76 protein-coding genes and 1 pseudogene are annotated in these 96,727 nt (G+C 35.1%); 17 read left to right on the plus strand and 60 right to left on the minus strand.

Translation table 11 applies throughout. The annotated features are described in order from the left end of the window. Window positions 1–76: 76 nt before the first annotated feature. The 6 genes from HHU12_RS09595 to HHU12_RS09620 form a co-directional block, all read right to left on the minus strand. The gene (locus HHU12_RS09595) at window positions 77–508 is read right to left on the minus strand and encodes a hypothetical protein (RefSeq protein ID WP_169656525.1); all 432 of its coding nucleotides are present in this window, start codon (window positions 506–508) and stop codon (window positions 77–79) included. Window positions 509–569: 61 nt separating this feature from the next. Then, entirely contained in the window at window positions 570–1,403 is an 834-nt protein-coding gene (locus HHU12_RS09600) for a formylglycine-generating enzyme family protein (RefSeq protein WP_169656526.1), read from the minus strand. Window positions 1,404–1,409: 6 nt separating this feature from the next. Continuing rightward, the gene (locus tag HHU12_RS09605) at window positions 1,410–1,952 is read right to left on the minus strand and encodes a hydrolase (protein ID WP_169656527.1); all 543 of its coding nucleotides are present in this window, start codon (window positions 1,950–1,952) and stop codon (window positions 1,410–1,412) included. Window positions 1,953–2,075: 123 nt separating this feature from the next. Further along, a complete protein-coding gene (locus HHU12_RS09610) occupies window positions 2,076–2,672 on the minus strand; it encodes a DUF6940 family protein (protein WP_169656528.1) in 597 nt (198 codons plus the stop codon). Between the two features lie 46 nt (window positions 2,673–2,718). Then, the gene (locus HHU12_RS09615; RefSeq protein ID WP_205959841.1) at window positions 2,719–3,264 is read right to left on the minus strand and encodes a hypothetical protein; all 546 of its coding nucleotides are present in this window, start codon (window positions 3,262–3,264) and stop codon (window positions 2,719–2,721) included. 81 nt (window positions 3,265–3,345) lie between these two features. Then, window positions 3,346–3,972 carry a DMP19 family protein gene (locus HHU12_RS09620; protein WP_169656530.1) on the minus strand — a complete coding sequence of 209 codons (627 nt, stop codon included), beginning with the start codon at window positions 3,970–3,972 and terminating at the stop codon, window positions 3,346–3,348. Window positions 3,973–4,531: 559 nt separating this feature from the next. On the opposite strand from HHU12_RS09620, the gene HHU12_RS09625 reads away from it, so the two are divergent. Next, a complete protein-coding gene (locus tag HHU12_RS09625; protein ID WP_169656531.1) occupies window positions 4,532–6,115 on the plus strand; it encodes a BCCT family transporter in 1,584 nt (527 codons plus the stop codon). A 133-nt stretch (window positions 6,116–6,248) separates the two neighbouring features. Here the strand turns inward: HHU12_RS09625 and HHU12_RS09630 are convergent, their stop codons facing one another. Next, entirely contained in the window at window positions 6,249–6,932 is a 684-nt protein-coding gene (locus HHU12_RS09630) for a 2'-5' RNA ligase family protein (RefSeq protein WP_169656532.1), read from the minus strand. Between the two features lie 430 nt (window positions 6,933–7,362). Here HHU12_RS09630 and HHU12_RS09635 point away from each other — a divergent pair, with 430 nt between their 5' ends. The 3 genes from HHU12_RS09635 (at window position 7,363) to HHU12_RS09645 (ending at window position 9,639) form a co-directional block, all read left to right on the plus strand. Then, window positions 7,363–8,235 (plus strand): alpha/beta hydrolase, encoded by an 873-nt coding sequence (locus HHU12_RS09635; protein WP_169656533.1) that lies wholly within the window; start codon window positions 7,363–7,365, stop codon window positions 8,233–8,235. Between the two features lie 74 nt (window positions 8,236–8,309). Next, window positions 8,310–8,738 (plus strand): SRPBCC family protein, encoded by a 429-nt coding sequence (locus HHU12_RS09640; protein ID WP_169656534.1) that lies wholly within the window; start codon window positions 8,310–8,312, stop codon window positions 8,736–8,738. Then, a complete protein-coding gene (locus HHU12_RS09645) occupies window positions 8,731–9,639 on the plus strand; it encodes a helix-turn-helix domain-containing protein (protein ID WP_169656535.1) in 909 nt (302 codons plus the stop codon). The genes HHU12_RS09640 and HHU12_RS09645 overlap by 8 nt, the downstream gene beginning before the upstream one ends. Window positions 9,640–9,773: 134 nt before the next feature. Here the strand turns inward: HHU12_RS09645 and HHU12_RS09650 are convergent, their stop codons facing one another. Continuing rightward, window positions 9,774–11,963, minus strand: a complete 2,190-nt coding sequence (locus HHU12_RS09650; protein WP_169656536.1) for a T9SS type A sorting domain-containing protein — start codon at window positions 11,961–11,963, stop codon at window positions 9,774–9,776. A gap of 197 nt (window positions 11,964–12,160) precedes the next feature. Between HHU12_RS09650 and HHU12_RS35915 the strand changes: the two are divergent. Next, a pseudogene (locus HHU12_RS35915) lies at window positions 12,161–12,474 on the plus strand (DUF2834 domain-containing protein). Between the two features lie 98 nt (window positions 12,475–12,572). Here the strand turns inward: HHU12_RS35915 and HHU12_RS09660 are convergent. The 13 genes from HHU12_RS09660 to HHU12_RS09720 all read right to left on the minus strand — a co-directional run bounded on the left by HHU12_RS09660 (window position 12,573) and on the right by HHU12_RS09720 (window position 30,925). Beyond that, window positions 12,573–14,234 carry a SpoIIE family protein phosphatase gene (locus tag HHU12_RS09660; RefSeq protein WP_169656537.1) on the minus strand — a complete coding sequence of 554 codons (1,662 nt, stop codon included), beginning with the start codon at window positions 14,232–14,234 and terminating at the stop codon, window positions 12,573–12,575. 138 nt (window positions 14,235–14,372) lie between these two features. Next, window positions 14,373–15,191, minus strand: a complete 819-nt coding sequence (locus tag HHU12_RS09665; RefSeq protein ID WP_169656538.1) for an ABC transporter ATP-binding protein — start codon at window positions 15,189–15,191, stop codon at window positions 14,373–14,375. A 46-nt stretch (window positions 15,192–15,237) separates the two neighbouring features. Beyond that, a complete protein-coding gene (locus tag HHU12_RS09670) occupies window positions 15,238–16,122 on the minus strand; it encodes an ABC transporter ATP-binding protein (RefSeq protein ID WP_169656539.1) in 885 nt (294 codons plus the stop codon). Between the two features lie 5 nt (window positions 16,123–16,127). Beyond that, window positions 16,128–17,210, minus strand: coding sequence for an ABC transporter permease (locus HHU12_RS09675; protein WP_169656540.1), 1,083 nt, complete (start codon window positions 17,208–17,210; stop codon window positions 16,128–16,130). Between the two features lie 151 nt (window positions 17,211–17,361). Continuing rightward, window positions 17,362–18,762 (minus strand): CmpA/NrtA family ABC transporter substrate-binding protein, encoded by a 1,401-nt coding sequence (locus HHU12_RS09680; protein ID WP_169656541.1) that lies wholly within the window; start codon window positions 18,760–18,762, stop codon window positions 17,362–17,364. A gap of 22 nt (window positions 18,763–18,784) precedes the next feature. Further along, window positions 18,785–20,062, minus strand: coding sequence for an alginate export family protein (locus HHU12_RS09685; protein WP_169656542.1), 1,278 nt, complete (start codon window positions 20,060–20,062; stop codon window positions 18,785–18,787). Window positions 20,063–20,431: 369 nt separating this feature from the next. Then, window positions 20,432–20,794, minus strand: a complete 363-nt coding sequence (locus HHU12_RS09690) for a hypothetical protein (RefSeq protein ID WP_169656543.1) — start codon at window positions 20,792–20,794, stop codon at window positions 20,432–20,434. 544 nt (window positions 20,795–21,338) lie between these two features. Next, window positions 21,339–22,499 carry a TIGR03364 family FAD-dependent oxidoreductase gene (locus HHU12_RS09695; RefSeq protein ID WP_169656544.1) on the minus strand — a complete coding sequence of 387 codons (1,161 nt, stop codon included), beginning with the start codon at window positions 22,497–22,499 and terminating at the stop codon, window positions 21,339–21,341. Window positions 22,500–22,762: 263 nt separating this feature from the next. Continuing rightward, window positions 22,763–24,307 (minus strand): caspase family protein, encoded by a 1,545-nt coding sequence (locus tag HHU12_RS09700; protein ID WP_169656545.1) that lies wholly within the window; start codon window positions 24,305–24,307, stop codon window positions 22,763–22,765. A 185-nt stretch (window positions 24,308–24,492) separates the two neighbouring features. Further along, window positions 24,493–25,041: a precorrin-2 dehydrogenase/sirohydrochlorin ferrochelatase family protein gene (locus HHU12_RS09705; protein WP_240970893.1), complete on the minus strand. Its 549-nt coding sequence runs from the start codon at window positions 25,039–25,041 to the stop codon at window positions 24,493–24,495. Window positions 25,042–25,338: 297 nt separating this feature from the next. Beyond that, window positions 25,339–26,115: a uroporphyrinogen-III C-methyltransferase gene (gene cobA / locus HHU12_RS09710; protein ID WP_169656546.1), complete on the minus strand. Its 777-nt coding sequence runs from the start codon at window positions 26,113–26,115 to the stop codon at window positions 25,339–25,341. 81 nt (window positions 26,116–26,196) lie between these two features. Continuing rightward, window positions 26,197–28,314, minus strand: coding sequence for a HEPN domain-containing protein (locus HHU12_RS09715; RefSeq protein WP_169656547.1), 2,118 nt, complete (start codon window positions 28,312–28,314; stop codon window positions 26,197–26,199). Between the two features lie 331 nt (window positions 28,315–28,645). Then, window positions 28,646–30,925: an NADP-dependent malic enzyme gene (locus tag HHU12_RS09720; protein WP_169656548.1), complete on the minus strand. Its 2,280-nt coding sequence runs from the start codon at window positions 30,923–30,925 to the stop codon at window positions 28,646–28,648. A gap of 275 nt (window positions 30,926–31,200) precedes the next feature. Here HHU12_RS09720 and HHU12_RS09725 point away from each other — a divergent pair, with 275 nt between their 5' ends. Further along, window positions 31,201–31,734 (plus strand): NUDIX hydrolase, encoded by a 534-nt coding sequence (locus HHU12_RS09725; protein WP_169656549.1) that lies wholly within the window; start codon window positions 31,201–31,203, stop codon window positions 31,732–31,734. Between the two features lie 9 nt (window positions 31,735–31,743). Here the strand turns inward: HHU12_RS09725 and HHU12_RS09730 are convergent, their stop codons facing one another. Further along, window positions 31,744–32,601 carry a histidinol-phosphatase gene (locus tag HHU12_RS09730; protein ID WP_169656550.1) on the minus strand — a complete coding sequence of 286 codons (858 nt, stop codon included), beginning with the start codon at window positions 32,599–32,601 and terminating at the stop codon, window positions 31,744–31,746. A 185-nt stretch (window positions 32,602–32,786) separates the two neighbouring features. On the opposite strand from HHU12_RS09730, the gene HHU12_RS09735 reads away from it, so the two are divergent. Beyond that, window positions 32,787–33,353: an NAD(P)H-dependent oxidoreductase gene (locus tag HHU12_RS09735; RefSeq protein ID WP_169656551.1), complete on the plus strand. Its 567-nt coding sequence runs from the start codon at window positions 32,787–32,789 to the stop codon at window positions 33,351–33,353. 2 nt (window positions 33,354–33,355) lie between these two features. Here the strand turns inward: HHU12_RS09735 and HHU12_RS09740 are convergent, their stop codons facing one another. Both HHU12_RS09740 and HHU12_RS09745 read right to left on the minus strand, forming a co-directional pair. Beyond that, window positions 33,356–34,264 carry a lysylphosphatidylglycerol synthase transmembrane domain-containing protein gene (locus HHU12_RS09740; RefSeq protein ID WP_169656552.1) on the minus strand — a complete coding sequence of 303 codons (909 nt, stop codon included), beginning with the start codon at window positions 34,262–34,264 and terminating at the stop codon, window positions 33,356–33,358. Beyond that, complete coding sequence (locus HHU12_RS09745; protein WP_169656553.1) at window positions 34,258–35,634, minus strand: YfcC family protein; 1,377 nt, start codon at window positions 35,632–35,634, stop codon at window positions 34,258–34,260. The genes HHU12_RS09740 and HHU12_RS09745 overlap by 7 nt, the downstream gene beginning before the upstream one ends. Before the next feature lie 137 nt (window positions 35,635–35,771). Between HHU12_RS09745 and HHU12_RS09750 the strand changes: the two genes are divergently transcribed. Next, complete coding sequence (locus HHU12_RS09750; protein ID WP_169656554.1) at window positions 35,772–38,342, plus strand: PhoH family protein; 2,571 nt, start codon at window positions 35,772–35,774, stop codon at window positions 38,340–38,342. Window positions 38,343–38,344: 2 nt separating this feature from the next. After that, window positions 38,345–40,048, plus strand: coding sequence for a hypothetical protein (locus HHU12_RS09755; protein WP_169656555.1), 1,704 nt, complete (start codon window positions 38,345–38,347; stop codon window positions 40,046–40,048). A gap of 222 nt (window positions 40,049–40,270) precedes the next feature. On the opposite strand, the gene HHU12_RS09760 is transcribed toward HHU12_RS09755, so the two are convergent. The 3 genes from HHU12_RS09760 to HHU12_RS09770 form a co-directional block, all read right to left on the minus strand. Then, window positions 40,271–40,762 carry an Lrp/AsnC ligand binding domain-containing protein gene (locus HHU12_RS09760; protein ID WP_062615428.1) on the minus strand — a complete coding sequence of 164 codons (492 nt, stop codon included), beginning with the start codon at window positions 40,760–40,762 and terminating at the stop codon, window positions 40,271–40,273. 398 nt (window positions 40,763–41,160) lie between these two features. After that, window positions 41,161–42,009, minus strand: coding sequence for a hypothetical protein (locus HHU12_RS09765; RefSeq protein WP_169656556.1), 849 nt, complete (start codon window positions 42,007–42,009; stop codon window positions 41,161–41,163). 135 nt (window positions 42,010–42,144) lie between these two features. Next, window positions 42,145–42,636, minus strand: coding sequence for a GNAT family N-acetyltransferase (locus HHU12_RS09770; RefSeq protein WP_169656557.1), 492 nt, complete (start codon window positions 42,634–42,636; stop codon window positions 42,145–42,147). Window positions 42,637–42,779: 143 nt separating this feature from the next. Here HHU12_RS09770 and HHU12_RS09775 point away from each other — a divergent pair, with 143 nt between their 5' ends. Together HHU12_RS09775 and HHU12_RS09780 are read left to right on the plus strand one after the other, a co-directional pair. Further along, window positions 42,780–46,694: a chemotaxis protein CheB gene (locus HHU12_RS09775; protein ID WP_169656558.1), complete on the plus strand. Its 3,915-nt coding sequence runs from the start codon at window positions 42,780–42,782 to the stop codon at window positions 46,692–46,694. After that, window positions 46,694–47,131, plus strand: coding sequence for a BLUF domain-containing protein (locus HHU12_RS09780; protein ID WP_169656559.1), 438 nt, complete (start codon window positions 46,694–46,696; stop codon window positions 47,129–47,131). The genes HHU12_RS09775 and HHU12_RS09780 overlap by 1 nt, the downstream gene beginning before the upstream one ends. Window positions 47,132–47,169: 38 nt before the next feature. Here HHU12_RS09780 and HHU12_RS09785 read toward each other — a convergent pair whose 3' ends face one another. The 11 genes from HHU12_RS09785 to HHU12_RS09835 all read right to left on the minus strand — a co-directional run bounded on the left by HHU12_RS09785 (window position 47,170) and on the right by HHU12_RS09835 (window position 65,484). Continuing rightward, window positions 47,170–47,559 carry a response regulator gene (locus tag HHU12_RS09785; RefSeq protein WP_169656560.1) on the minus strand — a complete coding sequence of 130 codons (390 nt, stop codon included), beginning with the start codon at window positions 47,557–47,559 and terminating at the stop codon, window positions 47,170–47,172. A gap of 235 nt (window positions 47,560–47,794) precedes the next feature. Then, window positions 47,795–48,916: a SusE domain-containing protein gene (locus HHU12_RS09790; RefSeq protein ID WP_169656561.1), complete on the minus strand. Its 1,122-nt coding sequence runs from the start codon at window positions 48,914–48,916 to the stop codon at window positions 47,795–47,797. Window positions 48,917–48,928: 12 nt separating this feature from the next. Beyond that, on the minus strand, window positions 48,929–50,593 hold the full coding sequence (locus HHU12_RS09795) for a RagB/SusD family nutrient uptake outer membrane protein (RefSeq protein ID WP_169656562.1): 1,665 nt from the start codon (window positions 50,591–50,593) through the stop codon (window positions 48,929–48,931). Between the two features lie 11 nt (window positions 50,594–50,604). Beyond that, on the minus strand, window positions 50,605–53,541 hold the full coding sequence (locus HHU12_RS09800; RefSeq protein ID WP_169656563.1) for a SusC/RagA family TonB-linked outer membrane protein: 2,937 nt from the start codon (window positions 53,539–53,541) through the stop codon (window positions 50,605–50,607). An 846-nt stretch (window positions 53,542–54,387) separates the two neighbouring features. Continuing rightward, a complete protein-coding gene (locus HHU12_RS09805) occupies window positions 54,388–56,373 on the minus strand; it encodes a SusE domain-containing protein (RefSeq protein WP_169656564.1) in 1,986 nt (661 codons plus the stop codon). Between the two features lie 109 nt (window positions 56,374–56,482). Further along, window positions 56,483–58,090, minus strand: a complete 1,608-nt coding sequence (locus tag HHU12_RS09810) for a RagB/SusD family nutrient uptake outer membrane protein (RefSeq protein WP_169656565.1) — start codon at window positions 58,088–58,090, stop codon at window positions 56,483–56,485. Window positions 58,091–58,114: 24 nt separating this feature from the next. Beyond that, a complete protein-coding gene (locus HHU12_RS09815; RefSeq protein ID WP_169656566.1) occupies window positions 58,115–61,126 on the minus strand; it encodes a SusC/RagA family TonB-linked outer membrane protein in 3,012 nt (1,003 codons plus the stop codon). Between the two features lie 721 nt (window positions 61,127–61,847). Next, window positions 61,848–62,471, minus strand: a complete 624-nt coding sequence (locus HHU12_RS09820) for a DsbA family protein (protein WP_169656567.1) — start codon at window positions 62,469–62,471, stop codon at window positions 61,848–61,850. Window positions 62,472–62,771: 300 nt separating this feature from the next. Continuing rightward, the gene (locus tag HHU12_RS09825) at window positions 62,772–63,665 is read right to left on the minus strand and encodes a S66 peptidase family protein (RefSeq protein WP_169656568.1); all 894 of its coding nucleotides are present in this window, start codon (window positions 63,663–63,665) and stop codon (window positions 62,772–62,774) included. A gap of 181 nt (window positions 63,666–63,846) precedes the next feature. Continuing rightward, window positions 63,847–64,455, minus strand: coding sequence for a hypothetical protein (locus HHU12_RS09830; protein ID WP_169656569.1), 609 nt, complete (start codon window positions 64,453–64,455; stop codon window positions 63,847–63,849). A 420-nt stretch (window positions 64,456–64,875) separates the two neighbouring features. Beyond that, complete coding sequence (locus HHU12_RS09835; RefSeq protein WP_169656570.1) at window positions 64,876–65,484, minus strand: DUF3244 domain-containing protein; 609 nt, start codon at window positions 65,482–65,484, stop codon at window positions 64,876–64,878. Between the two features lie 346 nt (window positions 65,485–65,830). Here HHU12_RS09835 and HHU12_RS09840 point away from each other — a divergent pair, with 346 nt between their 5' ends. Then, window positions 65,831–66,880 (plus strand): toxin-antitoxin system YwqK family antitoxin, encoded by a 1,050-nt coding sequence (locus HHU12_RS09840; RefSeq protein ID WP_169656571.1) that lies wholly within the window; start codon window positions 65,831–65,833, stop codon window positions 66,878–66,880. 71 nt (window positions 66,881–66,951) lie between these two features. Here HHU12_RS09840 and argH read toward each other — a convergent pair whose 3' ends face one another. From argH to HHU12_RS09895, 11 genes are all read right to left on the minus strand, one after another. Next, window positions 66,952–68,238 carry an argininosuccinate lyase gene (gene argH / locus HHU12_RS09845; protein WP_169656572.1) on the minus strand — a complete coding sequence of 429 codons (1,287 nt, stop codon included), beginning with the start codon at window positions 68,236–68,238 and terminating at the stop codon, window positions 66,952–66,954. Between the two features lie 81 nt (window positions 68,239–68,319). Continuing rightward, window positions 68,320–69,402, minus strand: a complete 1,083-nt coding sequence (locus tag HHU12_RS09850; protein WP_169656573.1) for a M20 family metallo-hydrolase — start codon at window positions 69,400–69,402, stop codon at window positions 68,320–68,322. Between the two features lie 121 nt (window positions 69,403–69,523). Further along, window positions 69,524–70,303: an acetylglutamate kinase gene (argB, locus tag HHU12_RS09855; protein WP_169656574.1), complete on the minus strand. Its 780-nt coding sequence runs from the start codon at window positions 70,301–70,303 to the stop codon at window positions 69,524–69,526. A gap of 102 nt (window positions 70,304–70,405) precedes the next feature. After that, window positions 70,406–71,356: an N-acetylornithine carbamoyltransferase gene (locus HHU12_RS09860; RefSeq protein WP_169656575.1), complete on the minus strand. Its 951-nt coding sequence runs from the start codon at window positions 71,354–71,356 to the stop codon at window positions 70,406–70,408. A 68-nt stretch (window positions 71,357–71,424) separates the two neighbouring features. Beyond that, window positions 71,425–72,564, minus strand: coding sequence for an aspartate aminotransferase family protein (locus HHU12_RS09865; RefSeq protein WP_169656576.1), 1,140 nt, complete (start codon window positions 72,562–72,564; stop codon window positions 71,425–71,427). 30 nt (window positions 72,565–72,594) lie between these two features. Beyond that, the gene (gene argC, locus HHU12_RS09870) at window positions 72,595–73,584 is read right to left on the minus strand and encodes an N-acetyl-gamma-glutamyl-phosphate reductase (protein WP_062615290.1); all 990 of its coding nucleotides are present in this window, start codon (window positions 73,582–73,584) and stop codon (window positions 72,595–72,597) included. A 146-nt stretch (window positions 73,585–73,730) separates the two neighbouring features. Further along, on the minus strand, window positions 73,731–74,942 hold the full coding sequence (gene argG / locus HHU12_RS09875) for an argininosuccinate synthase (protein WP_062615291.1): 1,212 nt from the start codon (window positions 74,940–74,942) through the stop codon (window positions 73,731–73,733). 41 nt (window positions 74,943–74,983) lie between these two features. Then, window positions 74,984–75,583, minus strand: coding sequence for a GNAT family N-acetyltransferase (locus tag HHU12_RS09880; RefSeq protein WP_240970895.1), 600 nt, complete (start codon window positions 75,581–75,583; stop codon window positions 74,984–74,986). A 482-nt stretch (window positions 75,584–76,065) separates the two neighbouring features. After that, window positions 76,066–77,778 carry a hypothetical protein gene (locus HHU12_RS09885; RefSeq protein WP_169656577.1) on the minus strand — a complete coding sequence of 571 codons (1,713 nt, stop codon included), beginning with the start codon at window positions 77,776–77,778 and terminating at the stop codon, window positions 76,066–76,068. A 14-nt stretch (window positions 77,779–77,792) separates the two neighbouring features. Then, window positions 77,793–78,467, minus strand: coding sequence for a hypothetical protein (locus tag HHU12_RS09890; RefSeq protein ID WP_169656578.1), 675 nt, complete (start codon window positions 78,465–78,467; stop codon window positions 77,793–77,795). Window positions 78,468–78,515: 48 nt separating this feature from the next. After that, window positions 78,516–81,302, minus strand: coding sequence for a hypothetical protein (locus HHU12_RS09895; protein ID WP_169656579.1), 2,787 nt, complete (start codon window positions 81,300–81,302; stop codon window positions 78,516–78,518). Between the two features lie 393 nt (window positions 81,303–81,695). On the opposite strand from HHU12_RS09895, the gene pulA reads away from it, so the two are divergent. Then, entirely contained in the window at window positions 81,696–83,720 is a 2,025-nt protein-coding gene (pulA, locus tag HHU12_RS09900) for a type I pullulanase (protein WP_169656580.1), read from the plus strand. A gap of 60 nt (window positions 83,721–83,780) precedes the next feature. Here pulA and HHU12_RS09905 read toward each other — a convergent pair whose 3' ends face one another. The 7 genes from HHU12_RS09905 to HHU12_RS09935 all read right to left on the minus strand — a co-directional run bounded on the left by HHU12_RS09905 (window position 83,781) and on the right by HHU12_RS09935 (window position 88,989). Continuing rightward, window positions 83,781–84,239 carry a hypothetical protein gene (locus HHU12_RS09905; protein ID WP_169656581.1) on the minus strand — a complete coding sequence of 153 codons (459 nt, stop codon included), beginning with the start codon at window positions 84,237–84,239 and terminating at the stop codon, window positions 83,781–83,783. Between the two features lie 322 nt (window positions 84,240–84,561). Continuing rightward, window positions 84,562–85,023: an ExbD/TolR family protein gene (locus tag HHU12_RS09910; RefSeq protein WP_169656582.1), complete on the minus strand. Its 462-nt coding sequence runs from the start codon at window positions 85,021–85,023 to the stop codon at window positions 84,562–84,564. A gap of 55 nt (window positions 85,024–85,078) precedes the next feature. Then, complete coding sequence (locus tag HHU12_RS09915) at window positions 85,079–85,627, minus strand: ExbD/TolR family protein (protein ID WP_169656583.1); 549 nt, start codon at window positions 85,625–85,627, stop codon at window positions 85,079–85,081. A 2-nt stretch (window positions 85,628–85,629) separates the two neighbouring features. After that, window positions 85,630–85,977, minus strand: coding sequence for a hypothetical protein (locus HHU12_RS09920; protein ID WP_169656584.1), 348 nt, complete (start codon window positions 85,975–85,977; stop codon window positions 85,630–85,632). 59 nt (window positions 85,978–86,036) lie between these two features. Beyond that, window positions 86,037–86,867: a MotA/TolQ/ExbB proton channel family protein gene (locus HHU12_RS09925; protein ID WP_169656585.1), complete on the minus strand. Its 831-nt coding sequence runs from the start codon at window positions 86,865–86,867 to the stop codon at window positions 86,037–86,039. A 258-nt stretch (window positions 86,868–87,125) separates the two neighbouring features. After that, a complete protein-coding gene (locus tag HHU12_RS09930) occupies window positions 87,126–88,205 on the minus strand; it encodes an asparaginase (RefSeq protein WP_169656586.1) in 1,080 nt (359 codons plus the stop codon). A 4-nt stretch (window positions 88,206–88,209) separates the two neighbouring features. Continuing rightward, window positions 88,210–88,989 carry a TatD family hydrolase gene (locus HHU12_RS09935; RefSeq protein WP_169656587.1) on the minus strand — a complete coding sequence of 260 codons (780 nt, stop codon included), beginning with the start codon at window positions 88,987–88,989 and terminating at the stop codon, window positions 88,210–88,212. Between the two features lie 148 nt (window positions 88,990–89,137). Between HHU12_RS09935 and HHU12_RS09940 the strand changes: the two genes are divergently transcribed. Next, entirely contained in the window at window positions 89,138–89,968 is an 831-nt protein-coding gene (locus HHU12_RS09940) for a DUF3108 domain-containing protein (RefSeq protein ID WP_169656588.1), read from the plus strand. Window positions 89,969–90,053: 85 nt separating this feature from the next. Here the strand turns inward: HHU12_RS09940 and HHU12_RS09945 are convergent, their stop codons facing one another. From HHU12_RS09945 to HHU12_RS09960, 4 genes are read right to left on the minus strand one after another with little or no spacing between them, the layout of a single operon-like run. Beyond that, window positions 90,054–90,563, minus strand: coding sequence for a shikimate kinase (locus HHU12_RS09945; RefSeq protein ID WP_169656589.1), 510 nt, complete (start codon window positions 90,561–90,563; stop codon window positions 90,054–90,056). A gap of 6 nt (window positions 90,564–90,569) precedes the next feature. After that, window positions 90,570–91,625 carry an ABC transporter permease gene (locus HHU12_RS09950; protein WP_169656590.1) on the minus strand — a complete coding sequence of 352 codons (1,056 nt, stop codon included), beginning with the start codon at window positions 91,623–91,625 and terminating at the stop codon, window positions 90,570–90,572. Window positions 91,626–91,634: 9 nt separating this feature from the next. Then, on the minus strand, window positions 91,635–92,789 hold the full coding sequence (locus HHU12_RS09955; RefSeq protein ID WP_169656591.1) for a BT_3928 family protein: 1,155 nt from the start codon (window positions 92,787–92,789) through the stop codon (window positions 91,635–91,637). A gap of 43 nt (window positions 92,790–92,832) precedes the next feature. Continuing rightward, window positions 92,833–93,387, minus strand: a complete 555-nt coding sequence (locus tag HHU12_RS09960) for a DUF1599 domain-containing protein (protein WP_169656592.1) — start codon at window positions 93,385–93,387, stop codon at window positions 92,833–92,835. 79 nt (window positions 93,388–93,466) lie between these two features. Between HHU12_RS09960 and folP the strand changes: the two genes are divergently transcribed. From folP to HHU12_RS09975, 3 genes are all read left to right on the plus strand, one after another. After that, window positions 93,467–94,315: a dihydropteroate synthase gene (folP, locus tag HHU12_RS09965; protein ID WP_169656593.1), complete on the plus strand. Its 849-nt coding sequence runs from the start codon at window positions 93,467–93,469 to the stop codon at window positions 94,313–94,315. Window positions 94,316–94,519: 204 nt separating this feature from the next. Continuing rightward, entirely contained in the window at window positions 94,520–95,341 is an 822-nt protein-coding gene (gene cdaA / locus HHU12_RS09970; protein WP_169656594.1) for a diadenylate cyclase CdaA, read from the plus strand. Window positions 95,342–95,748: 407 nt separating this feature from the next. After that, window positions 95,749–96,630 carry a leucine-rich repeat domain-containing protein gene (locus HHU12_RS09975; protein ID WP_169656595.1) on the plus strand — a complete coding sequence of 294 codons (882 nt, stop codon included), beginning with the start codon at window positions 95,749–95,751 and terminating at the stop codon, window positions 96,628–96,630. Window positions 96,631–96,727 lie beyond the last annotated feature (97 nt).

The raw sequence follows: 96,727 nt of genomic DNA on the forward strand, positions 1-96,727 counted from the left end.
CTATAACTTTTGTTTTACGACCCATAATTAGGGTATAAATATAGCTTATATTTTAATTTGTCTCAGTACTTAGTACTTAATATTTGTATAAAATCCCTCCATCATACTCTTGAATATTCAACTGCACCTGATCTCCGTCAACCTGTAAATTTGAAATATCAAATGACAGTTCTTTAGTGATATATGCTTCGCAAGCTTCTGGATTTTTCATGGATAACCTCAAGTTTCTTTGTGGAGGAAATGATTCTAATATTAGCCCCTGATCCACTAATTTCACTTCCCAAGACTCTCCACTACAACCACTAGCACTAAAGTTGACCAGTAAACAATCTCCCTCAATTTCTACTTTATTGATTTGCACATAATCAGAAGGTGCATTAGCATATTCTTCTTCACTAACCACTGTCACTAAATCACAATTCGTTGGTGTCACATTATTAGAAGTTGTGTTTTTAGAACAACTAAATAGTGTAAAGTAGATAAAAGCAACGATAAATAAGTATTTCATTTTTTATTGATTATTTAATTTAAAGTCTTTTGAGAAGACGCGTTTAATAGTAGAATAATGATTATTTATCCTTTGCAATTCTAAAACCAAAACCATCATTTCGGGTATTTATAGGCGACTGATACCTTATTTCTGGCATATGAAATCCTTGTTGTAAGGGTTTGCCGTTTTCATCTAGTGCATTATAAAACCAACTGATTCCTTTAGATATTTTATCTTCACCATCAGGCGGTCCTTGTGGATTAATTCTGCTCACTAAACTATCTTTTTCAGGGTTATACCAGTCAAAGACCCATTCGGTCACATTTCCTGTCATATCATAAATACCCAACTCATTTGGTTTTAGAAGTCCTACTTTATGGAAGGTGCTGTCTGAGTTTTCTCCTACCCATCCAATTTCCAACTGATTATTACTTCCGCTGTATATATATCCTTTGCTTTTCTGCCCTCCTTTTGCAGCATACTCCCACTCCGCTTCTGTTGGCAACCGTCCCCCTGCCCAATGGGCAAAATCATTCGCTTCATCCCAAGTAGCTAACATTGGGTTATCCTTTTTCCATTTATAATACACCTTTTGTCCATAGGCATTTTCAATAGGTGGCTCGGGCATTTCTCTACCCGTGCTTTCACAAAATTCTCGAAATTGTCCTACTGTAATTTCATACTTACTGATATAAAAATCACTGATTTCAACAAAGCGGTGACGACTTGCAAAACCTCTTATAGTATCTCCTTTTGGACTTATTACTATTTGATTTTTCCCTTGTTCAAAAGTTCCTCCTTCTACAAATACCCAATCCACTTTATCCGTTTTTGGTTTTGGTTGGCAGGAGATAAAAAGTAAAGCAATGAGTGTAATCGTTAATTTATTGGGTTGTATCAGTATTGCTTTCATTTGAAATTACTTGATCAACGATAAAATCTCTTTAAACTCTTTTCTCTGTGATGTCCTCATTAACTCATAAAGACACATCTCTACATTTGTGATTCCCACTCCTGCTCTCTCAAACTTGCTTAATGCAATATCAATATTCTCTTTCTTACGTGAAGATATAGCGTCAGCAACCACCTCCACAGTATAGTTTCGCTGTAGTAATCCCATTACTGTTTGGTACACACAAATATGAGCTTCAATACCACAGATGATCCAGTTTTGTTTATTGAGCGCCTTAATTCTATTTTCTACAGCCTCTTCAGCCATTGCATTGAAATAGAACTTCGGAATAGGTTCATTATTATCTTTCATGTGAACTGATAGCTCTTCTATTGTTCCTCCTAACCCTTCAGGATTTTGCTCTAACCAAACTACAGGAACATCTAAAATCTGACAACCTCTCAAGAGATTTTTAATATTCTTGATGGTCGTCTCACTTTCATGTACCTTCCTTGCAAGATTTCCTTGTACATCTACTAATATTAAACCGGTATATTCAACGTTTAGCATATTCCCTTTCTTAAAGTTTCAAAATTGACCAATTTGTTTATTCTTCAATATCAGAATGAATGTTTCATTATACATTAAAGATAAAAATAAAGCTTTCGTTAGTAATATAATTATAAGTTCAAATTACTCTGAAAAGAAGTCTGGATTTTTATATTGCTTCGTCTTATAATATTTCGGTCGCGTATCTAATCGAACATGCAACCAAATTACACCTAAACCTGCTGTATTCAGCCAAATCTGTTTTCCTTTTTTCAATTCACTCTCTACTTGGATCGCTATGGTTTGAAAAAGTCCTTCTATCTGCTCTTTATCACCACCTTCCAGAAAAGATCCTAAGTGCTTATAAATGTCTCCTTCTTTTGTCTTTACAGGGACAATCAAACGAGCATTTCTCCCTAAATTATCAAAATTTACAATGGCATTATCGATTTCAAAATGTTCGCTAAATGCCTGTTCATCCATGACTCTTTTAGCATAACTATTGGTCTTTCGGATCACCAACTCATAGTCTTTGTCAAGGTCTTTCTGCAATAAAGGAGGATGTTCCCAGAAGAAGGAATTCCCTAAGACTTCAAGTAGTTTACATGTATAAAAATCAATGAAGGAACTGCTCGTTTTCCATAAATCAAAAACTTCTGAAAAAGACAAATTCTTATCCCCGTCTTGTATTTTTAGCCTTGCGGCATGTTCATTTTTACCTAATGTGATAAATGTATACATCAATAAAATTGGTTTGATTGTTAGAAGAGGTTACAAGCTAGCAACATCAAACCAAAAAGTAAATTCCTACCCCTATCAAAAGTAAAGGGAACAAGAAGACAACTTCACTCACTATGCACCAAAAAACAAATTGAATCCAATGCATTACACTCATTTTCGTTTTTTTCTCTTTATGAATCAATCTCTTCAATTCTTCCAGCTCCATTTTCATAAAACCTTCCCTACTCACCTTTAAATCGATGACTCCATTGTCATTCAAGCCTTGTTTAAAACCTTGTAATACCGCTTTAGGATGCATTAATAACACATAACCCATTGCCCAAAGGCTCAAAACACCCAATAAAACATGCTTCCACATACCCGTTGCGATCTCCCAACCACATATAAAGCCTTCCCCTTTCCAGGAGGTGTCACAGTCATTCAAAATATGTTGAATATCATGGATGTGAAGTGCGTCTTTTCTAAACTGAGGGTTGGGCATTGTCAATACAATTCCAAAAATATTGATATCAAAAGTTTTATCATCGATACCTCCATCATCAGGAATTCCGTTTGCTCTGTAGAAGTCTACTAATAGTTTATCCAAAGTCATTATTAAGCAGTTTTAAATCGTTATATTTTAAAAGTTAGGTACTAAGACTAAATTCACAATAATTAATTATTGACTTAGTACTTATTTAGCTGTTTCTGTCTTAAAAGAGGCTAATTCATCAGGATGTTTTAAAGCGTATTCTTTAAAAAAGTCTAATGCTCCTCTCCCTATTTCAAGGTATTTAGCACAAAATGGAGTAAGTATTTCCTGATCTACCAAAAACTGATATTGTTCATCAACTTTAATTTCTTTTAAAGCCGATTCATCATTTTTTTTGAAATACCTTTCAGCCAATACTAACAATTGATATTGTTCAGTTGCTCCAATATGCATTAAGCCTCTTTTGATGGGATCAAGGTACTTACCATATCCATTAATGAAGAATTGAACAAAACCACCATTTGAAACCTGTGCATCCAAATACCACCAAAAGTAAATAAATTTCTGAGCATAGTTGAAGCGTACACACCTTTCTTCTTCATACTTACTGTGATCCACATAAAGCGAAAGTGGCTCTAACACATACCATCCAAAGTCCATTCCTGTCAAGGATTCAAATTGCTCTTTTTCTAGATTGGGGATAAACGGATTAGTTTCATCAAATTTCCAATAAATTGAAGCTTTTTGGTCAGGACTTTCCTCAAATATTGGCGTAGAAGATGCTTTTTTAATAGAAAGGTAACTTTTTAACAGAGTAAATAGTTTCATGTTGCTTTAATAAAGTTTGTGTTTTAATTCTCCTCAAGATCTGTCATCTTTTAGAAGAGATATCTCATTTTATAGTTTACTGTTATGAAGTTATGAAAAATACTAAAACCATAAAATATTCTCTTTATAAAAAGGCATCAAAGTTTGAAAACGGTGTTTATATAATCGGGAAGAATATTAGTAACTAGGGAGGAAAAACAAAATGATATCAACTTATGATGAAGGTCTTTTCCAATGAAAAATAGATTTAGATTCATAACAAATATTTCTAATCCCAATTCACATTAAACCTTAATAACAATTAACTAAATCATATCTTTCCTTTCCACCTAAAAGAGATGTAGTATTGTATTGAAATAAAAAGGTACATTGATGTGGTTCTTTTGCTTGGTACTCCTAATTACTTTGAGCAAAAAGACATGAAAGCAATATGTTTTCTCAAAGCCAATATCTCTGGATAGGGTTCCCCTCTTTCTAACCATTCGGTTACTGACACCAATTACCATAAAGTTTAAGAGCATATATATGCTTGAAACTTTAGTATCAAAAAAATCTTATTATGAAACATCACGTTCGAAGTGATAAAAAAACTTTTATGGGCATAAAAGCAAATGCCACAGTATCACTAGCCTCCATTTTTATTATCTCAATATTGGTTACAGCTACATTAATAAAAGGTCAATCTATGGAAGATTGGTTCAAACTAACACAAGTCAATGTATCAAATAGCGTAGGATGGTTTTTTATCCTTCTCGTCAACTTCGTTTTTATCTACACCATCTATTTAGGTATTAGTAAGTTTGGTAAAATAAAAATTGGTGGAGTTAATGCCAAAGCAGATTTTTCTAAAGGATCTTGGTTTGCGATGCTTTTTAGTGCGGGTATGGGAATTGGTTTATTATTTTGGTCGGTAGGCGAACCCATTTCGCACTTCAACAATAACCCTTTCATCAGTAATACAGAGAACCCTGCCAAAGCTGCAGAATTAGCAGTGAGTTTATCGTTAATGCATTGGGGATTTCATGCTTGGTCATTGTATGCCTTTGTAGGATTAGCTTTAGCATTTTTTACTTTTAATTTAAAACTCCCCCTCACTATACGTTCTATATTTCATCCCATTTTTGGGAATAAAATATATGGTTTACTGGGCGATATTATTGATGTAATTGCTGTAATAGCCACATTGTTTGGTCTAGCTTCTTCCTTAGGTTTTGGAGTGCAACAAATAAATTCAGGTCTTACTTATTTATTTGAAATTCCTTCTACAACCACAATACAAATTGTACTAATAACCATTATCACTGGGTTTGCAACGCTTTCTTTGATTTTAGGGCTAGATAAAGGCATTCGATTCTTAAGCGAAGTTAGCTTGAAACTGGCATTTGTACTGTTAGTTATAGTCATAGCGATTGGTCCTACAGTTTTCTTACTGAAAGCATTTGTTCAAAATATTGGATTCTATCTATTTAACTTTTTTGAAATGGGCTTTTGGACAAATTCATATGAAGGTGTTGGGGAGAAAAATAGCTGGCAAAACCAATGGACTATCTTTTATTGGGCTTGGTGGGTTTCATGGTCTCCTTTTGTGGGTATTTTTATTGCTAGAATCTCTAAAGGCCGTACTATCAGAGAATTTGTATTTGGGGTAATTATAGTACCAACTCTATTAACATTCTTCTGGTTTTCGATCTTCGGAGGAAGTGCACTGTATCAGGAGCTATTAGGAAATCATATTGTTTCTGAGGCTGTGAATAAAGATTTTTCAACGGCCATTTATTATTTATTAGAACAGTACCCTTTAACTAAATTGACTTCAGTTCTTACCATCATTTTAGTAACCCTTTTCTTTGTAACCTCTTCTGATTCTGGGTCTTTTGTGGTGGATATGTTAACTTCTGGAGGTAAACATGATGCTCCAAAATCACAAAAAGTATTTTGGGCTTCCATGGAAGGCTTAATTGCTGGAGTACTTTTGATGGGTGGCGGATTAGCAGCAATTCAAACAGCAACTGTTTTGTCAGGATTACCTTTTGCTTTACTCATTATCGTTATGTGTTATAGCTTATACAAGGCAGTTAATGATTACTATAAAAAGTATTACATTTTTAAAAATGAAGATAAAAAAGAAGCTATTGAAGTTTAACTATTAAAATAAGATAAATAATAGTATTATTAAGAGGTCATTTAGAAGAAATAATTCAGTCTAAATGACCTCTTGTTATACATTACATTAGATCTGTTCTCTGGGATAGAATTAACGGTTCCCCTCTGAGAGATTAATGTAATGGAAATTGATACAAGCCCTTCACTTTCTCCTTTCGCTGATACCAATCGTTATACACCAAGTCTATATTGTTTACTTTTACAGTTCCGAAATAATGATTGCGATACTTTTCTACTAAATCCAAAAACTTGTTCTTTTCTTCAAGCTTTTCTTTCAACCTCACTATAGTAGAATGAGCCGTTTGTAATACATACCTTATGTCGATTGACTGTTCTAAACTTGTAGACATAAACTCACTCCTCAACCGGTTGCGGATATTATTCAAAACATTATCCTTCACAAATCCTTGAAGTAAAATACAAGATGGTGAAGCAGTTACCCCTTTAAAAAGCACATCAAAACTCTCTATTGAATCAAGACTTTTCTTTATTGTATTAATGTAATCCTCAATAGAAATTTTATCAAGACTAAAGCCATCGTAACATGTAATAATTGACATCACAGTCACGTGAATATCGGTATCAGGATAGAAATACTGTCGGGGTTCCACTGCTCTAAGCTGAGAAAGAAACCCTTGGATATTCTTTAAAACTAATTCATCCGGCTTTAAAATTAGAGATATTCCAAATCTCCTATCATCTTTAGCATCAATCAGCTTATCCAACTGATAATTATCTGTTTTAAATTTGGTTACAGCTTCATGGTACAGGTTGTTATAAAATTCAATGTTGTTCATTTCGTTAAAATGGTTTTGATAGTTTCGTAATTCACTTATTGGTAAAAATATACTGTTCATATTAAGCAGGAAACATAGTTTTTAGCTTAACAATGTTCTACAGTACAATTCAAATAACATAAATATTTCATATTAATTCAATAAAAAAAATGTTTCCAATAATTAATATTACCTAATAGGTGTTATTAAGATTAATAACAGTGATTTTTAAAGTCCTCAGCTTCGAATAAAAGTGTTATTTAGTACTGTTTTTATGGGCTATGGTAATCTTTAAAATTCCTTTAAGAACAAAATAAGCCAAACTCTGATATCTTATTTGAAGATGTTGATAGACTATTTCTGCATTATATATCCATCCTACTGCAATATGTGTACTTTATCAAAGCAAACAATGATGAACTTTGTTATGTAATCAAAAATTAAAATTGTTATGCTTTCGAAATTACTATCTAATTCCATTGTTAAAGGCGGTGTTTCACCTGTGTTTGATCTTCCAAGCGATTATGGGTTGCCCTATGAAGAAGTCACTTTTAATGCAAAAGACGGTGTACAACTTTCAGGTTGGCTGATCAAAGGCAACACCGATAAGGTGATTATTCAATCTCACTATGGCGTGCAGTCCAGTAGATCTGGCTATACTCCTGAGGGAAAAGGAATGATGAAAATGTGGAAAGAAGATATTGCTTTTCTGAAACATGTTAAACATCTCCATAGCAAAGGGTACTCTGTACTGATGTATGATTTCAGAAATCATGGCAATAGTGATGAAGGTACTTCTCCGTGGGTAACTTGGGGTCCTGAAGAAAGAAAAGATGTAATTGCCGCTGTGGAATTTATCACTCAGCATGAAGATTACAATAATGCTCAAATTGGATTGTTGAGTATTTGTATGGGTGCAGCGTCTTCTACCTATGCTTTCGGTGATGGAGTGAAAGAATTTGATAATATCAAAGCAATGGTCGCTATACAACCACTTCGATACCTTGACTTTATAAAGGCATTAGGATTAGATAACTTTATAGGGAAAGGTGTAACTAAACTCAACAATGAGAGAACAGGAATTGCGATGGATGAGGTTTCTTTTATGCCCAACGTCAAAGATATCACTGTCCCTACATTATTGGTTCAAAATCAAAATGATGAGTATTTAAATAAACAGTCTATCGACGAATATTTTGATGCACTGACGGTTGAAAAGAAAATGATCTGGTTGGACTTGGATAAGAAAAGAGCCGCAGGTTATGATTACCTTACAAAGCATCCTGAGGAGCTCTTATTCTGGTTTGATCAATATTTAAAATAAAAACAATGACACTACTTAGTTCTAAATTGTTCATATTCTTATTCATCACTTTCATTCTTTTAGCTATTTTATTTATGATTGGTAAAAAATCTGTAAGCACACAAGTTCAAATCAATACTTCTCCTGAAAAAGTATGGAGTGTTCTGTCAAATGCTGAAACAGTAAAACAATGGAATAAAGTATTGATTCCTCTAAAAGGTCAACTTAAAGAGGGAAGTGTAATCAACTATGAATTCTATCAAGATGAAGGTGGAAAAGCTTCTAAGATCGATGCTAAAGTGGAGAAAATCATTGAACAGAAAATGATTAATCAAAAAGGTGGAGTACCACTGATATTGACTTTTGATCATAAGTATATATTAGAGTCTTCTCCTTCAGGAACAACAGTAAAAATACATGAAGAATACAAAGGTATTATAGTTCCGTTTTGGAACCCTTCTCCTGTAGAAAAAGCATATGAACGTTTATTAAATCAACTAAAAGATTATATTGAAAATGAGTGACATTATTCGTATTACGGAAGTAAGTCAAATTCATCAATTTTTAGGGATTGAAGGACCTAAACACCCGTTAATTACTGTTCTTCCCATAGATGAACGTATGGTAACTGCCAACTATGGGAATTACACTTTTATGATGGATTTATATCAAATCAGCTTAAAAAAAGGTATTGAAGGACGTATTTCTTATGGTCGAAACTCTTATGACTTTCAAGACGGGACCATGGTTTTTACAAAACCCAATCAAAGTATGAAATTCTCTACACAAGAAAACTTTGATAATGTTTCGGGCTGGACGGTTATTTTTCATCCTGACTTAGTGAGAAAATCAGAGCTTGGAAAAGTAATTAATAACTATGATTTTTTTGCTTATGCAATTTATGAAGCATTGCATATTTCTAGTGAAGAGCAAAAAGTGCTCAGTGAAATCGTTGAAAAAATACAAAGAGAGTATGAATATATTATTGACCGTCATAGTCAGGAATTGATAGTTTCTAATATAAAGCTTCTGTTAGACTATTGTACTCGTTATTACGACAGACAGTTTTATACCCGTACTAATTTGAATAAAGATTTTGTAGTACAATTTGAAGCTTGCCTTAAGTCTTACTATGACAATGAAAAACAACTAGAACTTGGTGTTCCTACTGTAAAATATTTTGGTGAAGAATTGAATATGTCATCTCATTATTTGAGTGATTTACTGAAGAAAGAAACGGGAAGTTCAGCACAAGAACATATTTACAACTACTTGATGGACCTTGCCAAAACAAGGCTATTAGGTTCAAAAGAAGCTGTAAGTCAAATTGCTTATGGATTGGGCTTTGAATACCCCAATCACTTTAGTAAACTTTTTAAGTCAAAGATTGGAATGTCACCGGGGGAATATCGAAAAACAGAATAAACTATTGAGAGCCTTGAATTATTTCTTAAAAATAAATCCTGAGTTAGAAATTTGCACTACAAATATCAAACTCAGGATTCTTTGACTGATGAAGGTCTTCTTTAAGAATATGACAACTTCATGAAGAAGTAAGTTTATTTTTTAATAAAACGCGTGGTATATACCTCATCTCCGGTTGTAACTTTCAATAAATAGGTACCTAAGGCTAATTCAGCGACTTCAATCTCAGTAATTGTTGCTCCTTTCTTAGGTGTGACTAACTTCAATAGTCTTCCACTTATATTTAGAATTTCAATTTTTTGTATTTCACTTTGTTTATCCTCCAGAGTCATATTTAATGTTCCTTCCGCAGGGTTAGGGAACACTTTTAATACGGTATCTCTTGCTTCAATAAGGTCAGTACTTGTTACATTTTCTGTTACTTTAATATTTTCTACCTGATCCGTTACTTTTTCAAAACTCCCATTCTCTGGAATAAAGGCGATTGAAAGTTTATAATCATCTGACGGCGGTAGATCTGTCTCTATTTTAAGCTTCCTAGTCAAAGTACGTTGTCCAATACGTTCGGTACGAGTTGTATTAGCCATCACTTTATTATCCTTATCTAATAATTCAATTTGTAATGTGCCATTCTCATATGTACCATAAGAAAACTCTATATTCACTTCAGTTTCTCCACCATCAATTTCTGTCGGCACAGTAAGCAGTTTAATAGCTGGCTCGATGGCATCTTCCACATTAAAATAAATCACTGGGTCTAACGCCACCGCTTCAGGATCTCTCCAATCAAATCCTTGACGATGCATATACACTTTGTAGAAATAATTTGAGCCAATAGTGGTAGCAGAACCTGTATTAACATTCACAGTCGCTACACCATTGCCAGCCTCTACATTTACATTGCCACTTCCAAACCAGCTTCCGTCCGGCTTTCTGATCTCAATATTGATTTTACAAGCCTCATCCGCTTCATATTTTACATTAATCGGGTAGGAAGTTAAACCAGGTAATAAAGAAGTTGGAATTCCTTCACTCCATAACTTTTTCTCTAATGGCTTTTCTATCACATCAAAAGTGGTGGAAGTACTTTTAAGTACCGTATTACCGTCTTTTATTTCATAAACTACTTTATAATTATCAGCAATAGACAACTCTTGATCTAAATCAAATTCAGTAAATAATGACTTTACTCCCTGTTCAACATTATAAGTTTTCTCCGCCAGCTTATTGTTTGATGGATCAAATAATGTCACCGTCACTGTTCTTGCACTCGATGAGGAGTAAATCAATGTTGTCGAAAATTGACGTGAAGGGTAAGCAGTTATTGTTTCTTCGTATCCTTTGATGTTATCTGTCGAATTGTTGAATAAAGCTTGATCAATATCTACCAGCTTCCAAACTCTCACCCAATCATACATCACCGCTCGTTGTTCTTTTGTACGGAAATCATCCTCAAACATCCATTCTTCTGGCTTTGGATTCGTAGCATTCCTTTCATCATCATCACCCCAATTGTAAGTTTCCATTACAATAATCACAGGCATAGGCAGGAAATAATCACGTGTTGGAGTGATGGTCCCAAAATACTTGTCGTCATTGTAAAACATGGCGGTATTGGCATCTTTCCACCACATACCTACTGTATTCCATCCTAAAGGCTCAGCCAATGCAGGTGCTTTTACTCCACTGTTTGTTGATTCATAAGGCAATCGCTCACATGAACCATTTGCATCAGTAAACGGTTTCGAGTGAGAATTGACATGCTGTATATTATTAAATGAGCCATCACCATGTTCATTAAATGGACCCGTATATCCCATATTCTCTATGATGTCCAATTCTGTTGCATACTTTGTATTACAATCATCAGTTGTGGTTCCTCTTGAATTCATAAAAACACCTGAACCCATAGGGAAATCAGACGGTTTCACTCTTACTTCAAAATACCCATAAGTTTGCAAAACTTTAGTATCCATTCCACCTCCCGCAAAATGATAATCCTTCCCATTTCCCCTTGGGAAACGTTCATCTTCATAATACCACATTGGGTTCATGCTCATATAATAATTATCTGAGTTGGGATCTTTTACTGGTTCTAGAATTCTTTTATCAAAGGCGGCTGTTCTTCCCCAAGATTCTGCTTTATCAAATAATCTCCATTTATCAGTATTAGGGCTATTGGCGTCAAATTCATCACTCATAGCATGATTCAGCACCCAAACTTTACCTGCTGGAGGATCTGGGGGATCTGCCATTAGCATTGTTGCATTAAAGCCTATTAATAAGAGGATGTAATTAATTCGTCTCAAAAAAGTTGTTTGCATGGTTCTAAGTATTTCATTTATTATTTCATACACCACAATAGTAATCAACTTTATCGAAGAGGGATGGAAATTATTGAATCCAAGTCTACCTCTAAAAAATTTTCAACCCGTATATTCCTAGATTTTTTCTCTTGGATTTGAGATATTTATGCATGGGTAAAACCATGTCTTTGATATAGAATAACAATTTAAACTGCATGAAAACTTCCACATTGTACCTTCTCCTTTTTATCATAGGAACCGTGGTTCCCTATTACGAATTAATTGCTTTCCTACTCAGCAATGGATTGAATATGTCTTTATTTTTTGAGGAATTATTCGCTACTAATATCAGTCGTTTTTTGGGTATGATGTAATCATTTCTGCAGTGGTATTAATTGTATTCATTTTGAATGACAGGAAAAAAGTAAAGTACTATTGGTTTTCAATTTTGGCTACGCTCTCAATTGGGGTTTCTGCAGGGTTACCTTTATTTCTATATTTTAGGGAATTGAGGAAGGTACAGAAATAGTTATTCAACTAAAAATCAGAAGACAAAAAAACACCCGCTCCAATAACATGAAGCAGGTGATCATAATTACAAATCAATAAAATAATCAATTACAGCAGTTACAGTTCTACTCCTACAATTAGAACATCATCTGTCTGCGCGTTGTTTCCTTTCCATTTATCGAAGACGCCTTCAAGCACTTTCTTTTGTTTTTCCATTGGATAATTCATGGTTCTGTTTAGTGATTCGATCAAGCGATTCTGCATAAACTTACTATTTGTATTTCCTCCGAATTGGTCTTGAAAACCGTCTGACGATAAGTACAATCTGTCACCACCTTGGTAGTTGATGGTTTCAGTTTGAAAGCTCTTTTTAATATTTTTTGATGAATAACCGATCGTTGATTTCGAACCGGCTATCTTATTAATTTTATTATCTGCTCCTACAAAATATACAGGTCTTTTGGCACCACTGAATTCTATGATTCTTTGATGTTCATTGATTACGACTAAACCTAAATCCATTCCGTCATACACTTTTTGGGAATTTCTTAAGTTCATCAATGAATACAGTTCCATGTCCAAAAGACTAAGAATATCATTTGGCGATTTTATCTGCTGATTAACAATAATGTCATTCAATAAAAGATTACCAATTATGGTCATAAAGGCTGCCGAAACACCATGTCCTGTACAGTCTGCCACAATCAAGAATCTTAAATCCTCCGTTTGGTAATACCAGTAGAAGTCGCCTGAAATAATGTCTTTCGGCTTATTTAAGATAAATCCATCTTTAAAACTTTCTAATATATTTTGTCTGTATCCTAAGATAGAGTACTGAAGTTTTGTGGCATAAGTAATACTATCCGTCACTTTTTGATTGGCTGTAGCCAGTAAATCATTTTGTGATTTCAGTTCTGTACTTTGTGCTAAAATCTCTTCGTTTTTCTCCTGAATTTCTCTTGTTCTTTCATTGATTTTCAACTCAAGATCTCTATTGATATTGACTTGAAGTTCATGGTTTTTCTCTAGCTGTTCATACAATTCTTTCTGCACCGACTCTTTTTTCTCCTCAGATGCCAATAAGTTGTCATGTGCTTCACGAAGTGCTAAACCTCTGTTGATAGTTTCTCTCAAATAACGATCTACGGCAATTACAGCAGGTCGGAAAATGAAAAAGGCTTCAAGGAAGATCGACAGCAATGTGATTCCTAAAAGAATCATCTCAATCAGTTTTACCTGCTGAATTCTTGCCGTTGACTCATGATCATACTGGAAAGTGATGGTGTTCATCTGCTTCAAAAATGAACCTTCGTTTCTCAAAATCTGCGATACTTGAACATCAATTTCATAAGAGTTACTTGATTTCAAGATTTTTTGAGACGCTTCAAACATCTGGTCAAAATTCTGTGAAATCCCTTCAAACATTTGCTGGATAGTTTCACTGTTTTCACCTTGAAGCTCCATTTCTGGCAAACGGTCTCTTAAACCATAATGAGAAGATGACCACAAATCAATGATTGTAGCAAATTCCTTTTTGATTGTACCAAATTCACCTGGATCTTCAGCCCTATCAAGTTGAAGTGCCAACTTACTGATTTTCTGACTCAACATCCTTTGTCGACCAGAAATGTTAATTACACGAGCATCTTTTTCTTGCTTGTTCAAAACCGATCTAATCACAATCTGACTAGCAATACTAAGTAAAGCTATGATAGAAAGGGCAATGACATAAGACGCTGTAAATCTTTTCTTCGGATTTTTTAATAGATACTTGTTCATAGTTTAGTAGTGTAGTCGTGAGATTGCATTTTCATGGTGTTTGATTTAATCGGTTTTACGGATGCCTAAGTTGTATTTAACTCACTTAAAAGAAAAAGAGATTGCTCTTGTGCGAAACACACAAGAGCATATCTATTCTTAATGATTTAAGAAGTCCATCAAATACCCTCTGTACTGATAATAGTCAGGGTGTTCCAAAATGTCTACTCTATTACGAGGTCTTTCAAATGGGATTCTTAATTCATCACCAATTTTTGCGAAAGGACCACTTGTCATCATGATAACTCTGTCTGCAAGGAAAATGGATTCATCCACGTCGTGAGTGACCATAATGGCTGTAATTTGTTCTTTTTGCCAAACTTCAAGAAGTACGTCCTGCAATTCACCTCTTGTAAGTGAATCTAGCATACCAAAAGGCTCATCTAGTAGTAATACTTTTGGCTTTAATGCAAAACCTCTAGCAATACCTACCCTCTGTTGCATACCTTGCGATAACTCTGAAGCTCTTTTATTGAAATCATTTCCTAAGCCTACTTTGTCTAAGTAGTACTTACAAATGTCTTGTTTTTGTTTTTTTGTAGCATGAGGGAATACTTGCTTCACCCCGATCATTACGTTTTGTAATGCTGTCATCCAAGGGAATAAACTTGGCGACTGGAATACTACTGCTCTATCAGGTCCTGCACCTCTCACTTCATCACCGTCTACATACACAGCACCTTTACTGATTTCATTCAGACCTGCGATCATCGTCAACAACGTTGACTTACCACATCCTGAGTGACCGATTATCGAAATAAATTCACCTTTCTTGATGGTTAATTGTAGATCTGATAATACAGTGTAATCGCCTTTAGGAGTAGGATAAATTTTAGCAATATCCTTACAAACCAACATATCTGGTCTTGTATCCTCTATAATTTCAGGCTGTAAAATATCTTTTGCAATAACGCTCATCTTCTTAAAAATTTAGATTGTACATGAATTAGAAAATGTTGTTGGCCTAGAAGTACTCCAGTTTTTCCTTTTTCTTTCTAAGTCCCCATTTGATACGCCCTGGCATCACTGGTTTTAAATCTGGCAACTCATATTGAGTCGTTTTCTGGCCTGATCTTGAAGCTCCTACAGCAATCAAGTATTCCAGAATCTCGTTTCTTAAGTGTTTGTAAGTATCGTTTTTGTTGATCTCTGCAATCACTCTCGGACGAGCAAGATCTACCTTGAAATTAGGACCTAGTGTTGCCTCAGGACCTGGGTTTAATGGAATGATTCTATCTGCCATTACAATCCCTTCATCCACATCGTTAGTAATCAGAAGACAAGTTTTTCTGTCTTCACCCCAGATGTTGACAATCTCTTCTTGAAGCGTTCCTCTTGTTAAGGCATCCAATGCACTCAAAGGCTCATCCATCAATAACATTTTAGGATTCATGGCCAAGGCTCTTGCAACTGATACCCTCTGACGCATACCACCAGAAAGTTCTGAAGGTAATTTGTCAATGGCGTGAGAGAGATGTACCATCCCTACGTATTTCTCTATCATCTCTTTCTTTTCTTTTTTAGAAGCAGATGGATACACCTCGTCAATCGCCAATTTAATATTCTGCGCCACAGTCAACCATGGCAGCAATGAGTAATTTTGGAAGACTACTCCCCTGTCAGGACCAGGGCCAGTGATTGGTTTTCCTTGTAGAAGTACCTCTCCCTCATCAGGAAATTCCAATCCGTTGATTAGGTTGATTAAGGTTGTTTTTCCACTACCGGTAAAACCTACGATGGCCACAAACTCACCTTCCTCAATCGTTAAGTTGATATCTTTTAAGACTTCTACTCTATCTTTTCCGGTTCCGTAAGCCTTGCTTACGTTTTTCAATTCTAAGTACGCCATAGGAATTACTTGTTAAATGACATCATTTTTTGAACTACCATCATGATTCTATCTAACATAAAACCAATCATACCGATCACGAACATGGCTACGATGATCTTCGCATTTGAATCACTTGCACCGTTTTGGAATTCTTCCCAAACAAATGAACCTAATCCTGGTGACTGTGCTAATAATTCAATCGCAATCAATACCATCCATGCTACTGAAAGTGTAATTCTCAATCCTGTGAAAATCATTGGAAGTGACGATGGCAATACTACTTTGAAAATGTTTTGACCGATGCTAAGTTTCAATACTTTAGCGACGTTTACGAAGTCTTTATCTACCGTAGAAACACCCATACTTGTGTTGACAAGTGTTGCCCACATTGAACATAAACCTACTGAGATAAATGAAATCATAAACGATTTATCCATATCCGAGTCAGACATTACTGTCTTCACGATCATAAATACTAATAATAACCACACTACTGGCGATACTGGCTTTAAAATCTGGATTAACCAGTTAAATGAAGTTCTTAAAGTTGTGCTCAAACCAATTATAATACCGATAGGAATAGCAATAAACGCTGCTAGTAAAAATCCTGCGAATACTGTTTTCAAACTTGTTTTGATTTGATCTACAAATGAAGGTCTACCTGTATAAGTAATAGGGTCTTGACCTTTTGCAATTCTTTTTTCGTTTGTTTTAGCTACTTTTAAATCAAATGCTTCTTTCTTTGCTGAGATAATCTTGTGATCTGCTAATAATGAAAGGTATGCATCCCATACTGTCGCTGGAGATGGCAATGTGTTTGGCATACAGCTTACATCACCTGATATGATACAGTTTTGCATTTCTAATGCCCCTGCGTCACCTCTTTCTGCTCTTGCTTTTTCAATCTTTGCTGTTGCCTCTTTGTTAAATAAGTAAGATGCACTTGCGTGCCAGATACCAATAAATAATAAAATAGATAAAAGTGGATAGATATAAGATTTTAACAACGCTTGTACATTTTTCTGTACTTCCTCACCTTTGAAGACACTAATCCATGGTGCTAGAAAAGCTTGGATTCCGGTTAATTGCAGTATTCTCTCTTTCATGATAGTATTATTCTTTTAGTTCCTTTTGTAATTGATTATTATAATTATGTCAGTTTAGTAGAAGTAGAATGGATGATAAGGGCGATGCAGTACTACATGTAGGTGTAAGTCCTGCACCTCCCTTGTACAATCTAACTTTGAAGAATGATTATTACATTGCTTCGTCTTTATTACCTATTTCGAAGCTATTGATGTAACCTAGTGGGTCTTTACCATCAAATAGTTTTCCATCGATAAAGTCTTTTGTTGGAGCTTTGTAACCGTCAGTTTGAGGAATGTCAGACTTAGATAAGTGACCTTCTTCTACTAATAGGTTAGCTGCTTTTAACCAGATATCAGGTCTGTAGATATCTTTGATCGTTTCGTCATACCATCCTTTCGCTTTCGCTGTAGGAATTTGACCCCATCTTCTCATTTGAGTTAGGAACCACACACCATCTGAATAGAATGGGTAAGTTGCGTGATGACGGAAGAATACGTTGAAGTCAGGCATTGAACGCTTGTCACCTTTCTCAAATTCGAAAGTACCTGTCATTGAGTTAGCGATTACTACTGAATCAGCACCTACGTATTCTGGCATTGATAAGATACCAACAGCTTTTGCTCTGTTTCCTGGCTCATCTAACCACTTACCTGCTCTAATTAATGCTTTTGTTACCGCTACTGAAGTATTTGGATATTTCTCAGTAAATTCTTTTGTCATTACGAATACTTTTTCTGGGTTGTTTTTCCAGATATCGTAGTTTGTAGTCACAGGAACACCAATTCCTTTAAATACCGCTTGCTGGTTCCAAGGCTCACCTACACAGTAACCGTAGATAGTTCCTGCTTCTAATGTAGCTGGCATTTGTGGCGGAGGAGTTACAGATAATAATACGTCTGCATCTACTTGACCTTGAATGTTTTCTTTAGTATACATACCTGGGTGAACACCTGCTGCTGCTAACCAGTAACGAATTTCATAGTTGTGCGTAGAAACTGGGAATACCATACCCATTTTGAAAGCTTTACCGTCGTTTTTGTACTCTTTGATTACTGGTACTAAAGCGTCAGCTTTGATAGGGTGAACTGGCTTACCATCTTTCATTGGAACGTTAGCTTTCATCTTCGACCAAACATCGTTTGATACTGTGATACCGTTACCATTCAAGTCCATTGAGAATGAAGTTACTAAGTCTGCTTGACGACCAAAACCAGCACCTGCTGCGATTGGCTGACCTGCCAACATATGAGAACCATCTAATTCACCATCAATCACACGGTCCAATACGTTTTTCCAGTTTGATTGAGCTTCGATAGTTACGAATAATCCTTCATCTTCGAAGTATCCTAGTTCTTTAGCGATTGCTAAAGGAGCCATATCTGTTAACTTGATGAAACCGAAAGTTAATTGTGGCTTTTCAATATCAAGTTGATTTGTTGATGATTCTTCAGCTGCTACAGTTACAGAATTTTGAGTTTCTGATGAAGATTTTGCACCACTGCAGTTGAATAGCATCCCTGCAAGAGACAACGCTACAAGCGATGAGATGAATGAGTTGAACTTTTTCATGAGTAATAAGATTTTTTATTGATTATTTAGATACTTTAGAAGTAAATAATGTTGGCTTGAATGTTAGCATTACGAATGCCCAGTTGTTGATCAAGTCTTTGTTACCGCCTTTAAGAGCTACCATGTTGTCTGTAGCGAACATTTGAGAGTAACCCACTACTAATGAAGCATCTTTCCCAAGTGATTTAGCGTAGATTAAGTCGACTTCAGTACCTAAGTTTGAACCATCTAATTCCATTGGAGCATCTCCTGAACCATATTTCGTTTGATCAGCCATGAATTGGTGTAATTGAACTTTGAAAGTACCTTTAGCAACTTTGAATGCAGTGTTTAAGTAGATATCACGAAGACCTACGTTACCATGACCGTTACCTACGTAGAAGTAATCCATGAAACCGTTGAATTTGTGGTTAGTACCATAAGACGGTGCGAAAGCGTTGTTTTCAGCAGAAGTCACATCATTACCTGATAATACTTGGTAACCTAAAGTGATTGGAGTAACTTTTGTCTTTAAAGTAAGGTTCAAGTCTAATAAGTAAGCGTTAACGTCTGACATTCCTAAAGAACCCGTTTGGTAGTAACCTTCACCTGCTACTGTTAAAGCACCGAATGATCTGCTACCTACTAAACCAATAGTTTGTCTTTGAGAAACACTGTCAGAAGTAGCACCATATTGGTAACCGTCGTTGAATACTAAAGCTGAAGCTTTACCTTTTTCCCAGTCTTTGTGTGCCCATAAGTATTGGAATGACTTATAGCTATTTACACCTAAGTAATCGTTTCCAACTAATTTACCTGGCTCGAAACCTGATTGGTTAAATGCAAAACCTGCGTGAACTTGGAATTTAGATGCTTTATCATTGTAAATAAATAAAGCAGCATCATGTCTTCTACCTTGTTGTGCCCATTCTAATCCACCTAAGAATCTTTGGTTATCATAAGAGATCATTTGACGACCTACTTTCAAACTAAATTTCTCTGTGAAATTGTACTGTCCCCATGCCTCAGAAATGTTTGTTAAAGCATTTGGATCAGTCTTATAAATCTGATTTGTTGAACCCCAAATACGAACATCTTGTAATGATAATCTCATTGTAAATTTGTCCGACTTATAATCAAGGTTTAATCTTGATCTCTGCTCTGTAAAGAAAGCAGGTTCTTGAGTATCTGTTCTCAACTTCTTAAAACCATTTCTTAATTCAGAACGTGGTCTAATTTCTGCTGAAATTTTGAACTCTTGTGCAGTAGCTTGGAATCCTACACCTAATAGCAATACGATAGCGTAAATAAACTTTTTCATTAGCCTTAAGTTTGTTAAACTGATTGAAGTGTTTAAGTAATTATACTTAGATTATACGCAAACTTAGACCGATCCTGAAAGAATATAAACGGTATTTTTCATAAAAAAACATGTTTTTTAAACAAATAAAAAACTGCCATTTAACAGAAATAAATTTATAACATTCTGAATTTCAGTTATTAACACTCATTAAGTACATCTACTTATAAGTAATTAGATCAAAAAAATATTACTTAATTTTATACTTATTTTTACGTATTTACTTAAAAAAGTACTGAATTTGATGTTTTATGATCCAAAACAACATTGGCACAAAAAAAAACTGCTCCAAGACTGAAACAGTTTTTATATACTTTATCTATAATTTTTCTACAATGTCGGTGTGAACTTTCTCATTGATAAACGGGCATCTTGCTGTGCTTGTTTCACCCATTTCTTGAAAAGCTCCATTTTCCTATTCAAATCCTCAGGCCTTTGCCCTACTACTGTCTTATAAACTACAAGCTCATCGTGATTAACATCTTCAATTTGAAAATCTTCTCTGAAACGGTAGTTACTTAATAGTTCTCTTATAATACTTTCCGTTCTCTCACGACTTTCATAAACGTCGTCACTTAGAACTCTAAAGGCAAAAGTAGCGGCATGTGCCATTCCTTGTTTTACTTTCAAACTCCACTTGAAATCAAGTTCAAAAGGAATTGTATCCAATAATGTTGAATTGAACTGATTCATTTTATTTGATATTTATATTGTCTGTGTTTAAGATATGGTAACACAAAAATAAACTATAGAGAATTACAACCCTAATAATTTAAACGTAAATTTCACACTTTAGTGAAATATTTAAGAAATTATATTATTTAAATACAACAAGTTCTTTTAATGTGAATATTTTGAAGTTTTTATAGATTTCCTGTAGGGGTTACAGGCTCACTTTTCCCTTTTTAGAGTAAGAATATATATAAAAACATTTGAACACCTCATAAAGGTATTCATGTTATGTATTACCGATGGAATTTTGATTGAGGTATATTATGTGTATTGTATTACTTTAATCGCTAAGAGGTAATGCTGAAAGTATATTCATAAAATATGATCAATGAGTTAATTTCCATATAACCTATCTACTTTCATTATTATTGTTTTCAACAAGGTTCAAAGTATATTTTACCTTGAACCTTTTTTACGCAAAGAACCAAGCCGAGAATAGTTGAATACTATATTCGGCTTGGTTCTTATCAATATACATTTCAAAAGAGATGTTTCAAAAATGCTCTTATATCATTTCAGCTTTAGGCAATTCACCAACCCCCATCCATTCATTGATATGCTTTTCAGCCAAACCAAATGAAATAGTCATTCCATTACCCCCTAAACCGTTTACTAAATGAACATTTTCTTCCACTTCTGAATGAAAATAGGGTTTACCCTCCGTTTTTAGGTAAGTCCCATTCCAAGTTTCATGTACTTTGAATTCACCTAATTCAACTATGCCTTTCATTTCAGTAAGCAAAAGCTCATTGATTTCATTATTGTTCTTGAATTTTTCAGCACCATACTCATGAGAATCTCCCAAAATCACATCCTTACTTGGAGTAGTGCCTATCATCAAATTAATACCCCACTCATTTAGTAATGGTGATTTGACACTGATTTGTTCTCTAAGCTTGTCTATTGAAGGACAAATATTAAAAGAAGGAGAATGTATCAATGAAGTTCCTGTAGCGATAGGAAGTTTAGGCAGTTTCGATTTATCATGTACTTTCAACTTCATCATTTGAAGTGAACAAAGTGTAGTATTCTGTTTTTTGATTTCATCAGGAAATAAACTATAAATATCACTTCCTGTGGATAAAAGCACTTTATTGGCCGTCAGTGTTCTTGCACTTGTTATCACCTCTCCTGAAGTCACATGCAAAATAGGTTCTGAGAAGAAAATATCCACCCCTTTGAATTTCAGATATTCTATCAGCTGAAAAATGGCTTGAAAAGGAGATACTTGAATTTCGGTAGTACTTAAAAGTCCTGTCTCAATGCTGGAGGATGATAATGACGGAATGTATTTTCCCATCTGTTCACGGCTCAAAAGCGTAGTTTCATAAGCTTCATGCTGTGTCAATGTATGAAACTCTTCCAGCACATCAGCTTCTGTTTTTGAATTGGCTAAAAACAGTGCACCTCTTTTTCTGGCCCATATTTTTGCTTCTTGAATCATTTCCAACCATACCTCTCTACTTCTCAAAGCAAGGTCAAAATGTTCACCATTTTGTTGTCCGATAAGCCAGTAGAAGCCAAAATTTCTGACAGAAGCTCCCATAGGTTTAGGTGTTCTTTCAATAACGGCCACCTTCAATCCTTTTTTGACAGCCGCTAAAGCGTGTGATAGTCCTACTATTCCTGCCCCTCCTACAATCAAGTCATAAGTATTGCTTTTCATAATATATTAGCACGTTGGGTTTCCAAACTTTATATCATAAGTACTAAGACAAAAGAAAATGAAAATTTTACCTTATCTTTTTTCCTCTTTCCTAGTACTTGCTAATATTACAAGAAGTAAGCAACTTAGTGATGTATTTATAGTAAACTGTAAATGAATTAATTAGAGAATACACGAGTGCTATATTTCTTCTTTTACTTTATTGTTACCTTATCTTCATGATCAAACAATAACACATCAATTAAAATACTTAAATCAAATAATTAATTGCCTGTTGTTCCTTTTGGGTTGATAAAAACAAACTGTCCTCCTTCATCACCTACCTGAAAAAGCACACCAAATTGAGGTACATTATAGCTGTTATTCCCCACAGCTTCATTAAAACTATAAAACAAAGAAGAAGCCGTCATGTATTTTTTATTGTTTTCTTTTAATGCTTTCAATAAGTATTTCATAAAAACACTTTCATCTGGAACCGTTTTCAGTGTTCCGCTTGTCATTCCTTTTCTACTTACCTTTTTATAGGATTGTACAATACTTCTTCCTGCATCCGAAAATGCCGAACGAGAAGGTTTAAAAATACTTCCACCAAAACAAGCATCAGATATTAATAAAGTATGCTTCGAATGAATAGCATCAATTTTAGTTCTTAAACCAGAATTAGCAATCCAACCTGAATCATCTCCTTCTTCAGCATTTGAAGGCAACCAATAACCTTCTTTTACATTCTCATCATAATAGCCATGTCCTGCATAAAAGATGATCAAGTTATCATTTTCAGTAATTCGGCTTCTTAATTGATTAAAGGCCTTATAAATCTGAGAACGGTTGGGGTCTTCTAAAAAGACAATATTATTGGGAGCGAAACTATACTTAGACACTAAAATCTCTCTAAACAGTTTTGCGTCTCGTATCGGGAATTGTAAATCTTTAATGGAATTATGGGTATAATTCTGCACCCCTATAATTAAAGCATAGTAATTCCCTTTCACATCTGCTGAAGCACCTTTATTATCTTTAATCACTTTCAATCCTCTAGTATCACTTGTTGCCTCTTCTTTTTTGGGTGCTGGAGTAGAAACCGTAGTTTGAACTGACGCATAATGCTTGGTTTCTATCTGAGCATTGGTTGCAGTTTCCTGTTGAATTGGTGATTTGGTAATGACTTCATAGACTATAAATTCATCTAAAGCTATGGAAGTTCCATCTGCTACAAAGCCTGTAAGATCATGGTCTGAGGGAATCGGTTCAGCTTTGAAGCTAAAGAAATTATCATCATTGACAAACAAGTGATATTCACTACCAATTTTCTCTACAGCAAGAATATTAAAATCATCGTATTCCAGATAAGGGTTATCCGTCCAAGGCAAGAGATCTACCCAATAACCGTCCTCTAACTTCATAGCATGTACTTGCCCTTCTGCATTGAATCCCATTCTAAAACCAGATGAAAAATCTGACGCCCCTCCCCAAAACATATCGTTAGCATTTTCTCCTTCTCCACTCAAAAAATGAACTGTACTCTCTAGTATGTAATTATCCAGTTTAGTGTAACCTAGGCCTGAGATCATCTTTATCGCAGGGGTTTCCTCTCCATAAGACATCAAATATGATAATCCATTATGAAACTCATAATGTACAGCATCTTCATCTTCATAAGTATATCCAACCCATGGATTTTGAGCATCATTAAACTCCTCTACGAAATATTCATTAATAGTAGAATTATAAGCATCAACACCATTATTGTCTTGTGCAAATGATATGCTGATTGAAAGCAAGAGGATAAGTAGTAAAGGCAATTTCATTTTTGTTTGTTTAAAATATTTGAAGAGTAATGCTTACAAAGTTACGGATTTAATATCAGCTATTCTATTGTAGTGTTTGTATTTGCTATCATTAAAAAATGATGAAAACTTCTTTTAAACAGGGGAAAAAACGGCATAAAAAAACACAATAACTTAAATTTTTAAATCATTGTGTTCTTTGGTTTTTATTCTTTTTTATCAAAAACCTGCTGGGTGATATCGTTTAGCTTTTTCACTTTAAAAGCAAAATCACCTTTCAGTTTGTCTCGGATCGTTCTAAGGTTATCCAATAATTGTTGTGTTTCATTCGGAAGAGCATCTTCTAAAAACTCTCTCATACGTTTAGCTAAAGTTGGTGATTTACCATTCGTGGAAATACCAATCTTCAAATCTCCTCTTGTTACTACTGACCCTAAATAGAAATCACATAAATCTGGTGTATCTGCTACATTGACCAACATTTTTCTTTTGTTGGCTTCCTTTTGAATCTCAACATGCAAACCGTAATCATCCGTAGCCAATAAAGCGATATGATGAGGATCTAAATCTGAAAACTCAAATGCTTTCTTATGCAAAGTTACATTAGGAAAATCTTTGGCTAAATCCAATAACGCTTCTCCAAAGTCAATAGAAACTACCGATACTACAGCGTTAGGGCTGTTTTTCAATATGGCCTCTAATTTTTCATGTCCTACATTACCACCTCCTACTATAAGTGTAGAGATTTCTGACATCTTTATAAATATGGGAAACATATGATTCATAATAGGAAGTATTTTTAGTTTTAAAAATCTTTTCGTCTATACAACTATATTGAGTGAGTAGTGTTTAAGGTTTTCAATGAAATAAATACTACTTACTCCAAAAATAAGGGAAATAAAAAAAGCAGGAAACTATATCCTGCTCTCTTATAAAAATAAAATGAGTCAAAACCATCAGCGGTACGCAACGACACTGTTGAACCACTAACCGATGTATGTCTCTAATTGATAAATTAAAACACACAACGCCACGTACGCACTGATTGTTTATTATGCATTGACTGTAGCGTTTACCACTACATCTGAAAGTCTATTTGGATATTTGGTGTGATGCCTAACCACATCACCTACTACTATTACTGCAGGAGACCCTAAATTGTCTCTTCTCATAATATCAGCGATATCATGAACATGACCTATACCTATTCTCTCTTCAGGAGTTGAAGCATTTTGGATAATGGCTACAGGTGTATTTTCTTTCCCTGCCACTTTAAAACTATCCATGATCTGATCGATCTTTTTAGTACCCATCAAGATGATTACTGTTGCTGAAGATTGAGCAGCTAATGCTATATCTTTAGAAACATCACCTTCTTTTGTTGTTCCAGTGATTACCCAAAAACTTTGACTATCTCCTCTTCTTGTTACAGGAATCCCTTGTAATGCAGGTGCAGCTACCGAGCTACTAATACCTGGCACTAAATTTACTCTGATACCATGTTTCTGTGCATAAAGCATTTCTTCATGCCCTCTACCAAAAACATATGGATCTCCTCCTTTCAAACGAACTACATGTCCACCACCAATTGCATGAGATACAATCAGACGATTGATTTCTTCTTGCTTGAAAGAATGCTGATCTACTCTTTTACCAACATATACTTTCTTTGCTTGGGGTGCATATTCCAAGAGTTCCTCTGAGACCAAAGCATCATACAAAACCACATCTGCTCTTCTTAGTGCCTTCATCCCTTTTACCGTAATCAAATCCGGATCTCCAATCCCTGCCCCAACAAGGGTCAATTCTGGTTGTATAGTCTTTGTCATAGTGATTCGCTTGGTGTTCGTTTGTTGATAGATTAAATGTCCCCCGACTGACATAAAAGTCAATCAGGGGTATAGTAGTATCTAGGCGTCTTCAGTCGCTAAATCCTCTTTTCTTAAGTTTGAAACGTCATTTAAGAATACTTTCGCCTCTTCAATGTACTGTTTAGCAAACTCTTCTGATGGTTCGCTTTTGTTGATTCTTAATACATGATCAACAAATGAACCTTCAGCAAAATTGAACTGAGCATCATAGTGTTCTGCAAAACGGTTGATCACCGTCATGTGGCTGTTTAATTTTACCTTTTTATCTAAAAGCAACGCTTTCGCTGCGTTTACATAGCTACTGTAAGCATGGTAGATCGCATCAGCAAATAAACCTTTCTTGAAGGCCTCTTCTGCCCAACCTGCTTTCTCCTCTGCTTCGAAGATCAATGTTTGAACTAAGTCAATGATTACACCTGCACACTCACCTACTGCTTTATGCAATTGGAATTTATCTTCTTCAGTGTACCAATCCAAGTAATCTTCTGGTGTAAGATCATCCAATACTGCCAATGGCTTTAAGATATCATAGAAGTAATCTTTACCTTGACGCTTGTAATAATCTACAAAGTACTCTCCTTCTGTTGAGTTTTCATCATAGTTGTCTACTACAATTCTGAAAGCATCTTCGATTCTCTTACTAGGAATCTTGATCACTTTATCTGCAATATGAGGAGTGTTTGTACTGTCAAAACCACCACCCAATAAGATTTGAGCTGCTGGCAATAACATTTTGTTCGCCTTGTTTCTCAACGAACTACCGTGAATACCAAATTGAGCGATCGTATGCTGACCACATGCGTTAGGACACCCACTGATTTTTATTTTGAAAGTATCATCCGTCACTAAGTCAGGATATTCTACTTTTACTAAATCTTCTAAAACTCTAGCAATACCAGTACTTGATGAGATACCCAATACACAAGTATCAGTACCTGGACAAGCTGTGATATCTGCTGTAGTATCGTACCCTAGTTCAGCAAAACCGATTTTATCTAACTCATTGTAGATCGCTTTCAAATCAGCTTCACGAACGTACTTTAATAAGATACCTTGGCGGATTGTTAATCTAAAATCGTCAGCAGTATACTTCTCTACGATTTTGATTAATTCTCTAGCTGTCTTTGTATCAAAGTTACCTAAAGTCAAACGAACTAAGATACCGTAGAAACCTTCTTGCTTTTGAGCAAATACGTTCGCTTCTTTCCACTTTTGGAATTTCGCTTCGTCCGTTACTTCTACTTCAACAGCAGCGTGTTCTTGAGGAAGAACTACTGAATCCACTTTAGATCTGTCTACCCAAATCTCTTGGTTTTTCAATGATTTTCTTTCCTCTTCTGCTAAACGTAATAATTCTTCTTTACCGATATCCTGTAACAAGAACTTCATTCTTGCTTTCATTCTACGGTTACGCTCACCATGACGGTCAAATACTCTTACTAATGACTCAATGAAAGGAATTAATTTTTCCTCTTCCATAAACTCAGCAGCAGTTTCAGCGATGTAAGGCTGTGCACCTAAACCACCACCGATTAGTACTTTAAAACCTCTTCTTTCCTCACCATCAATTGTTTTTACTACCGGAATAGCTCCAACATCATGAATAAATGCAAAAGCTGTATCTGCTTCTGATGAAGAGAATGCGATTTTGAACTTACGTCCCATCTCTTGACAGATAGGATTTCTTAAGAAGTACTCAAATGTAGCGTGAGCATAAGGAGTTACATCAAATGGCTCTTCTGCATCAATACCTGCTTTTTCTGAAGCAGTGATGTTTCTTACTGTGTTACCACAAGCCTCTCTTAATGTAACTTCGTCCTTCTCTAGCTCAGCCCATAATTGTGGAGCATCATCTAAAGAAACGTAGTGAATTTGAATATCCTGACGTGTAGTGATATGCAATTTACCATTAGAGTACGTATCAGAAACCTCACAAATACGGTTCAATTGTCTCATTGTCAATTTACCGTAAGGTATCTTAATACGAATCATTTGTACACCAGGCTGACGCTGACCATAAACACCTCTCGCTAAACGAAGGCTACGGAATTTTTCGTCATCAATATTTCCCTCATGAAACAATCTGATTTTCTTCTCTAAATCTAAGATATCCTGCTCCACTACTGGGTTTTCAAGTTCGGTTCTAAAGCTACGCATGATGAGTATATTACTAGTTTTATATCTTATTCCCTATCGATTTACTATACTAATAGTAAAAATGAAAAGACCATTATCCTATGGTCTCATGCAATTTTAAGGAGGAAAATAAATATTTCAAAAGAAAAAGGGATATTTCTTATAAATATCCCTTTTTAAGTATGTTTTCATTACAAAAAAGATAGAATCAGCCTTTTAATTATGGTGACTTGCATTACTTTTTTCAAAATAAAAAAAGTATATAATTTACACTTATTCATCCTTTTATTGAAGAAAAATCAAGTCAGATTCCAAATTAGTTTTGATCATCTGACTTGATTGTTATTTCAAATTAAACTTGATTTTGTGCATCAAGATTTGCAATTGTAATCATATCCAAAATTTGCTGTACATTGGCTCCCATTTCAAGAACATGGGCAGGTTTTTTCATACCCATTACAATTGGACCAACAACAGTTGAATCAGAAACTTCTTCTAACATTTTCAATGCAATATTTGCAGATGAAAGGTTAGGGAAGATTAAAACGTTGGCTGATTTTTCTGCTAACTCTGAGAATGGGAAGTTGGTCTTCGTCTTCTCTGGGTTCAATGCAAAGTCAGCTTGGATATCACCATCCACTACCAAGTTAGGATTTCTTTCCTTCAAGATTTCTCTTGCTTGTCTCATCTTAGAAGCGTCATCACCTTTCTTCGATGCTCCAAAGTTAGAATAACTTAGCAATGCAACTCTTGGCTCCAACTTAAAGAATTCTTTTACTCTCTTAGTCACAGCTTCAGTGATCTCTACAATTTCTTGTTTTGTAGGGTTCTCGATCATCGTTGTATCTGCGAAGAATAATGGTCCTTTGTTGGTCAATACCATATACATTGTAGCTACTGGCTTGTCATCTACAGTACCGATTACACGAAGTGAAGGTGCTAATGATGAAATATAGTTACGGTGAATACCGGCAATCATTGCGTCAGCATCACCTTGTTCTACCATCATTGAAGCAAAATAACTTCGCTTACTCATTAAGTCATGAGCTTCATAGAGTGTAGTACCCATTCTCTGACGTTTCGCATAGAATTTCTGACCGTATTCTTCACGCTTCTCTTTACTGTCATCAGATCTTGGATTTAGAATTTCTGCATTCATCAATTCATCCAATTCCAATGCTTCGATCATCGCTTTGATTCTCGAACGGCGTCCTAATAAGATTGGCTCAATAATACCTTCATCCATGGCAATACGCGCAGCTCTCAATACATGCGGATTATCTGCTTCAGCAAATACCACACGCTTGCAAGCATTTTTGGCTTTCACACCTAAACGACGCATAATGTCATTACCAGTACCCATTCTTTGGATCAGCTCCTCTTTGTAAGCTTCCATATCATCAATAGTAGCTTGAGCTACACCACTGTCCATAGCGGCTTGAGCAACTGCTGGTGCTACTGTTGTCAATAAACGAGTATCTAATGGTTTTGGAATAAAGTAGTCTCTACCAAAAATCAAACGGTCTACATTGTAAGCTTGAGTTACTGCTTCTGGCACTGGCTCTTTCGCTAATTCTGCAATCGCTCTAACACAAGCCAATTTCATTTCCTCATTAATTTCAGTCGCTCTAACATCTAAAGCTCCTCTGAAAATATATGGGAAACCTAATACGTTGTTCACTTGGTTAGGATGATCAGAACGACCTGTAGCCATCATTACATCATCTCTAGTACTCATCGCTAAATCGTATGCGATTTCTGGCGTAGGGTTCGCCAATGCAAAAACGATAGGGTTCTCAGCCATAGATTTCAACATCTCAGCAGTCATCACATTTCCTTTAGACAATCCTAAGAAAACGTCTGCTCCTACTAATGCTTCTTCTAAATTGTGAACATCGATGTCAGTAGCTAAATCTAATTTGTTACCCGTTAAACCTTCTCTGTCTTTACGGATGACACCTCTACTGTCACAAACAATGGCATTCTCTCTTTGAACTCCTAATTCAAAGAATATATTAATACATGATACTGCCGATGCACCTGCACCTGACACTACCACTCTCAAATCTTTTAAGTCTTTACCGATAATTTCAGCGGCATTCAATAAAGCAGCACCAGAAATGATAGCCGTACCATGCTGATCATCATGCATGACAGGAATGTTCATTTCCTTCTTTAAAGTCTGCTCGATTTCAAAACAATCTGGTGCTTTAATATCCTCAAGGTTGATACCACCGAAAGTTGGCTCTAAAGTCTTACATGCTTCAATAAATTTCTTTGGATCTCTGGCGTCTAATTCAATATCAAAAACGTCGATACCTGCAAAGATTTTGAATAATACACCTTTACCTTCCATTACAGGTTTAGAGGCTTCAGGACCAATATCTCCTAAACCTAAAACGGCTGTACCATTGGAAACTACTCCCACTAAGTTACCCTTAGCTGTATATTTATAAACATCTTCCTTTCTTTCTGCAATTTCCAAACATGGATCTGCCACACCTGGAGAATAAGCTAAAGAAAGGTCACGTTGTGTTTTGGTCTTTTTAGTTGGTATTACTTCAATTTTACCCGGAATAGGCTGTTCATGGTACTCTAATGAGTCCTTTTTACGTATTACGTTTTTAGACATACCTGATTACTTTATGTTTTGTGTATTTAGTACTTAGAAATAATGATCGATTATTAAATGCTACGAAAACTTATATCGTGGTACTCTGTTTAATTTAATGAGTGTCTATAATCGAAGTCAAAAGTAGTTACTTTCGTTTGGATTAAAAATTAGTTTTCTTTATTCTGTAAAGTTTTTTATAATTTAGAGTAAGTTTGGCTTCTCCCATTAAAGAAAACTGGGAACCAAACCAACACTCAAGTCAAATTCAGTCTTACTTAATCATACATCAAACTATGAAATTCTGTAGCAATTGCGGTAATGGAGATTTAGAATATATTATTCCAGAAGGGGATCATAAGCACCGCTATTACTGCCCAAATTGTGATACTATACATTATCAAAACCCAAGAATCATAGCGGGATGCGTTCCTATGTATGAAGGGAAAGTATTATTGGCAAAAAGAGCTATTGAACCGCGTTATGGTTTCTGGAACCTTCCTGCGGGATTTTTAGAAAATGGGGAAAGCCCTGAGGATGGAGCATTGAGAGAACTCTTTGAAGAGACTGGTGCCAAAGGTGAAGTCAACCGCTTACATACGGTATTTTCACTTCCTAATTTTAATCAGGTGTACCTTTTATTCTTAGTGGATTTAACTTCAGAGGAATATGAAGCGACTACTTCTGAAAGTTTGGAAGTACGCTTTTTTGAGCTGGATGAAATTCCATGGAAGGAGATCGCTTTTGAATCTTCTACATTTGCTTTAGAAAGCTACATTGCTTCCCCTTCCAAGGAAAAAGTGAATCTGGGTCAATTTGTAAAATACTAACCGAGGATATTAAGGCAGGTAAACGCCTTTTTCATCAAATGGGAAAGGTTGCCATTCTCCGTCCCATAGTACATGCATGGTTTTGAATCCTATTTCTTTAAGTTGTAATGCTGTCTCTGCAAAACCTTTGGTAATTTCTGCTGTAGTATGAGCATCAGAGCTTAAGGTAATTGGTATATTTTTTTCGAGTACTTTTTCTAAAATCCACGGACTAGGGTACAGTTGTGAATAGCCTTTGTAAAAACCTCTAGTATTCACTTCTACAATAATGTTTTTGGCTTTGATAACTTCAAGGTATTTTTCAATTAATTCCTGATACCATTCTTCACTTTCCTCAAACCATTTACCCGTAGAGTTGTGCATTTTCATTTTATCCAAATGCCCTAATACTGTAGGTGTATCCTCTTCAATCATTTTGATATTTAAGTCCACATATCTTTGGAAGGCTCTTTGTATACTTCCTCCAAAAATCTCCTGCAATCCTTTATCATAATGCGTTTTTGTGTAGTCAATCTCCCAGTAATTTCCATCCTCAAACTGATTGACATAGTGCACTGACCCCACTGAATAATCTAATTCTCTAAAATTATGCACACCGCATCTTCCCTCAATATAATCCACTTCTAATCCTGCATAAATCTGTATCTGACCTTTGTATTTTTCTTTGAGACGATCAATTTCAGCTAAGTATTCACGATAATTTTCCATTTTCATATTCCATGTAGAAGGAAACGGAACAGGTGAATGCGTAGAGAATCCATAAGATTTCACATTTTGCTCAATCGCCGCAATTATATAGTCTTCTAAAGGTGATTTACCATCATCGTAAAAGGTATGGCTGTGAAAATTGGTCCATGAAGGTTTCATAATCAATTGTTTATATATTTCATCAATAGTTTCCCTATTAATATAATTTCCATTTGTCAATAAGCCATAGTAATATCTTATTTTTTTATAGACTTGAAGTAAGATTTATTGTTAAGGTTTTTGCGTGATACATCCATTTTTAATACAATACGTTAAACCTAATCACTACTCAATGACCCAAAACCATGAATATCTTAGTTGTTTTTGCTCACCCAAACTATAACCAATCCATCATCAACAAAAGATTCGTTGAAGAGATTAAAAAAATCTGTGTTATTGATTTCCATCCGCTCAATGAGTTGTATCCTGATGGAAATATTGACATTCACTTTGAAAAAAATGCTTTATTGAGAGCTGACAGAGTTGTCCTTCAATTTCCTTTACACTGGTATAATATGTCTCCTATTTTAAAGAACTATATTAAAAATGTACTAGATCATGGATTTGCTTTTGGAATTAATGGCAATAAATTAAAAGGAAAAGAGCTCCTCACAGCTGTTACCGTTGGCGGTCCCGAAGAAGCTTATCAAAGAGTAACTGCAAATAGTTTCACCATGGAAGATTTTATTAAGCCTTTTGAGCAAACAGCAATGTTGATGGGAATGAATTTCAGGAAAACCTATGCAGTCTACAACGCAATAACACTAGGCAGAGAAAATAACACTTCCAAGTTGACAAAATTGGCAAAAGAGTTTATCGATCACATTACAGATCCTTACTTAGATCCGAGTATGAGAAAAAAAGTTTCATAGATTTATAATTTCCAGCGAATACTCAAACCAATCACTGAAGGAAGTAAAATATTGATTCCCCAAATAATCAACGCTGATACAAGTGCAGTATTGGGGTCTAATCCCAAATATTCAAAAATATATAAAGTAGACAATTCTCTAATTCCTAAATCCAAAAAACCGCCTAAATTGGGTGAGATAGTTTTGATTAAAAAAATAACTGGAACGATAAGCAAAAGAAGCTGAAAAGGTATTGATGGGTCAATAGAGCGAATTATCAATACAAATTGTAATGTGAACACACAGTAACGTATAAATCCTAATGTCAGCGTAGAGGCTAAGAGTGTAATTGTATATTCTTTTAGTAAAAGAAAATAACGCTGAAAGAAATGGATAGCTTTTTCATTTTCAGACAGTTTCTTAATCAAAAACAATACAAGAGGAACAACGATGACAAAACATCCAATAAAAATAGATGTATTTTGAAACTGAATAATGTGATTTCTTAGGAACCATAAAGTACAGGGTATTCCAATCCAGAATGTATGTACTCCTTGTGTCAACTGACTTATAAACAAGGCTCCTACAGATTGTTGTCGGTCTACTGATTTGGGTATCGCCCAATACCTCCCCAATGCACTCCCAACGGTTTTCCCTGCTAAAAATGATGCACCCAATCCTGAAAGGACTCCTAATAAGGCATTCAGAAGGGAAATATTAAAAAGTGGCTTCAATAAAATTTGCCACCTTTTAGACTCTAATAACCAATTCAAAGGCATTAAAGCAAAAGCAACAACCAGAAAGAAAGGAGATTGAATACTTACTTTTTCCCAAGGGGAATAAAAATAAAACTGATAAAGTGCATAAATAGCAAAAAGTACGGCAAGGCCTTTAAGGCTATAACTTAATACTTTTTGATACTTTGCTACCATATTCCTAAATACATTGGACCTAATAATAAAACGCCTGCAACCAACATCAATATAGCAAGAAGTGGTCCCATCCATTTCACCCAAACCTCATAAGGAATTTTTGCAATCGAAAGCACCCCCATTGTCACACCACTTGTAGGGATAATCAGATTGGTCAAACCATCACCAAATTGAAAGGCTAAAACGGCAATTTGACGGGAAATCCCCAATAAATCACTCAGTGGTGCCATAATAGGCATTGTCAATGCCGCCTGCCCACTTCCAGAAGGCAAGAACGTATTTAAGAAACTTTGAAAAACAAACATGGCTTCTATAGATGCTACTTTTGGCAATCCATTGACCACATTGGCAATTCCATATAAAACGGTATCTATAATTTTTCCATCAGAGGCAATGATCAAAATTCCTTTGCAGAATGCGACTACTAATGCAGCTGTCATCATCTCTTTGGATCCTTTCACAAAACCATCACTGATTTTATCCACATGTACACCACATACCAAACATGAGATCACGCCTATTGCGAAGAATAAACCTCCAATTTCAATCATATACCACTCATACTTCGCTACTCCAATAACAAGCATGACAATCCCCAATGCAAAAAGAATTAAAACCAGCATTCTCTGCCAAGTAAACGGCACTTTTTCAGCACTTTTTAATTCCTCATCAGAACCTACACTTCCAGGCATCAAACTTTTTGATGGATCTGCTGAAATCAGCATTACATAACGCATAATATAAGCCACACCGATGGCTGTAAATACCGCCCAGATAAATATTCTGTACTGCCATCCACTAAACAACGGAACTTCAGCAATAGCCTGTGCAATACCAATCGTAAACGGATTACTCACTGCTCCTGCAAAGCCTACTCCTGCCCCTACAAATGGAATGGCAACTCCCACAATTGGATCCAGCTTCATTGCTTTTGCCATGGGGATTGTGACCAGAATAAATACCAACACCTCTTCCGACATACCAAAAGTGGCTCCTGCAATAGAAAAGATGACGATGATGAAAGGAATGATAATTTTCTTATAGAGTGTATGTTTATTACTCCAGCCTACTAGTTCTTGCAAGCCCGCTTCAATAGCACCCGTAACGTTCATCATACCAAAGGCTCCACCTACAATAAAGATGAAAGCAATGATTTCAGAGGCAGAAATAAAACCCTTTAAAGGAGCGGTAAAAAAAGAGGTAATACCCTGAGGAGAAGCCTCCACTCCTTGATAAGAACCGGGTACTAAAATATTTCTACCGTTCAAAAGTTCTCTACTGTATTCACCTGCGGGGATAAGCCATGTTAGACCAATAAAAATTAATAGAATAACAGAGGCAATGACTAAAGTGTCTGGAAGTTTTTTCATTAGGAATTGAATTCAAATCGTTCTGAATGCAAACTTATCGAACACAGAGTAAACAAACTAAAAAAAATCACTTTTATTAATGCGTAACATTGACTATTTTTCAAGAATAAATAAAAATTACAATTACATATTTTAAAATGAAAATTAAAGAATTAGATGAAATTTTTGACGATTATGAAAGTTACAAGGCATTAGGAGAAGATAGTTATATAATTGGTGCTCAGCACCCTCAGAATTTTAAGCAGCATAAAAAATTTATAATTCCTTTATTTTATTTCGATGGTGAAGATTGGTTTAAATTAGATATCAATAAATTAGGTGAATCCATATTTCTGGCAAGTGCACCCTATACATTAACAACTGATTTTAAGTTAGAGGAATTAATAAAAGTTAAAGGCGTACGTCCTAATAAACAGCTCACAGATGACGATGAGCACAATAAGGAACACTCTTTAACGAAGCATATCACACATGCAGACCGCTTAAGTGTACTTTCTGAAGATCAATTATTAGAAATTTTCCCTGGTGAGATTGACTTTGAGTTACATCTGTTTCATCCGGACAAGCATTATTATGACATCATCAATGAGGTGTATGTCGCACAAGAACGAAAGTTCTTTGTTGAATCCAAAGACGGACTCATTTACGGTCCTTTTGTAGGTGTTAAAACGAGTACAGAAGCAAAAGCTATTCGTTTATCTGCTACAGGAGTCCGTAAAAGTGTGGAAGCTTATAACCTTCCCTCAGAAGCCTTTTTGGAATTCAATATGCCTGAAGAGGGACTTAAACGTAAATTAGTGCGTAGTACTCATGATATTGAATACTACATTGAAGATACCGTTGATTTTATCAGTAGACAGGATTTATTCAAATGGGCAGAAGATCAATTGAATAAAAAACAGTCGCTGGAAGTGGCGGATAAAGTGTGGAAAGCGATCTCGAAAGATAATGCGATCCATTCTTTTCAAGAACGCTACCAACGTTTGGAGAAACTTTTCCAAAAACCGCAGGAAAACCTGCAATATCTTCAGCAATTCGTCACTTCTTTAGCTGAAAATGACTTTTTCAAAGCTAGTCTTGACTCACTTCAAAATGAGAAGCTGGAATTAGACAATTCCGTTGCTCAGCAGAAAAGAGAACGTGACCTTGTCAGAAAAGAGACAGGACGTTTGCAGGAGGAAATGCAAGACCTTGAGGAAGGCATCAATAATCTAAAAGCGAATGAGCAGAAGATTAGAGAAAGCCTTCAGAAAGAAAGAGAGTTTGCAATTAATAAAGAAATTGAAGAGGGTTTATCGAAGTTAGAAAAAGTACGTGAAGAACTTTCAGACCGTGCTGAAGCGATTGAATTGGCCCACAATTTTGATAACCTTGCTCGTATCAATGAGGAAATTGATAACGCGAAGGAAATCAAACATAATTTAGAGGTCTCAATTTCAGCCTTGAAAGAGGAGTTTGTCAAAGCACAGGAAGATGCTGATACTGCCTTGAAAAACTTATTGAAGACCAAAATGCAATTGGATGTGTTCAGTAATGGTTCTGCCAGTACGAAGAAAAACACTCCTGCAATTGAAGTATTGGACATCAAGGATTACAGAATTGAGAATCCTACTGCCATTACAACATTAAAAGACCTTTCACAGAAATTACATAAGCGTTTAGGGCGTTTGGGAAGAAGTTACCCGGATCATTTTATTGCCAACTTACTGATTTCCATGCATCAGAACTCTTTAACGTTATTATGGGGCCCTCCAGGTTCAGGTAAGACGTCATTGGGTAGATACATGATCCAATCGTTGACAAAATCAGATCGCTATTCTGAAATTTCTGTAGCTAGAGGATGGTCTTCACAAAAAGATATAATTGGATTTGCGAATCCACTATCTAAGCGTTTCCAAAGAGCTAATACTGATTTGTATGACCTTTTAAAGCAATTGGATGGGGAATTCCAAAATTCAACGTATTTACAATCTCCAATGTCTTATTGCTTGTTAGATGAAGCGAACTTAAGTCCAATCGAACACTACTGGGCTTCATTCTACTCATTGACAGATTCTAAAGCACAATTAGACAAGGGATTGAAGATTTCACTGGGAAATAACGAGGCGATTGAATATGCCAACAACTTACGCTTCTTGGGTACATTGAATTTAGACTCTACTACTGAGCAGATTTCACCAAGATTACTAGACCGTTGTCATATTATAAGATTGGATCTTCCTAGAAGCAATATGCCTTTGATTGGTTCTGAAATCATTATGCCAGAGCCTTTTGAAATTCCATTTGACAATATTCGTTCGTTGTTTGACCTGAAAGACTTCAAACAAGAATTAGCGCCAGATCAGTTAGAGTTTATTGATACGGAACTTGAAGAACGCTTCGAGCAGATTGCTTCTGAATTAAGAAATCTGGGTATTCAGATCAGTTTACGTACACGTAAAGCAGTGATTGAATACTGTAATTTAGCGCACTCTGCGATGAATGAGCAATTCAGACCATTGGATTACTGCTTGGCACAAAGAGTCTTCACGCGTATCAATCTACAAGGTGCAGAATCAAGAGAAGGCATTAAGTCTTTACTTGAGATTGTGAAGAGCTTTGCTTTAAAAGATTCACATGCTGAATGGACCTTACAGAAGATGCTGGAAAGAGGTGGTAAAGAAGGATTTAACCACCACTTCTACAATTATTTCTCAATAGATGGATAATCATGGAGTTCAAAATTTTTCATATTCGGAAAGATAGTGCTCCACCTCATAATACAGAAAGAGAAGAGGTGCTCCCAATCGACGGTTTCCACGTCGTTTTGGAGCATCATTTCTATGAACTGGAATTCCATTACTTCGAACTCCCTGTCAATACAGATGTCTTTATTGACGATGTAGAGGTTGACAAGTCATTGATTACCAATGACGAACACACTGGCAACGTCACAGTTGGCTTAGGGCAACATTTCTCTAATCAACTCGGGCATGCTACTGTACGAATTGGCAACGATGAGTCATTTCAGGTTCGAGTAGACGCCTCTAAATTGAGTAGTGAAGATGCAGAGGGCATGATTACTTACCTTTACCGTAAGAACAAATCATTGATTCTTCAGCTTTTCACCAAAGAAGAGGTAGATGGAAAAGACAATAATTCTACCATCAGTATGACAAGGCTTTCTCCTTTAGAGAAGTTTATCAATGAGATGGAGAATGTGTTGCCTGCATTAGCACACAGCCCAAGGTACAGCACTACTCAAGACCGTGAAATTCAAGATTTCGCCACAGCAAATATTGATGAACAAAGCATTGATTGGCTGTTGGAGCACCTTGATGAGCTGTATTTTGATGACGCACTAAAAGATCACCCTGATGCTATTGAAATTGATGGTCAGTATACTGTCATTGATAGAATTGATGCTCCGGTGATCAAAATGGAATACGCAACTTATGAAAATGAGTGTATTCTTGGTGGTTTTTATTGGGCGAGGAAATTAGTGGATGACCTGATTACTCATATTGACAAAGTCAATGGACAGAAAAGTCTTGTTCAAAACGAAGGAAGTGGTTATGCTACTTTTGAGTCTGCACAAGTGATTATCAATGCACAAGCCATAGAAGATGCACAAGACATCAAAACAAGGCTTTACAGGCTTGAAAGGAAATACATGCAGCTTTTCCCAAACACAAAGCCTAATGTACATCCTCCACTGCTGACAAAGCGCTTCAGTTCTGTCAATGTGTATTCTAATATCTTCCTAAATCTTTTACAGGTTTATAACCTTAAACTCGACACTCAGAACGACTCAGGAGCTGTTAAAACTTCTTTTCTGGATCAGATTTATGAGTTATACACTTATTATCAGTTGTATGATGCCTTGCTGGAATGCTTCAAGGACTTTAATTATAAACTGGAAATCAGTGATACGGAAGAGGGAGAATTTATACCAAAGCGTGTTTCCATACAGCCTATTAATGGCAAATGGCAAATGAACCTGCTTTATCAGCCACAAATTGGCAGAGAACCGGGTGATACACACTTGGTGTTGCATGGAAAGCCGCATAGAGACAGTTTCTACTATACGCCTGACTTTGTATTGGAGTACTGCGATCCTCACCTTTCATTACGATACGGTATTCTGGACGCCAAATACAAAATGGCAAAAACAGTATTGGAACAGGATCTTAAAGAATCCTCTTTCAAGTACTATACGTGTGTGAGAGTAATAGGCGAAAAGAGAGATCATCAGAAGCCTGATTTCCTTTGGCTGATATGCCCTAACGCATGTTATGGACGTCCTGTATGGACCATGAATTATGATGACAACTTCTTACCTATAATAGGTATAGTTATGAATAATGCTGAAAGCAACGATCCAATCAAGCAAAGCATCAAGAAAATGATGCGAGAATGGAATGTAGGTATTTAACGTAGGGGGGCAGACCTATGTGTCTGATCAAAATGTAAAAGGACGAAATACAAAATCACAGACGACCCCTATGTATACCCAAATGCAGATAATAAAAAAAGAAGAGTTAAGAAAAAGCACTGAATTTTACTTCGGTCTTATTTCTTAACTCTTCATTGTTAATTGCTATCCCTAACAATTAACTGTGTTTTTTACCAATTAGGTCTAAATCAAAAAAGATCGTTATACGATTTCTTCAGTCATATCAGACTCATCAAAAGCTAATGGTCTGTTAAACTTCTCTTCTAGAGAGATAAAAGTTTCTGTTCTTGTAATTCCGTTGATACTTTGAATTTTATCATGAAGTACCTGACGAAGGTGATTTGTATCGCGACAAGCGATACGAACAAAAATACTCCAGTCTCCAGTAGTGTAGTGCAAGTTTAAGATTTCTGGAATCTTGGCCAAATCCTCACACACTTGTTCGTAAAGACTACTCTTTTCTAAATATATACCTAGGAATGACGTGATATCATACCCTAATTTTGAAAAATCAAGGTCCAAAGTTGATCCTTTGACAATACCCATCTTCTCCATTTTTTTCATTCTCACGTGTACCGTACCACCCGAAACGAAGATTCTTTCTGCAATTTCAGTATAAGGAGTCTTCGCATCTTTCAGTAGTTCGGACAGAATTTTAATATCCACGTGGTCAATCTCAGGTATTTTTTCCATTAGTTCTGCCATTTTATTAAATCCACTTCATTAATAACCCAAATTTATTACAATTATTGAAAATATGGATTAATAACTTTAAAAAGATTTCAAATTTTTGAAATATACACTAAATTTGTAGTTCAAATACAGAAAAGCTACGTCGAATTAGATGAAAATTCTAATACAGACAGCAGAGGTGTAAATCCTCATAGCTTTAAGCATGTGTTTATTTTATGTGTTGTTTATTGGTTAAGGTTAAAGGTATGTGAATTTTTCGCATACCTTTTTCATTTAAAGTACTAGAACAAAAACAAACGGATAGTTTTAATACTTTTGCACAAAAAAATAGTGTACCCCTTTCGGAATACACTACTCTTTTGAAAATCCTTAAAGCAATTGCTTAAACTTTCTGCTCTTTATTTTAAATCTGCTGTTGATGGAATCAATTTTCTTTGCATCAACCATGCTTTCAATTCTCCATCAAAAGGTTCTCCATAAGTAGCATTGATATAATTTCCAGCTTCCTTTATAATTTCCTCATCTTTGTCTTTGATGTTTAATACTTTTATTAGAGTCTGCAATTCTCTGTAAAGCATCTTCTCATTGACGAAACATATTTTGAAGGAAGCAATCTTTTCTGATTTTTTAGAAATAACACTTGTAATGTAGATTTCAACATCAGATCCATGTTCAGGAATATCGTATTGATCAATTGGATACAAGGCTACTTTATTCAGCAACAATTCACCGTCATAAATCTTTATTACTTTATTGACAGGTTGCTTATTAATTTCGTATCTATAAATGTAAGTAGAGCCACCTTTTTTCTTGAATACTTCTTTGTCTAAATGCAAAGTATATTCATCTCCAAAAATCACTCTTTGCTGTTCGCCAAAATAAGCATCAATGTCTTTAATGTCTTTATTTGGTGAGGCACCTATCCTTCTACTGCTCATATTGACGTCAGATTCCACAGGCATAATCACTTGTGTCAGCAACGCTTCGAACTCTCCATGTCTGTTATCTTTGGCTTTTGTACCGTCTAACAACATTCTCCCTTTTTCTTTACTGATTACAATAGCTTTTGCATCAGATTCAAAAAAGATCAACTCAGTGTCTGAATGAATAATATCACCTACCATTAAATTTCTTTGAGAACTGGCATCTTTAATAGTACCATTTAAGTGTAGGACGTAATAGTCTTGAGCGAAACAAATTGAGGTGTTAAGACCAATTAAGGTCAATAATAATATTAAGGTTTTCATAAAATCTGTTCATTATCTAAAGCTTTTGCAAAGATAAAGCTATCTCATAAGCTTTCATTGATTGAACGTTACAAAAGATGACATTCTTGCGTTAAAAATGAAAAACATTGTTAATAAGTACTATAAGTTTCAAGATTAAACCTTTTTTAATAGAATATAATCATCCATTACATAACCTTGGCCTATATCTGCTACAACTTCGTCAATAACTTCAAAACCCATCTTTTTATAAGCTTCAATGGAGTTTGTATTATATTTATTTACCGTTAAGCGGATGCCTTCTTTTTTCTGGCTTTGTGCTTCTATCGCTACAAAATCCATCCCCGATTTCCCTATTTTATTACCTCTGAATTTTGATAAAACATAAATCTTACTCAAGAACAAATGTTGCTCTTCTAGTTTAAACCCTAGATACCCTGCGGGCTCTTCATTATAATAAAACAAATAGTATTGCAAGCCATCGTTCATCTGCTGATTCATAGCAGATACAGATTGGAACTTTTCTAACATATAATCCACTTGCTCCTGACCGATGATTGCCACATAATGTTCGTTCCATATTTCTATGGCTAGTTTTTCAACAAGTTGGATTTCTTTTTCTGATTGTACTTTTTTAATGGATAACATAGTCTGTTTTTTTCAACAAAAATAGAAATAATTCAATAGCAGAGTATTACTATTTGAATAAAAATATTAATGATTAAACATACATAAATTAGGATATACAATTTCACTCAATTAATTTGTATTCGAATAAAACTGATATAGAAATGACTCTTACTGATAAAACAAATTATGTAGTTGGGATTGGAGCTTCAGCAGGAGGTCTAGAGGCGATTAAGAGCCTTTTTGAAAATTATCACTCTGACCTTGGGATTGCATTTGTGATTGTACAGCACCTGTCGCAATCACACAAGAGCTTAATGCCAGAATTATTACAGAAAATTACACACTTACCGGTTATAGAAGTAAACTCAAACCATGCTATAGAACCAAATCATATCTACATTATTAACAACCACTCTACTTTAACGATTAAAAGAAAAATGCTTATCAATCAGGAAAGAAGGAAAGATGATAAGCAATTGACTTTCCCTATTAATACGTTGTTCAGTAGTTTGGCCGAAGAATATAAGAAGAAGGCTATAGGTGTTATTTTATCAGGTACTGGCAGTGATGGTACTGAAGGTTTAAAATCCATCAAAGAGCATGGGGGGATTACTTTCGTACAGCATCCTAATTCTGCCAAATTTAACGGAATGCCTTTCTCTGCCATAAAATCAGCCAAAATTGATTTTATTATCAGTGCAGAAGAGATCGCTGATTCACTTTCCAATATTATTAATGGAGAAGGTGAAATCAATTTGAGCTACTATCATAAAATTGAAAATATATTAGAACTAATCGGTCAACAGGAAAACATTGACTATTCTGCTTATAAACCTCAGACGCTTTACAGAAGAGTGCTGAAGATGATGGAATATCAGAATATCAGTTCTATCAGTGAATATTACAGCCTGCTAGAAAATTCCCCTTTCGAGTGCAAAAAATTAGCACAGAGTTTTCTGATTGGCGTCACAAGCTTTTTCAGAGATGCTGAGGAATGGGTTTATCTTGAAAAAGAAATTGTACCAAAAATCATCCAAAAAGATGTTATCCGAATCTGGTCTATCGGCTGTAGTTTAGGGCATGAAGCTTATTCTATTGCTATGCTGGCATTGGAAGGTATTGAGGATTTATATCAACTGAAAGAAATTAAAATCTTCGCTACTGACCTTAATGCACAATCTATTCAGAAAGCATCTGAGGGTATCTACAGTGTGGATGATATAAAAAGTATACCGAAAAAGTATGTGGATAAATACCTTGATAAAATGGGGGAGTTTTATCAAGTCAAAGAGTCATTAAGAAATATCATCACTTTTGTACAGCACGATATTCTTTCTACTCCACCTTTCCTCAATATCGATTTAGTGTTATGCCGAAACTTGTTGATTTACTTAAAACCAAAAGTACAGCAACAAATTCTCAACACCATCAAGTTTTCTCTCAATAAAGACGGGTACCTGTTCTTAGGCCCTTCTGAGAAGAATTTTTCTGACAAATACTTAGTGGAAGAAGATGGAAAACATAAGTTTTTCAGATTGGTAGAAAAATTCAGAGGATTTGAAATCGACAAATCCAAAAAGATAAAAACAAACAAAATAAGGGTTCCAAAACAAAATAGAGTGCAAGTAGTAAACAAAGATTCTTTTGAATATGAGAATATTGAAAAGCAATTAATTGAATATTATTGTCAACCTATCATCGTTATTAACGACAAAGAACAACTTGTCTTTTCTTCTGATGAAGTGGGTAAATACCTTAAGTTTCCGAAAAATGAACTTGTTCTAAAAGAAGTATTTGATTTTGATGTATACATTGACATTGTCCGTACGATAAATAAGTCAAAAGAGGACGGAAAAAACCGTAAAATTTCCAATCTCAAATTACAATCTCAGAACAACGCTGGTTCTGATATCATCATCCGAAGGCTCAAGACAGAGACAAATGATGACTTGTTTATCTTAGAGTTTTTTGATGGCAAAGAACACAATAGCGAGAATGTCATTGAACAGGATAGTACTATTCAAAACCTGAAGAGTGAAATCAAACACCTTCATCAGGAATTGAAAATTGCTCACCGTCGTATTGAGAGAATCAATGAGGACTATCAGGTGAACAATGAAGAATTGATGTCTTCGAACGAAGAATTACAGTCAAGTAATGAGGAACTGCAATCTGTAAACGAAGAATTATATACGGTCAACCAAGAATATAAAGATAAATTGGATGAGATTTCAGTCTTGAATGATGACTTCTTAAACCTCTTCCAATCTGCCGGCATTGCTTCTCTATACCTTGATAAAGATTTCAGCATCCGAAGAATTGCTCCTAATACTTCAGAGTTTTTTGGAATTGAAAAAGAAGATATTGGGCGTAATATTATGCAGTTCAATACTTTCTTTGAAATTAAAGGTGGACTTTTGGCTACGATTGAAAAGGCTGTTCTTGAAAATAAAATTCAGGAACATGAGGTGCGTACAAAGAAAAACAGAACTTATTTATTGAGAGTATCTCCGTTTGGTGAAAGGAAAAATAATACGGATGGCATCATTCTATCTTTTATCCCTATCAGTTCTTTGAAGCCTATCCAGAAGTTGAAACACAAAAACAGTGAACTGAAAGAACAGGTAACTCATTTCCTTCAATACTTTAGCCTGCTGAATATTGAAACATGGACATGGACGGCTGAAAATAATACTTTCTTTTTCTCTGAGAGTGTTAAACAACTTTTCAATTATGATCAGTATGAATCTTTCTTATGGCGTTACGTTGAGTCACAGCTACCTGCAGAAAACAGTAAAGTATTCTCAGAAAAAATCAATAAGTGCTTAAGTGTTGGTCAGCCTTTTGATATCATTCTTCATTTGGAGGACCGTTTCTATAATTTTGTTTGTCTTGCAGAAAAGAGCGACAGCGGGAAAATTTTAGGAATGTATGGTAGTATTGAAGATATCACTGATAAATATAATAGAGAAAAATCACTAGAGGATATCACTTCTACTTATCAGGGCCTTTCTGAATTAAATCAGTTTGGTACTATTAAAGTATTACAGGATGATCCTAACTATATTAAAGTCAACGACACACTCTTGAATTGGCTAGGATTGAAATCCCTGAAAAATACTATAAAAATAGAGGATTTCATCTCTTTTGTTCACCCAGAAGATCATGCTACTTTTAATAGCATTTTCCAGAAAGAACAGAAAAAGTTTGATATCACAATAAGGGTAGAAAGAAAAGATGGACAAATCACCTATCTCAATATTACGGGATTAAATAAGAGTGATAAAAAAGGAAATGTGATGGTGTTGGCCATTGTGTTTGATAATACTTACAACAAGTCTATTGAATCACAATGGGAAGAAACTGTAGAACTGGCAGAAAAGACGGCTCAAACTCTTGCTGTCCAAAATGAACAACTGGAAAGTTATACTTATATCGCCTCACATAATATTCGTTCTCCTTTATCCAACTTACTGGCTTTAATGGAGCTTTATCAGAACGAAAGCAAAGCAGAAGCAAAGGAAAATTATCTTACGCTGTTTGAAAAAGCACTTGTTCAGCTGGAAAACACCGTCAACAACCTTACTGATGCGATCAAAGTACAGCAAAAAACAAAGCTTGAACGCAAGCCTATCAGTGTTAAGGATGAGTTGATGAAGGTATTGGATATCTTATCAGGTCAAATCAATAAATATGGCGTGGTAATTAGTTTGGAAGTTGAGAAAAACTTGACCATTAACTATCACGAAGAATACTTGAAAAGCATTTTCCTTAATTTATTAAGCAATGCGATTAAATATCGTTCTCCTGAAAGGTTGCCTAAAATAGATGTTGAGGCTTTCCAAGAAAAGAAATCTATTTATATTAGAATAAAGGATAATGGAAGAGGAATAGATCTCAAGAAATATGGTCATAGAATTTTTGGTATGAATCAGACTTTCCATCATAATGAAGATGCGAGAGGATTAGGATTATTTCTTACTAAAACGCAAATTGAAGCTACAGGCGGCAACATCAATGTTTCATCTGAAGTGAACAAGGGAACGACTTTCTCAATTAACATACCGAAATCATAATGATATCATCATACATTTACTCTAGTCAGACGAATGACGACATTGAGGTGGAAACACTAAGAGATATTCAGAATATTGCGAAAACTGAAAATTCAAAACACAATATTACTGGATACTTAACCTATAAAAAGGAGACTTTTATTCAATACATAGAAGGACCTGATGAGGAAATTCAACAATTGATTACGAATCTCAAGAATGATAAAAGACATAATATCTTAAAATCAATTCATTTTCCTCCGAAGACACAAAGAGTTTTCAAAGGCTGGAGTATGAGGTATATAGAGTATGATGAACTTATTGAAATAGGATTTCATGAATTATTAGAAACCGTTTTCTTTACTGTAGGAAATAAAATTTTCGATGAAGACAGAGTGATTGAAAAGCTCAATCAAATGTTAGAGAAAATTGCAACTACACAAAAGCATATCAAATAAAAAAAAGGGAAGCGATCATTATGGTCACTTCCCTTTTTTTATACCGAGACATTCACTCCAAGACATTCCCTTAACTTGGCTTTAGAAAGGGGCTTTTCAATATACTTTTCAATACAAGGGTGCTTATCAGCTCTCTCCTTATCTTTAGGATGTAAACTCGAACTCAGCACATAAATACTAAAGTGCTCAAGAAGGTTCCTATCTTTAATTTCATCAACAACTTGCCAACCGTCTAAACCGGGCATGTTGAGATCTAAAAACATTACATTTTCTTTGGTAAGGTCAATTGTATCAATAGACTGAAAGAAGGCATCTCCGCTTTTAAAATAGAACTTGTCAATATTGGCTGTTTCAGGTAAGGAGTCGATAATTATTTTAGAAATATCAATTACTAACTGATCGTCATCTATAAATATAAGTTGTTTCATGTGTAGTAAAAATAGAATAGATAAAGTGTAATAGCGTATTTATAATTTAACAGATTTGCTATTTATAGTCAATAATTATTCTAATTATAAATTACAATCATAACATTGTATACTTTAAGTGTAATTAATACTTGAAATAAGTAAATAAACAGTTCTTACTTGTTAAAAATATTGAACAAAAAAAATCACCTCTAAATAATTTAGAGGTGATCTTCATTATAGAATTAATGATTTATTAATTCGCTGTGATTGTAATTGTTGCAGCTCTCTGATCAACAACTACTTTATAATTTCCGCTTTCGCCAATGAATGTCCAGTTAGGATCATCAGAACCTTCTTGTGGCTTAAGTTGAGAAGCATCATATTCAGTGATGATATCCCAACCAAAACCTGAACCCCAATCTTCGAATCTTGTAAACAATCTGAAAGAACCATCTTTCACTAAGTCTACATTGATCTCCCAGATTTCATGACCTGTCCAGTTAAGAATTGGTGTTGTAGCATTCCAGTTCCATCCATTTGCAGTTACATCACCTACCATGTATAATACTGGCTCACCTTTTAATGGTGCCATAGTGATTGTTCCTGTATTTTGGTCTACAAGGATATCATACCAACCAGTTGCTCCGATGAAGCTGAAGTTGTCATCATTATTATCACCTGGCTGAGGCTGTAATAAATCAGTAGGGTAATTAGGGAACGCTTTAGGACCTCCAATTCCAGAACCCCAATCAGGGTTAGAGAAGAATCTGAAGTAAGGCTCATCAGAAGTTTCAAAATAAGCATTTGTTCTGAACTCACCTTGGTTTCCTGTGTTTGCAATTTCAACTGCTTTATTTGGATCCCATCCACCAACAGAAGCTCCAATCATATAAATAGAAGGGAAGATTGTTGAGTATGGTGTTACTGACATTGCGATCGACTCTGATACTTTTGTATCTAACTGATAGTTTACAGTTGCTGCGATATGAATTTCAACATCTGAACTCTTTGAAGGTTTGAAACCAAGTCCTAATGCTGCCGCATTCATTTGAGCGTGTGTTAATGACAATGTATTTGTAGTCACTGAACCTAATTCAACTGAATTTGATGAATCACCAGCAACACTCATTGTCACAGTGTAGTTTGTTTGTACACTTACTCCGTAATCAACTGGTGACCAGTCAAACATTACTGCTGTAACACTAGCACTGTCTTTCACAAGTGTTAGCGACTCTCCTGTACTAGGAGAATTGATAATAGGAGCAGCAACAGTGTCTTGATTCTTGATTGTCGTCAATTCCTTCTCAGGGCTACATGCATTAAGCATCAAAAGCCATGAAATTGCTCCAATTAAATATATATATGATTTTTTCATTGTGTTATAATCTTAGTAACCAGTATTTTGACTTGCGTTAGGGTTTGCCGCTAACTCTTGTGTAGGGATAGGGTAAACGTTACGGTGAGCGTCTAAAGCTCTACCACCTTGCTCACCACCTTTCCATGGCCATAAGTAAGTTGCTGAAGTAAACTTCTCAAAACGTACTAAGTCTTGACGACGGTATCCTTCCCAGTAGAATTCACGACCTCTTTCTTCTAATAAGAAATCTAAAGTAAGGTCAGCTTCGATGATGTTACCTGCAGTAGATCCACCGTATGCTCTAGTAATTACTTGGTTTACTAAGTTTAAAGCCTCACCTTTTGTTCCGTTTGAAGCACCTCTTAATACTGCTTCAGCATACATTAAGTAAGAATCTGCAACTCTGAATAAAGGCCAGTCAGTGTCAACGAAGTAGCTTTCAGCGATAGCTGGCTTAGAACCGTCAACGTTTCTGTTTCTGAATTTGAAGATGTTCAATCCTTGTGTATAGTTTAAAGGATCATCTACTTCAAGACCTGAGTTGATTACTAATAATGTATTGAATTCTAACTTACTAGCTAACTCATCGTCATCTTTCACATCTTCAGTTTTACCTCTCAAGTCACCAGATGGACGAGATTGGAATTTGTCATAAATACTTCTTGTAGCGTGGTTACCACCCCAAGCAGCACCGTTTGATACGTTTACGAAGTCTGAGAATCTACCGTTAGTACCTGCTGAAATCACATATTGTGTTGCAGAGAAACCTTGAGTTCTTACAGGATCTAAAGGTACATTATGAATAATACCTGTTGTATTTTCATTTCCTACAGAGAACAATGTCAATAAATTCGGATCAAGTGTGTAAGCACCATTAACTTGTTTTGTGATGTTTACTACTTCTTCCATTGAATTTACACCACTTACTGGATTGTCTTGACCTGTAAACGGCTTAGCATTCAAGAACATTTTTGCTTTCACCATCCAAAGTGTACCTTTATCCATTCTACCGTACTCAGCTTTTCCAGCTTCTGGCAAGAATTCCTCAATCTCGTTAAGCTCATTGATAACATTACTGAACAACTCAGCACCTTCAATAGACTTAGGGTATTGATCAGTAGTAGCTTCAGTAATCCAGCTCATTTTACCGTAGAAGTCCATACCGTGGTAATAAGCAATAGCTCTTACCAGACGAGCCTCAGCTCTCATTTGCTTCATAGACTCTTTTAAGTCACCTTGACCTCTTTCGTCTAATTTAGCGTCTGATGATTGACGTAAAAATTCGTTTGTCAATGCAATCATGTAATACAAACGGTAGAACATACCTGCAACATACTGGTTATCAGCAGACCACTCACCATTTTGCAAAGGTACTAAACCATTGTCATTCCATGCGTTAAGGGCTTCACCTGTAGGCAACAACTGTAAGTTCCAGTAGTTTCTAAGGTAAGATGACATACCACCATCAGAAATTGTAGATACATCACTTTCGTTATCGTTACCTTTCTGACCTGCTACATGGTATCCAGCGTAGATTTTACCTAACACTTGAGTATAACCATCTGCAGTTTCGAATACTTCGTTTTCGAAAGTTACGTTTGGATCGATCGGAGTCACATCCAAATCACTGATACACGACGATGTGAATAAAAGCGCGCATCCTAATAATATATTTCTTAATTTATTCTTGATCATTTTATGTCAGATTAAAATCCTAGGTTTAAACCAAATAAGATAGTTGTTGGACGAGGGTAGATATTGTTGTCAATACCATTGAATACTTCTGGATCTAATCCACCGTAGCTAGAAGCTACTAATAAGTTTTGACCAGTCAAGTACATTCTCATACGAGTGTCTTTAAGACCTAAGATAGACTTGAAGTTATACCCGATTGTCACGTTATCTAATCTAAAGAAATCTGCATTTTCTATCCAGTGGGAAGAGAAGATTCTTTTCTCGTCAGTTTGTAAGAAACCTGTTGATCCAGAAGAAGATAATTTATTTGATAAAGCTCTAGTTGTAGGATTGTAGATAAAGTTCCAGTTTTCACTTCCTTGAGCGATACCGTTATAAATCTGCGCATTGAATTGGAAACGACCGCTTAATGAGAAATCCCAATTCTTATAGCTTACTCTTGTATTGATACCTACTAAGAAGTCAGGTACTGAGTTACCGTAGATAATTTTATCATCAGCATTGATGATACCATCACCGTTTTGATCTACATAAACACCTTCTAGTGGGTGACCGTCATCAGAATAAACTTGCTCATACACATAGAACGAGTTCAATGACTGACCTACTTGTTGTAGTTGAAGGAAGTTACCACTACCAAACTCTCCTGTAGGTAAACCTTTATAGTTAGGATCATCAACTGTAGTTAACTTTGTGATTTGGTTTCTGTTGTAAGTGAAGTTACCTCCAACTTCCCAGTAGAAATCATCAGTGATTACAGGGATAGTTAATAAGTTCAATTCAACACCCGTGTTTTCTAAGCTACCTACATTTGATACAATACGGTCAGAAAGGTTAGTACCTGCTGCTACTGTTACTGTATTGATAAGGTCTTTTGTTTCTCTGTGGTACACATCAAATGAACCTGAGATTCTTGAATCAAGAATTTTGAAATCGATACCTGCGTTGATGTTTACTGTTTCCTCCCACTTCAAGTTAGGATCAAAACCGTTTGGACGGTAAGTGTTGAACCAGCTATCACCAAATACATACTGAGCGCCACCGTTAGATAAAGTATAAGTACCATAACCTACATAGTCATTACCAGTAATGTCTTGCTGACCTGTGATACCCCAACCACCTCTTAATTTCAACTCATTTACAAGTTCTGAGCTTTTCAAGAAGCTTTCTTCGTTAATTTTCCATGCGAAAGCTAATGAAGGGAATAGACCCCATCTGTTATTCTTGCTGAATCTAGAAGTACCATCTTGTCTTACTGTCGCAGTTAATAAATACTTGTTGTTTAAAGTATAGTTAGCACGACCGTAGAAAGATACTAAGTAATATTCAGAAGCGAATGGCTGATCAAGAGTTGGATCAGGACGGTTATCAAAGTAATCGTTCTTGTAAGTGTGACCTTGGTTGTGGAAATGTTGCCAAGAGTAACCACCCATTACATCAAATCTATGCATTCCAATTTCTTTTCCATATTTTAAATAGAAATCGAATACTGTATTTCTTTTCTCTTGATTGTAAACTTCTTGCTCACCTCTGATTAAAGAATCTTGGTATACCCATGATGCATCTGGAGAAGTGTATTTACCACCTTCTGAATTTGCAGCATCCATACCGAAGTTCATGTTTGCTGATAATTCTGGTAAGAAGTGGAATTTATAATCTAATGCTAAGTTTACAATACCTCTGTTTACTGTAGACTGATCGTCACGTTGGTTCAATAAAGCAACTGGGTTTACTGGTGTGTAAGCTTTTGGCTTACCGCTTTCATCTACCCATTGCCAGTAACCACCCCAATCATTATTTCCTGAACGTACTGGGTGAGTTGGATCAAAACCAATTGCAGCACCGATTGCATCTTGGTTAGCAAATTTATTTTTTACATGAGTTCCTTTTGCGTTGAAGTTCACACTTAAGTGGTCATCAAAAAACTTAGGAGTCAAGCTTATACCAACTGAAGTTCTTTGGATGTTATCTGTCTTTAAAACACCATCTTGCGTATTGTATCCTACTGATAAACGGTAAGGTAAATTTTTAACACCACCTGAGAAGCTTACGTTCTGATCCATACCGAAAGCAGGTCTGTAGATCTCATCTTGCCAGTTTGTATTTGCATCGCCCATTGCATTGTATGCATCAGACTCGTTACCGTATAATGTTGTTACTAAATTTCTATACTCGTCTGCTTCATATACGCTCACTCTTTTTGATGTCACACCAATTGAGTATTTTGAAGAGTAGTCAACTTTTAATTTATCATTTCCATTACCTGTTTTAGTAGTAATAATGATTACACCGTTTGATGCTCTTGAACCGTAAATAGCTGTTGCTGAAGCATCTTTTAATACCGTAAATGTAGCAATATCATCTGGGTTTACAGTTGCTAATGGGTTAGCCATACCATTGATACCATCAGAAGCTACTGGTACACCATCGATTACAATAAGAGGGTCATTATTTGCTGACATTGAAGCACCACCACGAATACGAATCGTTGAGTTAGCACCTGGAGCACCACCTGAAGATGTAATTTGAATACCTGCAGTCTTACCCACCATTAAGTCTTGTGGTGAAGTGATTGCACCTTTGTTCATGTCTTCTGCAGTAATTGCTTGAACAGATCCTGTAGCGTCTTCTTTTTTCACGCTACCGTAACCAATTACAACTACTTCTTCTAATTGCTCTGCATCAACTTCCATTGGAACATCAATCACAGTCTGCGTTCCGATCAATACGTCTTTTGTTATATAACCAATATAACTAAACGATAATTCTTCTGCAGATGAAGAAACATTAAGGACATATTGTCCGTCGAAATTAGTTGTAGTTCCTTGGGTAGTACCTTTAATAATTACAGCCACACCAGGTAATGGCGATCCATTTTCATCTACAACAGTACCTTTGATAGATTTTTCTTGTGCGTAAGTCAGATTACTCCCTAAAATAAAGAGCATACACAAGAGAGTACAAACAAAATTCTTGTTTGCAAAACGTAATTTTACATTCATAACTAAAAAGTTAAATTTAGATTACTTTTTTATCATTAAAAAAATGCGTACGAAGAGAAGGGATTGAAATTTTCACATTTCAACCAAACTCAAAAAAATCAGGTCAGAATTGTTTTTTTAAAGTAATAAGCTAAACAATTTTCATTTTCATTTTTTTCATTTTCATAAGCTTTAAAATTTACAAGTGCAATATAAACACTTTACCTATTTCTTTTTATTTAATTTTTTATAAAAAAAAACTTAAAATTAACACTGATATTTTTCGCAACATTGTACATAAGTCATTTTTAATTGAATTTACTTTACTTTTTATTAAAATATGTGAAGCAAACGGTTTCATAAAATGTTAAATTTAAGTTAAAATGGTAACATATTTTAACATTTGATTTATTTTTTTTGGGTGATTTTGAGTTTTTAACACTCGTTTTTTTAAGAAAAATTTATCATAATTTACCGAAATCGGTTGCTTAAAATTCAATTAACAAAAGACAATTACGGGAGTAAATAGATTTTAAAACCGAATATTCAATGAAACAGCCTTTACTGATTTGGTAAATTGGCAACTTTTAGAAAAATAGGGAGGGAATATTTAACGTACTTATGTTAAAATTATGATTCGTTAATTACAGATTAATATCTATCCGAGAGATCTAATAATTATTTGAAACACTTGAATCATTATTATGAGCATAAAAAAAGGAGTTGCTTCAAATGAAACAACTCCTTCTCTGTTCTTAGAGCATGTTTCAAACATGCTCTTATTAAGACAGAATTATTGAATACTCATAATTCTTATTTTTTCACAATAGTATACGTGAATTTTCTAGCGTCACTATCATAAGTTAAAGTGACAGTATAAACATCAGCAACTTCTACTGAAAGGTCGCCTCCATCTCTACCTACTTCTCCATCAACATCTGTAAGCCCTAAATTATGGTCCCAGTTGTTATTTGCTCTGAACTTGAAATTTGCTCCTGCTACTAATTCAACTTCTTTATACCATGTTTTAGTTGCAACGTCGAATGTAAGAGGCGTATCCGTCTCCCATCCGCCGCCACCTTTGACAGCGTCACCGATTAATCCCCATTCTAAAGCTTCCAGTTCATAGGTTAATTTTTCTGGATTCATTTTCAAGCTGTAATGATTTTCAGCATCAACAGGAATATTACCTCCAGTTGTTGATAAAACGCCATCAGATTCATAACCATAATTTGTTCCATCGAAGTTTGGCAGTGATGTAAATTTGAAACCACCTTCAGGCATCCAGAACCAGTTTGAATAATCACCTTCAGGATTATCTAAGTTTACAACGTCATCATCATTGTGCTTCCAATCATTGAAATCACCAGAAACATAAATTTCTGAAGCGAAAGCTTGGTAAGGAGTGATGTTGATTTCTTGTAATTCTGATTCCAATTTTGAACCCTCTGCAAAAATGGCTACTACTTTTACACCATGTTTAGTGGCTTTGTCAGCTTCTCCACCGTCTTTCAAAGCGGCTGCATTTAGTTCCTCTACCGTTAAAGTCACTGATAAATCAACGCCTTCGTACATCACTTGAGAACCTAAAAGTACTTGGTATTTTTCTAATGTTTCATCACCATAAACCGACTCAGACCATGAGATTGTTTCAATAGACTGATCTTTATCGTCTTTTGTAAGCACATAATCTGTGATAGTAAGCGGTGCCATTTCAGGTGCTGTAATTTCTACTGCTCCTCTATAGAAATAGATGTAAGTACCAGGGTTTTTCAAATCAAGAACAATCATTCTAGTTCCTGCTTTCACTTCGATTGGCTCGCCATTATTCTCTGTTACACCATCTGCTTCACCTTTACCTAAATTGTGATCGTTATTAGCATAGAATGTAAATGAACCATCTACAAAATCAACGTTTGCATATAAGTAACGGTTTGTTTGATCGTAATCCATTACAATTTCACCACCTGGGATTGCTGAACCTTTCAGTTTGAAAGTCAATGGCTCAATCATCAATGTTGAAGAACCATTAGAGCTCATAAAGAACATACCCGGTCCTGGCGTAACTTTAATATTCTCTCCATCACCAGCAATAGCCGTAGAGAAACCATTACCATCACTTTCCCAATCTCCTTTCTGTCCGTAAGCTGGATCTCCCCAAGTTGGACCTGCACAAATTTTAAATTCATTATTAAGGTACATGTAGCCATTGTAAGGGCCTCCCTCTTCTTCTACTGAACCTAAAATTGTAGTTTCATCATTTTCTGCCCAATCTTGATGGTCACCTCTAACGAAAATTTTATTACTCGGTAAAGTAGGTGTGAAATAAGGAAAAATATTAGCGACAACTTGCTTTGTAGAACTCACAACTCCTGTTCCTGTTGGAAAGTCTCCAATAAATGCTCTGATCCCTAAATCTACATTTTCTTCAACAACCATTCCTTCAGATAACACGCCTGTGATTTTCATGATAGCATCATTCATCTCTTTTTGAGAGATCTCTACTTGAGTCGCGCTACCATTTACCAAAGTCACTACTTCTACTGCATCATATCCTTCAATAGAAGCCATAATTTGATAATTGTGTTCTGTTTTTGCACCAAAACTTGCTGGAGACCATTCTAAAGTTTCAAATACATCACCGGCAGTTTCTTTAGTGAAGACGTACAATTCGCCATCAGGGCCTTTTGTAAATTCAGGGCTAACATAGTCTTCAGGGTACCCAATGTGGGTCAACTCTCTTTCATGACATGAGAATAATGTCAGTAAGATTGTCAATATTGATAATGCTTTTTTCATTACTTTTAGATTATAAAGTTTTTGAAATATTTTGACACAGCAATAAGCTGAACCTATTGCGGTGGTTTAAGCAGTTGTACATTTTTTAGTTGTACAACTGCATCGTTTTCTAGTAACCTTTGTTTTGAATTAAATTAGGATTGGCACCAATTTCTGAAGAAGGAATTGGATACACTTCAAATGTCTCAGATACATTCGTCAAACCTTCTGGAGCAATTTGGCTTCCTTTGTAAGGCCAAGTTTGTACTACAGAACCTCTTGTAAAAGTGTTGAATCTTCTTAAGTCCTGACGTCTGTGACCTTCCCAGTATAATTCTCTCGCTCTCTCATTTAAGATCGTTTCAGCATTAACTTCTGGCACTGACTCTGTTGAACGGCCAGCTCTTTCCCAAAGCGTTCTAATATTATTATTACTTGCAAATCCGTTCATTCTCCACTCAATTTCAGTCTGCATCAAAATGGCATCTGCCACACGGAAAACAGGATAGTTTGTCTCTGCATAAGTAGCATGACCTGGAGCACCTTTAGAGTCTACATTTCTAAACTTCGTCACTTGCACACCTTGAGTAAATTGCATGAAATCAACAATATCAGTTGTTTCGTTACCTTGGTCGTCTTTATGAATAAAGAACAATGCTCTGTCATCAGTCTTACCCTCAAAAACATTAAGCAATGAAGTCATTGATCTGTTACCACCCCATCCTGGAGCACCCATCATATCTCTGTCCATATCACCACCTGTTGCTGCATTGATAATGTAAGTCATGCCACCCCAAGTACGTGTTTGGTCACCGAAATAGTTGATAGAGAAAATAATCTCTTTGTGCTCTTCATAGTTATCCATTACAAATAACGACTGATAAGCTGAAACAGCATTTTTATGAGAACCTGAAAGCGTGTAGTTATTGACTACTAAGTCTGTATATTTCTTCGCTTCGCTCAAATGCGCCTCACCAATATATACTTCAGCATTCAAGAACACTTTCCCAAGTAACATATAGGCTACACCTTTATTGGCTTGCCCAAACATACTTTCACCAATATCTACTAATTGCTCTTCTGAAGAAGCATCAATAATCGACTCAAGTTCTGCTGTGATATAATCAAATAATTCTCTTCCACCTTGTTTACCCCATGGTAAAGGAAGTTCTTTTCCTACAGTGTTTTCTTCCGTGATTTTTGGAACACCATTACCATACAAGTCTAAAGCATGCCAGTAAGAATACGCTCTTAAGAAGCGTGCTTCTGCAATCTGACTAGATAAATCAAAATCTGAAGCCTCGCAATCTCTGATAAACTGATTGGCTAATGAAATCTGATAGATAACTCTGTAATACAAAGCTTCATTCAGTGTGTTAGCGGCCGTCCAAGACATTGTAGACATTTCAGGTTGACCTGGGTCACCCCAACAGTTGATTGCCTCATCAGTTGGCAACTCTTGTGCTTCCCAATATCTACGTAAATATTGAGAGGCACCTTCGTCAATACCGCCAAGGTCACCGTTACCATCAGGTCCTTGCTGACCAGTAATTGCATAACCTGCGTAAAGCTTTGCTAAACCTTGATTGTAATCCGCTACTGTACGATAAACTTTATCTACAGTATCTACATTTGGATCAATTGGCGTAGTATCAAGCTGGTGCAAACATGAAGTAAAAGTAGTAGTTGCAACAACTAATGCCGGCGCTATATATTTTTTTAATGAATTTAAGTTCATCTTCGTCTCTTATTTAATCGGTTATTAAAAGTTCACGTTGAAACCTAACATGTATGTAGTAGGTCTTGGGTACATATTATTATCAATACCACCTGAAATTTCTGGATCCACTCCTTTGTAGTTAGTGAAAATAACTGGGTTATTGACTGTACCAAATACTCTTAAATTAGCCTTCCCTTTTAAGAAATTGTTGAAGTTATACCCAACCATGATATTATCAATTCTCAGGAAATTAGCACTTTGGATATAGTAATCTGAGTGCAATTGTCTTGATTGGAACCCTGTATTATAGATATCAGTCGTCACGTTGTTCGTATTATTGTTTGCTGATACATATAATTGATCGTAAGCAGAGTTGTTAGAGTCAACGTTGTTGTAAACTTGAGCACCAAACTGAGCACGACCTGCCATGCTGAACTCCCAATTCTTGTACATTAAACGAGTTGTGAAACCAAAGAATAAGTTAGCCATTGGATCACCAGCGATATATTTATCTTGCTCATCGATTTTACCATCACCGTTTCTATCAACATAAGCACCTTCGATCGGCTTGCCATTATCATCATAGATTTGCTCATATACTAGGAATGAATAAGGCGTGTAACCTACTCTGTGAATTTGGATTGTTTCACCAGTACCACCAGCAATACCACCTACTTTCACACCTTCATAACTTGGGTCATCAACTGTAGTTAATTTTGTGATTTTAGAGTCATTCCAAGTCATGTTCACACCAAAGTCCCAGTGGAAGTCTTGTCTCTGGATGATCTTAGCATTCAATGATAATTCAACACCTTTGTTCTCCATTGAACCAACGTTAGTCAACAACATGTTTGTCAAGTTAGATCCACCAGGAACCGGAATATAGTTCAACAAGTCATCTGTCAATCTGTAATAAACTTCAGCTGAACCTGTTAATCGATCGTTGAATAAACCGTAATCTAAACCAATGTTGTAAGTCGTTGTTTGTTCCCATTTAATGTTTTCATCATAACCTTCTGGACGGATTGTGTTGAAATACTCCCACTGACCAGTACTTGGGTTATAGAAACCATATCTTGAATATTCGTCACCTCTTGTATATGTGTTCATGTAAGGGTAATCACCTGCACCAATGTTTTGCTGACCTGTTACACCAACACCTGCTCTTAATTTCAAATCAGAAACGAAGTTCACTGATTGCATCCAAGGCTCTTCCTTGATTTTCCAAGCTAATGCTAATGAAGGGAAAGTACCCCATCTGTTTTGAGGAGAAAAACGTGATGTACCGTCTTGACGAACAGTAACTGTAGCCATATACTTATTATTGAAAGTATAGTTTGCTCTACCAAAGAATGACATTAAGTAGTATTCTGTTGCCCAAGGTTGGTTTTTCATTTCATAACCGTAACCGTTTTGCTCAACAGTAGTACCTTCTTGTAGGAAATGCTGCCAAGAATAACCACCCATTACATCAAATCTATGTTTACCGATTTCTTTGTTGTATTGCGCAAATAAATCTAATACTTCATTTCTTTTCTCTTGAGTGTAATCAGAAACAAAACCACCTTTTTCTTCTATTCCTGAAGGAGCATTGTTTTCGTTCCAAGAAGTTTCAATTCCTTCATAAACACCACCTTTAGCTGATGAGTAATCATAACCAGCATTTACCTTTAATACTAGATCTTCAAAACCATGAATTTTGTAATCAATTTGAGCGTTACCAATACTTCTGTTTACATTTGAAGTATTTGAGTTTTGATTAATCATCGCCATCGGGTTAGATGGAGCGTTCACTGATCTACCTGATAATGGATCGTCAGTAGTTGTCCAAGTGTGGTATCCGCCATAGTGAGGGAATCGGCTATCATATATAGGCTGAGTAGGATCATATGATACAGCACTACCAATTGCACCATCATTACCAAATTTGTTGTTGACAAACATACCTTTGATGGATGCATTTACTGATAAGTGGTCATCTAAAAACTTAGGAGAAAGATTTAAGTTTAATGTAGTACGATCCATTGAAGATCCTTTTAAAGTACCATTATCCATAGTATAACCCGCTGATGCACGGTAAGGCAACCATCCTTTCACGTTACCTGACACACCTACGTTATGGTCAGTAGAAACTGAGTTTTGGAATACTTCGTTTTGCCAGTTTGTATTTGCAGATCCTAATAAATGCTCACCAGGTCTACCTGACATAATATCTCTATATTGATCCGCTGATAATACATCAACTTGGTTGTTTAATGTATTTACTGAAACTGAACCATTGTAATTTACATTGATTGATGACTCATTTGTAGAACCTTTCTTTGTCGTAATGATGATTACACCATTTGATGCTCTTGAACCGTAAATCGCTGTTGCAGAGGCATCTTTCAATACTGTCATTGACTCGATATCAGCAGGGTTGATGGCGTTCAATGGGTTTCTCATACCTGAAATACCATCTGAATCTACTGGTACACCGTCAATTACAATTAGAGGATCATTTGATGCAATAAGAGATGAACCTCCACGAATACGGATAGTCGATCCAGAACCTGGAGCACCACCACCTGTGGTAATTTGTACACCGGCTACTTTACCTTGAAGTAAACCTTGAGGCGAGTTAATTGCCCCCTTGTTAAATCCGTCTGCTGTCACTGCTTCTACGGAACCTGTAGCATCTTTCTTGGTAGTACTACCGTAACCAATAACTAATACTTCTTCAAGTTGTTCAGCGTCTACTTCCATGGGAACATCAATCCTCATTTCTGATCCAACTAAAAAGTCTTTAGTCAAATAACCAATATAACTAAACGATAAAGTAACGTTATCTGATGAAAGGTTTAAAATGTATTCCCCATCAAAATTAGTGGTAGTACCATGTGTTGTACCTTTAACAACTACGGCAACACCTGGAAGAGGGGCACCATTTTCATCTACAACGGTACCTTTAATTGATTTTTCCTGTGCGGAAACAATGTTACCTCCTAAAGTAAAGAGTATACAGAGGAGGGTACAAACTAAATGTTTGCATGAAAAATGTAAATTTTCATTCATAATTACTAGGTTAAAATTAGGTCGCTTTTTCTCTTTCTAAAAATACTGTTTTGGGCTTGTAAGGAACAATAAATTATCTCCACAACAAGCTCTAAAAAAAATCAAGTTTGATTAATAGTACTATGACAAAATTATTTAATACTAATTCCAATTCTTGTTTAGCATTGTACTTACAAAGAATAATTTAAGAATTAATGATCAATAATTTCTGACGTCGTACTTAAAATTTAAGATCATTAGGTTTAACAAATTTTTCTTAATTGCTTTTTCATCTCATTCTCATTTTCAAATTTACAAGTGCAAGGTAAACACTTTATATTTTACTTTATGATTAATTTATTATAAAGAGATATCTTAATTTTAACACGACAATAATGTGCAAAAGTTATTTTCACCAACTATTTATTAAATTATCTTACTATTAGTTTTAAAATATGATAATCAAACGGTTGCTTCGTTTTTAATTTTAACTTAAAACAAAGGACTTATCTTAACATTAATAGTACAATTTTTATATATTATTTATAAAATCAAACGTTAATTATTTTTAAAAACGAAACCTGAAATTACTAAACCGGTTGCTAAAAAATGAAGATTAATAGAACCTTAGGGTTATAAAGCAGAAAATCTCCCACAAAAGAGTTTGAAATAAACCTTTCATGGGAGATTAAAATAAAAATATGACTTTTCTAAGTTTTAAAAGTGTATGTCAATTTTGAATTTAAAGGGTGTAACCGTAAACTTTATCCACCATCTCATCACCATCAAAATAACCTGCTGCTAATTCTACAGCTTCTCCATCTCCTTTATCTATTAATAAGGAAGGAAAACCATTGGCTAAGAACCTCGCTTGATTGATTTCAGCAATGGTAGCATTCTGATCTTCTTCTGAACCCCATGAATCCATGAAAGGTTTTGCGTCTATATCTAACTTCTGAAGCAATGCTAAATAAGTTTTGAAGTCATCAAAACGCTGCCCGAAATAAAACTGTGCTTTTTGGAGTTCCGATATAAAAGCCAATGTTTTTTCTGGAGCATTCTTTTTTACCCAAGTTATCGCCAATGCTGGTTCAAAACTTGAAAATGTATATGAAGTATCTTGTGATAACTCGTAAAACTCTGTACTGACCAAAGCACCCGTTTTTTGTTCCATTACTGGCGAATGCTGTTTCATAAACTGATAAGTCTCTTTCCCTCCTTTAGGTGCTTGTTCGCCAACCCACATTCCTCCAACTAAAAATTCAAATTGAATTTCATCTTTATAAGCATCATACACTTTTTGTATGCTTTCACTATTGCCATAACACCACCCACACTGAGGGTCCATTACATATATTAGTTTCATATTATTTTTTTGTTTGAACAAATATTGATCATTTTCTTAGGATAAAAAAATAGTTCACCTCATAGTGAAGTGAACTACTAAAAAATATGGGTTAATTACCTTTATTTTTTGAATAAATATTTTGCTAATGCTTTTGCTTATTTTGATACCTTATATATGTATAAAGTCAAAACAAACCATAAGTAATGGCACTTGTTTAACCTTTTTAAATATAATATTAAACAGAGTGATTTTTACGTATTACAACTGACTTCTTTTCAGAAACTTTATTTTGTTCAATAAAATAGTCTTTACTGAACATTATATATTTTCGGCCACTTCTATTAATGCTTTATCTCCAATACATTTTATTTTATACTTCCCTCCTAGTTTAATAGGTGTATTGGGAAAATCATGACCAGCAGAAATTTCTGTGATCACAGGCACATCTACTTTTTCCTTGACCATTCTATTGATGCTTAATGGAAAATAAGGTTCTTCTTCATCAGGTACATCTGAAAACTGTCCCATAAGTATAGCTTTCACCCCCTTAAAGGCACCACTTCTTTGAAGATGTGTCAGATAGCGGTCAATTTGGTATGGCTTCTCTCCAATCTCTTCTATAAATAAAATCTTACCTTCCGTATTCAATTCAGAATAAGTACCAATCTGATCGGACAACAAACATAAATTCCCTCCTACTATTTCCCCTTCAATCACCTGATCACTGAATTTTTCATTGACTTCTCCCTTTATACATGGAAACTCTTCATAAAAAAGCAGGCCCTTCAGCTGGCTTAAACTCACTTCTAATTCTTTTTTTGAAAATTGCCCCACCATTGGCGCATGTATGGAAGGAAAACCGAGGTTATTGATACAGGTATGCAAAGCAGTCACGTCAGAAAAGCCTATGATTAATTTTGGATGATCAATAAATCTGGCCCAGTCTACTCTATCTATAATTCTTGTAAGGCCATATCCTCCCCTTGCCATAAATATTGCCTTAATTTCTGGATCATCTAGTGCATGCTGCAACTTACCTATTCTTCTGCTGTCTGCCCCTGCGAGGCTTCCCCATTCTGCCGCCCATTCCTGATCATTGGGTACTATCAATCCCCATTCCCTTAATATTTCAATTCCTTGTAATGTTGCTTCTATATCTACTTTACCAGAACTCGCAACTACAGCCACTTTATCTCCTCTTTTTAAAGTCATCGTATTATGATTATGTACCCAGATATCTATTTTGCATCAAATAAAAATAATCATTACGGTTTACATTCATCACAATTAGGCTTTATTCTTCTGATTATATCTTATTTTATCTTTATAAAAACAAAGGCTGACCCTAAAAATAGAATCAGCCTTCTTGAGTAATAAAAGTGTGTTGAGTTTATTAAAACATTGTAATTTTTTCTGAATAAGTCACATTATTTGCTTCAACATCCAATATAAATTGACTTACTTCTAAATTCCTTAAATCAATATTTGTAATAGAATTCTCTCCTGGAATAAATGAAGCTTTATAGAGAAGATCATCTAATCCATCATCAGAGCGGAATACCACACTGACATTTTCGGTTAAGAGATTCGTCGTTTCAACTTTTATTATATTTCCTTGAAAACTAACTATTATACCTCTATTACTAGATCTCATAGTATAATCCCTCATTGAAATTCTTTTGGATTTTGAAAGTTTAAACTCTCTATTGATAACCTTATCTTCAAAAGACATTCTAAAGGTATAAAAACCTTTTTCAAGTGATGATAAATCAATCTTTTCCACTTTATCCGTTGTGACAACAAAATTGACTTCCTTATATTCATTGCCTTCATCATCTAAGACTTCAACTTTCACAACTTTTTCTCCTTGAGTTACAGCTGAAAAATTGACAATAACAGTAGATTTTTTTACAGAAATTGAATAAGACAGTGTGTTCGCGGAAGCTGTGAATGAAAGAATATTTAGTATAAGTGCAATGAGTAGCATTGTTGATTTATTCATATTTAGTATTAGTTAGATGAATGTTCATTATTTAAATTTTGGTTCGCAAATATATAAATAGAATTCAATAACAAATACTATAAATTAACATTAACACAAAATAATATACTAACATCAAGCACAAATGTAATACAAACACTTGTTTTTTCATTTTATAAAGATAAAAAATGTACTATTCAATGATGTAATATTAACACTTATTCAACAACTAAACATTAATGGTCACATTTTGCTTTTTGGTTTCGAAAAACTCTCTAAGTAGAGGGAAAAGTACATTTTGTTGCTTAACCAAATAAAATATGAACATGGGATACTTTCATCTCAATTGAGCCTCATTCCTCTGATTTTATTTTTATAAAAACAAAGGCCGACTCCAAAAACAGAATCAGCCTTCTAGAGCAATTAAGTAGGGGCGGTTCATTAAAACATTGTAATCTCATCAGTGTAAGTCACATTATTTTCAACAACATTTAATATAAATTGACTTACACCTAAAGGTCTTAGATCGATATTAGTAATAGCATTTTCTCCTGAAAAGAAAGACACTTTATATAAAAGCTCTTCACCGCCAGTATAAGATTTGAAAAGCAGGTTCACATCTTCTTTAAGCTGACTTGTTGTTTCTACTTTCATAATATTTCCCTGCATTCTAACTACAATTCCTCTGTTTATGGACTGCATAGAATAATCACGCAATGAAACTCTTTTTGATTTTGAAAGTCTAAACTCTCTTCTTACCACTTTGTCTTCAAATGTCATTTTAAAGGTATAAACTCCTTTTTCTAAGACTTCTAAATCTACATTTTCGGTTTTACTTGAGTTTATTGTAAAATCTTGTTCAAGGAATTCGTTTCCTTCGTCGTCAACTACTTGGACTTTTACCGCTTTATCTGTTCCTAAAAGATTGGAAAAATGAATAGAAACTACTGATTTTTTAGCTGTGATTGAATAAGATAAATCGTTTGCAACAGCAGAAAATGCAAAGATTGAAAGTACAAGAGTACACGCTAGTTTCGTTAATTTATTCATATTTAGCGAAAGTTTAAATAATGTTTCAGTTCTAAAGTTCTTAATGCTAAGATAGAGCTTGGGTTTGAGCAACTTCCTGCGAAATTACAGTTTTCGTAAAAAAAAGTATTTTTTATTACATTAATTGTAAAACAAACTCTTATTTTATTGTATTTTAAAAATATTAAATTTAACTATTTGAATAAAATGACATAAAATTTATACGATTCAGTGAAAGGCGGTAGTTAACAATGTGGACTTTTTAGAAGGATTATCATTTAAAGAGTAAAAGTCATAGGTAAATACAAAACATTACTTATCTTATCAATGTCAATTTGTGATAGTAAAACGTCTAATTATCAAACTAATGAAATATCAGTGTTTAATCTTCTTTCTTATAATAACCTCTTTCTATGCTCAAGCACAAAAAAGAGTTTATTTTAATGAAGGCCTCACGGAAGTGCCTGCTTCTTCCAAAGAGAAAAAATATTACAGTGAACATGAATTTGCGGAAGTGAATGAAGATGGATATTATCAGCACAGCTTATACGATCTTGACGGACACCTTTCAAAACGGTTTTTAACAGAGGGCTCTTCTATCAAAAGTAAACAATTTGGTACATATAATGCTTTTCACCCTGATGGGACAGTAAAGGAGGAAGGACAATTTACGAAAGGCAAAAAGGATGGTTTCTGGAAAATCTACTTCAGTAATGGCAATGTAAAGGAAGAAGGCGAATTTAGTAATGGCTCCAAAAAAGGGACCTGGAAAAGGTATTATGAAAATGGACAGCTTGAAAGTACTTATTTTGATGTTTACACCCAAGATGAACAATTCTCAAGAAGGATTTATGAAGACGCTTGGGATATTTCAGGTAAACAAACTCTTGAAAAACAAACTGGTACTTTAAAAATACATAACAGTAAAAATCAGTATTCGGAAGAAGGCAGTCTTCTGGCTGGACAAAAAAATGGTAAATGGATTGGTATTTATGATAACGGTCAGAAGTTTTATGAAGAAACCTATGAACTGGACTCGCTGATCAGCGGTACTAGCTGGGATAGAGAAGGACGAAAATATGAGTATACTATTTTAAAAATTGACGCTTACCCTGAAATGGGGTTCAGAAAGTTCTACAAGAAATTCTACAACAGGTTCCAAGCCAAATACCTTACGAAAGGCATTTTCAATAACAGTTATACTTATGCAGAAAAGCTTTTTATGACTTTCGATATTCATCTGGATGGCACGATAAGCAATATTCAGTTTACTAACCCTCAATTGCCTAGTATTAATAATGCAGCTAAAAATACTTTAATAGAACTGAAAAATTGGGTACCTGCTGTGGAGAGAGGACAGAGTGTTTTTACAAATTATGTGTTTCCTGTAGAGCTGTATTCCAATGATGAGTATTGACAAAAAAGCCTTGCATCTCTGAACTAATAAATAAGAAACGCAAGGCCTAGTATTTGTATTAAAGACAGGAATTAGAAATAAGTCTCTTCCATTCTCTTCTTAATAATATCATTACCCAAGTTGCCAATACTACCTTCATGGTTGTGATTGACTGTTCTCTCAGGATTGTATTCTCCTTTTTCAATTCCTTCTCCAACGATAACATAAGCTTCTCTGAAAGGAATACCTTGAAGAACCAATTTATTTACTTCCTCCACAGAGAATAAGTAATCATAGATAGGTGCTTCTAAAAGGTCTTTAGTTGGCTCCATTTTTTCGAACATCAACTTCGTCATCTCCAAGCAGTCATTCAACATCTCAATAGCTGGAAGTAAGATTTCCTTGATCTGTTGTAAATCTCTATGGTAACCCACTGGAAGATTACTTAAGATAGACATGATTTGTGTAGGCAATGATGTTATTTGGTTACACTTCGCTCTTGTCAATTCCAATACATCAGGGTTTTTCTTATGAGGCATAATACTCGATCCTGTTGTGAACTCATTAGGGAATTTGATAAAACCAAAGTTACCACCTGCGTACATACAACCGTCCATTGATAGTTTCGCTACTGTTGCCGCTACTGAAGCCATCGCATTCGCTACATGGTATTCCGTTTTTCCTCTACCCATTTGAGCATAAACTACATTGACAGCCATCGATTGGAATTCCATCAACTCTGTTGTTTTTGTTCTGTTCAATGGGAAAGAAGAACCATACCCTGCCGCTGAACCTAGTGGGTTTCTATCTGTGATATCATAAGCTGCTTTCAGCATCACCATATCATCTACCAATGACTCAGCATAAGCGCCTAGCCAAAGACCAAAAGAAGAAGGCATTGCCACTTGCATGTGCGTATAACCTGGCATTAAGTAATCCTTGAACTCTTCTGATTTCTCAATTAATGTATCAAATAATGCCTTTGTATTGTTCGCTACTTCCTTCAATGCATCTCTTAGATACAATTTAAGATCTAATAAAACTTGGTCATTTCTTGATCTACCTGAGTGTAATCTTTTACCAACATCACCATATCGTTGTGTCAGTAACATTTCCACTTGAGAGTGAACATCTTCTACGCCATCCTCAATCACAAAATTACCTTTCTCAATTTCCTCGTAGATTTCCTGAAGTCCTTTTAATAAGATGTCTCTATCTTCTTCTGTCAGTAATCCTACCTCCGCCAACATTGTAGCATGAGCCATCGATCCTTTTACATCATAAGGAGCCAGTAAAATATCCAATTCTCTATCTTTACCTACTGTAAATTTATCCACTTTTTCATTTACAGTATAGGTAGACTTCTGCCAAAGTTTCATCTCTATCTATTTTTATTTTTTTATTTCTAATTTATTAAAGGGAACATACCAATGATTGCGGGTAGACACATAGGTCTACCCCTACGGGTTTAACGGGGTCATGATAAATGCACCTTCTAGGATGCGAATATAATCATTAATTCCGTCTGCTATTTCGTCCAATAAAATATACTCATTAGCAGTATGTGACCTTGCTGAATCACCAGGTCCTAATTTTAAACTAGGAATCGGCATTAAAGCTTGATCTGATAGCGTAGGAGAACCATACGTTTCTTTCTGATATTGCATTCCTGCTTTTACTACAGGATGATTTAATGGTGCTCCAGAAGGATTTAATCTTGTCGAACGAGGAGTCACTTTACAACTCACATGCTCTCGGATATGTTCCAACGTTTCCACATTAGAATAAGCATCTGTGGTACGTACATCCACCACAAACTTACATTCTGAAGGCACTACGTTATGCTGTGTCCCTGCCTCAATGCAAGTAACCGACATTTTGATTGGGCCTAGTGTTTTTGATTCTTTAGGGAAATGATAATTTCTAAACCACTCAATATCTTTCATCGCATTGTAGATGGCATTTACTCCTTCATTTCTTGCAGCGTGCCCTGATTCTCCTTCAGCTACACAATCCAATACCATCAACCCTTTTTCAGCAACAGCCAATTGCATTTGAGTAGGTTCACCTACAATTGCAAAATCAATTTTCGGTAATTGATCCCATACATCTGCAATACCTTCTCTTCCTGAAATTTCTTCTTCAGCAGAAGCACAAATCACTAGGTTGTAAGGAAGGTTTTCTTTTTCATTAAAATAAAGAAATGTAGCAATCAAACTTACTAAAGGTCCGCCTGCATCATTACTTCCCAAACCATACAATACTCCATCTTCTACGGTAGGAGCAAAAGGATCTCTTGTCCAATCCTTATTTGGTTTTACAGTATCTATATGAGAATTTAAAAGAATAGTCTCTTTTGAGGGATCAAAATGAACATTTTTAGCCCATAGGTTATTTTTATATTGATGAATCTCAATGTTGTTTTCAATAAAAAAACGAGCCACTATTTCCGCTACGTCATCTTCCTCTCTACTTAAAGATTCTGTGGCTATCATTTGCTTTAAAAGCTCAATGGCTTTCTCTACTAATTCCTGATGTTTCATCTTTATTTATTTTTCAGCTAAAAACGTAAATATGGAATTCAGATTTCTTGTTTTATACAAAATCTGATTGCTTTTAATGTAAATTATGAAAACAATCAGATTAAAAGTAATCTACATTAAATTACTCTCCAATAATCTTCGTCCCTTTTGGAGTATTGGCTAATAAACCTTCAACTTTTCCTAGCCATACTTCTTTTACAGAAGCTTCAATTGCATCAAAAGCATTTTTAAGTTTTGGCAACATACCATCTGCTACTACCCCTTCCGCTTTGAACTGCTCAAATTTCTGAGGATCCAACTCTTCTACTAATGAATTATCATCATTGATATCCAATAATACACCCGCCTTCTCAAAGCAATACCTTAAAGATACTTCATGACCTGCCTGACCTAAAGCCACTGCAACTGCTTGAGCCATTGTATCTGCATTTGTATTTAATAACTGCCCTTTCTTATCGTGTGTCAAAGGTGCAATTACTGGCGTGATCCCCTCTTTTGCTAAATTGGCAATTGGGCCTGCATTTGCTTTTCGAACATCACCCACAAAACCAAAGTCAATTTCCCATCCCGTTCTTTTGTCCGCTTCAATGATATTAGCATCAGCACCTGTCAATCCAATGGCATTCGTACCTTTTGCTTGAAGTTGAGCTACAATTCTCTTGTTGACTAAACCTCCATATACCATTGTCACCACTTCTAAAGTATCAGCATCTGTAATACGTCTTCCATCCACCATTTTAGGTTCAATACCTAAACGTTGTGCCATAGCTGTGGCTAATTTACCTCCACCGTGCACCAAAACTTTTGCTCCTTCTAGCTGAGAAAATTGTTCTAAAAAAAAGGATAATGCCACCTCATCGTTGATCACATTTCCTCCTACTTTGATTACTGATATTTTCATTTTTGTATTTTCAAAACAGGGACATAGCATTGCTACGTCCCTTGTTATTATATATGTGGGATGTGAGACATTTATTTTACCTTGTCTCAAAAGTAATACTAGTTATTCTGTTTCAAGAATAGCTTTTAAAACTGCTGCTGCTGCAAAAGTTCTGTTGTTTGCTTCTTCAATGATCAGAGAATTATCACTATCCAATACACCATCTGAAGCCACTACATTTCTTCTGATTGGAAGACAGTGCATAAACTTACCATTGTTGGTCAATGCCATTTTTTCTTCCGTCACTTGCCAAGAATTGTCTTTACAAACTACCTTACCATACTCAGTTGTAGAAGACCAGTTTTTAGCATAAACAAAATCAGCATCTTTTAATGCTTCATCTTGATCTGTTGTAAAAGTAGCTTCACCTACAAATTCAGGATCTAATTCATATCCTTCAGGAGCAGTGATGACCAATTCAACATCATCAGCAGCATTCATCCACTCTGCAAAAGAGTTTGGAACTGCTTGAGGCAATGCTCTTGGGTGAGGTGCCCAAGTCAATACTACTTTCTTCTTTGGCTTATCTGAATTCTCACGAATTGTCACCAAATCAGCTAAAGATTGAAGTGGGTGTCTTGTTGCAGATTCTAAACTTACGATCGGCACATGAGCGTACTTTACAAAGTCTTTCATGATACCATCTGCATAATCCTCTTCTTTATCTTGAAGGTTTGGAAACGAACGAACACCAATAATATCACAATACTGACTGATAACCGCTGCTGCATCCTTTAAATGCTCTGCTTTGTCACCATCCATGATCACACCGTCTTCCGTTTCGATTTTCCAACCGTCTTTATCTATATTCATTACCATCACGTCCATTCCTAAGTGGCGTGCGGCACGTTGAGTACTAAGTCTTGTTCTTAAACTAGGATTGAAAAAAAGTAATCCTAACATTTTGTTTTTTCCTACATCACCATAAGCTTCAGGATTGGCTTTAATTGACAATGCACTTTTTACGATTTCATTTAAGTCCTGAACATCGTTTACTGATAAAAACTTTTCCATTTCTAATTCTATGTCTTTGATTGCTGTAATAAGGACATTGTAATACAATGCCCTTACACTTACTTTTTTTATGCTATTTCTTTTGTTACATCATTGAAAGCATCAACAAATAATTGTGCTTGCTCTTTTGTCAATGTTAATGGAGGTAACAATCTGATTGTATTTTTATTCGATGATGCACCAGTGAAAATCTTATGTTTCATCAAAATTTCCTTTCTTAAAGGTGCTACAGCATCATTCAGCTCAATACCCAACATCAAACCTTTTCCTCTGATTTCTTTAATGGCTGGGTTCTGCTTCAATTGCTCTACAATCCACTCTCCCACTTCAACTGATTTTTCAATCAAGTTCTCTCCTTCCAACACATCTAATACAGCAATACCTGCCGCACATGCTAAGTGGTTTCCTCCGAAAGTTGTTCCCAACATTCCGAATGAAGCTTCAAATTTTGGAGCAATGAAAACACCGCCGATTGGGAAACCATTCCCCATACCCTTTGCCATTGTCACAACATCTGGAACTACATCATACCATTGGTGAGCAAAGAAACGACCGCTTCTACCATAACCCGACTGAATTTCATCTGCAATAAATACAGCATCCTGCTCATCACACAATGTTCTGATCGCTTGCATAAATTCTTCAGTTGGCTCATAGATACCACCAATTCCTTGAATACCTTCTACGATTACCGCACAGATTTCATTTTCAGCAAATGCTTGTTTTAAAGCGTCTACATCATTGAAAGGTAAAATCAAAGTATCGTGCACTGCATTCACTGGAGCTACAATATTCTTGTTGTCAGTTGTAGCAACGGCTAAAGAAGTTCTTCCGTGAAAACCTTTTGAAAATGAAATAATCTTCGTTTTCTTGTTGTAGAATGATGCTAATTTGAAAGCATTTTCATTCGCCTCAGCTCCAGAGTTACATAAGAAAAGGTTCCAATCGTGATAGCATGAAGCTTCACCTAGCTTAGAAGCCAATTCCTTTTGTAATGGATTCTGAATACTGTTCGAGTAAAAAACTAAGTTTTCTAATTGAGTACTTAGTTTTTCTTTATAATAAGGGTGGGTATGACCGATAGAAATTACCGCGTGACCACCATATAAATCTAAATATTTCTGTCCCTCTTTATCATAGATCCAAACATCTTCACCTTTAACAGGCTCAATGTCAAAAAGAGGATATACATCAAATAAATTTGCCATTTTTCGAAACGTTGAATGTGAAAAGTGAGATTAAAATGCCATTGGCTTAAGGTTCAAACCAAGCTTTTCATCTAATCCGAAGATTAAGTTCATGTTTTGAACCGCTTGTCCTACTGCACCTTTTAATAAGTTATCAATTGCTGAAGTGACTAATAATGTATCGTCATGCTTTTCAACACTGATAAATCCACGGTTAGTATTGACTACTTGCTTCAAATCCAACGGACCGTCAATGACATGTGTAAATGCCGCATCAGCATAATAATCTTTGAATAACTTCACTGCCTCTTCTTGAGAAAGATCTGATTTCAAGTAGCATGAAGCTAAAATTCCTCTTGTGAAATTACCTCTGTAAGGGATGAAATTGATTTTGTGATTAAATCCATCTTGTAATTGATTTAAAGACTGACCAATTTCCAATAAGTGTTGATGATTAAATGCTTTGTAATGCGAAATATTACTCGTTCTCCAAGTAAAAGCAGTACTTGCCATTAATTTCACACCTGCACCTGTAGAACCTGTAATTGCACTGATATGCACCTCATCATTCAGTTTTTGAGCTGAAGCCAATGGTAATAATGCAATTTGAATAGCAGTAGCAAAACAACCAGGGTTTGCAATATTCTTTGCAGATTGGATTGCTTCTTTATTTAATTCAGGTAAACCATAGATAAACTCACGGTCACCTAATTGCATTGATCTATTTTCAACGATTCCTTCTCCTAATCTAAAATCTTGACTTAAGTCGATAATAATCGTTTCAGGAGCAAATGTATTTTCTTCTAAAAACTTAACAGACTCACCATGCCCTAAACATAAGAAGATCACTTCTGAATCTTTTACCTCACCAGTAAACTCTAATTCTGTTTCACCAAACAAGTCTTTGTGTTGAGCATACAAAGGTTTTCCTACTTGACTACGGCTATGTACATAATCAATTTCTACTTCAGGATGATTAATTAATACTCTTAGTAATTCGCCGCCAGTCATTCCGGCTCCACCTATAATTCCAACTTTCATCTTCTTATGTTTTTAATATTTGTGAGTTTGTATTGTTGTCTAATTTCTGTAGTCCTGATAAACTAAATTGATTTAAAAAAGGATGCAGAATTATTTCCGCACCCTTAGTTTTTTTACCAATTCAAGTTATCAGGTTTAAAAAAACTTTATTCAGAAACACTTTCTTCAGCAGCTTCTTTTACTTTACCGAAGATCATGTTTTGATTTGCTAAAATAGTTGCAAAACCACGAGCGTCTTCACCTGTCCATGCATTGTTCATTTCACCGTAAGCTCCGAATGTGCTATTCATCAAGTCATATTTCGACTCAATGCCTTCTAATTCGAATCTGTAAGGGTACAATGTCACGAATACTTCACCTGATACGTGATCTTGTGTATCTTGAAGGAACTTCTCGATATTACGCATTACTGGATCAATCCATTGTCCTTCGTGCGTCAACATACCATAGTAGTTACCTAATTGTTCTTTCCAATATAATTGCCACTTTGTAAGTGTATGCTTCTCTAATAAGTGGTGAGCTTTGATTGTCACTACTGGAGCAGCTGCTTCAAAACCAACACGTCCTTTAATACCGATGATTGTATCACCTACGTGAATATCTCTACCGATACCAAATGGAGAAGCGATTTTATTTAATTCTTGAATAGCTTGTACCGGCTTGTCAAAAATATGACCGTCAATACCAACTAATTCACCTTTCTCAAAAGTCAACGCTACTTTCTTAGGAATAGTTTCCGTCACTTGCGTAGGGAAAGCCTCTTCAGGTAAGGTATTTCTTGAACCTAAAGTCTCTTTACCACCTACTGAAGTACCCCATAAACCTTGGTTGATAGAGTAAAGTGATTTTTCCCAGTTTCCTTCCACACCTTTTGAGATCAAGTAATCAATCTCGTCTTGTCTTGATAATTGATTATCTCTGATTGGTGTAATGATTTCAGCTTCAGGACAGATAATTTTGAAAGCCATATCAAAACGGATTTGGTCGTTACCAGCACCAGTAGATCCATGAGCGATACTATCTGCACCAATTTTCTTAGCATATTCAGCAATTGCCAACGCTTGGAATACACGCTCTGCACTTACTGACAATGGATAAGTATTATATCTTAAAGCATTACCAAATACTAAGTACTTTACACATTGATCGTAAAACGTTTCCGTTTGATCTAAAGTAATGTGAGACTTAACACCTAATGTATATGCTTTCTCTTCAATTTCTTTTAACTCTTCATCAGAGAAACCTCCCGTCTGAACGATAGCGGTATGCACTTCTAACCCTCTTTCTTCTGAAAGATACTTTACACAGTATGTTGTATCTAAACCACCACTAAAGGCTAAAACCACTTTTTGACTCATTGTAATATATTTCTTTTTGTTTGTTAAATCTTTTTCGATGTTTACTCTACAGTTGATTTATATCTAGGATCACTCGGATCGAAGATCATACCTGTACATAAACAATGTTTTCTTTCAGTTCTCTGCAAGATATCATAGTTTACACAACTTTGACAACCTTTCCAGAACTGCTCATCATCTGTCAATTCAGAAAATGTAACCGGACGGTACCCCAACTCACTGTTGATTCTCATTACAGGTAAACTTGTCGTCAATCCGAAAAGTTTTGCATCAGGATATTTCTTTCTTGATAATTGGAAAGCCTTTTTCTTAATCGCTTTTGCCAAACCTGTACCTCTAAACTTTGGGTTTACAATCAAACCCGAGTTAGCCACATACTTGTTGTGTCCCCATGATTCAATGTAACAAAAGCCCGCAAAGGTGCCATCATCAGCAATGGCAATTACGCCTTTCCCTTCTTCGAATTTCTTTTCGATATAGTCCACACTTCTTTTAGCAATACCAGTTCCTCTAGCTTTTGCTGATTCCTCAATCTGATGACAGATATCTTTTGCATACTCTTTATGCTCTGTGATACTTGCCTCAATAATTGAAAAACTTGATATATGTTGCATCTCTTGAATTAGATTCTTAACTGTCATTTCCTTAAAAACTTTATAGAGCAAGCTGTTAGTTAGTTTTTAGACTTCCTCTCGTAAAACTTTGTTTGAAACACTATAATAGCAAACCGACAAACAGCTAACTATTATAAATTCAGCCGTCGGTAAAATAGAACTATCGTCGAAAAAAGTGTCCCTCGGCGGGTACTCTATCCGATTTTTTTAAACCTGCTATATGTCCTATTTTTTTCATCATTTTTCCTTAATCGATAATCAAAATTATGAAATTAAATACGATATATTCAAGTAATAGAGTGGATTATTAATACATTTTTAATAATTATTTTTTGTAAATGAAATATTTTCAAGACACGTTGTTAAATTTTGAACATCGGGTTTTTAGGTGTTAAATTTTGAACAAAACGTAAAAAAAATAATTTTAGAATTTCTGTTTTTAGAACACAAAAAAGCTCTTAAAAATTCAATATTCTTAAGAGCTTTTTAAGGTTTAATTGATCCGATTATTAAAAGTCTTCAAGTACTTTTTCACAAAACTCTTCAAGGTTAATATCCGTGTCGAGCATTTGTGTTGAATTGACATACAATGAATCTTCATAAAATTCGGTTCCCCAATAAAAACCGAAATAATAAGTGGAATCAATTTTAGGTAATGATAAAGTAATTCTACCTTTATTCACATACCCTGCATACTCATAAATTTCAGAAGCATTCTTTTTGTAAAGACCTACAGATGGTGCTATTTCCCTAGTGCCACAACGCCCCACATACTCTATCGTAACATTTATTTGAGGAGTAATTCCTGCACTTTGAATTATATCATAAATAGGAACACTTATTTCACCATCACAGCCATTAAAAGCTTCTGAGCGATATACTTCTACAAACTCTCCTACATTGGCTGTTTCGGACTCAAAGGAATATTGTGTATCATCTTCAGGTAAGTTGGGCAATGGAATTGAGGTTTTCCCAGGTTTTTGAATATAAATAAGCATTTGCATTGAAACATTCGGTGCATTCCTAAGTGTCAAATCTTTAGACTTATTATTGATACTCCAACCTTTAGTAGCAAAACTACTTACTGGTTGTTTAGAGTTTTCTTGCACAAAAGATAATTTCATATTGTAGTTTACATTATCCGGCAAATTCTCTACACCTTCTAATCTTACAACTGACCTTGTTGAAGAGCACTTACCTGTAGACTTAAAGTCTAGGTTATAGGAAGATAAATGGGTTGTAGTATATTCTACTTTAAAACCTCCTGTATTTGAAAGTGTTACTGGACCATCACCATGATACACCCACTGTCCATCATCATTGCTATAAGACCAGATTGGAATAATATCTCCTACTTTCAAGTTTTCTCTCGTTTCCGGGTTAAAAGTCCCTTTATTAATGTTCATGACAATATTAATGGGCTTCGAAAACTTTTTGACTTCTTCACCACTTAAAAACATATCAATTGAAGTAAACCCAGCTGTGATAAACGTTGCGTCTGTAACCTCTAACCCATTCTCATCAATAATAGAATTGGGAGAAAAACCACCTGGAAAGGCCTCTAAGCTTTCTGTTTCATTATTATCAAAGTTAATCACCTGAACTTCCAATTCTCGACCAGAAATTAACTCTCCTGAGGCATTAAAAAATTGAACTCCTGCAGGTATAACAACTTCTGTTGATACTTCTAAATTTCTTTGAGTATCAGCATTGGCAGTACTTACTACAATTTCTTCACCTGTTGAACCATCTGAATTAATAGTGAAGAACTCTCTTTCTATATCAACACCTGTTGGTGGGCTTGAAAGGTTCACAATGTTTGCATTAATTTCAAGAAACTTTTCCTCACCTGTAACCTCAACTGGGATAGTCGTTGTCAAATAATCCTCACCTGAAATTTTCACTGTAAATCTGATCGGTTCTGTGATATCAGAATATTTTTTATTCACAGCAAGATTAATAATACCGTTTTGAGCTATAAATTCACTACGGCCAGAATTATTCAAAATTTTATCAGCATCTGGACCTAATAGCTCCACTGTCAAAGCTTCAGGATCAGATAAATTTGAGGGGTTTTCTAAATCATAAACTTGAATAGAAACCTCATAAGATGATAATTCTGGAGATATTGGTATAAAAATATTTTCTAAAGGATCTTGGCAAGCATAGAATATTACTATTGAAGATATTAATGTGATTATTGAATAATAGAACTTTTTCATAGCAGTAAATTTGTTTAATTAATTCGGTAAGAGAGTCTTAATTTTAAAATAGGCAACCAAGAGTAACCTTCTAGATTTTTCTGTAATTGTTCTTCTTGAGAATTCAAATCAGAAAACATGTTAGTACCTGTAAAAGTAACCTTTGGATTTCCCATGTAATAGACTCCCATATCGAATGCCACTCCAATTCTTCTTTTAGGAACCGCTCGTCCAAAACCTAAACCAAAATAAGGGGCAAAGTTGGCCCAATCTCCTTTAAAATAGATCTCACCAATTTCTTCTTGTGTGAAAACTAATTCACCTACCTGAACCTGATTAGCATACATCCCTTTCACCTCAACATTACTTTGAGGTAAATAGGCTATTCCTGCAAAAAGCTTAAAGCTACTTTTCTTGAAAGGAAGATATTCTGCTTTCAAATCTATATTAAAAGCACTCGTAGATAATTTTGTATCCATTAACTCTCCTTGGACTGTCAACGTTCTTTTCAGATCTTTAACTTCCAAGTAATTAAAACCTAATGCTATATTAAAACGTGAAAAATTTCTTGCTACATCAATACCTCCACCTGATGTTCCTAGTGATAAACCAACTGCAAATTTATTTTCATAAGCCGCTTCATCACTTTGTGAATATCCTATTAATGTACTACCTAAAAGAAGGTAAAATAATATAAGTGATATTTTCATAATGTCTTTTATTAAAATTAAGCTCTTTAAGTCTGATACTTATAACCTTTATCGTATTACTTTTTTAGTAAACGACCCCTTATTGGAATTAAAGCGAAGAATGAGAATTTCTGACTTCTCCGTTGGAATAAATACTTCTCCTTTTTTCAAATGTGTATTTAGCATCACTTCTCCAAGAGTATTATAACCTATCAAATGTGTATCAAAAGGAGTCATTACATTAAATCCATTGGGTAAAGTTTTGATCTTTACTAAAGACGCCAAGGTTTCCTCTAGACTTAGCACATTGCTATTTTTAGGCGTAATAAATAATGAGAAACGCTCGCCATCATCTTTTGAAGCATCAAATTGATAGCCATCCTTTTGAATAGATTGATTTACGCCTTCCTGATGATCAATAATTTCAATATCAAAATCTTTAAAGCCTTCTATTTTCTCAATTTTAAGAAGTCCCTTTCCTTCAAAATTTTCAATTAAAAGAGGTATTGTATATTCGTCTTGAAGAGGCAAAGCTTGAATAGCAAGGTGATTACGATCTTTATCTAATGTAGTAAATGTGGTATTATTCGATCCGTTATTAAATGCTAATGCATCCCAACCTGTGTCAAAATTTTCAGAGGCCCAATCCATAGTAGCTAATAAAAGTTCTTTCTTTAATTGAACTCCCTCCAAAGTCAACCAAAGTCTATTTTGAATATTTCCTTTTCTTAAATAGGCATCTTGAAAAGACTGTCTCATTGAATGGTTAAAAATTACTTCATCAGTGGTTGCCACATTTACGAAAAAGGCTTGTCCCATTGGGATACTCCCATTCAAGTTTTCACCATTTCCACCAGTAGATCCAGTTAAGTTCCATGTGATATAATCACTTGAGCTATAGTCCTGACCATCCGTCTCGTCATCATCCCAAAAATAAAGTGCTGAAATATTATCATTCTCATTTAAAAAGCTTGTTCCTGAAATTGGAGAAGGGTAAGGATTACCAATCAAGTTATACCCATCTGAATTTGTATTTGTAACCGAAACTCTAAAATTTCCAGAGTTTGGAATACCTCCCACATTAAATGCTTGCTCAGTCTGATACACAGCATAACCTTTCCCTACAAATAAATCACCATTGGGTACTTGCCAATTATCTCCTTTATTTGGACTTCCTAGACTTTCATTATAAAGAAAAGCTGTTCCTAATACTGTAGATGATTCATTTTGGACTGGAGAAGAAAAGAAACTATAACCCGTTTTAGATAATAAACTAAAATTGACAGTAAAACTACCTGAACCAGTGTAATGCTCATGGAATAATGCACCTGATTGATGCATTGTTATATTCCCCTTATTTTCAATAGAATCTAACACTTCAATAAAATCACCTGCCCTTATATCTAATTGGGCATTCCTATTTATTAAAAGATTACTTGTTACAAACTCACCATTTATAGAAGTACTATAATCATCTTCCAAAATTGCAGGAATATTCCAGTAGGGTTTTCCACGAGTCCAACGTTCATTACTCCAAGTCGTCACATCATCAGGATAGAATCGGGCTACGAAATATTCTCCATTTGTAAATCCACTTGCAAAATAATCACCAAGAATTGGGGTTTGATCAATTGAAGAATGACCCCTTAAACTTACAGTTTGAGATCCAGTTCTTATACCAGTGGAGTCTATTAATGTGTGAACTCTACTATCTTGAAAAACATACAAGTCATCATTTATATTAAAAAATATACTTGCGTTATATTGATCGAAATTTCCTTCTATAAGGTTTAACCATACTCCTGTTCCATCTTTTGCATTGATCTTACTTACTGCTAGATTGGAAGTGAAGTTAGTGATTAAAGAATCATTTAATACTGAATCCAATTGATAACTGCTGGAAAGGTAAATATCCCCTACATCATCAACTGTTATCCAATCTGAAGATTGCTGTGATATAATTACGGTATCTGGATATAAAGATGGCTGAATCGCCCAAACTAACTCTCCATTACCATCCAATCTCATTAAATATCCTACTGTATCAGAATCATTTGCAAAACCATTAAAACTTTCATTTGTTGAACCACAAACATATACACGTCTGTTTCTATCCAACTTCAAATCGTTTATTGTAAATAGAGAATCACCACTTGACCTACTAAATTGGTAAGCCCACTGATAATTAAAAACCGTATCTAACTGTAATAAAAAATTGTCACCTGAAGCATTTGATGCTTCTAAAGAATCATTTTCTGTAGAAGACGGATTAAAATCAAATCCACTTTGAATTTCTCTATCGAAGCCACCAGAAAGTAATAATAGATTACCATCAACGGTAAGTTTATCTGCATTTTCCACACCGTCACCACCTAATTGAAGATGTGATTTATAGTTACCTACTTCATCTAAAACAACAAGCACTAAATCTTCATTATCATTAGAAGTTTTTATACTTACTGTATCTTGATTAGGATCTAAATCTAAAGAATCTGTAAAACTTCCATAGATATAAACATAACCTTTATGGTCAACATCAATGTCAGTAAAACTTAAGTTTCCTAGTGTATCTTCATAAAATTTAGACCAATAATATTCACCATGTATATCATAACTGATGATTCCATATCCATTACTCGTTGTTGTTTTACCTAAAGAATCATCTAGGTTATAATAATCAACAATCTTTTCATGCTTGGTTAAAAGTATTAAAGTACTATCATTATGTACAGTTTGTGCAATAATATGTGTACTATCAGGCATAGAATTAGACCATGCCAACGTTAATTCTTGACCTTTACTAACCAACGAAAATTGAAGTAGTAAAAGTAATAGCAGCGTAGCTTTCTGATTCATAAATTTTGAAAATTGTAAAAGTTAGAGATATAATGTATTCTATCAGTTTGAGTATTTTATACAGAAATTAGTTGATTATCACATATCAAATTGATATGCAGAGATCTAGCTTAGCAAAATTACTTTAATAAAGCCAAAAAAAACATACCCACTACTGGGTATTTTTAATCAAAATTTAGAAGAACAAAAGGTTCAAAATGTGAATTACAGAATAAGAATCATCGATTTTAGAGAATTAAATTTCTTTATTCACCTAGTTTTTAGTCTGATATTCGTTAAATTAAAATGTGAAGCAAAAATGCATTTCTTATCTGGAACAATTAGACAGTTGCACTGTATAAAACGATAATTTAAACTGTCCATTTACATTATAGTATCAAACATCAATTCTCAATGAAAAGATTAATTCTATTATTTTCATCCATCATTACTACATGTATGTTGTTTTCGTCTTGTGATTCAACTCCCCCTAACGGCCATAGCGGTTTTGACGTAAAAGATTTTAATTCCTACCCCTATTATGATGGAGAACTAGGAATTAAATATTCAAAAAATGCGACCACTTTTAAGCTGTGGTCTCCTACTGCAAGTAAGGTAACTGTACAACTTTATGACTCAGGTTTAGGAGGAGAACCTGCTGAAATTATCCCTATGGAAGCTACTGATCGAGGGACTTGGACATTGAAAGTCGAAAAGGATTTGCATGGAAAGTATTATACTTATCAAGTACATATAGGTGATAAAAAACTGGCTGAAACTCCAGGTATTTATGCTACAGCTGTAGGTGTAAATGGGAAAAGAGGACAGGTTATTGACCTTACAAATACTAACCCAACGGGATGGGAAAATGACAAAAGACCTCCTCTTAAAGAGCTAACGGATGCAATACTTTATGAAATTCATGTGAGGGATATTACAATTGCAGATAACTCTGGTGCAAAGAATAAAGGTAAGTTTCTAGGGCTCACAGAGACTGGTACTGTTAGTGATAAAGGATTAAAAACAGGGATTGATCATATAGAGGAACTAGGCGTTACACATGTACATCTCTTGCCATCTTTTGATTATCATAGTGTAGATGAAACAAAATTGGAAGATGGGGTTTACAATTGGGGTTATGACCCTGAGAATTATAATGTGCCTGAAGGTTCTTATTCTTCTAACCCTTATGACGGTGCAGTTAGAATTAAAGAGTTTAAGCAGATGGTACAGGCCATGCACAAAAAGGGAATCCGTGCGATATTGGATGTGGTATACAATCACACCTTCTCTGGAGATGATTCTAATTTTTCATTGGAAGTACCTCAATATTATTATAGACAAAATGAAAAGGGGGGCTATTCTGACGCATCAGCTTGTGGGAATGAAACTGCTTCTGAAAGAGTAATGGCTCGTAAATATATTGTAGAGTCTGTTTTGTATTGGGCGAAAGAATATCATTTGGATGGATTCCGTTTTGATCTGATGGGGATTCATGATATTGAGACTATGAATATTCTGGCTAAAAGACTGAAATTAGAGGTTGACCCAAGTATTTTAATTTATGGTGAAGGATGGAATGCAGCCACTTCTCCTCTTCCTGTAGAAGAACAAGCGATTAAAGCTAATACGCCTAAAATGAAAGGTGTAGCTGCTTTTTCTGATGATATACGTGATGGTCTAAAAGGTAGTGTTTTTTATGATGATGAAATAGGTTTTGTTCAAGGGAATAAAGAGTTACATGAAACCATAAAGTTTGGTATCGTTGCTTCTACAAAACATCCTCAAATAGATTACAGTAAAATCAATTATTCTAAGGCTCCTTGGGCTCCTACTCCAGCTCAAACGGTTACTTATGTTTCATGTCATGATAATCACACCTTGTTTGACAAATTAAGTATTTCACAACCTAACGTGAGCAAAGAAGATATCAAAAAGATGCATAAGCTTACTAGCGCAGTGGTGCTTACTTCTCAAGGCATTCCTTTTATTCATTCGGGTGTAGAAATGCTAAGAACTAAGGGAGGCGAACATAATTCTTACAACAAACCTGATGCGATCAATAAAATCAATTGGGATTGGAAATTCGAGAATAAGGACATTTTTGAATACTATCAAGGATTGATTGAAGTGAGAAAAGCACATCCGGCGTTTAGAATGACGTCTACTGAAATGATCGCTGAAAATTTAAAATTCATTGATTTCAAAGATCCTTTAGTCATTGGTTATACCATTTCAAATAATGCAAATAAAGACGGTGCGAAAAATATTGCTGTTATTTTTAATGCAAATAAATCAGCTAAAAACATCAGTAAATTTTTACCTAAAGGAAAATGGAAAGTTCTAGTGGATGGTAAAAAAGCTTCTGCTGATGGCATCAAGACAATTAGTTCTGTGAGAATAGAAGGAATATCAGCCTTAGTTTTGGTTCAAGAATAGATTAATCCGCTTTAAGCAAAAAACTGCATTGTATTCACCTATGTCTACAATGCAGTTTTTTTATTTTACGTCTTTTGTAAGCTCTAATTTTTCATACATTTCAAGGTGATCTGTATGTGCTCTATAAATTTCCCTACCGCTTATATCAAAGAATTTTAGCGTACACATCACATGATTTGAATCTACTTCTCCATATTCAATCTGTAATCTTCTAAAAGGACCTCTAAAAAGGTCATATCTTACATAGTTTACATTATTGCTTTCTGAAAGAGATATGAATTCAATTTTATATTCCTCTACATATGCTTCTTTTTCTGTTAAGAATCGAATTTGCCCCTTATCAATAACAATGCTGTAGGCATTTCTAAGGGCTCTTATTTCTATGGATGGATCACAATCTACCTCAGGGTTACTGATAATAAACTTTGATTTTATGAATGAACTATCCTTTGAACCTTGAGCATAAGTTGAAGTGAAGCCGATCAATAATGTTGAGATGAAGTAAAGAATATGTTTCATAATGGATTTAATTAGTTTTATAATCAAAACGGGCAGTACAGTACTATTGTTTAAGAAAGCCTCTTCAATAAAGAGTCATTAACCAATAAATACTTATTCTAAGTATCAAGACAAAATTATTTAATACTAATTCTTATTTTACTTCCTTCAAAAAACTTTAAATAGAACCACCATTAATACGTTTTTTAGCGTCGTACTCACAAAAAAAACTTAAGAATTAATTATCAATTAATTTTGGCTTAGCCCTTAGTAAAAATTAGGGTAAACAAAAAGGTCAAGCCTTTATAGACTTGACCTTCAAAACATTGATAGCTATACAACCTTAGAAAGTACGTAACTTCTTGTTTGCTGCATAGTTCACTTTCAATGCGTTAGCATCTCTTAATTTCTGACGAACGTCAGAGATGATACCCATTTTAGCTTCTCTATCAATTTTAAGTGACATAGTGATTTTATCACCATCCTCACCTAATTTGTCTTTTTCTTGAATCACGTGCTGAACAATTTGTTCTGGATCGATCAATACATCGTTCACTTGAATACGTGCTTCTGTGCCATACTTTCTTGTATCACTTGGCTCACCAATATAGATATAAGAAACTAATGATTTCTTTTCAAGTTTTGTCAACTCAGATGCTTGAGGCAATGAGTTCTTCACTAAAAGCTCAGACTCACGGAAAGTCGTTGCAATCATGAAGAAGAACAAAAGCATGAAAATGATATCTGGCAAGGCTGAAGTAGGAATATCCTGCTTCGTTTTTGTTTTCTTCTTAAACGTTGCCATAAGGTCAATGTATTTAAATAAACGCCACCACGAATGATGGCGTTTGTTAGACCAATTATTTTATCTCAGAAGGTTCAGCATCCGATACTTTGTAAGGGATCGCTTTTCTTGCTCTATCAAGCTTTTCCTTCTGATCTGGATTTTCCTTATCCAAATTCTGATAATCTTCTAAAGGCATTTTCAAATACATGGCACGCATTTCAGCATAAGCGAGCTTTAACTCGTCAATTACGCCGATGTACATTTCATATGATGTACCACGGTCCGTTTTCAATGAAATAATTGCCTTAGCTGGAGTCTCTGATTGGTTTTTGTCCTTACCGTTGTTAAGCACAAATTCCTTAACCATTTTACGAAGTTTTGGAAGGTCTACTTGCTCTTCTTGTGCTAGCATCATGTCTTGTGAGTTCACAAGGATGTTAAACACGTTACGAGTTTTCACCTTAACATCTACGTCTTCAGCTTTTGGAGGTAACATTACTGTCACACCTTTGTCAGATGCAATTGTTGTTGCCACCAAGAAGAAAATCAGCAATAGGAAGGCGATATCCGCCATTGCTCCACCATTAATTTCTGGTGCGTCTTTTTTCTTCTTCTTTAACATAACTATCCGATAGATTTAACTACTCTTTGAACAACATCTAATACTACCGCAACACCTGCGATAATGAATAAGTAATAAGTCATGTTGAGGATACCACCGATCTTTTGTGATAATGGCTCATCCACACCGAACTCATTTAACTCTCTTGCTGTCACAGAGCTATCTGCTACCGAATAACCGATAAAGAATAATACTACCAAGCCTGCGATTGTAATCAATACTGTGATCGCTGATTTAGGATCTGTAATGATTGACATCAAGAAGCCGATTACTGTAGCTACTAATGCAATAATGATTAATAGTCCAGTGAAAGGTAGCAAGTATTCTGTAAATATAGCTTCACCGTTCATAACTATGTGTAATTTCTTAAATTCTACAATTACTATTTACAATTTGTAAATAGGCACTACTACTTAGCAGTCAATTCGTTCTTAACCAAGATATCGATTAAAGATACAGAAGCTTCTTCCATTTCTAATACGATACCGTCGATTGTAGATACACAATAGTTGTAGAATACTTGAAGGATTACACCAACGATAAGACCTGCTACTGTAGTAAGAAGGGCTACTTTAATACCACCTGCTACTAGTGAAGGAGAGATATCACCTGCTGCCTCGATCGCATCGAAGGCACCGATCATACCGATTACCGTACCCATGAAACCTAACATTGGTGCCATAGCGATAAACAATGAGATCCATGGTAAACCTTTTTCTAATTTACCCATTTCTACTGAACCGTAAGAAACAACTGATTTCTCAACCATTTCGATACCTTCAGAAGCTCTCATTAAACCTTGTGTAAAGATAGAAGCAACTGGACCTCTTGTAGCTTTAGCAACTTCTAAAGCAGCATCTGCACCACCTGACTGTAAAGCTTCGTCGATTTTCGTTAAAAGCTTCTTAGTGTTTGTAGTTGAAAGTGATAACGTGATAACACGCTCAATAGCGATTGCTAAACCAAGGATTAATGTAAGCAATACCGCTCCCATAAATTCCCAACCACCTTCGATGAACTTTTGCTTCACTGCTTGAGTGAAAGACAATTCTTCTACTTGTGCCAATTCATCAGAAGATACTTCTTGAACTGTACTTTCTTCGACTGCTGCAGATGTCTCCTCAACTGCTGCTACTTCTTCAGTAGCAACTTCTTCTGTTGTTTCATCTTGCGCATACGACTGTGCGATACCTAAAGTAAGTGCACAGAAAAACATCAATAACGCGAATACTTTTTTCATAACTCTCTAACGTTCAGATTGCGATTAAATAAACTAAAATCACAGAACTGATACTGTAATAATAAATTTGTTTTGACTATCATCCGTAATCGTTGAGCAATTTAGTACTAATCTTTCGATTTCGTACTTTTTTTGATAGTTTTTAACGACTACTGACTCGCAAAGAAATATATAATTATACTTATAAACAAATTGATTATTCATTTATAAATGGCAAAATCACACTAATTAGGCCCTTAAATGTTACATTTCGTTAATTTACTGGGTCAATTCCCCCTTTAACGGTATGCCTACAAGCTCTTTGACCCTTTCCACGTCTTTATATTTTGTTAACAAACACATGAGTTTAGTAACGCTTGCTTCGGTCGTCATATCCTTTCCAGACAGAACTCCTATCTCGTTGAGTTTCGTGCTCGTAGCATAGTGCCCTTGCATGACCATCCCCCCTGTACACTGAGAAATATTGACCACTACTACACCTCTTTTCACAGTATCTTCAAGCAGCTCAATAAACCAATCTGAGGTAGGAATATTACCCGATCCATAGGTTTCCAGCACCACCCCCTGTAATTTTCGATTTTTTAGCATTTGTATTATGAAATCTTTAGGCATTCCAGGGAAAATTTTCAGCACAATAACATTGGCATCTATCTTTTTCATGGAGCGTACAGGATCGTTGATCGGATCTTTCCAGAACATCTCTTTTTTATATTCAATAAAGATCCCTGCTTCAGCTAAAGAAGGGTAATTGTAAGATCTAAATGCTGTGAAATTGAAATTCTGAGCTTTCTTGGCTCTGTTTCCTCTCAGTAATTTACTGTTGAAACAAATACAAACCTCTTGAATAAGCATTTCTCCATTGGCATCACGTGCCGAACACATCTCTAATGCTGACATCAAATTTTCACGAGCATCCGTTCTTTTTTCACCTATTGGAAGCTGTGACCCTGTTAATATAATTGGTTTGTGCACCCCATCTAACATAAAACTTAATGCTGACGCAGTGAAAGCCATGGTATCAGTACCGTGAAGGATCACAAAACCATCAAAATCCTCATAGAAATCTTCTATCAAGTTCCCCAATTGCAACCAGTGATCAGGCGTTATGTCTGATGAATCAATCAAAGGATCCAATGAAAACACTGTCAATTCAAAATCAAATCCCTTCAATTCTGGCACCGCATCAATGATTTTCTCAAAATCAAATGGTGTTAGACTTCCATTTTCCGGATGTCTGTCCATACCGATTGTTCCTCCGGTATAGATAATAAGTATAGATGTGTCTGATGTTTTTGGGCCAGTGGAATTAATGTTTACAGTTTTATAGTAATTTCTCATCTTGTTATTTCTTTAGATATGCCTCTATTTTAAATAGGTCATATGCATTCTTATCTGTTATTTCTTCTATTTCCTGACCGCTTTTCCTGGTCAAATCAGCTACTCTGTCACAAACATGAGTAGTATATAAAGGCTGGTTTCTTTTTCCTCTATAAGGCTTAGGTGCCAAGTATGGACTATCTGTTTCTAATACAATCTGTGATAAATCAACATGAGGAACTACTTTATCCAGTCCTCCATTTTTGAAAGTCACCACTCCTCCAATACCTATTTTAAAGTTGACAGCTTCTAGTCTTTTCACATCATCTAATGTTCCGGTGAAGCAGTGAAGTACACCAAACAATTCTTCTGAAGCCACTTCTTCTAATACCTCTAAAGTTTCCGGCATTGCATCCCTAGCATGAATTACCAATGGCAACTGATGCTTCTTCGCTAATTCTGCCTGTATTTTAAAGGCTTCAATTTGTTGTTCCTTATAAGTTTTGTCCCAATATAAGTCCAATCCCATTTCACCTACTGCCACAAACTTTCTTTTAGACATCCAATCTTCTACAATGTAAAGTTCTTTTTCAAAATTCTGATCCACATGACATGGATGTAGTCCCATCATCGAAAGGCATTTGCCCGGATATTTCTCTTCTAATTCCAACATACCATCAATAGAAGTATGATCGATATTAGGCATTAAAATGTGCTTGAGTCCTGCGTTGAAAGCGTCACCTAATATTTTGTCAATATCTGCACTAAATTTGTCTGAGTATATATGCGCGTGAGTATCTATCATAATTTTAATAATTTGGTATTCCGCACAAACATAACAGCTTAGGTTTTAATCTATAAAAAATACAAATCGAATTTTTTTAATAGGTTGACCTTATTTCCATAATTATGACTAATATTGAAATTAATTATTAAGTAATTCATATAATTCTATGAGACTGAATAAAAAAAACATAATAATAACTTGCTCTTGTATATTTTTTGGAATAGCCGCTTTTGGCTTTAAAACACAACAAGATCTACCAAAAGACACATCAATTACTTTCGAACAAGGTGAAACTCTAACCTATGTTGCAGGCTATTCGGTCTTTGAAGCAGGGGAAGCTGTTGTACATTTAGATAAGAAATTCCATGAGGTAAATGGTAAAAATTGTTATAAAGTAGATGTCCATGGAAAAAGTATCGGCATGTTCGGCATGGGTATGAAAATACGTGACTTGTGGCAAAGTTACTTTGATCCTGAAACTATCCTACCCGTACAGTTCAACCGTGATATTCTTGAAGGTGGTTATACACTGGAAGAAAAAATAGATTTTGATCAGGTTAACGGGAAAGCAAAAGTAGAGTGGAAGAAAAAAGACAACCCTGAAATACATAATGAAGAATACGATATGGCTCCAGGTTCTTTTGATGTCATTTCTGGATATTATTTACTTAGAACCTTAGATTATAAACAGTATTCTAAAGGTGATACGATTACAATGAATACTTTCTGGGAAAATAAAGGGTATAGTTTTGATATTATTTATTTAGGTGTTGAGAAATGTGTGACTAAATTTGGCAGAATTGAATCTTATGTGATGTCTCCTATCATGCCTGAAAATCAACTTTTCTCTGGAACTCATCCTATTAAGTTTTGGGTTTCAAAAGATGTAAACAGAATACCTCTGAAAATTCAAGCTGAACTAATTGTCGGAGCAGTTAATGTTGATTTAGTTCGATATAAAGGCTTAAAGCAAAAATTAAAGAAATCAAAAAAATAGGGACCAACCTTATTATATCATAGAAGAGCACTTTCTCATCTATAAAAAGAGAGCATGTCTGACTTGATCAAACATGCTCTTTTTATTATTTCTTTAAAACCTCTTTTATCTCTAAAGCTAGTTCAGAAGGTGTTTTAGTACCCGCTTCAATTGTAAATTCTGCTTTTGAATAATAAGGCAAACGACTTTCCCTCTTTTCTTTTATCGCATTATAAACCTCCTCTTTTTCATTTTGAGCCAAAAGAGGTCTTGTTCCTTGCTGTTGCCAAACCCTTTCTACTAATACATCCTCATGCACATCAACAAAAACAGTCTCTCCATTTTCAAGCATAAAATCCATATTATCAAAAAAACATGGAGCACCACCGCCTGTAGCCAAAATTGAATTATCAGGAAGAAAAGTTTGAACTACTTCTTTTTCAACTTTTCTAAAATAATCTTCTCCTTTTTCAGTAAATATTTCAGGGATGGATTTTTTTTCTCTTTCCTCTATCTCTGTATCCATATCATAAAATGGCAGAGATAATAAGGTAGAAAGCTCTTCCGCCAAAGTAGATTTTCCACTACCTGGCATTCCTATTAAATAAATTCGCATGTTTCGTTAGTGTAATCTCACCTTTGGATCTACAATAGCGTATAAAATATCCACAAAAATATTTACCACTACAAAACCAAAAGCTATCAATATTGTCGACCCCATCACTACAGGTAAATCAAGATATTCTACAGCTTGAATCGTTTTAAAGCCCAAACCTTTCCACTTGAAAATATACTCAATAAAAAAGGCTCCGGCCATCATTGTCGCCAGCCAGCCTGATACTGCTGTGATTACAGGGTTCAAAGCGTTTCTCAAGGTATGCATAAAAATCACCCTCAAGAAACTAGCACCTTTTGCCTTTGCTGTTCTAATATAATCTTGTGACATTACATCCAGCATTGAGCTTCTTGTCAATTGAATGATAATTGCCAATGGCCTCGTTGCCAATGTAAATGCTGGTAAAATCAAGTTTTCTAAATGCAACACTCTACCCTTCAACGGATCATTCATCCAGAGTGAACCCGTCATATTCAGATTCGTGAAATCAGACAAGTAGTAGCCAAATGTGATAGCCATTACAATTGCCAAAACGAAAGAAGGCATAGAGATAAACACAACCGATCCTCCGACGATAAAGTGATCTATTTTAGATCCAAAGTTTACTGCGGCTGTCACCCCCAAAAGAATACCACAAGATGTTGCAATAACAATTGCCGCTAATGCCAGCCAGAAAGTACCGGGAATACTTTCAATTAATATTGCATCAACTCTTTTATTCGTCTGAAATGATTTCCTTAAATAAGGGTACTTAGCCACTAAAGCACTCCCCCCTAAAGGGATCAACTTAAAATAATTGTATTTTTTCTGTGCTTCAGGTGTATTCTTTTCAATAGAAATTGGCAGCAAATCACCAATATATCTACCGTACTGCACCAAAAGCGGATCATCAAGTCCTAACTCATGACGAATCAACTCTCTCGTCTCCAAATCTGCATGCTGTCCAGACATTAAATCGACAGGATCCCCAGGCAATGCATGAAAAAGCATGAACACCACCGTGATCACTCCCCATATTACTAAGAGGCCATATAAAAATCGATTAATAATAAACTGTAGCACTTTGTATAATTAATTTAAGAGTTGAGAGATTTCGTCAGCAGAGGGAGTATCGTTGTGATGCCATTTTCCAAGAATTGTTCCTTCATCTATTAATAAGATACCCGGATTTGCTCTTACCATTGCCAATAAAACCGTCGCATCTGCATAATAATAAGGAACATTCCATTGTGATTCATGCATAAACTTGTCAAAATCACTTGCATCACTAGTCACTACCATTGTCGCAACTGTTCCTTGCAGTGAAGTCAACATTTGTTTTATTGTTGCAATTTCTTCTTTGTCAATTTCTGAAACATTTTGAACAATCACTAATAAACGCTGTGCATTTGTTGTCAATGCTGTAAAATCATCTCCTTCTGTATTAGAAATATAATAATCTGGAATTAAAGATTTGCATTCCTCCTCATTCGTAATTTCCATTCTTACAAATTTCCATGAAGGGTCTGTAGGGTAAGTAGTAAACATTTTTTCCTCCCCGTCTTTTTCCATATAATAAACACTTTCACATGGCACCTCCGGAGACATCATTTTCTGAATATTAGCCCCTACTTTATAAGGACGAAAATCTACTGGAGGCAAATGATTCAGTGCATAATAACATGTACCAAATGCAAAAACGGAAGCAATAACTACAACGATAAATTTCCAAATTGGAGCTGATTTTTTTACAGTATATGAACCGCCGTACGTTCCATACTGAGTGATGGCCTTTTTGGGTTTCAATGCCATTGCACCGAGCAATAATACTAAAAGAACAATATCTTTTGTAAAACTTCCCCAAGGAGTAAACTTGATTGCATCACCGAAACAGCCACAATCAGTTACTTTGTTAAACCATGCGGAATAAAAAGTCAGTACACCAAAAAACAACAATAAAGCTAAGGTGGCTCTCATAGAAAATTTCTCTCTATAACCTACTACTAAAGCCACACCCAATACTAATTCATAAGAAGAAAATAGAACAGACATCGGCAATGCCCAATCTGCAAGGAATAAGAAAAACATTTCCAAGGCACCGAAAGTACCTGAAACATCATCTGCAAAAACATGGAAGTATTCTTCAAATTTAATAGCCGTTCCTGTTGGATCATCGACTTTCACCAAGCCAGAAGCTATAAAAACCAGACCTACAATTATGGCTAGAAGTCTATATAAATTCTTCATAGAATTAATTAATGTATTGATATGTTGTTAGTTGCCAAAAAATTTAGTTCTCAACAAATTCCGATAAAATTAAAGCAAAAATAGAATAATTGATCATATCCTGATAGTTTGCATCTACCCCTTCAGACACCAGCGTTTGTCCGTCGTTCCCCTCTATCTGTTTTACTCTTAATAGTTTCATAAGAATAATATCTGTAATGCTTGATACTCTCATCATTCTCCATGCTTCACCATAGTCGTGATTTTTATCAAACATTAAATGCATTGTATTGGAAGCATGCTTATCATAATGACTCATTACCTCGTCAGGAGATAATTCCATTCGTTCATCATTTCGCAAATCCAATTGTGTTAAAGCCATCAGGCAGTAATTTATTATAGCAATAAACTCGCCTAAAATGTCCTCGTCAATTTTTTGCTCCCCTTTTTCCTGTATAGAGCGAATCCTCATCGCTTTGATATATATCTGATCAGTAATGGAAGGTAATCGTAAAATCCTCCAAGCTGTACCATAATCTACTGTTTTCTTCTCAAATAAGGCCCTGCACTTTTCAATGACAGCCTTGAACTCTTGTTCTGTTTTTTCCGCCTGTGTCATGTTCTTCAATCTTTCTTAACTGAGTTTTTTCAGCTAACTTTGCACAAAGTTAGAGTAAACCTATACAACCTCAAACTAAATGATAAAATCACAGCATCTTTCCATCAAAATAAAACAAAATATTTTAGCATTTGATACCCCAAAAGTCATGGGGATCATTAATGCCACACCAGATTCATTCTATAATAACAGTAGAAAAATATATGTTGATGACGCACTTATACAAGTAGAACAGATGCTTGCCGACGGGGCAAGTATTCTTGATATTGGAGGCTATTCTTCCAGACCTGGTGCTGAACATATAAAAGTACAGGAGGAACTGAACAGAGTATTACCGATTATTGAAAAAATAAAAGAAGAATATCCTGATACCATTATTTCAATTGATACTTTCAGAAGTGAAGTTGCAAGGGAAGCAATTTTGAAAGGAGCCGACATTATTAATGATATTTCTGGAGGAAGTCTTGACAATAAAATGTACGATACCGTTTACAAATCAGGTGCACCTTATATTATGATGCATATGAGAGGAAATCCACAAACAATGACGGATTTAACGGAATATCCTAATGGTGTCACACATGAAGTGATCAAGTATTTCTCTGAAAAGAAAGCTGAGTTTATCAGCAGTGGTGATAATGATTTAATTATTGATCCGGGATTTGGTTTTGCAAAGACATTGGAGCAGAATTATGAACTCTTGAATAACTTAGAATTACTTCAATCACTTCAACTCCCTATTCTAGTAGGGGTTTCAAGAAAATCCATGATCAACAAGGTCTTAAACATTACTCCTCAAGAGGCGCTGAACGGCACAACAGTCATCAATACTATAGCGTTGAGCAAGAATGCAAATATTTTGAGAGTACATGATGTAAAACCTGCGGTAGAATGTGTAAAACTTATGCAACAAACCGTTTCATTTTAAAAGAAAGACTCTATTTTTGTATTGAGAAGTAGATTTACTTCTTAATACAAGTTTTTCTTATTATAATAAGAGAGCAAAGTAAGAATTTAAGATTCAATTCACTTCTTGGAACATTTAAACTTAACTAAATAAAAATTTCAATTCCAGAAGTGGTGTGTTTATCTATAAATGCTCAAAGCAATTCACGTCTCGAAAAATAAATAAATGTTATTATTCACTGTAGGGTTTTTAGATATAAATTTCGTTGATGTACTCGATATACTTTTAGTATCGGTATTGCTTTTTCATTTATATAAATTGATCAAAGGAAGCGTGGCTTTGAAAATCTTTGTAGGTGGGTTATCTATTTATCTTACTTACTTGGTGGTAAAAGCTACTGACATGGAATTGCTCTCTGAAATTCTCAGTCAGTTTATAGATGTAGGGGTGATTGCCGCTATTATTCTATTCCAGCAAGAAATCAGAAAGTTCCTTTTAATTATTGGCAAATCGACTGATTTTAAAAATTTCCCGCTCTTTCAATTATTCAGAGGAAAAGGAAAACATGAAGAAATCAACCTTGATATTCTGGCTATTATTGACGCCATGAAAGATATGTCGGGTACCAATACAGGTGCATTAATTGTAATTTCTAAAGACAGCGATTTACAATTTTATGCTGATACGGGAGATTATGTTGACGGCAAAATTTCTAAAAGACTTCTTTTATCTATTTTCTTCAAAAACTCCCCAATGCACGATGGTGCCTGCTTGATTTACAACAACAGAATTCAGGCGGCAAGATGCATTTTGCCTGTCTCAGAAAATCCTAATATACCTGCTACGATGGGATTGAGACACAGAGCCGGAATCGGTATGACAGAGAATACAAATTCAATTGTTTTGATTGTTTCTGAAGAAACCGGACAAATGTCATTTATTAAAGGTGGTAAGATTGACCACAACTTGTCAGCAATGGAATTAAGAACCAAAATTCGTGGTTACATGAGTGATGGTCAAGAAGAGCTAGCTCAGAAAACTGCTTAGCTCTATAAACAAGTACTAATACAAAATTAATTATCATTTTGCTATAGTCTACACTGAAAAACGATGTATAGCTCCTCTATCATTACGTTTTTTTGATACTATACTCTCCTTAAAATCTGAAGAATTACTTATCTATTATTTTTGGATTAGCACTTTAGTACTGGAACAAAAGAAAAGGGACAATTTTAGCTTGTTATTTTTTATTCTAATCAAGGCAGATTTGCAGAGCATAGCCTTTTTTACGCGATAAAAATCTAACGAAGAGTAGGATAAAAAAGAGAAGATAAAATATCCATTCACTTTTGCTCAAGTACTTAAAATACACATAATCAATTTTTTACTAAATCAAACTTTCTATTACAAATTAACGTTAAGAAAGTGTGAACCTATTTTACTTTTTATACAACATGAAGACATCAAAAAAATTATTACTCACATTCGCACTCTTAGGACTCTTCTCTTTTACCTTCAATAACGATCCTAATACTTTCCTTAATAAAGGTCTTAATGACATTGCAAAAGAAGACTACTTAAAAGCAATAAGTAATTTCACAATGGCCATCAGTATACAAAACGATTTGGCGGTTGCTTATTATCATAGAGCTATCAGTAAAAACCTTTTTGGCATTAAACAAGGCTTCTATAATTCTGATTTCTGTCTGGATTTTATAGATGCAATGAAATATGGCTATGCTCCTGCAATAGAGAAACTTTATGAATTAGGAAGAGCAGAGTGTTTTCTTTTAAAATCTGCCGCATTAATGCCTGAAAAAGCATTTTGCATTGATATTTCTTCTCAAAATATCAACTCGATTTCAAATCAGTTTAGTGAATTCAGCAATTTGGTTTCACTGAATGCCTCCAATAACGGCCTGCAAGATCTTGGAACAATTTATAATTCCTGCCCCTACATTATTTCACTTGATTTAGGTGATAATGACATATCATATATTCCTGCTGAGTTATCGAAACTTCAATATTTGTATGAATTAAACCTCAGCAATAATAAAGTACAGAATATACCTGATGAGTTGACACAGTTGGAAGCCGTTGCCTTTTTAAATTTGAGAGGCAATCAACTGACTGCAATTCCAAAGGATATTGGAAATATGAAAGCCATCAAGCTTTTAGATCTTTCTTTAAATAAGATCACAAAGCTTCCTAAAAGCATTTCTGAATTGGAAAATTTAGAGACATTAGTTCTTTCAGGAAATCCTATTTCGAAGACCGAAATAAAACGATTGCATGCTGATTTACCAGATACAAAAATCATTTTTGATGTGCAGTAACATTAAGAAGCTGTACAGTTAAAATGATCAAGTAGGGTAAATATGGAATAAGTCTACGTCTATCCCATATTTATCCCTCTCACAGAACCGTGCGTAC

It is taken from the genome of Flammeovirga aprica JL-4, assembly GCF_012844305.1.
Lineage (GTDB): Bacteria > Bacteroidota > Bacteroidia > Cytophagales > Flammeovirgaceae > Flammeovirga > Flammeovirga aprica.

What these genes read in the sequence shown, in the direction of transcription:
- HHU12_RS09650 (WP_169656536.1), bottom strand. Translation starts at nt 11,963, where the DNA reads ATGCAAACAACTTTTTTGAGACGAATTAATTACATCCTCTTATTAATA.
- HHU12_RS09715 (WP_169656547.1), bottom strand. Translation starts at nt 28,314, where the DNA reads ATGCGTAGCTTTAGAACCGAACTTGAAAACCCAGTAGTGGAGCAGGAT.
- argC (WP_062615290.1), bottom strand. Translation starts at nt 73,584, where the DNA reads ATGAAAGTTGGAATTATAGGTGGAGCCGGAATGACTGGCGGCGAATTA.
- HHU12_RS09685 (WP_169656542.1), bottom strand. Translation starts at nt 20,062, where the DNA reads ATGAAAAAGTTTATTTACGCTATCGTATTGCTATTAGGTGTAGGATTC.
- HHU12_RS09930 (WP_169656586.1), bottom strand. Translation starts at nt 88,205, where the DNA reads ATGAGAAATTACTATAAAACTGTAAACATTAATTCCACTGGCCCAAAA.
- HHU12_RS09800 (WP_169656563.1), bottom strand. Translation starts at nt 53,541, where the DNA reads ATGCTCTTTATTTTAGGGAGTAATCTGACTTACGCACAAGAAAAATCT.
- HHU12_RS09790 (WP_169656561.1), bottom strand. Translation starts at nt 48,916, where the DNA reads ATGAAAAAATCATATATATATTTAATTGGAGCAATTTCATGGCTTTTG.
- HHU12_RS09935 (WP_169656587.1), bottom strand. Translation starts at nt 88,989, where the DNA reads ATGATAGATACTCACGCGCATATATACTCAGACAAATTTAGTGCAGAT.
- HHU12_RS09820 (WP_169656567.1), bottom strand. Translation starts at nt 62,471, where the DNA reads ATGAAACTAATATATGTAATGGACCCTCAGTGTGGGTGGTGTTATGGC.
- HHU12_RS09755 (WP_169656555.1), top strand. Translation starts at nt 38,345, where the DNA reads ATGGAGTTCAAAATTTTTCATATTCGGAAAGATAGTGCTCCACCTCAT.
- HHU12_RS09675 (WP_169656540.1), bottom strand. Translation starts at nt 17,210, where the DNA reads ATGAAAGAGAGAATACTGCAATTAACCGGAATCCAAGCTTTTCTAGCA.
- HHU12_RS09810 (WP_169656565.1), bottom strand. Translation starts at nt 58,090, where the DNA reads ATGAACTTAAATTCATTAAAAAAATATATAGCGCCGGCATTAGTTGTT.
- HHU12_RS09835 (WP_169656570.1), bottom strand. Translation starts at nt 65,484, where the DNA reads ATGAATAAATTAACGAAACTAGCGTGTACTCTTGTACTTTCAATCTTT.
- pulA (WP_169656580.1), top strand. Translation starts at nt 81,696, where the DNA reads ATGAAAAGATTAATTCTATTATTTTCATCCATCATTACTACATGTATG.
- HHU12_RS09850 (WP_169656573.1), bottom strand. Translation starts at nt 69,402, where the DNA reads ATGAAACATCAGGAATTAGTAGAGAAAGCCATTGAGCTTTTAAAGCAA.
- HHU12_RS09695 (WP_169656544.1), bottom strand. Translation starts at nt 22,499, where the DNA reads ATGAAAAGCAATACTTATGACTTGATTGTAGGAGGGGCAGGAATAGTA.
- HHU12_RS09975 (WP_169656595.1), top strand. Translation starts at nt 95,749, where the DNA reads ATGAAGACATCAAAAAAATTATTACTCACATTCGCACTCTTAGGACTC.
- HHU12_RS09730 (WP_169656550.1), bottom strand. Translation starts at nt 32,601, where the DNA reads ATGAAACCTTCATGGACCAATTTTCACAGCCATACCTTTTACGATGAT.
- HHU12_RS09670 (WP_169656539.1), bottom strand. Translation starts at nt 16,122, where the DNA reads ATGGCGTACTTAGAATTGAAAAACGTAAGCAAGGCTTACGGAACCGGA.
- HHU12_RS09680 (WP_169656541.1), bottom strand. Translation starts at nt 18,762, where the DNA reads ATGAAAAAGTTCAACTCATTCATCTCATCGCTTGTAGCGTTGTCTCTT.
- HHU12_RS09620 (WP_169656530.1), bottom strand. Translation starts at nt 3,972, where the DNA reads ATGAAACTATTTACTCTGTTAAAAAGTTACCTTTCTATTAAAAAAGCA.
- HHU12_RS09840 (WP_169656571.1), top strand. Translation starts at nt 65,831, where the DNA reads ATGAAATATCAGTGTTTAATCTTCTTTCTTATAATAACCTCTTTCTAT.
- HHU12_RS09780 (WP_169656559.1), top strand. Translation starts at nt 46,694, where the DNA reads ATGATATCATCATACATTTACTCTAGTCAGACGAATGACGACATTGAG.
- HHU12_RS09760 (WP_062615428.1), bottom strand. Translation starts at nt 40,762, where the DNA reads ATGGAAAAAATACCTGAGATTGACCACGTGGATATTAAAATTCTGTCC.
- HHU12_RS09725 (WP_169656549.1), top strand. Translation starts at nt 31,201, where the DNA reads ATGAAATTCTGTAGCAATTGCGGTAATGGAGATTTAGAATATATTATT.
- HHU12_RS09720 (WP_169656548.1), bottom strand. Translation starts at nt 30,925, where the DNA reads ATGTCTAAAAACGTAATACGTAAAAAGGACTCATTAGAGTACCATGAA.
- HHU12_RS09750 (WP_169656554.1), top strand. Translation starts at nt 35,772, where the DNA reads ATGAAAATTAAAGAATTAGATGAAATTTTTGACGATTATGAAAGTTAC.
- HHU12_RS09705 (WP_240970893.1), bottom strand. Translation starts at nt 25,041, where the DNA reads ATGTCAGAAATCTCTACACTTATAGTAGGAGGTGGTAATGTAGGACAT.
- HHU12_RS09630 (WP_169656532.1), bottom strand. Translation starts at nt 6,932, where the DNA reads ATGAACAACATTGAATTTTATAACAACCTGTACCATGAAGCTGTAACC.
- HHU12_RS09890 (WP_169656578.1), bottom strand. Translation starts at nt 78,467, where the DNA reads ATGAAAATATCACTTATATTATTTTACCTTCTTTTAGGTAGTACATTA.
- HHU12_RS09645 (WP_169656535.1), top strand. Translation starts at nt 8,731, where the DNA reads ATGAGTGACATTATTCGTATTACGGAAGTAAGTCAAATTCATCAATTT.
- cdaA (WP_169656594.1), top strand. Translation starts at nt 94,520, where the DNA reads ATGTTATTATTCACTGTAGGGTTTTTAGATATAAATTTCGTTGATGTA.
- HHU12_RS09940 (WP_169656588.1), top strand. Translation starts at nt 89,138, where the DNA reads ATGAGACTGAATAAAAAAAACATAATAATAACTTGCTCTTGTATATTT.
- folP (WP_169656593.1), top strand. Translation starts at nt 93,467, where the DNA reads ATGATAAAATCACAGCATCTTTCCATCAAAATAAAACAAAATATTTTA.
- HHU12_RS09920 (WP_169656584.1), bottom strand. Translation starts at nt 85,977, where the DNA reads ATGAACGGTGAAGCTATATTTACAGAATACTTGCTACCTTTCACTGGA.
- HHU12_RS09600 (WP_169656526.1), bottom strand. Translation starts at nt 1,403, where the DNA reads ATGAAAGCAATACTGATACAACCCAATAAATTAACGATTACACTCATT.
- cobA (WP_169656546.1), bottom strand. Translation starts at nt 26,115, where the DNA reads ATGACAAAGACTATACAACCAGAATTGACCCTTGTTGGGGCAGGGATT.
- HHU12_RS09830 (WP_169656569.1), bottom strand. Translation starts at nt 64,455, where the DNA reads ATGAATAAATCAACAATGCTACTCATTGCACTTATACTAAATATTCTT.
- HHU12_RS09765 (WP_169656556.1), bottom strand. Translation starts at nt 42,009, where the DNA reads ATGAAAACCTTAATATTATTATTGACCTTAATTGGTCTTAACACCTCA.
- HHU12_RS09690 (WP_169656543.1), bottom strand. Translation starts at nt 20,794, where the DNA reads ATGAATCAGTTCAATTCAACATTATTGGATACAATTCCTTTTGAACTT.
- HHU12_RS09910 (WP_169656582.1), bottom strand. Translation starts at nt 85,023, where the DNA reads ATGGCAACGTTTAAGAAGAAAACAAAAACGAAGCAGGATATTCCTACT.
- HHU12_RS09815 (WP_169656566.1), bottom strand. Translation starts at nt 61,126, where the DNA reads ATGAATGAAAATTTACATTTTTCATGCAAACATTTAGTTTGTACCCTC.
- HHU12_RS09795 (WP_169656562.1), bottom strand. Translation starts at nt 50,593, where the DNA reads ATGATCAAGAATAAATTAAGAAATATATTATTAGGATGCGCGCTTTTA.
- HHU12_RS09865 (WP_169656576.1), bottom strand. Translation starts at nt 72,564, where the DNA reads ATGGCAAATTTATTTGATGTATATCCTCTTTTTGACATTGAGCCTGTT.
- HHU12_RS09945 (WP_169656589.1), bottom strand. Translation starts at nt 90,563, where the DNA reads ATGCGAATTTATTTAATAGGAATGCCAGGTAGTGGAAAATCTACTTTG.
- HHU12_RS09895 (WP_169656579.1), bottom strand. Translation starts at nt 81,302, where the DNA reads ATGAATCAGAAAGCTACGCTGCTATTACTTTTACTACTTCAATTTTCG.
- HHU12_RS09915 (WP_169656583.1), bottom strand. Translation starts at nt 85,627, where the DNA reads ATGTTAAAGAAGAAGAAAAAAGACGCACCAGAAATTAATGGTGGAGCA.
- HHU12_RS09785 (WP_169656560.1), bottom strand. Translation starts at nt 47,559, where the DNA reads ATGAAACAACTTATATTTATAGATGACGATCAGTTAGTAATTGATATT.
- argH (WP_169656572.1), bottom strand. Translation starts at nt 68,238, where the DNA reads ATGAAACTTTGGCAGAAGTCTACCTATACTGTAAATGAAAAAGTGGAT.
- HHU12_RS09700 (WP_169656545.1), bottom strand. Translation starts at nt 24,307, where the DNA reads ATGAAATTGCCTTTACTACTTATCCTCTTGCTTTCAATCAGCATATCA.
- HHU12_RS09880 (WP_240970895.1), bottom strand. Translation starts at nt 75,583, where the DNA reads ATGACAGTTAAGAATCTAATTCAAGAGATGCAACATATATCAAGTTTT.
- HHU12_RS09635 (WP_169656533.1), top strand. Translation starts at nt 7,363, where the DNA reads ATGCTTTCGAAATTACTATCTAATTCCATTGTTAAAGGCGGTGTTTCA.
- HHU12_RS09805 (WP_169656564.1), bottom strand. Translation starts at nt 56,373, where the DNA reads ATGAAAAAAGCATTATCAATATTGACAATCTTACTGACATTATTCTCA.
- HHU12_RS09735 (WP_169656551.1), top strand. Translation starts at nt 32,787, where the DNA reads ATGAATATCTTAGTTGTTTTTGCTCACCCAAACTATAACCAATCCATC.
- HHU12_RS09905 (WP_169656581.1), bottom strand. Translation starts at nt 84,239, where the DNA reads ATGAAACATATTCTTTACTTCATCTCAACATTATTGATCGGCTTCACT.
- HHU12_RS09925 (WP_169656585.1), bottom strand. Translation starts at nt 86,867, where the DNA reads ATGAAAAAAGTATTCGCGTTATTGATGTTTTTCTGTGCACTTACTTTA.
- HHU12_RS09885 (WP_169656577.1), bottom strand. Translation starts at nt 77,778, where the DNA reads ATGAAAAAGTTCTATTATTCAATAATCACATTAATATCTTCAATAGTA.
- HHU12_RS09770 (WP_169656557.1), bottom strand. Translation starts at nt 42,636, where the DNA reads ATGTTATCCATTAAAAAAGTACAATCAGAAAAAGAAATCCAACTTGTT.
- HHU12_RS09605 (WP_169656527.1), bottom strand. Translation starts at nt 1,952, where the DNA reads ATGCTAAACGTTGAATATACCGGTTTAATATTAGTAGATGTACAAGGA.
- HHU12_RS09955 (WP_169656591.1), bottom strand. Translation starts at nt 92,789, where the DNA reads ATGAAGAATTTATATAGACTTCTAGCCATAATTGTAGGTCTGGTTTTT.
- argG (WP_062615291.1), bottom strand. Translation starts at nt 74,942, where the DNA reads ATGAGTCAAAAAGTGGTTTTAGCCTTTAGTGGTGGTTTAGATACAACA.
- HHU12_RS09625 (WP_169656531.1), top strand. Translation starts at nt 4,532, where the DNA reads ATGAAACATCACGTTCGAAGTGATAAAAAAACTTTTATGGGCATAAAA.
- HHU12_RS09960 (WP_169656592.1), bottom strand. Translation starts at nt 93,387, where the DNA reads ATGACACAGGCGGAAAAAACAGAACAAGAGTTCAAGGCTGTCATTGAA.
- HHU12_RS09745 (WP_169656553.1), bottom strand. Translation starts at nt 35,634, where the DNA reads ATGAAAAAACTTCCAGACACTTTAGTCATTGCCTCTGTTATTCTATTA.
- HHU12_RS09610 (WP_169656528.1), bottom strand. Translation starts at nt 2,672, where the DNA reads ATGTATACATTTATCACATTAGGTAAAAATGAACATGCCGCAAGGCTA.
- HHU12_RS09775 (WP_169656558.1), top strand. Translation starts at nt 42,780, where the DNA reads ATGACTCTTACTGATAAAACAAATTATGTAGTTGGGATTGGAGCTTCA.
- HHU12_RS09860 (WP_169656575.1), bottom strand. Translation starts at nt 71,356, where the DNA reads ATGGAAAAGTTTTTATCAGTAAACGATGTTCAGGACTTAAATGAAATC.
- HHU12_RS09665 (WP_169656538.1), bottom strand. Translation starts at nt 15,191, where the DNA reads ATGAGCGTTATTGCAAAAGATATTTTACAGCCTGAAATTATAGAGGAT.
- HHU12_RS09595 (WP_169656525.1), bottom strand. Translation starts at nt 508, where the DNA reads ATGAAATACTTATTTATCGTTGCTTTTATCTACTTTACACTATTTAGT.
- HHU12_RS09740 (WP_169656552.1), bottom strand. Translation starts at nt 34,264, where the DNA reads ATGGTAGCAAAGTATCAAAAAGTATTAAGTTATAGCCTTAAAGGCCTT.
- HHU12_RS09615 (WP_205959841.1), bottom strand. Translation starts at nt 3,264, where the DNA reads ATGACTTTGGATAAACTATTAGTAGACTTCTACAGAGCAAACGGAATT.
- HHU12_RS09640 (WP_169656534.1), top strand. Translation starts at nt 8,310, where the DNA reads ATGATTGGTAAAAAATCTGTAAGCACACAAGTTCAAATCAATACTTCT.
- argB (WP_169656574.1), bottom strand. Translation starts at nt 70,303, where the DNA reads ATGAAAATATCAGTAATCAAAGTAGGAGGAAATGTGATCAACGATGAG.
- HHU12_RS09660 (WP_169656537.1), bottom strand. Translation starts at nt 14,234, where the DNA reads ATGAACAAGTATCTATTAAAAAATCCGAAGAAAAGATTTACAGCGTCT.
- HHU12_RS09825 (WP_169656568.1), bottom strand. Translation starts at nt 63,665, where the DNA reads ATGACTTTAAAAAGAGGAGATAAAGTGGCTGTAGTTGCGAGTTCTGGT.